General features: G+C 32.9%; 71 protein-coding genes and 3 tRNA genes. 27 read left to right on the forward strand and 47 right to left on the reverse strand.

The features are described 5' to 3' along the window. Window positions 1-221 precede the first annotated feature (221 nt). Entirely contained in the window at window positions 222-1,178 is a 957-nt protein-coding gene (locus tag ACHZDT_RS07090; RefSeq protein WP_394773931.1) for an aldo/keto reductase, read from the forward strand. 117 nt (window positions 1,179-1,295) lie between these two features. Here the strand turns inward: ACHZDT_RS07090 and ACHZDT_RS07095 are convergent, their stop codons facing one another. The 6 genes from ACHZDT_RS07095 to ACHZDT_RS07120 form a co-directional block, all read right to left on the reverse strand. After that, window positions 1,296-3,281, reverse strand: coding sequence for a glycoside hydrolase family 97 protein (locus ACHZDT_RS07095; RefSeq protein WP_394773932.1), 1,986 nt, complete (start codon window positions 3,279-3,281; stop codon window positions 1,296-1,298). A gap of 94 nt (window positions 3,282-3,375) precedes the next feature. Beyond that, complete coding sequence (locus ACHZDT_RS07100) at window positions 3,376-4,665, reverse strand: beta-mannanase (protein ID WP_394773933.1); 1,290 nt, start codon at window positions 4,663-4,665, stop codon at window positions 3,376-3,378. Between the two features lie 369 nt (window positions 4,666-5,034). Beyond that, window positions 5,035-6,228, reverse strand: a complete 1,194-nt coding sequence (locus ACHZDT_RS07105) for an AGE family epimerase/isomerase (protein ID WP_394773934.1) — start codon at window positions 6,226-6,228, stop codon at window positions 5,035-5,037. Window positions 6,229-6,233: 5 nt separating this feature from the next. After that, entirely contained in the window at window positions 6,234-7,424 is a 1,191-nt protein-coding gene (locus tag ACHZDT_RS07110) for a glycosidase (RefSeq protein ID WP_394773935.1), read from the reverse strand. Window positions 7,425-7,451: 27 nt separating this feature from the next. Then, window positions 7,452-8,843, reverse strand: a complete 1,392-nt coding sequence (locus ACHZDT_RS07115) for an MFS transporter (protein ID WP_394773936.1) — start codon at window positions 8,841-8,843, stop codon at window positions 7,452-7,454. Window positions 8,844-9,085: 242 nt separating this feature from the next. Continuing rightward, complete coding sequence (locus ACHZDT_RS07120) at window positions 9,086-10,222, reverse strand: glycoside hydrolase family 26 protein (RefSeq protein WP_394773937.1); 1,137 nt, start codon at window positions 10,220-10,222, stop codon at window positions 9,086-9,088. 302 nt (window positions 10,223-10,524) lie between these two features. On the opposite strand from ACHZDT_RS07120, the gene ACHZDT_RS07125 reads away from it, so the two are divergent. The 7 genes from ACHZDT_RS07125 to ACHZDT_RS07155 all read left to right on the forward strand — a co-directional run bounded on the left by ACHZDT_RS07125 (window position 10,525) and on the right by ACHZDT_RS07155 (window position 21,602). Next, window positions 10,525-11,403: an AraC family transcriptional regulator gene (locus ACHZDT_RS07125; RefSeq protein ID WP_394773938.1), complete on the forward strand. Its 879-nt coding sequence runs from the start codon at window positions 10,525-10,527 to the stop codon at window positions 11,401-11,403. Window positions 11,404-11,715: 312 nt separating this feature from the next. Further along, the gene (locus tag ACHZDT_RS07130; protein ID WP_394773939.1) at window positions 11,716-14,913 is read left to right on the forward strand and encodes a SusC/RagA family TonB-linked outer membrane protein; all 3,198 of its coding nucleotides are present in this window, start codon (window positions 11,716-11,718) and stop codon (window positions 14,911-14,913) included. Window positions 14,914-14,924: 11 nt separating this feature from the next. Next, window positions 14,925-16,523 carry a RagB/SusD family nutrient uptake outer membrane protein gene (locus tag ACHZDT_RS07135; RefSeq protein ID WP_394773940.1) on the forward strand — a complete coding sequence of 533 codons (1,599 nt, stop codon included), beginning with the start codon at window positions 14,925-14,927 and terminating at the stop codon, window positions 16,521-16,523. 18 nt (window positions 16,524-16,541) lie between these two features. Then, window positions 16,542-17,597: an IPT/TIG domain-containing protein gene (locus tag ACHZDT_RS07140; protein ID WP_394773941.1), complete on the forward strand. Its 1,056-nt coding sequence runs from the start codon at window positions 16,542-16,544 to the stop codon at window positions 17,595-17,597. Between the two features lie 88 nt (window positions 17,598-17,685). Continuing rightward, on the forward strand, window positions 17,686-18,921 hold the full coding sequence (locus ACHZDT_RS07145) for a glycoside hydrolase family 27 protein (RefSeq protein WP_394773942.1): 1,236 nt from the start codon (window positions 17,686-17,688) through the stop codon (window positions 18,919-18,921). Window positions 18,922-18,939: 18 nt separating this feature from the next. After that, the gene (locus ACHZDT_RS07150; RefSeq protein WP_394773943.1) at window positions 18,940-19,899 is read left to right on the forward strand and encodes a glycoside hydrolase family 5 protein; all 960 of its coding nucleotides are present in this window, start codon (window positions 18,940-18,942) and stop codon (window positions 19,897-19,899) included. 608 nt (window positions 19,900-20,507) lie between these two features. Beyond that, window positions 20,508-21,602 (forward strand): outer membrane beta-barrel protein, encoded by a 1,095-nt coding sequence (locus tag ACHZDT_RS07155; protein WP_394773944.1) that lies wholly within the window; start codon window positions 20,508-20,510, stop codon window positions 21,600-21,602. A 396-nt stretch (window positions 21,603-21,998) separates the two neighbouring features. On the opposite strand, the gene ACHZDT_RS07160 is transcribed toward ACHZDT_RS07155, so the two are convergent. From ACHZDT_RS07160 to ACHZDT_RS07180, 5 genes are all read right to left on the reverse strand, one after another. Further along, a complete protein-coding gene (locus ACHZDT_RS07160; RefSeq protein WP_394773945.1) occupies window positions 21,999-22,904 on the reverse strand; it encodes an N-acetylmuramoyl-L-alanine amidase in 906 nt (301 codons plus the stop codon). A 31-nt stretch (window positions 22,905-22,935) separates the two neighbouring features. Continuing rightward, the gene (locus ACHZDT_RS07165; protein WP_394773946.1) at window positions 22,936-23,511 is read right to left on the reverse strand and encodes a hypothetical protein; all 576 of its coding nucleotides are present in this window, start codon (window positions 23,509-23,511) and stop codon (window positions 22,936-22,938) included. A gap of 42 nt (window positions 23,512-23,553) precedes the next feature. Further along, window positions 23,554-24,867: a 30S ribosomal protein S12 methylthiotransferase RimO gene (gene rimO, locus ACHZDT_RS07170; protein ID WP_394773947.1), complete on the reverse strand. Its 1,314-nt coding sequence runs from the start codon at window positions 24,865-24,867 to the stop codon at window positions 23,554-23,556. Between the two features lie 234 nt (window positions 24,868-25,101). Continuing rightward, the gene (locus tag ACHZDT_RS07175) at window positions 25,102-26,604 is read right to left on the reverse strand and encodes an OmpP1/FadL family transporter (RefSeq protein ID WP_394773948.1); all 1,503 of its coding nucleotides are present in this window, start codon (window positions 26,602-26,604) and stop codon (window positions 25,102-25,104) included. 44 nt (window positions 26,605-26,648) lie between these two features. Continuing rightward, window positions 26,649-27,656, reverse strand: coding sequence for a hypothetical protein (locus tag ACHZDT_RS07180; RefSeq protein ID WP_394773949.1), 1,008 nt, complete (start codon window positions 27,654-27,656; stop codon window positions 26,649-26,651). Between the two features lie 101 nt (window positions 27,657-27,757). On the opposite strand from ACHZDT_RS07180, the gene proS reads away from it, so the two are divergent. From proS to rpsT, 5 genes are all read left to right on the forward strand, one after another. Beyond that, window positions 27,758-29,236 (forward strand): proline--tRNA ligase, encoded by a 1,479-nt coding sequence (proS, locus tag ACHZDT_RS07185; protein ID WP_394773950.1) that lies wholly within the window; start codon window positions 27,758-27,760, stop codon window positions 29,234-29,236. Between the two features lie 77 nt (window positions 29,237-29,313). After that, window positions 29,314-29,385, forward strand: a tRNA-Glu gene (locus ACHZDT_RS07190). A gap of 45 nt (window positions 29,386-29,430) precedes the next feature. After that, window positions 29,431-29,502 (forward strand) — tRNA-Glu (locus tag ACHZDT_RS07195). Between the two features lie 43 nt (window positions 29,503-29,545). Continuing rightward, a tRNA-Glu gene (locus ACHZDT_RS07200) sits at window positions 29,546-29,617 on the forward strand. 154 nt (window positions 29,618-29,771) lie between these two features. Further along, the gene (rpsT, locus tag ACHZDT_RS07205) at window positions 29,772-30,023 is read left to right on the forward strand and encodes a 30S ribosomal protein S20 (RefSeq protein ID WP_056252442.1); all 252 of its coding nucleotides are present in this window, start codon (window positions 29,772-29,774) and stop codon (window positions 30,021-30,023) included. Window positions 30,024-30,444: 421 nt separating this feature from the next. Here the strand turns inward: rpsT and ACHZDT_RS07210 are convergent, their stop codons facing one another. Continuing rightward, window positions 30,445-30,852, reverse strand: a complete 408-nt coding sequence (locus ACHZDT_RS07210) for a response regulator (RefSeq protein ID WP_394773951.1) — start codon at window positions 30,850-30,852, stop codon at window positions 30,445-30,447. Window positions 30,853-30,857: 5 nt separating this feature from the next. Then, the gene (locus ACHZDT_RS07215) at window positions 30,858-32,513 is read right to left on the reverse strand and encodes a PAS domain S-box protein (RefSeq protein WP_394773952.1); all 1,656 of its coding nucleotides are present in this window, start codon (window positions 32,511-32,513) and stop codon (window positions 30,858-30,860) included. Between the two features lie 222 nt (window positions 32,514-32,735). On the opposite strand from ACHZDT_RS07215, the gene typA reads away from it, so the two are divergent. After that, complete coding sequence (gene typA, locus ACHZDT_RS07220; RefSeq protein ID WP_394773953.1) at window positions 32,736-34,532, forward strand: translational GTPase TypA; 1,797 nt, start codon at window positions 32,736-32,738, stop codon at window positions 34,530-34,532. Between the two features lie 107 nt (window positions 34,533-34,639). On the opposite strand, the gene ACHZDT_RS07225 is transcribed toward typA, so the two are convergent. The 4 genes from ACHZDT_RS07225 to ACHZDT_RS07240 form a co-directional block, all read right to left on the reverse strand. Next, window positions 34,640-37,426, reverse strand: coding sequence for a T9SS type B sorting domain-containing protein (locus ACHZDT_RS07225; protein ID WP_394773954.1), 2,787 nt, complete (start codon window positions 37,424-37,426; stop codon window positions 34,640-34,642). Window positions 37,427-37,484: 58 nt separating this feature from the next. Beyond that, window positions 37,485-39,779, reverse strand: coding sequence for a choice-of-anchor L domain-containing protein (locus ACHZDT_RS07230; protein ID WP_394773955.1), 2,295 nt, complete (start codon window positions 39,777-39,779; stop codon window positions 37,485-37,487). Between the two features lie 72 nt (window positions 39,780-39,851). Further along, window positions 39,852-40,688: an ABC transporter permease gene (locus ACHZDT_RS07235; protein ID WP_394773956.1), complete on the reverse strand. Its 837-nt coding sequence runs from the start codon at window positions 40,686-40,688 to the stop codon at window positions 39,852-39,854. Window positions 40,689-40,691: 3 nt separating this feature from the next. Continuing rightward, window positions 40,692-41,603, reverse strand: a complete 912-nt coding sequence (locus ACHZDT_RS07240) for an ABC transporter ATP-binding protein (RefSeq protein ID WP_394773957.1) — start codon at window positions 41,601-41,603, stop codon at window positions 40,692-40,694. Between the two features lie 94 nt (window positions 41,604-41,697). Here ACHZDT_RS07240 and ACHZDT_RS07245 point away from each other — a divergent pair, with 94 nt between their 5' ends. After that, window positions 41,698-42,750, forward strand: coding sequence for a hypothetical protein (locus ACHZDT_RS07245; RefSeq protein ID WP_394773958.1), 1,053 nt, complete (start codon window positions 41,698-41,700; stop codon window positions 42,748-42,750). 96 nt (window positions 42,751-42,846) lie between these two features. Then, window positions 42,847-43,704 carry a hypothetical protein gene (locus ACHZDT_RS07250; RefSeq protein WP_394773959.1) on the forward strand — a complete coding sequence of 286 codons (858 nt, stop codon included), beginning with the start codon at window positions 42,847-42,849 and terminating at the stop codon, window positions 43,702-43,704. A gap of 161 nt (window positions 43,705-43,865) precedes the next feature. Here the strand turns inward: ACHZDT_RS07250 and ACHZDT_RS07255 are convergent, their stop codons facing one another. Then, window positions 43,866-47,600, reverse strand: a complete 3,735-nt coding sequence (locus tag ACHZDT_RS07255) for a metallophosphoesterase (RefSeq protein ID WP_394773960.1) — start codon at window positions 47,598-47,600, stop codon at window positions 43,866-43,868. A 26-nt stretch (window positions 47,601-47,626) separates the two neighbouring features. Between ACHZDT_RS07255 and ACHZDT_RS07260 the strand changes: the two genes are divergently transcribed. After that, window positions 47,627-48,805 (forward strand): Pycsar system effector family protein, encoded by a 1,179-nt coding sequence (locus ACHZDT_RS07260; protein WP_394773961.1) that lies wholly within the window; start codon window positions 47,627-47,629, stop codon window positions 48,803-48,805. A gap of 330 nt (window positions 48,806-49,135) precedes the next feature. On the opposite strand, the gene ACHZDT_RS07265 is transcribed toward ACHZDT_RS07260, so the two are convergent. Next, window positions 49,136-51,505: a GAF domain-containing protein gene (locus ACHZDT_RS07265; RefSeq protein ID WP_394773962.1), complete on the reverse strand. Its 2,370-nt coding sequence runs from the start codon at window positions 51,503-51,505 to the stop codon at window positions 49,136-49,138. A gap of 226 nt (window positions 51,506-51,731) precedes the next feature. Between ACHZDT_RS07265 and ACHZDT_RS07270 the strand changes: the two genes are divergently transcribed. Beyond that, a complete protein-coding gene (locus ACHZDT_RS07270) occupies window positions 51,732-52,484 on the forward strand; it encodes a glucose 1-dehydrogenase (RefSeq protein WP_394773963.1) in 753 nt (250 codons plus the stop codon). Window positions 52,485-52,558: 74 nt separating this feature from the next. After that, on the forward strand, window positions 52,559-53,140 hold the full coding sequence (locus ACHZDT_RS07275) for a TetR/AcrR family transcriptional regulator (RefSeq protein ID WP_394773964.1): 582 nt from the start codon (window positions 52,559-52,561) through the stop codon (window positions 53,138-53,140). Between the two features lie 307 nt (window positions 53,141-53,447). On the opposite strand, the gene ACHZDT_RS07280 is transcribed toward ACHZDT_RS07275, so the two are convergent. The 8 genes from ACHZDT_RS07280 to ACHZDT_RS07315 all read right to left on the reverse strand — a co-directional run bounded on the left by ACHZDT_RS07280 (window position 53,448) and on the right by ACHZDT_RS07315 (window position 59,753). Then, window positions 53,448-54,506, reverse strand: a complete 1,059-nt coding sequence (locus tag ACHZDT_RS07280) for a nucleoid-associated protein (protein ID WP_394773965.1) — start codon at window positions 54,504-54,506, stop codon at window positions 53,448-53,450. Window positions 54,507-54,657: 151 nt separating this feature from the next. Further along, window positions 54,658-55,017, reverse strand: coding sequence for a four helix bundle protein (locus tag ACHZDT_RS07285; protein ID WP_394773966.1), 360 nt, complete (start codon window positions 55,015-55,017; stop codon window positions 54,658-54,660). Between the two features lie 96 nt (window positions 55,018-55,113). Further along, window positions 55,114-55,653 carry a hypothetical protein gene (locus ACHZDT_RS07290; protein ID WP_394773967.1) on the reverse strand — a complete coding sequence of 180 codons (540 nt, stop codon included), beginning with the start codon at window positions 55,651-55,653 and terminating at the stop codon, window positions 55,114-55,116. Between the two features lie 221 nt (window positions 55,654-55,874). After that, entirely contained in the window at window positions 55,875-56,474 is a 600-nt protein-coding gene (locus tag ACHZDT_RS07295; RefSeq protein ID WP_394773968.1) for an HPP family protein, read from the reverse strand. Window positions 56,475-56,575: 101 nt separating this feature from the next. Next, complete coding sequence (locus tag ACHZDT_RS07300) at window positions 56,576-57,856, reverse strand: chloride channel protein (protein ID WP_394773969.1); 1,281 nt, start codon at window positions 57,854-57,856, stop codon at window positions 56,576-56,578. A 463-nt stretch (window positions 57,857-58,319) separates the two neighbouring features. Continuing rightward, window positions 58,320-58,709: a VOC family protein gene (locus ACHZDT_RS07305; RefSeq protein WP_394773970.1), complete on the reverse strand. Its 390-nt coding sequence runs from the start codon at window positions 58,707-58,709 to the stop codon at window positions 58,320-58,322. Window positions 58,710-58,716: 7 nt separating this feature from the next. Then, a complete protein-coding gene (locus ACHZDT_RS07310) occupies window positions 58,717-59,280 on the reverse strand; it encodes a sugar O-acetyltransferase (protein WP_394773971.1) in 564 nt (187 codons plus the stop codon). Between the two features lie 14 nt (window positions 59,281-59,294). Then, window positions 59,295-59,753, reverse strand: a complete 459-nt coding sequence (locus tag ACHZDT_RS07315; RefSeq protein WP_394773972.1) for a DinB family protein — start codon at window positions 59,751-59,753, stop codon at window positions 59,295-59,297. Between the two features lie 154 nt (window positions 59,754-59,907). On the opposite strand from ACHZDT_RS07315, the gene ACHZDT_RS07320 reads away from it, so the two are divergent. From ACHZDT_RS07320 to ACHZDT_RS07350, 7 genes are all read left to right on the forward strand, one after another. Continuing rightward, window positions 59,908-62,070 carry a carboxypeptidase-like regulatory domain-containing protein gene (locus ACHZDT_RS07320; protein WP_394773973.1) on the forward strand — a complete coding sequence of 721 codons (2,163 nt, stop codon included), beginning with the start codon at window positions 59,908-59,910 and terminating at the stop codon, window positions 62,068-62,070. A 343-nt stretch (window positions 62,071-62,413) separates the two neighbouring features. Continuing rightward, window positions 62,414-62,821: a DUF2141 domain-containing protein gene (locus tag ACHZDT_RS07325; RefSeq protein ID WP_394773974.1), complete on the forward strand. Its 408-nt coding sequence runs from the start codon at window positions 62,414-62,416 to the stop codon at window positions 62,819-62,821. A 39-nt stretch (window positions 62,822-62,860) separates the two neighbouring features. Further along, on the forward strand, window positions 62,861-63,484 hold the full coding sequence (locus tag ACHZDT_RS07330) for a hypothetical protein (protein WP_394773975.1): 624 nt from the start codon (window positions 62,861-62,863) through the stop codon (window positions 63,482-63,484). A gap of 21 nt (window positions 63,485-63,505) precedes the next feature. Beyond that, a complete protein-coding gene (locus ACHZDT_RS07335) occupies window positions 63,506-64,864 on the forward strand; it encodes a histidine kinase (protein WP_394773976.1) in 1,359 nt (452 codons plus the stop codon). Next, entirely contained in the window at window positions 64,864-65,169 is a 306-nt protein-coding gene (locus ACHZDT_RS07340) for a 2TM domain-containing protein (protein WP_394774000.1), read from the forward strand. The genes ACHZDT_RS07335 and ACHZDT_RS07340 overlap by 1 nt, the downstream gene beginning before the upstream one ends. A 20-nt stretch (window positions 65,170-65,189) precedes the next feature. Continuing rightward, complete coding sequence (locus ACHZDT_RS07345) at window positions 65,190-65,558, forward strand: 2TM domain-containing protein (protein ID WP_394773977.1); 369 nt, start codon at window positions 65,190-65,192, stop codon at window positions 65,556-65,558. A gap of 36 nt (window positions 65,559-65,594) precedes the next feature. Beyond that, window positions 65,595-66,362 carry a LytR/AlgR family response regulator transcription factor gene (locus tag ACHZDT_RS07350; RefSeq protein WP_394773978.1) on the forward strand — a complete coding sequence of 256 codons (768 nt, stop codon included), beginning with the start codon at window positions 65,595-65,597 and terminating at the stop codon, window positions 66,360-66,362. 263 nt (window positions 66,363-66,625) lie between these two features. Here the strand turns inward: ACHZDT_RS07350 and ACHZDT_RS07355 are convergent, their stop codons facing one another. The 3 genes from ACHZDT_RS07355 to ACHZDT_RS07365 are packed head-to-tail and all read right to left on the reverse strand — an operon-like array spanning window position 66,626 to window position 69,486. Then, the gene (locus tag ACHZDT_RS07355; protein WP_394773979.1) at window positions 66,626-67,651 is read right to left on the reverse strand and encodes a COX15/CtaA family protein; all 1,026 of its coding nucleotides are present in this window, start codon (window positions 67,649-67,651) and stop codon (window positions 66,626-66,628) included. Window positions 67,652-67,667: 16 nt separating this feature from the next. Further along, window positions 67,668-69,095, reverse strand: coding sequence for a CCA tRNA nucleotidyltransferase (locus tag ACHZDT_RS07360; protein WP_394773980.1), 1,428 nt, complete (start codon window positions 69,093-69,095; stop codon window positions 67,668-67,670). A gap of 16 nt (window positions 69,096-69,111) precedes the next feature. Further along, window positions 69,112-69,486 (reverse strand): GxxExxY protein, encoded by a 375-nt coding sequence (locus ACHZDT_RS07365; RefSeq protein ID WP_394773981.1) that lies wholly within the window; start codon window positions 69,484-69,486, stop codon window positions 69,112-69,114. A gap of 414 nt (window positions 69,487-69,900) precedes the next feature. Between ACHZDT_RS07365 and yaaA the strand changes: the two genes are divergently transcribed. Continuing rightward, window positions 69,901-70,659: a peroxide stress protein YaaA gene (gene yaaA / locus ACHZDT_RS07370; protein ID WP_394773982.1), complete on the forward strand. Its 759-nt coding sequence runs from the start codon at window positions 69,901-69,903 to the stop codon at window positions 70,657-70,659. Between the two features lie 284 nt (window positions 70,660-70,943). Here the strand turns inward: yaaA and ACHZDT_RS07375 are convergent, their stop codons facing one another. The 17 genes from ACHZDT_RS07375 to ACHZDT_RS07455 form a co-directional block, all read right to left on the reverse strand. Beyond that, window positions 70,944-72,530, reverse strand: a complete 1,587-nt coding sequence (locus tag ACHZDT_RS07375) for an MDR family MFS transporter (protein ID WP_394773983.1) — start codon at window positions 72,528-72,530, stop codon at window positions 70,944-70,946. Window positions 72,531-72,534: 4 nt separating this feature from the next. Then, window positions 72,535-73,614 (reverse strand): HlyD family secretion protein, encoded by a 1,080-nt coding sequence (locus ACHZDT_RS07380; protein WP_394773984.1) that lies wholly within the window; start codon window positions 73,612-73,614, stop codon window positions 72,535-72,537. 12 nt (window positions 73,615-73,626) lie between these two features. Then, a complete protein-coding gene (locus ACHZDT_RS07385) occupies window positions 73,627-74,955 on the reverse strand; it encodes a TolC family protein (RefSeq protein WP_394773985.1) in 1,329 nt (442 codons plus the stop codon). Next, on the reverse strand, window positions 74,945-75,574 hold the full coding sequence (locus ACHZDT_RS07390) for a TetR family transcriptional regulator (protein ID WP_394773986.1): 630 nt from the start codon (window positions 75,572-75,574) through the stop codon (window positions 74,945-74,947). Before ACHZDT_RS07390 ends, ACHZDT_RS07385 begins: the two co-directional genes overlap by 11 nt. A gap of 301 nt (window positions 75,575-75,875) precedes the next feature. Beyond that, complete coding sequence (gene trpA / locus ACHZDT_RS07395; protein ID WP_394773987.1) at window positions 75,876-76,637, reverse strand: tryptophan synthase subunit alpha; 762 nt, start codon at window positions 76,635-76,637, stop codon at window positions 75,876-75,878. A 248-nt stretch (window positions 76,638-76,885) separates the two neighbouring features. Then, window positions 76,886-77,203: a gamma-glutamylcyclotransferase family protein gene (locus ACHZDT_RS07400; protein ID WP_394773988.1), complete on the reverse strand. Its 318-nt coding sequence runs from the start codon at window positions 77,201-77,203 to the stop codon at window positions 76,886-76,888. Between the two features lie 153 nt (window positions 77,204-77,356). Then, entirely contained in the window at window positions 77,357-78,538 is a 1,182-nt protein-coding gene (gene trpB / locus ACHZDT_RS07405; protein ID WP_394773989.1) for a tryptophan synthase subunit beta, read from the reverse strand. Window positions 78,539-78,551: 13 nt separating this feature from the next. Then, window positions 78,552-79,175: a phosphoribosylanthranilate isomerase gene (locus tag ACHZDT_RS07410; protein WP_394773990.1), complete on the reverse strand. Its 624-nt coding sequence runs from the start codon at window positions 79,173-79,175 to the stop codon at window positions 78,552-78,554. 147 nt (window positions 79,176-79,322) lie between these two features. Further along, window positions 79,323-80,108: an indole-3-glycerol phosphate synthase TrpC gene (gene trpC / locus ACHZDT_RS07415; RefSeq protein ID WP_394773991.1), complete on the reverse strand. Its 786-nt coding sequence runs from the start codon at window positions 80,106-80,108 to the stop codon at window positions 79,323-79,325. Between the two features lie 78 nt (window positions 80,109-80,186). Then, the gene (trpD, locus tag ACHZDT_RS07420) at window positions 80,187-81,179 is read right to left on the reverse strand and encodes an anthranilate phosphoribosyltransferase (protein ID WP_394773992.1); all 993 of its coding nucleotides are present in this window, start codon (window positions 81,177-81,179) and stop codon (window positions 80,187-80,189) included. A gap of 101 nt (window positions 81,180-81,280) precedes the next feature. After that, window positions 81,281-81,847: an anthranilate synthase component II gene (locus ACHZDT_RS07425; RefSeq protein ID WP_394773993.1), complete on the reverse strand. Its 567-nt coding sequence runs from the start codon at window positions 81,845-81,847 to the stop codon at window positions 81,281-81,283. A 133-nt stretch (window positions 81,848-81,980) separates the two neighbouring features. Further along, complete coding sequence (locus ACHZDT_RS07430; protein ID WP_394773994.1) at window positions 81,981-82,424, reverse strand: hypothetical protein; 444 nt, start codon at window positions 82,422-82,424, stop codon at window positions 81,981-81,983. Between the two features lie 107 nt (window positions 82,425-82,531). Then, complete coding sequence (locus tag ACHZDT_RS07435; RefSeq protein ID WP_394773995.1) at window positions 82,532-83,932, reverse strand: anthranilate synthase component I family protein; 1,401 nt, start codon at window positions 83,930-83,932, stop codon at window positions 82,532-82,534. 294 nt (window positions 83,933-84,226) lie between these two features. Continuing rightward, window positions 84,227-85,504: a hypothetical protein gene (locus ACHZDT_RS07440; protein WP_394773996.1), complete on the reverse strand. Its 1,278-nt coding sequence runs from the start codon at window positions 85,502-85,504 to the stop codon at window positions 84,227-84,229. Window positions 85,505-85,705: 201 nt separating this feature from the next. After that, window positions 85,706-86,272 carry a YceI family protein gene (locus ACHZDT_RS07445; protein ID WP_394773997.1) on the reverse strand — a complete coding sequence of 189 codons (567 nt, stop codon included), beginning with the start codon at window positions 86,270-86,272 and terminating at the stop codon, window positions 85,706-85,708. A 31-nt stretch (window positions 86,273-86,303) separates the two neighbouring features. After that, window positions 86,304-86,936: an NAD(P)H-dependent oxidoreductase gene (locus ACHZDT_RS07450; protein ID WP_394773998.1), complete on the reverse strand. Its 633-nt coding sequence runs from the start codon at window positions 86,934-86,936 to the stop codon at window positions 86,304-86,306. A 4-nt stretch (window positions 86,937-86,940) separates the two neighbouring features. Continuing rightward, complete coding sequence (locus ACHZDT_RS07455; RefSeq protein ID WP_394773999.1) at window positions 86,941-87,402, reverse strand: MarR family winged helix-turn-helix transcriptional regulator; 462 nt, start codon at window positions 87,400-87,402, stop codon at window positions 86,941-86,943. Window positions 87,403-87,653 lie beyond the last annotated feature (251 nt).

Below are 87,653 nucleotides of genomic sequence, written 5' to 3' on the forward strand. Positions count from 1 at the left end.
GGTAATCTGCGATGGAGATCCCAGTAAATCACCACTATTTAATACAACTTAAAATATCTTCCGAACACTTATGTTTTTAAAACCTGTCGGGTTTACTTTTAGTAATAGAAAATATTTTTCTCGCAGATTTTGCAGATTTTTTTATCCGCTTAATCTGCAAAATCTGCGAGAGTTTTTTTTACCTTTAAAACCTATAAACTTTCAACCATTAAATAAAAATAATGAAATATAACAGATGTGGAAAAAGCGGGTTATTATTGCCTGAAATTTCTTTAGGATTGTGGCACAACTTTGGGTCGGTAGATAATTTTGAAAATGCCGAAAGTATCGCGGTCGAAGCTTTTGATAAAGGAATTACCCATTTTGATTTAGCGAATAATTACGGGCCGGTTCCGGGTTCTGCCGAAACTAACTTTGGTAAAATTTTATGGCATAACTTTCAGGGGAATTTACGCGACGAAATTATTATTTCGACAAAAGCTGGTTATACAATGTGGGACGGACCTTACGGAGATTGGGGTTCAAGAAAATATTTGCTGTCAAGTTTAGATCAGAGTTTGAAAAGAATGAAAGTCGATTATGTGGATATTTTTTATTCGCATCGCCCTGATCCTGAAACACCGATTGAAGAAACGATGATGGCTTTAGATTATGCTGTCAGATCTGGAAAAGCCTTATATGTCGGAATCAGTAATTATTCGGCTGAAGAAACTCGTGTTGCGGTTGATGTTTTAAAACAATTGGGAACGCCTTGTTTGATTCATCAAGCCAAATATTCGATGTTAGAACGTTGGGTTGAAGATGGCTTACTGGATGTTCTGGAAGAAAAAGGAGTAGGATGTATTGCATTTTCACCTTTAGCACAAGGACTTTTAACGGATAAATACTTAAAAGGAATTCCGGAAAATTCAAGAGCGCATAATCCAAACGGACATTTGAAAGAAGATGAGGTTACGGCTGAAAGAATTCAGAAATTAATTCAGTTGAATGAAATCGCTCAAAACCGAAATCAATCTTTAGCACAAATGGCATTAGCGTGGCTGCAAAAAGACAAAAGAATTACTTCGGTTTTAATTGGGGCAAGTTCTGTTAGGCAGTTAAATAATAATATCGATTGTTTACTAAGTCTGGAATTTAGGCAGGATGAATTGAATGCGATTGAGAAGATTTTATCTTAGTTTTTTAATAAATAATATCACGTTTACAATATAAACCCGACAGGTTTTAAAAACCTGTCGGGTTTGAAAACGTATAGAATTACGTATAGAATTACGTATAGAATTTATGAGATATTTTTATTTTGTTTGAATAATCATTGCCAATCCGCCGCCGCTGGCTAATTTATATTTTAATTTAGTTGTTGAATCAATGGTAATAATTTCTTTTTTATAATCAACGGCAGCTTTATCAGCATTTAAACCGTCTGAGAAAATTTCGGCTTCGAATTTTTTGCCTTTTTCAAGGAAAGAAAAATCGATTGTAATTTCTCTCGAATCCCAATTTGTGATAGCGCCTAAATACCAAATGTTTGCTTTTCTTCGGGCGATCGTCACATATTTTCCAACTTCACTATCTAATGCAACGGTTTCATCAAAAGTCGTTGGAACTTTTGCAATGAAATCAGTACTTTCCTGTTCCTTCATATAAGCCGTTGGACTATCTGCCATCATTTGTAACGGCGCTTCAAAAATCGTATAAAGCGCTAATTGATGACATCTTGTTCCCTGACTCATTGGGTTTGAATGACTTGGTTTGAATTCGCTTTTGGTAGCATTTCGCATTGCGCCCGGCGTATAATCCATTGGTCCGGCGATCATTCTGATAAACGGAATTGTACAATCATATAACGGAACGTCATCGTTTGGCGTCCATTTATTATTTTCTAAGCCTTTTACACCTTCAAAGTTTAAAATGTTAGGATAAGTTCTTTGAATTCCGGTTGGTTTGTACATTCCGTGAAAGTCCAAAAGTAATTTATTACCGGCTGCTTTTTGCGCAATATCGTAAACCGAATTTACCATTTTAGCATCATCTCGATCCAGGAAATCAACTTTAAAACCTTTGATTCCTAAATCAGCATAATTCTTGAAAATTCCTGCTGTGTTTTTGGTCAAAGCCATCCAGGAACTCCACAAGATAATACCAACATTTCGTTCTTTTCCGTACGCAATCAAAGCGTCGAGATCGACATTTGGATTGTGTTTCATAATGTCATCTTCTAAACTCCAGCCTTCATCTAAAACAATGTATCCGACTTTATTTTTAGAAGCAAAATCAATGTAATATTTATAGGTTTGAGTATTAATTCCTGCGTTGAAATCGATGTTGTAAATATTCCAGTCGTTCCACCAATCCCAGGCAACTTTTCCGGGTTTTATCCACGAAATATCTTTTATTTTTGATGGCTCAGATAATTTCTGAACCAGATCATTATTGGCTAATTCCGAATCATTTTCAGAAATCACAACAATTCTCCACGGAAAATTTCTTGTTCCTTTTGTCTTTACAAGATAATCGGCTCTTTCTGAAATTAATCTGTTGATGTTATTAAAACCGCCGTTTTTTTCCTGTAAAGGATATTTAGAAAAACGAGATTCAAAACCAGATTTTGAACTGTTATTCGTTACAAATAATCCCGGATAATCTTCCAGATTTGCTTCTAAGAAAATCGCTTTTTTATGATTTTTGTAATCAATTAAAAAAGGGAGGAAAGCCAAAGTATCTTTCGCAAATTCGCTGATTTTTTTATTCTCATAATGTGCTTCAAACGAAGATATATAAGGATCTTTCGGATTTCTTAAATCACGAACATACGGCATTAAAGTATTGTAATCCTGATCAAAATTCAACGTGACTTCTTCAGACTTTACTGTAATGTCATTTTTCTTTTTGGTAATAAAACGATATGCAACGCCATCATCAAAAGCACGATATTCAATACTGAAATCATTTTTAAAATTTAAAATTAACTGATTGTATTTATTTTGAACCGATTTTTTTTTATAAAACGGAGTTTCGAAAAAAGAATCTACACTTTCTTTTTTGGAATTTAAAACCACAGCATTTTTTCCTAAAATAACATTTTCATCCAAAGTCATTGACATTGCCGAAGGTGACAAAATCAAATCTTTTTCATGAGAAATCGTCCAGCTTATTTTATCATTCACCAAAATTTTGACTTCAATTTTTCCATCTGGAGAACTTAAAGTAAAATCTTGCTTCTTCTGAGAAAACGCAACATTTAGGAATAAGAAACAAAAAAGAATAAAATGTTTTTTCATATAGGAGTATTTTTAAACCATATAAGTTATATAAGTTCATTTAATATTGCGCAAAGCTTGGCTTTTCTTATATCACTTATATAGTTTAAAATTTTTATTTTTTATTTAGCTCTAAATTATATTTTTTTACAATATCCAAGGTCGATTTATCCGAAGAATAAACAGAGTTTAAGCCTTGTGGTTCTTGCGGAGGATCTGTTGTTAGCGGATCGCCGGGATTCCATTTTCCGTCTTTTGTAATTGCTTTTCCTTCACCGCCAAATCCCCAGAAATTTGCCGCTTGCAACGGGCCATTATTTTTAACGCTTTCGGCAACACGGCTAAAAATATAGTTGTAAAAAATATCTCTGTTTTTAACAGAAGATCCTGCTATTAAATTTTCATTTTCTCTCGGTAAACCAAATTCTTCAATAATAATTGGACGCTTTAAATTATTAGCGACTTTTATATGATCGTCAATATATTTTCCGGCATTTTCAAGCGTTGTTTGCATCGTTTTTTCGGCATTATCAGCTTTAAACCAGTTCCAGTTTTTCGGCCAAATGTGTATTGTCAGGTAATCAATGTTTGGATTTTTATGTGTTCTTTCAAAAATTTCCATGCTGTCATTCGAACTGTTTTTTCCTTCAGAACCTGTAGAAACTAAGTGATTTTTGTCTAAACTATCAATTAAATCTACAATGTTATTTAACCAAACAGTAAATTTTGCTTCATTTTCGACCGTAAAAAGTCTCGGTTCATTCCCAACCTGCCAAGCCATAATCGTATTATCTTCAGTATATTTCTTTTTAGAATATTTGTTTGTTCTTCCAATGATAAACTTCACATGATTTTCTAAAGCTTTCATACAAGGTTCACAACTATGAAATTGCTCTGTATACGACATAAATTGAGGCCATGTATTGGGTACAATATTCGGAACAGGAATTGCGCCTTTGCCATTCCACTCTAAATATTGTGACATTCCGCCGGACCATTCCCAATTGTTTGTCAAATATAAAACAGCATACATTTTGCGTTTGCTCATTTCCGAAATTACAAAATCCAATCCGTCAAGTAAATCCTCGTCATATTTTCCCTGCTCGTATTGCAACGCCGGACGAACGGTAAAATCATATTTTCCGCCATCGCCGCCAACAAGAATTCGGAGATTATCGATTCCGTTTTTCTGCATTAAATCCAGTTCGCGAAGCAATCTTTTTCGGTCACCCACTTTTTTCGAAGCCAGCAAACTTCCGTACCAATAATTCGTGCCAATATAGGCGTACGGTTTTTCGCCTTTATAAAATTGCGTTCCTTTCACGGTAATTCGTTCCTGCGCCTGACAAGCAAACGTCGAAAAAATCAAAGCTAATCCCAGAGTTTTTAGAAATATATTTTTCATTAGTTGTTTTTTTTGGAGCTATTTCCTGCTCCCGAAGCCTCGGGACGTTTCAATCTTTTGTGCCTCCCGAAGCCTCGGGACCGGCATAAAAGGATTTCCACTTCTATCAGGGCTAGGGATTTATGGTTTCAATTTGTCATTTCGAGGAACGAGAAATCACATAAAGTGAAGACATACAGTACGTCGCTCGCTGGATGTGATTCTCCTTCGTCGAAATGACACAAATACGTCGCACTCTGGATGTGATTTCTCCTTCGTCAAAATGACACAAATACATCGCTTTCTGGATGTGATTTCTCCTTGTTCAAAATGACAAAAAAAAATGTAAACCTGCGAAAATCCGTTTAATCCGTAAAATCAGTGGGCAATTTATTCCGTTTTTATTCTATGAATAAGCTCTAAACAAGCGCGGCTATTATGATAAGGACATTTCCAGAATCCGGCTTTGTCTTTTTCAATCAACGAATTGTCTTTGTTGATTCCCCAGAACCATTCCCCGTTTTGTTTGTCTAAAATGTGTTTTTTTATGAATTCCCAGTTTTTCAATACAATGTTTAAATAGCTTTCATTCTCTGTTAATTGATAGGCATTATAAAAACCAATTAAAGCTTCTGCCTGAACCCACCAATGTTTTTCGGCAATTAATTTGTTCTTTTCAGGATCAAATTCATACCATAAACCTCCGTCAATATCTAAACCTTCTTTGGTCACTTCTGCCATTTGAACGGCATGTTTTTTGTAATTCGCAATTAGTTTTTCTTCTTCAGCAATTTCGGCACATTGCAATAAAAGCCAAGCCGCCTCAATATCATGTCCGTAGGAGATAACGTCTGGTTTTTCGATCCAGTTTTCATCAAAAAATAAGTGTAAATGACCCGTTTCTGTATGGATAAAATGTTTTTCTATAGTCTGTAATAATTCAATAATATCATTTTGAAGCGTTTTATCTTTCCAAACTTTGAACAAATTCGCGTATGCTTCAACAATATGCAAATGCGTGTTCATGGTTTTCTTTTCATTGGCATCTTTATCGCTTAAACGCAAATCGTCAATTGGCTGCCAATCTCTTGTAAAAGCTTCTAAATAGCCTTTGTTTTTAGGGTCGTAACTGTATTTTTGAATTTTTAAATATAAATTAATCGCGATTGTTAGCGCTTTTTCATCTTTAGAAATAACATAATATTCAGATAAACCGTAAATAGCAAAAGCGAGCGCATAGATTTGGTTTTTGCTGTCCTTTGGAGTTTTGTCAACGTTAATGCTCCAGAATAAACCTCCAAATTCAACATCATAAAAATAAGTGGACAGAAACTCAAAAGCTCTTTTTGCTAATTTTTTATGTTCTTCGTTTTTGGTGCTTTGGTAACTCGCAGAAAACGACCATAAAATCCGGGCATTTAAAACAGAACCTTTTTCAGCGTTTTCAATTGCATTTTCATTAGCATCAATTTGACCAATAAAACCGCCATTGTGATCGTCGATCGTGTTTTTCGACCAATAATTCAAAATAGAATCAAGTTCAATTGTTAATTCAGATTTAAGCTGCTTTAGTTCTATTGACACGATAATTATATTGCGTTATTTTTTTCGATTTGATTGATAATTGTTTTCACAGAACCTGCTGATATAAAAGTATCTGCCGGCGCATTTGTAACATAATCAACCAGTTTTTCTACAGATGAAACTGCAACATGCATTCTTGTATCTGATGAAGCATAATATACATAAACGGTTCCGTCATTGTCTTCAATCCATCCGTTTGAGAATAAAACATTTGATACATCACCAACTCTTTCAATTCCTTCAGGTCCCATAAAATGTCCTGCGGGAACGTGCGTTACTTTTGTAATATCATGTAAATCAGTCATAAACATGTATAATGTATATCTTAATCCTGCGGCAGTATTACGAACTCCGTGTGCAAGGTGCAACCAGCCTTTTTCAGTTCTGATTGGAGCGGGACCAAGACCATTTTTCAATTCATAAATAGTGTGATATTGTTTCCCGAAAATGATTTTTTCATCTTTTACAACCGGATTTGTCATGTCTTCAACATATCCTAAACCAATTCCGCCACCAGCTCCAACATCAATAAAACCATCTTGCGGACGTGTGTATAAAGCGTATTTTCCGTTTACAAATTCAGGATGTAAAACCACATTGCGTTGTTGTCCTGTATTTGAGATTAAATCCGGCAATCTTTCCCAGTTTACTAAATCTTTGGATCGCACAATTCCTGCATTGGCTACAGCCGAACTTGTATCTCCTTTTGGTGCTTTTGGATCTTTTCTTTCGGTACAAAAAATGCCGTAAACCCAACCGTCTTCATGGTGAATCAAACGCATGTCATAAATATTTGTATCCGGTTCTTCGGTTTGTGGAATCACACATGGTTTATCCCAAAACTTGAAATTATCTACTCCGTTTGGACTTTCCGCTATAGCGAAAAAAGATTTTCTGTCGATTCCTTCTACACGAACAGCCAGCAAATATTTTCCGTTCCATTTCATCGCTCCGGCATTAAAAGCGGCATTCATGCCAATTCGTTCCTGTAAAAACGGATTTGTTTTTTCGTTAAGGTCAAAACGCCAGTTCAATGGTATGTGAGCTGCGGTAACAACGGGGTTTTTATAACGTTCGTATATTCCGTTTCCTGCGGTTTCCTGCGGAACATTTTTTTGCTCGGTTAGTGTTTTATGTTCTTTTTCTAATGCTACTTTTCTATCCTGAAATGTAGTTGAAGTGGCTATTGCTGTCATATAAATAGATTTCTGTATCTGTATTATTTAATTTATTTGATCTCTTTTTTCGTTTAAATCCTGTTCTATTACCTGAAGTTTTTCTTCGGATAATGGATAAAATGCGATAAAAACGACTGATATTATTGCTGCTATTGCGGGGAGAATACTTAACATTAGCTGGATTCCGTTTTGGGCTGTGGCAGTTTGTTCAACATTTGCCTGAAAACCATAATAACCCAAAAGCCATCCTGCTCCGGCTCCGCCAATTGTCCATCCAAATTTTTGTGACATTGATGAAGCTGAAAAAACTAATCCTGTGGCTCTGCGTCCTTGTTTCCATTCAGAATAATCGGCGCTGTCTGCATACATTGACCAGATTAACGGGAAGATACAACCCGCACAAATACTGATTAAAACCTGAAAACTCATGATTAGGAAAACGTCATTTTTTCCGAATAAGTAGAAAATCAAACTCAACATTGCGGCTAATGCCATTGCGCCAAAAAAGGTTTTCTTTTTACCAATTTTATTGGCAATTGGCGTTGCTATAATTACTCCGATGATATTCGCAGCTTGTCCTAAAACCAAATATATAGAAGTTGGTGTCATGTGAAAATCTGTTCCAAAAAGAGAAAAATCAAAGTTTACGCTGCTGCTTACATAATATTTGAAATAATAAACGGCTGCTCCATCGCGAATTGAATTGAAAACTAATGCGCCAATTCCGGCACCCAATAAAATCCACCACGGTTTGTTTTTTAGTAAATCCTGTAAATCTTCTTTTAGATTATTTTTTTCGTCGGAAATTGGTTTTACTCTTTCTTTAGTGAAGAAGAAACATCCCCAGAAAAAAGCGGTTGTAATAACTCCAAAAACTGAAATTGTTGCCAGCCAGCCCGTTTTAGAATTCAGGCTTCCGCCGAAATAATTTACTAATGGCTCAATTAACCAAAGTGCCAATAAACTTCCTCCAAATGCAAAAACCATTCTGTAAGATGACAACGTAGTTCTTTCTTTTCTGTCAGATGACATTACGCCCAAAAGCGATGCATACGGAACATTGATTAGGGAATAAATCATCATCATTGCCGAATATGTCACGTAAGCGTAGATTATTTTTCCTTTTTCGTCAAAATCAGGTGTGTAAAAAGTCAAAACTCCAATCACGGCAAAAGGCACGGCAACCCATAATAAATACGGTCTGAATTTTCCCCATTTACTTTTTGTTCTGTCTGCGATGATCCCTACGATTGGGTCGAAACAAGAATCCCAAATTCTGGTGACTAAAAACATGGTTCCAACAATGGCAGGTGCCAGTCCGAAAACATCGGTATAGAAAAAGAGAAGGTACATGCTGAAAATTTTCCAGAACATGGATGATGCGGCATCTCCAAGACCGTAACCTACTTTTTCTTTTAAACTAATTTTGTCGTGCATTAGGTTTTTTTTAATGGTTGTAACTTAGATTTGGTTAATTATTTTAATGTTTTTATTTGTTGATTTTTTTTGACGCGGATAAAACAGATTTACTTCGTAAAAACGCGGATAAAAACGGATTTTATTTTTAATGTGATGTTTAAACACATAGAACCATAGATTTTTTGAACTTAAAAAAAAGCGTTTCAATTATTTAAATGAACACAGCCAACTTATTTAAGCAGATTTTTAATTTTTAATTCTCAATTTTTCATTTTATTAATGTCTTTTTCGAATAGGGTTTTATCAAGCTTGTAATATTCAATAAAATCCTTTTCGCTTACTTGTCCGGAAAATGGCGCGTAATAATGCATTTTTTGTTCTTTTTCCTGCCAGCCGTGGTTTCTCCATAATAATACGTAGGAGATTTTATAATCCCCAATCGCTTTTGATAAAGTTCCTGTCCACCATTTTGGGTCTGGAATTGCTTCATAACCTGCTTCGGCTATCGCAATTAGTTTATGCTGTTTTATACCAATTTCGTTTATGATTTTAAGCTGCTTTTGTACTTCGTCAATAAACTTTTTTCCGTCTTTATCGTCATTATTCTGGTAGGAATCAAAACTTATAATATCGGCGTAATTATCTCCGGCATAATTGGTTAAAAAATCTTCTTCTGAGCTGAAACCGCCGGTGTTATAAATATAAATTAAATTATGGACTCCTTTTTTCTGTAAATAATCAACGGTAAATTTCCATAATGTTTTAAATTCTTCTGGTGTACAATTTCCTTTTCCCCACCAAAACCAGCCTCCGGTAAGTTCGTGATAAGGTCTGAACAGGATTGGAATATTTTTTCCTTTTTTGTCTTTTAATGATAAAAGATAAGTAGCTGCTTTATCTAACCAAATAGTGAATTTTTGATGATTTTCTCCACCGGGTAAAACTGTTTTAAGGGAATTTGGCGTGTTATCCCAGGCACTTTTTCCGGTTGCAGGATTATCAAAATGCCAGCTTATCGTTGTGATTCCGCCTCTTTCGTGACTTTCTTCTATATATTGCTTCATTTTTGGAAATGGAATTCCATCTATATTATTCGGACTGTCTTTTTCAAGACCTGCAAGATCCCAACCATAAACCGCTGGATAATCGCCAACAACATCTTTTATGTCGCTTCGGCCGTCTTCGTATTTCCAGTTGACACCATAAGCAAGATCGTCCTGATGACCAAACATATATCCTTTTTGCGTTAATTGAGTGAGTTTTTTATAAAGAGAAACTGTCTCGGGTGTTGCTTTTTTATCTGAAAGTGACAAATTAGTATTACTGTCACGATGCTGTGCAGAACATGAAATTCCTGTAACTACCGTAAAGATTAAGGTTATAATGTTTTTTTTCATTACAAATATGCTTGTTATTCAGTTTGTTAACTGTGATTTATAAATTGGCAATCAATTAAAACGCAACTAATTTCTTATTTGAAATTTGATACTCATTTTGGATTAAAATTATCAAAACTATAAAAAGATAATATATTAAAAATGATTAATGTTTATTATGAATGTAGTTTTTATAAAAATGATAATTCTATTTTTCAAAGATAATAGGATGTTTATTGCCTAATTAATATTATTTTATCAATTATATATCATATTATTGCAAACAAAAAAATCAATATTACTTTCTAAAATAGTTTTTAAAGATGGGCAGCACTAAAAATTTTTACAGAGAAATAGCTCCGCTTTCGGCTGGGGATAGTTTTTTAGTTTTCGACAGAGTAAAAGATAATTTTGATTTTCCGGTTCATTATCATCCGGAATTCGAGATCAATTTTATCTTAAACGGAAAAGGAGTGAAGCGTGTTGTGGGTGATAATATTGAGGAAATTGACAATGTTGAATTGGTTTTAATTGGACCAAATTTATATCACGGCTGGGAATTAAATAAGTGCACAAGTAAAAAAATCCATGAAATTACGATCCAGTTTCATAATGATTTATTTCATGAATCTTTTCTTGCGAGACGAATTATGAATCCTATCAGGGATATGTTCAACAGATCTATTCATGGGATTTTATTTTCTAAAAAAGTTGCCGAAGAATTGACGCCAAGACTTATAAGGCTCTCTAAACTAGACGGTATGGATTATTTTCTTGAAATTACGTCTTTGTTGTATGATTTGGCAAATTCCAGAAACCAACGTTTGCTTTCGACTTATACGGTGGATTATGATACGTTTGATGATTATGATAAAATGAAGCTTGTTTATGAATATGTGCAGAAACATTTTGCAGAAAAGATCACTTTAGAGGATGTTGCAAATATTGCGAGTATGTCAATTATTTCTTTTAATAGGTTTATAAAAAAACGTACCGGAAAAACTTTTGTGAATTATATTAATGATATCAGGATTGGTTATGCTGCGCGCTGGCTTGTAGAAAAAGATATGAGTGTTTCTGAAGTTGCTTTTAAGTCGGGCTTTAATAATATTGCGAACTTCAATCGTAGTTTTAAGGCTATTAAAAATTGTACGCCTAGTCAGTATAGAGAAGATTTTTCTGGATTAAAGCGTATTTTGTAGTGATACTTTTTTTGCACAAATAAATATTATTTTTAACGAAATCGATTGCTTTTTAATGATTTCGTTAATTTTTATTTATAGTTTATAGTGGTTTAACTGGTTGTGTTTGCGAATAACGTAATTTTTATTCTGTTTTATTTTCATATATGTTTTTTTAAAGTAGTATAGTAAAAATATTATCATTAAATGATATAATACTATCGATTTAATGTTTTCTACTGTTATAGATTTGTTAAATAATTTAAGATATAAAACACCAACCTTTTACAACTTGAATTAGAGATAACAAATTTAAACTAACCAAACTTTATTATGAAAAAACTAATGACTAACTTCATTCATTGGAACGCTAACCACAGAGCAGTTCCTTTGATTTTATTTTTGTTACTGACCAGTAATTTTATTTCGGCTCAGATAAAAGTATCAGGAATTGTTGCCGATGAAAAAGGACTTTCTATTCCGGGAGCAAATATTTCGGTTGTGGGACAAAAAACTACGGTTTCTACTGACTTCGACGGAAAATATACAATTGATGTTCCTGCAAATGCTACTTTAGTATTCTCATTTATAGGATTCGATACACAAAGGATTGCTGTTGGAACCGATAAAACGATCAATGTAGTTTTAAAAACGAATGCTGAAGACTTAAAAGATGTAGTCGTTATTGGTTACGGAACTCAAAAGAGAAAAGACATTAATAGTGCTATTTCCAGTATTAGTTCAAAAGATATTGAGAATTTAAAAGTGGTTTCTTTTGACCAGATGATGCAGGGTAAAGCTGCCGGTGTTGTTGTAAGCAGCAATTCTGGTGAACCGGGAAGTAATGTTTCGGTAAAAATTAGAGGTGTTTCATCTTTAACAGGAACAAATGAGCCTTTATATGTGATTGATGGTGTGCCAATTTCCGGTGATGCCCGTAACTCCTCTACTTCTGGTAGAAATGCTTCGGGAAATTCGAACTTTTCTAACTCCGGTAATATTACTTTAAGTCCCTTGGCGCTTATAAATCCTAATGATATTGAATCTATCGATATTTTGAAAGATGCTTCTGCTACGGCAATTTATGGTTCTCGTGGAGCAAACGGAGTTGTAATTGTAACTACCAAATCAGGTAAAAAAGGAACGGGGAAATTATCTTTTGAGAATTCTTATTCTATCAGTAATCTGCCTAAAAAATTACATTCTATGAATTTGCAGCAATATGCAGTTCATCAAAATGCTTTGGCTGAGGTTTATGATCCTACGGCTAAACGTCCTGAATTTGCACATCCAGAGGTTTTGGGTGCTGGAACAGATTGGCAGGATGCAATTTATGAAACCGGAATTATGACTTCAAATCAGTTGTCTTTTTCTGGTGGAAAGGAAGGAATCAATTATTATATCTCCGGTGGCGTTTTAAATCAGGAAGGGATTGTAATTGAATCAGGATTTAAACGATATAATTTTAGAACTAATCTTGATGCTAAAGTCAATAAATTTATTAAAGTTGGTATTAACGTAAGTGGCGCTATTACTGATGAAAAATTAACTTTAAATGGTCAGTTTAATGGTGTAGTTGCAACTTCGTTATTAGCAACTCCGGATGTGGCAGTTAGAGAATTATCAGGCGCTTTTGCTGGTCCGCCAGCTGGAGGAGCAACATCGTTTGTTAATCCTGTAGCAACATCTTTATTAGGATCTAATACATTGGTAAGAAAAAATTATTCCGGAAACTTTTATACTCAGGTTGATTTATTTAAAGGTTTAGAATATCGTTTTGAAGCCGGTGGTTATTTATATGACAATTTAGGCGAGCGTTTTGATCCTATGTATTCATTGGGAAATGCGGTAAAAAGTTTTGCTAATTTATATTACAATCCGTCAAGCGGAAATTCATGGAACTTAAAAAACATGCTTACTTATAGAAATACTATTGGTAAACACAACTTTACAATTTTGGCAGTGCAGGAATCTAATAGAGCGCATTGGGAGGGATATACTATTACGGGTGAAGGTTATAAGGATAATAATGATAAATCGCTTGCGGCTTCTGACTTGCCTAAAGCGGTTACAAGCGGTGTGTATTCAGGAACTCAAACTTTAGCTTCATATTTAGGAAGAGTTGTTTATGATTATGGTGATAAATACGGAATTTCTGCCGCAGTAAGAACTGACGGATCTTCAAAGTTTTTCGTTGGCAATAAATGGGGCGTTTTTAGTTCTGTAGGCGGTTCATGGAAAGTTTCTAATGAATCTTTTATGGAAGGAACTAAAAAATATGTTGACGGTATAAAAATTAGATTTGGTTGGGGACAAACGGGAAATAACCAAATTGGAAATAATTTATATGACGCTAATTTGCATTTGATTAATAGTTCAATGGGAACTTCTTACTTGCCATCAAATACACCTAATAAAGATTTGAAATGGGAAACTCAGGATCAGACTAACTTAGGATTAGATTTTGCTTTATTTAAATCTAAACTTACGGCTTCGGTAGATTTGTATAAAAAAGTTTCTAAAAATTTCTTGTATCAGGTTCCTTTGCCTAACTACCTTTCTGGTGGTGGAGATTATGAAGGTGGGGTAAATCCTCCGTATTTTAATCTTGGAAGCATGGAAAATAAAGGTATTGAGATTACACTTGGTTATACCAATCAGTTTACAAAAGATTTTTCATGGAATGCTAATTTAAACTTTACTAAATATGTAAATGAGGTTACTAATATGGCAGGATTAAATATTGTGAAAACAATGGGAACGCTTGCTTATAATACGGTAACGGTTTCAAGAACTCAGGAAGGTTTGCCAATAGGTTCGTTTATTGGTTATGAAGCTTTAGGAATTTACAAAACAGATGACGATTTGACAACTTACGGTCATGCAGATGCAACGGGTAATAAAGTGGTCCTTAAAAACGGAACAAATTCATTATTACCAAGTTTTCAAAAAGGAGACGTAATTTATAAAGATCAAAATAATGATGGTGTTATTGACTTAAAAGATATGGTAAATATTGGAAATCCAAATCCTAAATTTACTTATGGTTTTACCAATAACTTTAAATATAAAAATGTCGATTTATCTGTATTTGTTCAGGGAACGGCAGGAAATAAATTAATGAATTTAACGCGTGCGTCAGGTACAATGAACAGTAATTTAGGTACAAACTATTTGACTGAAGCTGCTGATTTTTATTCGGCTTCAAATTTAGATGCTTCGTTGCCAACGCCATCAACTTACGATCATATCAACAATGCAGTTTCAACGCGCTTTATTGAAAATGGATCTTATTTAAGAATTCAGAATGTGACTTTGGGGTATTCTTTGCCTTCGGATATCATTTCAAAACTAAAATTAACAAGATTGAGGCTTTATGCTTCAGGACAAAATTTGTTCACATTTACTAAATATAAAGGATATGATCCTGAAGTGGGTTCTTATAACCAGGACGCATTATTATCTGGTGTTGATAACGGACGTTATCCAACGCCGAGACAAATAACTTTTGGTTTTAATGTTGAATTTTAATACGAATTAATATGAAAAATATACTAAAAATAAACGGTGCCATTGCTATGGCGTTGCTATTAATGATCTCATCGTCATGTTCTCAGGATTTTCTTGATGTGCCGGCAGAAGGAACTCCTACAATTGGTAACTATTACGACTCAGATACTAAACTGGATAATGCCAGTAACGGATTGTACGGTCTTGTATGGTTTAATATGAATAAATCGGCATTTTACGGAATTACAGATGTAATTTCAGGCAATATGTATGCAAGTCCGTATAACGATTTTGGAAAATTCACAGATTTGAGTTTTACTAATTCACAGGCTTTTATATCAGATGCGTGGAGATCATGTTTTGGTGCTATTGCAAATTCTAATGCATACATCAGTAATTTGCCTCAAAGTGTTGGACCTAATGTGAGTAAAGAAGCGTTGAATAATGCTCTAGGAGAATCACATTTTATCAGAGCTTTTTCTTATTTCTTTCTGGTAAGATTATGGGGAAATGTGCCAATTATCGAAAATAATGCTGATTATTCAAAAAACTTTGTGATCCCAAGTAATCCTACCGAAGATGTCTACAAGTTTATCGAAAATGATTTAAAATTTGCCATTGCGAATTTAAGAACTAAAAACAGAGGTTCAGACTATGCTTCAAATGCTCACGTATCAAGCGGATCTGCAAAAGCATTTTTAGCGAAAGTATATTTGTATGAAAAGAAATACGATTTAGCGAGACAAATGGCTCAGGAAGTAATTAATAGCGGTGAGTTTAAATTGTTAGGTGGAGAAGAATTGCCTACAAAATCTTTTGCCGATTTATTTTTACAGAAAAACAACAATAACGAAGAGTCTATTTTTTCATGGCAATGGACGGGAGCGGGAACTTACTTTGAAGGAAACTTTTCAAATACTTTGTTTGCTCCAGAAAACAGATTGGTTGAAACGACTTATTCAGGTCAGATTGCACCATCACAGGATTTAATTCATAATGTTTTTGAAGACGGAGATAGAAGAAGAAAAGAAACATTTATGCTTCCGGGTGATTTTTATCCAAATTTAACTTATGCTCAAACACTTGCGGTTGATTCTCCATTGATTTTAGGATATACATTTGCGATCGAAAATGAAGCTCAAAGTTCAGGTGGCGGATTGAAAAAATACGTAATCGGAAAAGAGAATTTGCCAATTACCGGACCATTTAATCCTCCGTTTAACGGAGAAAGCAGCATGAACAGTTATATGATGCGTTACGCAGAACTTTTATTGATTCATGCCGAAGCAATTTTGGGCGGACAATCAGGAAGTACGACAGATGCAATGGCGTTAAAATCTTTTAATGCAGTACGTTTAAGAGCGGGACTTCCTATAAAAGCGTCTATTTCATTTGATGATATTTTTAAAGAAAGACGTGCAGAATTAGCTTGCGAAGGAGATTACTATTTTGACTTGGGACGTTTGCCTTTTGCTAAAGCCAAAGCAATATTAGAAGCACAAAACAGAGGAGATAAACTGGTAGAAAAACACATTTCAATTTCTGCAAGTAACCTTTTATTGCCTTATCCGGCAGATGATTTGATTAAAAATCCAAAATTGACAGAAGTAGCACCGTATACTTTTAAATAATTTTTTAAAAATAAAAATATGAAAAATATAAAAATTGTTTCGTTAACAGCATGTATGACGTGGATGTTATCTTTAATGTTTTTAAGTTCATGCTCAAACGATGATAGTGCTTCTGCTTATACAGGTGCGCCGGTTATAGAATCAATATCACGTTCCGGTTATGATTTAGCAGGAAATCTTTTGCCATCGACTCCCGTTACTTTAGTTGATCCAAAAAATTATTATATCATTCACGGAAAAGGATTGCTTTCTGTAACAAAAGTATATTTCAATGATTTTGATACTTATTTCAGACCAACTTTTGTAACAGATACAGATATAATTGTATTAGTAGATGAAAAAACGCCTTATGCAAATGCTGCAAATGAGTTAAAAGTTGTTACAGGCAGAGGAACTGCTGTTTTTAATTTAACGGTTGCGCCTCCGGTTCCTACTTTTAATTGGTTCAATTCCATAAATGCTGCCGAAGGTGATATAGTGACACTTAACGGTGATTATTTTTTGAATCCGGTTGTAAAAGTTGGAACAGAAAATGTACCGGTTGTTTCTTCTACTTTAACTGAAATAAAATTTAAAATGCCGGCAAACGCAACTGATAAATATGTAACAGTTAGCAATATTTCGGGTGCTGCTGTTTCTGCCGAGGCAGTTGGTTCAGCACTTTATGATGATGAATTACAAGGAGACGCAGGTCACAATGCTTGGGGAAGTGCAGATGTTTTTAATACTTCTTTTAAAGATGATAAAGTACAAGGTGAATCATCAATTAAATTTGTTTTTGGTGGATGGAATGGTGCAGATATGAAATTTAATTCAAGAGATGTTTCTAAATATAAGGCGTTTAGAGTTAAGGTAAAAAGTATCTCGCAAAATGCCAATGCAAGTATAACTTTTGTGTTTGGCGGATGGGCTTATCAAATCAAAAAATCATTAACGTCAACATGGACAACTATCGAAATTCCTTTTTCGGATATTGGAAATCCAACAACATTTGATCAGTTGACTTTACAGGAATCCGGAAATTTTGGTGGAAATACAATCCTTATGGATGACATGGGATTTGTATTGAAATAAGATATTTATTTGAGTTTTGTTTTAAAATATTCCCTAATCAACTCCATTAGGGAATATTTTTTTTAGTAATTAATTTGAATTTTTAATAATGAAAAAGATCATTTTAGTATTTGCTTTGTATTTGTCAAATTTTGGCTTTAGCCAAGGGAATACTCATACGCAATTAGCAGGAAAGTTTGAAGGTTTAGCAACGACGCCGCCAATGGGTTGGAATTCGTGGAATACCTTCGGGACAAGTATCGATGAAAAATTAGTAAAAGAAACGGCAGATATTATGGTTTCGTGCGGAATGGCTGCGGCTGGCTACAATTATATTGTGCTTGATGATGGCTGGATGACCAGAGAACGCGATATAAATGGGGATTTAATTCCTGATCCGGTTAAATTTCCTAACGGAATGAAAGCGGTAATAGATTATGTGCATAGCAAAGGTTTGAAATTTGGGTTGTACAATTGTGCAGGAACGCAAACTTGTGCGGGTTATCCCGGAACACGCGGTTATGAATATCAGGATGCCAGATTTTATGCAAAATTAGGAATCGATTTTTTAAAATATGATTGGTGCAATACACAAGGAATTACTGCTAAAGAAGCTTATACAACAATGAGTAATGCGCTAAAAACTGCTGGAAAACCAATCGTTTTTAGTCTTTGCGAATGGGGCGATAATCAACCGTGGGAATGGGGAAAACCAGTTGGGAATTTATGGAGAATTTCCGGCGATATTTATCCTTGTTTTGATTGCGAATTCAAACATGAAGAAGGAAATTGGTCATCTTGGGGATTTATGAAAATCGTAGAAATGCGAAAGGACATTCGTAAATATTCAGGTCCGGATCACTGGAATGATTTTGATATGATGGAAGTTGGGAACGAAATGAATGATACCGAAGATAAATCGCATTTCTCGATGTGGTGTATGATGGCGTCTCCGCTTGTTGCCGGAAATGATTTTAGAAAAATGTCAAAAGAAACTTTAGCAATTTTAACCAATAAAGAACTAATTGCTGTTGATCAGGATAAACTAGGAATTCAGGGATTTAAATATTCTGCCGAAGATGGTTTAGAAATCTGGGTTAAACCTTTATCAGATGGAAATTGGGCTGTAACTTTTTTAAATAGGAGTGAAGTGCCTAAAAAAGTCAACTTCGACTGGAAAAAACATATCATTAAAGACGCTGATTTTGGTTATGAAGCTAATTTTGGCACAACAGTTTATAAATTAAAAGATCTCTGGAAGAATAAGGAAATTGGAAATACAAAAAAGAATTTCACTGCTGATATTGCTCCGCATGACGTAATCACGTTACGATTAATTCCTTAAATCATATTTATTATGAAAATGAAAACAATATTTTTTACACTTACCTTATTAATGATTGTTTCGGCTTCAAATGCCCAATTTGTAAAACATCATGGTCAGTTAAGCGTTCGCGGAACTCAATTAGTCGATAAAAATAATAACCCGGTCGTTTTACGCGGAATGAGTTTTGGCTGGCATAGTATGTGGCCAAGATTTTATAATGAAAAAGCGGTTAATTGGTTAAAAAAAGATTTTAACTGCAATGTTGTTCGCGCAGCAATGGGAATTGAGTTAGGGGAAATGTCATATATAAAGGAGCAACAATTTTCTAAACAAAAAATAGAAGCGGTTGTAAACGGAGCTATAAAATCTGATATATATGTGATAATCGATTGGCACAGTCATAATATTAATCTCAAAGAAGCCAAAGAATTTTTTGCTGAGGTTTCTAAAAAATATGCAAAATATCCTAATATTATATATGAGATTTTTAATGAACCTGATTATGAATCCTGGCCGGAAATTAAAGCTTACGCTGAAGAAGTAATTAAGGTAATAAGAGAAAATGATCCTCACAATATTATTTTAGTTGGATCACCACATTGGGATCAGGATGTAAATCTTCCGGCAGCCGACCCAATTAAAGGATTTGATAATATAATGTATACGATGCATTTTTATGCTGCAACACATGGTAAAGATTTAAGAGACAGAACCGACGAAGCTATAAAAAACGGTTTACCAATTTTTGTTTCAGAATCTGCAGGTATGGAAGCAACAGGTGACGGACCTTTAAATATTAAAGCGTGGCAAGATTATATAGATTGGATGGAAACTAAAAAGTTGAGCTGGATCACATGGTCAGTTTCGGATAAAGATGAAACATGCTCAATTCTTAAAAAATCCGCAAAATCAGAAGGAAAATGGAAAGACCAGGATTTAAAAGAATCCGGAATTAAAGTACGTGAGTTTTTAAGAAAATACAATACGGAACATTAGATTTAGTTTTCTAATTTTTAAAAAGCCTGTTCAGATTTTGAACAGGCTTTTTTGTTTCTGTTAGAATCGATTTTAAATTTATTAAAGAAATAATTGAAATAATTTAAAAATACAATTGTAGTTTTTTGTGAATTTTTTTGTAAGAATTTTAATTGTTGCGTTTTTTGAATTGAATTTTATTTTTTCTGAATTTTATGTTGCTAAATTTTTATGATTATTTTTTATACCCCTATTTTTTATAGGGGTGTTTTAGTTTTAAAGATGTTTTTTGGTTTTAATGTTCTTTTTTGTAATGTATTTTTATGTTTTACGCTATGTTTTCGGTTTGAAACAGGTTATATTGGTTATTGAATTTTCAAAAATAATTGACGATAAATGTCAAATCACGATTATTGTTAATTTAATTTTTGTAATCCATAATTCTGCCCTCAAATTGTCAAAAAAATAGACTCCAAGTCTTTTACTCGTACAAAAGTTAATAAATTCGCTAATGAAAATGAGGATGTTTTGGCGGCGAATAAGAGGTTTTAGAAATGACTTATACTATTACATAGATATATAAAAGATTAACTAACCAGAATCAATTAATAACTAAAAACCAATTACACATGAAAAAAGTATTTCACATTTTAGCCGCGATGTTAACAAGTTCTTTTGCTTTTGCCCAAGATGATACTGAAGCTTCAGTTTCACCGGCAACAACTTGGGGAGGATCGGCAGACGCTTACTATAAATATGATTTTTCAAAACAAATGAATGGATTAACGAGCTTTACCAACTCACAAGATTCATTCGAATTAGGAATGGCTTCTGTAGAAGCATCACACACGTTCGGAAAAGCTTCTGTTTTTGTAGACTTAGGTTTCGGAAAAAGAGCAGGGGAATTTTCATATAATGAGACAACAGATAAAGATATAAATGCAAAATTTTTAATTAAACAATTATTTTTCACTTATCAAATAACAGACAAATTTAAAGTAGTGGCAGGAAGTTTTGGAACACATATAGGATATGAAGTATTAGACGCAGTAGACAATAAAAACTACAGTATGTCTTATGCATTTTCTTATGGACCGTTCTTTAATACAGGAGTAAAAGCGCAATATACATCAGGAAAATTTACAGCGATGTTTGGTATCACAAATCCTACCGATTTTAAATCTGCAATGGATGCAGGTTCAAGTCAAAAAACGTACATAGGACAAATAGGATATATTGGTGAAACAGGAAGTGCTTATTTAAACTTTACAACAGGAAGTACTAATCCCACTCCTGGAACTTTAGTTGTACCATCTGATGAAAATAAAACTCAGTTTGATTTAACTGCTTCAAAAACAATAAGTGATAGTTTCGGACTTGGATTTAATGCGACTTATGCTAAAAGCAAAAATGATTTTGACAGCACGTTAGACGGAGAATGGTTTTCGATAGTAGGATATGCTAATTATGCTTTCAAACCTACTTTAAGTTTAGCTTACAGAATTGAATATTTTGATGCTAAAGATGCTGCTCCAAGTTTAGGAATACTAACAGGATCTAGTGTTTTTGCTAATACGGTTTCTTTAAATTATAAAGTTGGAAAACTTACAATAATTCCAGAGTTAAGATACGATGCTGCTTCCGAAGATATCTTTTTAGATAAAGATGCTTTGCCAACAGGTGGATCTTTCTACGGATTAATTGCTACAACATACTCTTTCTAGAGATAAAGATTGATATTTTTTTTTTTTTTTGGAGCTGTCGAAACATACTAATGTTTTGGCAGCTTTTTTATTTGCATGATATTTTTTTTGCCACAGATTAAATTGATTAAAAAAGATTAATGGTTGCTGTCTTTTTTTTGCCACGAATTTTCACGAATTTTCTATTTGTCATCATAATCTGCAACTTAACTATGTGTTTTAATTCTTAAGGACAAAAATCCTTTTCAATGTGTGGCTAAACTCAGCATTTTAATTTGTGTTAATTAGTGGAATTCGTGGCGAAAAAAACTAAAATCATTTTATCACTATAGCTATCGGGAGTGGCAAACTTTTAAGCAAAAAAAACGCGTTTCTAAATGTTTAGAAACGCGTTTTAAATTTTGAATTATATATTTTTTACTGAATTTGCTTTTTGTAAATAGAGTAAATAGTATCTATCGTTTTTCTGTCTAAAGTCGAAGTAGCATCAGTTTGTATATAATGTAATTTAAACGCTTGAATTGCTGCTGAAAGATTTTTAGTATTATAACCAATAATTCTCAACGCCTGTTCGATTTTAAAATCAAAAGGAGCTTCTTCCAAAACTTCATCCGGCCAGATTCCGAATCCTTTTTCTGCTAAAGTTTTCCACGGGAAAAGAGCGCTAGGATCTTGTTTTCTGCCTGGAGCAATATCTGCATGACCTAAAATGTTTTGCGTTGGAATGTTATAGTCTTTCTTTAATTTTGTCAAAAGCGCAACTAAACTGCTAATTTGGGCTTCAGTAAAAGGTTTGGAACCATTGTTATCAAGTTCAATTCCAATTGAAGAAGAGTTTAAATCTGTGTTTTTCCCCCAAGTCGATGCTCCGGCATGCCATGCTCTTAGGTAATCATTTAGCATTTGAACTACTTTACCGTTTTCAGAAATGATGTAGTGAGCACTAACTTGCGTTCTGGTTAGGGTAAAAGTTTTAATCGTTTGCTGAATTGAATCCTGAGCAGTATGATGAATAACAATGAAACTAGGTTTTCTTAAATTAAAGTTCACAGTTCCAACCCATTCTGTATTTACTCCATTAAGTAAATAGGTAGATCCGGTTTTTGATAAAGTATCTTTTACAATACCTAATTGTGCGGCATAAGTAGTGTCAATAACTACAGGACTAACCGCAGGTATTGGCTGAGCTTCTTTATTTGTAATTTGATTTTCTAAAGTTTTAAGCTGTTTGTCGTAAACCTTTTCTGTGGTTTTATAAGGGTTTGTCGAACAAGCAGTAATAATAAGTGCTAATATCAGATAACAAAAATGTTTTTTTGCCATAATGCTTAAATTTTAAGATGGTTGGAAACAATTATTCTTTAATTTGTGTTGCTTCTGTATCTTCCTTAACTTCTTTTGTGTCTTTGTTTTCTTTAGAATCTTTTTTCTTTTTTGATTTCGAAGGTTTTTTTATCTCTTTGAACTCAGCCATGAAAGTGGTGTATTTCTCAATCTGATCCGGATTTAAAAAAGCAGTTATCTTTTTTGTAGTACTTTCTCTTAGAGCCTTAATTTGCTCTAGTTTTTCGTCCTGACTGCTGCTTTCGTTTTTCAAAAGAATTCCTTGTTCTTTCATGCTATCTGTAAAAACATTTGCAATAGCAATAGCCTGAAGTTCATCAAGATTTACTACCGGTTTCATTTGTTCTACAATTCTGGCGGCATTTTCTTCGGGTGATGCTTCTTTAGGTTTGCTGGTGTTTCCTTGTGGTCCTCCGCCCATCATACTTCTGTCCATGCCCATTCCGCCACCTCTTCCATAACCATTATTGCCATAACCGCTGCCGCCTCCATAACCATTGTTATATCCGTTTCCGTATTGAGCCGAAACAGAATTGAAGCAGAATAAGGTAAAAACCAAAAGAAATAAAGATTGTATAGCTTTCATAAAAGTGTTTTTATCTAAAATTGATAATTGTTTAGGGTAAATTTAAGCAGGTTCTCCGTATAAATCAAATTCTGTTGCTTCTATTATTCTTATATTAACAAATTCTCCCGTTTTTACATAATGTTTAGAGGCATCAATCAAAACTTCGTTGTCAACATCAGGACTGTCAAATTCAGATCTACCCACAAAATGAGTACCTTCTTTTCTGTCGATAATACATTTATAAACCTGACCAACTTTTTCCTGATTCAAATCCCATGAAATTTGCGATTGCAATTCCATTATTTCGTTTGCTCTGGCTTGTTTTACATCAGCAGGAACATCATCTTCTAATAAATAAGCATGAGTATTTTCTTCATGAGAATAAGCAAAACATCCCATTCGGTCAAATTTCATTTCCTGAACAAAATCTTTCAAAATTTCAAAATCTTCCTGAGTTTCACCAGGATATCCAACAATTAAAGTAGTTCTGATCGCCATTCCCGGAACAGCAGCTCTGAAATCTTTTAATAATTGAGTCGTTTTCGCCTGAGTTGTACCACGACGCATAGACTTCAAAATAGAATCTGAAATATGTTGCAACGGAATATCAATGTAATTACAAATTTTAGGCTCGCGTTTCATTAATTCCAAAACATCCATCGGGAAACCAGTAGGATAAGCATAATGCAAACGAATCCACTCAATGCCTTCTACTTTTGCTAATTCTTCAAGAAGTTCAGCAAGATTTCTCTTTTTATAAATATCAAGACCATAATAAGTTAAGTCTTGTGCAATTAAAATTAATTCTTTAACGCCATTTTTAGCTAATCCTTGTGCTTCTTTAACCAGTTTTTCAATTGGTTGAGAAACATGCGTTCCTCTCATTAACGGAATTGCACAAAAGCTGCATGGTCTGTCGCAACCTTCGGCGATTTTTAGGTAAGCGTAGTTTTTTGGAGTTGTCGTTAAACGTTCTCCTAATAATTCATGTTTATAATCTGCACCTAAAGCTTTCAATAATTGAGGTAATTCTGTTGTACCAAAATATTGATCTACATTCGGGATTTCTTTTTCTAAATCAGGTCTGTAACGCTCAGACAAACATCCTGTTACGAAAACTTTATCAACCAATCCTCGCTCTTTTTTATCAGCATATTCCAAAATCATGTTTACTGATTCTGCTTTAGCATTATCAATAAAACCACAAGTGTTGATTACAATAATGTTTCCTTCTTCTGCAGCAGGCGCCTCGTGAGTCACTTCTTTGCCGTTTGCACGAAGCTGTCCCATTAAGACTTCACTATCATATACATTTTTCGAACACCCAAGAGTGATTACGTTAATTTTGTTCTTTTTTAAAGACTTGGTTCTCATACTTTTATAAATTGGAGTGCAAAATTACACTTTTTTTATCCAAACACCACTTGTTTCGGTTTCTTTTAGTTGTTTTTTATGAAGCTAATCTCCCGAAGTTTCGGGATCCACTAATCTTTTATGGTGAACCCCGCCATAAAAGGATGCCTCCCGAAACTTCGGGACCATCAGGGCTAAAAAAAAAATCCGTCAAGTAAACCTGACGGAAATTTCAATTCATCTATTTATTCTTAATTACAATTCAAATAATAAAGTCAAAGAAACATTATTTAGTTTCGATGTAATATTGGCGCCATCAGTAAATCCTGTGGCAAAAAATCCCTGATTCGATTTTCTTTCTAAATAGGAATACGCTAAATCTACTTTAGTTCCTCCAAAATTATAACCTAAACCTCCTGAATAGCTGTTTAAATCTCCAATAGTTGTTCCGTTTTTATATGGACTTCCTTCGTAACGATATCCGCCTCGTAAACTAAATTGGTTTATTTTATATTCTGCACCAACTCTTAATTCACCACTATTAGTTAATTGATTGCTAATGTCACTGTTTACGCCTCTAAACCCGGCGTCGTTTGTTGGTTTATATTTAGCATTTCCATAATCTTTAATTGCATAATCAATGCTGATTAAACCGGATTTTCCAAAAACATACGCTGCACTAAAAGTTGTTTTTCCCGGAGTTTGTAAAGTATATGACTCATATACATTTACAATATTTGGATTAACATTATTATTTATTGGTTGTCCTCCTGCAGCTTGGGTTGTTGTGTATAAACTTTGAGAAACTTCATCATAAAGATCGTACCAAGTGTTAGATTCATATGCTAAACCAAGTCTGAATGACTCTGTAACTTTGGCAATTGCACCAAGTTGAAATGAAAATCCGTTACCATATGTATAAAGTTCGTTATTGAAACGCAAATTTGATATGGTTTCTGTTGATTGTAATGGATTGTCATTGTCTTCATAAAATGTACTTGTTCTTCTGAAATCTGTGATATGTACATTTAAGTTTGCTCCCAAATAAAGTCTGTCTTTAAATGATGTAGCAATATTAAAGCTTAATTTTCCATTGTAACCGCTGGTGTGAGTTTCATTTTCCTGATAATAATTACCTCCCGCAGGAACATTTGAAACATATTGAGTATTGTCATCTGTATTTGCAACAGGATTTATTACATATCCTCTATATCCAAAATACGCTTGTTGTTCATTGTAAAATTGATCTTTGTAAGGAATTTGAGTTATGTCGCCTAACGAAATTCCATTAGCATACGCAAGAAAATAATTGGCAATAGAATTGGTTGGATTTGTTCCTACTGATACAGTATTATTGTTGAAATTATTTGTGTTTTCATAAGTTGCACCAATAGCAATTTTTTTCCAGTTGTTACTTGGATTATGGTCATGAAAAACAAATACAGCTCCTACTTGGTTCAGTAAAAATGAATTTTCCTTATCACTCGTTTGATTTCCAAAATAGTCTGATTTGTTTTTGATATCCTGATTGCTTAAAGTTACTCCCATCTGGTTATTTGAGAAAATTGCAGATCCGGCAGGATTGACGCTCATAGAAGATAAATCTCCGCCAACTGCTCCAAACGCACCGCTCATTGCTCTAAATCTTGCTGTTCCTGTTAAGTTGTCTTGTGAGTAACGAATGGCATCTGATACTTCTTGTGAATGTGAGACGCTGACAGTTAGTCCTGTAATAAGTAGGAATACTATTTTTTTCATTTGGATAAGTTTTATTGTGATTTTTTAGATTTGTGAAGAGTCAATTATCTTCTTCCGCCTCCACCTCCGCCGTATGATCTACCGCCACCGCCTCCACCGCCGCCAGATGATCTCATGCTTCCTCCGCCGCTATTATTCATAGAGCGTGATGGGCTAGGAGAGTAGCTTCTTGATGGTGAGCTGTTTGTGCTGTTGTTGTAACTTCTGTTTGTGGTTGTATTGCTGCTTGATCTTCTAGAATAATCATAACTATTACTTTGACCTTGAGTTGTTGTAGCTCTTCTATTTGTGAAACTTGGACTTGATGAATTATATGTTCTTCCGCTTGCAGTAGAACTTCTTCTAAAGTCAGAGTAGCCATTTTGTCTGTTTGATGAAGTATAGCTATTTCTGTTTGTGTTATAATTTCTTCCTGAACTGTAGTTTCTATTCGTGTTATAGCCTCTGTTTGTCATGTAGCTTCTGTTAGAAGCATAGTTTCTTCCTCCATAATAAGCGGCAGATCCTCTTCTTCCGTAGCTGTAAGAGTAGTTGTTATATCCGTATCCATAACCACCGCCCCAATATCCTGGGTAACCCCATCCCGGATAACCCCATCCAGGTCCCCAGTAACTTGGGTAACCCCAATAACCGCCGCCTCCGTAACCCCATCCATAATATGGATATCCGAATCCAATTCCGATTCCCATTGACCATGTAGGGTCAGAATATACGTTTACGGCAACTTCTGAGTTTGCGCTTCCCCAAGCAGGATAAGCGGTTGCAGTAGCAGTTTGCGTGCTGTCGGTATCTGAGTAATTACCATAAGAATCAACGTCTGTAAAAATTTCAGTTGGTTGATTATCATCTTGCAATGATTTAAAGTAGTCCTTATATTGATTGTTGGTGTTTGTGGTATTTGTAGCATACGTTCTTGTTGAACCACCGTATACTCCGTCGTTGTCATTATATGAAGTATTTTGGTAAGAACCACACGATGCTAATAGAAAACTCAGAAATCCAATTATATAAAAATGACTTGAGTTTTGGCGGAGAGATGTAGAAGTTTTCATATCTGTGGTGTTTTTTATTGTTGCACATTACAAAAATAGTTAGTTTTGTCAAACTATTTAGTTAAAATTATTAAAACAAAATTTGTGCCAAACTATTCAATATGAGTAAGAACCTCACTACAAGATCAGAAGATTATTCGAAATGGTATAACGAGCTGGTTGTTAAAGCAGATCTAGCCGAAAATTCAGGAGTTAGAGGATGTATGGTTATTAAGCCGTACGGATATGCTATTTGGGAAAAAATGCAGGCTGAGTTAGATCGAATGTTTAAAGAAACCGGACATCAAAACGCATACTTTCCTTTATTCGTGCCTAAAAGCATGTTTGAAGCTGAAGAAAAAAATGCAGAAGGATTTGCAAAAGAGTGTGCTATTGTAACACATTACAGGTTAAAAAATGATCCGGACAAACCCGGAAAACTAATGGTAGATCCGGATGCTAAATTAGAAGAAGAGCTTATTGTTCGTCCTACTAGTGAAGCGATTATTTGGTCTACTTATAAAGGATGGGTGCAATCTTACAGAGATTTACCTTTATTGATTAATCAATGGGCAAATGTTGTTCGTTGGGAAATGCGTACTCGTTTGTTTTTAAGAACTGCTGAATTTTTGTGGCAGGAAGGGCATACGGCTCATGCTACAAAGGCAGAAGCTTTAGAGGAATCTGAAAAGATGATGAATGTCTATGCTGAATTTGCTCAGGATTTTATGGCAATTCCGGTTGTTAAAGGTATTAAAACCGAGACAGAACGTTTTGCGGGTGCTGATGAAACTTATTGTATTGAAGCTTTAATGCAAGATGGAAAAGCGTTACAAGCAGGAACATCTCACTTTTTAGGGCAAAATTTCGCAAAGGCTTTTGATGTAAAGTTTACAAATGCCGAAGGGAAACAAGAGCATGTGTGGGGAACTTCATGGGGAGTTTCTACTCGTTTAATGGGAGCTTTGGTAATGACACATTCTGATGATCAGGGATTAGTCTTGCCTCCAAATTTAGCACCTATACAAGTAGTTATTGTTCCTATCTATAAAACAGATGAACAATTTGCTGAAATTAGCGCAGCGGTTAATGAATTAACTGCTAAGTTTAAGAAATTAAAGATTTCAGTTAAATATGATGACAGAACGACTCAAAAACCAGGATTCAAGTTTGCTGAATGGGAATTAAAAGGTGTTCCTGTTAGAATTGCAGTTGGGCCAAAAGATTTAGAAAACGGAACTTTTGAAGTTGCCAGACGTGATACATTGACAAAAGAGACAGTTTCTGGGGAAGAAATTGTTACTTATATAAATGATCTTCTTGAACAGATACAAACTGATTTATTTAATAAAGCATTAAATTATCGTGATACTCATATTACGGAAGTAAATAGTTTTGAGGAATTTAAGGAAATTTTAGACGGAAAAGGTGGTTTTGTATCGGCACATTGGGACGGTACAGCTGAGACAGAAGAGAAAATAAAAGACCTAACAAAAGCAACCATTCGTTGTATTCCTTTAGACGCTGTAGAAGAGGCGGGAACCTGTGTATTTACTGGGAATCCATCTTCTAAAAGAGTGTTGTTTGCAAAGGCATATTAATTTTTTTTACTTTTTTTTGCATCAGGTATTGTACATCTTAAAAATAGTTGTATTTTTGCATCCGCATTAGAGAAGCAGGCCCGTTCGTCTATCGGTTAGGACGCATGGTTTTCATCCATGTAAGAGCGGTTCGATTCCGCTACGGGCTACTACTTTTTTATTGCTAAATTTCTTGAAATATTGAGAATTAAAATGGCCCGTTCGTCTATCGGTTAGGACGCATGGTTTTCATCCATGTAAGAGCGGTTCGATTCCGCTACGGGCTACAAAATTTCAATTTATTAAATTGGAGAAAACTTAGAGGATACTGGTCTGTTCGTCTAGGGGTTAGGACTCCAGGCTTTCGTCCTGGTAACAGGGGTTCGATTCCCTTACAGACTACTGAAATTAGTTGTAAATAAGTTTTGTAAAATAAAAACTGGTGTCTCGGTCTTTATTTTATTAGTTAAAACCAAAGTGATTGTTTTACAATTGTGGGAGGTTTTTCTTTTTTAACTAGTATATATAATAATTATTACATCTAAAATTAAAAAAAATGGCAAATCATAAGTCAGCATTAAAAAGAATCAGAAGTAACGAAAAAAGAAGAGTTCTTAACAGATATCAACATAAAACTACTCGTAATGCTATTAAAGCATTAAGAATAGCTACTGATAAATCTGATGCTACTTCAAAATTATCAACTGTAATATCTATGATTGATAAATTAGCTAAAAAGAACATCATTCATGATAATAAAGCTTCTAACCTGAAGTCTAAATTAACTAAGCATGTTGCTAAATTGTAATTAATTACAATTTCCTAAATATATAAAAGCCCTCTATTAGAGGGCTTTTTTTGTTTATATCAAAAAGGAGAACTCAATTTTGAGACTTTTATTGCTAATACTTTTGGATAAAATTCAAAATATAAATGAGATAGGTCGAAATTATAATTCTGGCTTTCTGTTAATTCATAAATCCAAATTCTACTAGCAATAGTTTTAAACTACGCGATCAGTTAGAATTTGGATTTTTTTATATTTTAAAGTGGTGTGGTTTATTCCTGATTGCGTTAGGGATGGGAGCGATATCCTTTTGTGACAAGATAATATTTCTGGTTTATTCCTTAATAAGCTGGAACAAAAGATTTAGTAGACAGCCCGACCCGGAGGGTAACGCCATTATGCTTATTATGATGAATGAAATAAAAGCTTCGGAGATATGCGGTTATTGAAGGTTCATTTTCTTTTTTAAATATTCGAGCATTTGTTGTGTGATTGGCTTTGAAAGAAAATCGATTATGATAGGGTATTTTTTTGCTTTAGCCAAATCTTCAGGATCAATTGTAGAGGATAATACGATTACTTTTGCAGTATTAAATTCGTTATAATCCGGAGCCGTAAAATGATCTAAAAACTCCCAACCACCCATAACAGGCATGTTTAAGTCTAGAAAAATCAATTGAGGTTTATTGGCTTTATTTTTATTGTATTTTAAGGTGTTGAAATGATGTAGTGCTTCTTCGCCATTTGGAGCGGTAATTATTTCTTTGGAAAATGATGATTTCGAAATTACTTTCTTGCATAACATTAGCGTGATTGGGTCGTCATCAATGCATAAAATTTGCTCGAGCATATTGGTTAATTTTTGAAGGTTATTGTAAATGTTGTTCCTTTGTTGACTTCGCTTTCAATGCTAATTGTTCCTCCCATTGTTTCGACTTGTGATTTTACAAGATATAGGCCTAATCCTTTGCTGTCTGGATAATTGTGAAATCTTTGATATAGACCAAAGACTTTATCGCCATTTCTTTCCAGATCAATTCCAATTCCGTTGTCTTTAAAGGTTAGAATAGTACGATTATCTATTTGTTCAGCAATGATGGAAATTTTTAGTTTCCTGTTTTCTGATTTATATTTTATTGAATTTGTAAGTAAATTAAGTAAAATACTTTCAATATATGCCTTATTTGTGTTTAATAATGGAACTCTTTCAAATTTAAGTTTAATAATTGGTTTGTGTAATTCTATTTGAAAAGATAATTGACTAAAAACATTCTCAAAAACTTCTTTTAAGGATACTTCTTCTTTTTGCATAGAAGGATTATCTTTAATTATGATAACTTTTACTAAATCGTTTATTGTTTCGTTTAATAAATGTGTAGATTTTGTAAATCCTGCAAGAATTTCTTGTAATTCAGGGTTTTCAATCGGAATATCTTCTATAAGGTTTAAAAGTCCTATTAAATTAGATAAAGGTGCTCTTAGATTGTGAGATGTTATGTATGAGAATTGTTTTAAATCCTTATTGTTTTGGGTTAGTTCCCTGATAAGATGTTCTTTTTCTGTTTCTAATTTTTTTTCATCAGTAATATCTCTTTGAATGGATATCCAGTGTGAAATTACACCTTCATTATTAAAGATTGGAATCATTGAAAACCGCACCCAAAATTCTTCTTTTTTCTTGGTGTAACTTATGGTTTCTATCAAACATTCCTCTTCATTTTTTATAGCTCTTAATAGTTTTTTTAATTCTTCAGAATCTGATTTTGGTCCTTTGAAGATATTTGGTGATTTTCCTATTATTTCATGTGACAAATATCCTGACATGTGCGAAAATGCAGGATTTACATATACTATTTTCGGGATTTTCCGATCTGCAGAATTTGCTTCCGTGATTAAAATTGAGTCTTTAGATTGTGTAATTACGGTTTCTAATAATTTTAACCTCTGTTCTTCTTCTTTCTGTTTGGTAATATCCTGAATTGCACCAATCATTCTAATGGCTCGTCCGTTTTCGTCTTTTAGTAAAAAACCTCTGTCCAGAACATATTTATATGTACCGTCGGCGCATTTAAAACGATATTGATCCTGCCATTTTTCGGTTTTTTGTTCAATAAACGAATATAATTTAATAGACATTCTGATACTGTCTTCAGGATGTATTTTGTCAAACCACCATTTTGACGTTTTTCCTACTTCTGACTGATTATAGCCAAAAACAGCTTCGATTCCTTTGTTCCAATTAATACTGTCTTCCTGAATTTTCCAATCCCAAATTGTATCGCTTGTTGCTTTTGCTACAATGTCGTATTTTTCGTTTGATTCTTTAATTTCCTCATTTGTACTTTTTAATTTTTCGAAAACAGCAATATTTTTCTTTTCGTTTTTTGCGAGTATATACTTGAAGATAAAACCTGTAGTAAATATAAAAAAGACATCTTTTATAAAGAATAAATAAACATATTCTGTTTTAGAAAAGTAGGTAGTGAGTACTTTATGACATAGAATTGCCATAATTAGCGATATGATAACGTAAATTAGAGTAATTTGGAGAGTTTTACTTTTCATTACTCAAATATAGTTAAATTAACTATAACTAAACAATAAGCAAAGTTCATTTTAGCAGTAAAATTTACGTTGTTTTAACGAACTAATTACTTGTATACACGCAAACTATCGCAGAAACGTTTTTTATATCAAAATAAAGTGTACCTTTGCACCCATTAAAAATCTCAGATGGAATCTATTAGAAACATTGCAATTATTGCCCACGTCGATCACGGTAAAACCACTTTGGTTGATAAAATTATGTATCACTGTCAATTATTTCGTGACAACGAAAACACAGGTGATTTAATTCTTGATAATAACGATTTAGAGCGTGAGAGAGGTATTACTATTACTTCAAAAAACGTATCAGTTCAATATAAAGGAACAAAAATCAATATTATCGATACTCCTGGTCACGCCGATTTTGGAGGAGAAGTAGAACGTGTATTAAACATGGCCGATGGTGTATGTTTGCTAGTTGATGCTTTTGAAGGTCCAATGCCACAAACGCGTTTTGTATTGCAAAAAGCGATTGACCTTGGTTTAAAACCTTGTGTAGTTATCAACAAAGTTGATAAAGAAAACTGTACTCCTGAAGAAGTTCATGAAAAAGTTTTTGACTTAATGTTTGAATTAGGTGCTACAGAAGAACAATTGGATTTTCCAACTGTTTACGGTTCTGCTAAAAACAACTGGATGTCTGACCATTGGGAAAACGTAACTGATAATGTTGAAGCATTATTGGATATGGTAATTGCTAATGTACCAGCTCCTAAAGTTTCAGAAGGAACACCACAAATGTTAATCACATCTTTGGATTTCTCTGCTTTTACAGGTCGTATCGCTATCGGTCGTCTTGAAAGAGGTGTGTTGAATGAAGGTATGCCAATTTCTTTGGTAAAAAGAGATGGTAAAATAATAAAATCACGTATTAAAGAATTACATACTTTTGAAGGTCTTGGACGTAAAAAAGTACAACAAGTAATTGCTGGAGATATTTGTGCAATTATTGGAGTTGAAGGTTTTGAAATTGGAGATACAATCGCTGATTCTGAAAATCCTGAAGCTTTGCAAACAATTGCTATTGATGAGCCTACAATGAGTATGTTGTTTACAATTAACGATTCACCTTTCTTTGGTAAAGAAGGTAAATTTGTAACTTCTCGTCATATTAGAGACAGATTGACAAAAGAATTAGAGAAAAACTTAGCTATGAAGTTAGGTGAAACTGATTCTGCTGATAAATTCATGGTTTTTGGTCGTGGTGTACTTCACTTATCTGTTCTTATTGAAACAATGAGAAGAGAAGGTTATGAGTTACAAATTGGTCAGCCACAAGTTATCATCAAAGAAATTGATGGTAAAAAATGTGAGCCAATTGAAGAATTAACAATCGATTTACCAGAAAATCTTTCAGGAAGAGCAGTTGAATTCGTTACATTGCGTAAAGGTGAAATGCTTTCTATGGAAACTAAAGGGGAGCGTATGATTGTGAAATTTAATATTCCATCACGTGGAATTATTGGATTGCGTAATCAATTACTTACTGCTACTGCTGGTGAGGCTATTATGGCACACCGTTTTATAGGATATGAGCCATACAAAGGAGAAATTTCCGGACGTAACAAAGGTTCATTGATTTCTATGGAAAAAGGAAAAGCGATTCCTTATTCTATCGATAAATTGCAAGATCGTGGTAAGTTTTTTGTTGAACCAAATGCCGAAATTTACGAAGGACAGGTAATTGGAGAAAACTCTCGTGCTGATGATATGTGTGTAAACGTAACTAAAGAGAAAAAACAATCTAACGTTCGTTCTTCTGGAAATGATGAAAAAGCAAGGATTATTCCTCCAATTATTTTCTCTCTTGAAGAAGCTTTAGAGTACATTCAAAAAGATGAATATGTAGAGGTTACACCAAAATCTATTCGTTTGAGAAAAATCTATTTGACAGAAACTGATAGAAAAAGATTTAAATTCTAAGAAATTTAAATTTCAATATAAAAATCCCAAATTCCACAAGGAGTTTGGGATTTTTTTTGGATTTAAAAGTATTGGAACTTGTAATTTAAAAACTGGAATTTCTTAGCTTATCTTTTTAAACTAAAATGGCCTTTTGCTTCTCTTCCATCTTCAAGATGAATTGTAAACCAGTAATCAGAAGCTGGCATTGGCTGATTAATATAAGTTCCGTCCCATCCTGTTTCAAATGGAGATAATTGCTTTAATAATTTTCCATATCGATCATAAATATAAATAGCAGCATTTTTGTAAATAGGATCGTTTATTCCATTAAAATTCCAGTAATCATTATAGCCATCATCATTTGGAGTAAAAAATTTAGGAGCATTTAATACGGCAAAACTTTTGACAATTCTTCCACAGCCATCAATGTTTTCAATAATTAATTCATGAAAGCCTCCGGGAATATTTTCAAAAACGGTGGAATTTTGAGAATTACTAAAATTACCCTCTTGAAAATGAATCATATATTTATAATCTTCAGGGTGATTTACATCTATAATGACTTCGTTTAAAGTATTTAAATCATTTATTTCAATTTCATTTATTACGGCAAGTCGAGATAATTTTACGTGTATATCTAAAGCTGTAGCACATCCTGATTTATTTTTAACTGTCACACTATATATCCCTTCTTTAGTGACTGTAATTGTGGGGCTAGTTTCTCCAGTTGACCACAGATAACTATAATTATTATATTCAGAAATTTGGATTCCTGAATATAAAGTTACTTCCGGATTAAGTGTAGATTCACATATTGTATTTTCAGGTTGCGATATTAAAAATGGAACAGGTTCAACAATTAAGTCAAATTTTCCAGTTCCATAACAGCCATCATTATTTTCGGCTCTAATATAAATAGTTTTTGAGTTTGTTGTAATAGTGTTTTTTAGTTCATTTAGAGACAATGAAGCATCACTTTCATTATTGTAAAAATATAATTTGACATCAAAAGGTAAATTTAATTCAGTTTTAATAAGTTGTTTTTTTTCTTCTAAATCAAATTCGGATTTTCCATCACCTGAATCACATCTGTAAAAGTTTTCAGCTGTAATACGAATATTAGGATTTGCTTGTAAAATTACATTTGAAAAACTGTAACAAGATGAATTTGGTTGACTTATTTTCGCACAAAGATTTTCATTGGGAATAATATTTCTATAAATAGGATTAATTGATAATGTGTTATAAATGTCATTTACAGCATCATTTTTATTGTGATAATAAAACACTTCATAATCTTTATTTCCTAATGAAATAGATTCGTTAGCAGCAGCAAGATTAAAAGTAGCCAGTCCGTCTAGTGAATTATTATCCTGAGTGTCACATTGAATCAATTTATAAGGAGTTGTCATTACTGTAGGATTCTCATAAATAGTAATGATTTTTTCAATAGGCTCTCTATTTTCTCCATTTACGGTTTTTGTCAATGTTACTTTATAATCGCCAGCTTTTGAAAAAATATGATAAGCATTTTTATCATTGGAAGTAGTTCCGTCTCCGAAATCCCATAGAAAACTATCGATGTTTTCTAAAGAATTAACAAAAAAATGCGTTGATTGCCCAAAACAATTATATTCGTATTCAAAAGTGTAAAGAAATAAAGAGGTAATAAAAGGAGGAAGTCCCAGTTTTGATATTCCCGCTTTTAAATCAATTTTGTTTTGTATGTAATTGCAATTTATACCATCAGATTCAGGATTATTTATTACAGATAGTTTATTGATATTATTGTTAGTGTTTGAATAACCTGATCGATAGATTTTTTCATCAATAGCCAGTTGCAAGGCACCAGCGATATAGGTTGAAGAATTTATTGTTTGTTGTGATCCTGTAATATCGCCTTTTTTTAAATCAAATTGTATTAGACTACTTCCTAAAGAATTACCGCTTATATTATTATATATATTAATAGTAATATATAGTTTCGTTGTTTTTGGAGAAAATTCAACTCCATAGGGATCAACATTATTTATTATTGTTAATTCGTTATTTAAAATACCGGTTGTTGCATTAAAATCATAAAGAAAAACGTTTCCTGTATTTCGTTTTATTTGCCCATTTGCATTAGTATCATTTGAAGTTTTGGTTGCCATATTTGCCATAGCAATTTTTTTACCATTGGGCGAAGCCTTTAAATATCCAATAGCATTTGTATTGTAACCGCCTAAAGGAATATTTTGGGATGTTACTGTTTGTACAGGAGTCTGATCTAGTCCTGTGGTACTAATCTTGAAGCTGTAAAATGTGTTTTTGAAATGAGTGATTACCCAAAATGAAATGCCGTCACTGTGTTGCACTGCAGTGATTTTTTCTGAACATTTAAATTTTTTGTCTTCAGCGTCATTTGGATTATAAGTAATAAGATGAATGTTTTTTTGAGTACTGACAATATCTCCATTGCCATTATTTAATCTAAGATCAACAACAGAAAAATTTAAACCGCTATTTGGCGGATCTTCATCATTGGCAGGGTTATTGTCTGCGTTTAAAGAGTTGGGCTCATCTACAGTAAAAATATAATATAAATTTGGATCTTTAGGTTTCGGAACTATAATTGCTGATTGTGTACTTGATCTATGACCTAATAATCCTGTCCCGTTAAGCATTACGTGATGATTTTTGTCATATACAATTGATCCATCAGTGTAAAAAAGAAGATTTCCTTTTTTGTCAGAAATACTGGCGCAACCTTCGTTAGTGAATAATTGCCCATCAGTTAAAGTAACAGGATTTCCGGAATTAAAATCTAAACCTGCACCATATCCAAAATACCAAATTGCAGCTTCTTTTTGAGCAAAAGCAGATGTGGAAATAAGTAGTAAAATGATAGATAATAATCGTAAAGATTTCATATATTTTTCATCAAACTCAAATATACAAAAAGGGTTAAGAATTAATTAAATATTTATTTTATCTTTTTAAACTAAAATGACCTTTAATAGTTCTGCCATCTATAAATTCTAAAGTAAACCAATAATCATCTGCAGGTAATTGTTGATTATTGAAAAGACCATCCCAGCCATCACCATCCTGATTCATTTGTTTAAGTAGTTTTCCATAACGATCAAAAATAAAGATTCTGTAATCCGGAAGCTGATCTATATTTGTAATTAACCATAAATCATTGTATCCGTCACCGTTTGGAGTAAAAAATCTTGGGTAATCTAAAACATAAAGCTGATATGAATTAGATAATCCACAACCATTTTTATCTCTTACAATTGCATTATATGCTCCTGCTTTTACATTCTTGAATAAAGGATCATTCTGAAAAACAATTCCATCTAATGAAAATTCATAATTTCCAACTCCCGTATATTTGATTAAAACCGAATTATCAATTCCGGAGAAATCTTTTACAACAGCTTCTGTTATAAAAGCCGGTTCAGATAAAATTACTTTAAATTTCTTGGTTTTTTCACAACCGTTTACATCTGTTACAACTACTGAATAATCACCTGCCAAATCTACCGTTATAGAATTATCAGTGCTTCCTGTATTCCATAAATAGCTTGTAAAACCCGTATCAACGCTCAATATTATTTCTTCTCCTTTACATACATATGTTGTCTCATTTTGAAAATTAGCAGGATCAAATGTGTTTACAATAAGTGTAATTGGAGTTATATCAAAACAGTCTGCTCCGTTTGTAGCCTTTGCATAAATAATTTGGCTGAATGCAGTTGTATTTTTGAAAATATTTGGTAATGCATTTAAGTCCATTAAAGCGTCATTAGTATTTAAATAATAATTAAAAACTAATCCGGCTGGCAAACCTGTGGATATTTGTGGAGTTACTTCTGTGCTTAGATTAAATTGGTATAAACCATCTTGCTTTTCATCTTCATCACAAGTTGCAATTGGATTTTGATTTGGAATTGTTGCATTAGAAATCAGTAATGTTACTTCAGCAATTTTAAAACAACCATATTGGTTTTCAAGTCTGGCATAGATAATCTGATTAGGTGTTTTATTGCTGTATTTTTCAGGAGTTATAATAGGATTTGTTTTTGTTTGAGCATCCGTAAGTGATTCATAATAGCCTTTATTCAAAATTGATGAAATATTATTTTTGACAATATTATCAACTTTGGTTAAATTAAAAATCGTAATTCCGTCTGTATCATCGTCACATTGCAGTAAACTGGTGTTAGTTGACATTATTTCCGGGGCATATTCAATCTTTATCTGACCTGTAGACACGCAAGTTGTACCTGTTAAAGTGGCTTCTACTTTGTAATTCCCAGTTGCTGATACATTATAAACTGAACCGGTTTCGGATGGGATTATTACAAAACTATTAGCGGCATCTTCCTTAAACCATTTAAAGCTATATAAAGTATTATCTAATTTAGTATCTAAAGGTATAGTTTCACCAAAACATGCAGGATTGTTATCAGCAATAGTTTTATCTGTTCCAAAATTTATTGTAGAGGCAAAACTTCCGGCTTCAATAAAAACAGCAGAGTTATATTGTCCGGTTGCATCATCTGCGATTACCAATTTTAAATGGTAGGTTTTTTTTGGAATAACCGTAGTTTGAGCATTCATTACTACAGTTTGTCCGGCATAATTTATTGGACTATTCTCATTATTATAACCATTAAAAAATTCTTCATTTACCGCATTACAACCCTCAAAAGTTTGTCCTCCTGAAGTAGCAGGGCTTATTATTGTATGAACTGTTGTTGAGGAAACCGGTGTTGTTGTATTAGGTAAAACCGCTAAATTTTTATATTCTTCTGAGGTTCCGGCTTCTTTTATTAAAAAAGCAAATCCATCAGAATATTTACAGGGAAAGTAAGTCTGATATTCATTAGATGCAAAAATATAGTTGAAACTGATGGAGTTAGTTAAAGCAACAAAATCAAACTCTAAAACGGTTGCCTGTGTGCTTCCGGGCGTATTTAAGGCTTTTTCTAAATCAGGATCGCCTTTCCAGTTTTTATTCGTTTGCCCTTCAGAATTTAATTCATTAAAAGGTCCGGCAGCATTTTTACTGGGAGAAGTGCTTAAAACAATTCCTCCCAGAAAAGGGAAACTGCTGGTTCCTGCGTTAAAATAAGCATAACTGTTTCCGGTAATTGTTGGGTTTCCAGATGCATTAACAGTTCCTATATCAATACAAGAACTATTTATCAATATATTCTTTACTAATTCTTCAGGTGTTTTTGAAGCATCTATAGTAATATTTTGCGCATTCATCTTCACAGATAAGCAGCAAAAACACAAAACAAACAAAAAACTTTTAAAATAATTCATAGTCTTACAAATATACTATAAATCTCGATTTTTTAGTAGTTTGTAAGAAAAGTATATAAATAAAAATGTCCATACTAAAACAATTAAGATTGTGAAGGAGTGAACACTGTAATCTTTGGTGTTTTCAATCCCTACCTGATTTCCAAAACTTTTTATTGCCGATAGCCTTGTGATTGGTTCAATAAGTAAATTAGACATTGCTTCTAACGGAAGAAATTGAGTGAAATATTTATCGTTACCGTTAGTTGGAAAAATTATAAAAGCCAGGATACCTTTTATAATCGATTCGATAAAAAACCAAACTAAAAGAAAACCCAAAGCAAAAGCAGAACGTTTTACAAAAACACCTGCAAACAAACAGAAAGAGAAGAAGCCTAAAAGATTGACAAAAAAAGCAAGCAGATATTCTAAATCACTAAAAACAATACTCAATTCTGTATACGATGAAAAGCAAAATCCCAGGATCAAGGTCATTATGAAAATAAAAACAGTAGAACAGATTGTAAAAAGCAACACTGTTAAGAATTTTGATAATATGAATTCTTTTTTGGTTAAACCATCAATTAAATTTTGTTTTAAAGTTCCGTAGCTATATTCATTGGCCATCATGGAGACAATAACAATTGCTAGAAAAAGTTTGAACCAAACAGCAATATAGCTGTTAAAATGCCATATATATGGAAAATTGAATATCCCCATTTCGGCAAAATGGAATTTAAAAGGACCAATGTCAAATTTTATAGAAGCAATTAAGGCAATAAACGAAAGTAAAATAAAATAGGTTAAAGTAAGGAAACGACTGGCTTTGTTTTTCCAGATTTTTTGTAATTCTATAGAGATAAGTCTGTTCATGGTTTAGTTGTTTTGGATAGTGGCGTTTTTGGTTAATTCTAAAAATTGTGCTTCTAAACTGTTTTTGCGTTTTACCAAATGGCTCAAAGCAATATTTTTAGAAAATAAAAACTGATTTAATTCTGAAGCTGATAGATTTGATTTTAAATAAACCAAAATTTTCCCTTCCTCTTCAGTAATTTTGTCAATTGATGAATGAGTTGCCAAAACACTTTTTAGTGCAGCATTATCATCGGACATAATTTCAAAAAATCCCTCATTTGCTGCCATTGTATCAACTGCGCCTGAATAAAGGATTTCTCCTTTTCGTAAAACAATTACATGTGAACAAACCTTTTCAACTTCGTCTAATAAATGCGAAGCCAATAAAATAGTAGTTCCCTGCGAAGCAATTTTTTTGATAATATCACGAATCTGGTGAATTCCCTGCGGATCTAAACCATTTGTAGGCTCATCTAAGATCAATATTTCAGGATCATTTAAAAGCGCTGATGCAATGGCTAAACGCTGTTTCATTCCTAACGAAAAAGTACTGAATTTGCTGTCTTTTCTTTCAGATAAACCAACTAAATCAAGTTTTTCGTTGATTTTAGAATAATCGATGCTTTTTATTTTACAAACCAATTTCAGGTTTTCCTCGGCAGTCATGTAAGGATAAAAGTTAGGTCTTTCGATAATAGCGCCTACTTTTTTCAAAGCTTCGTGAGTTTGAACTTTTCCTCCAAACCAGCTGTAACTTCCTGATGTGCGGTTTACAACATTCAGTACAATTCCTAAAGTAGTTGATTTTCCGCTTCCGTTTGGGCCTAAAATCCCATAAACGCGGCCTTTTTGTATTTCAAAAGAAACATTTTTTAAGGCTTGAATTCGCCCGTATCTTTTGTGAAGATTCTCAATAGTAAGTATGGTTTCCAAATTATTTCGGTTTTAGTTTTAAGTATGACGATTCAACTTCGATATTGTTACGCTAAATTTTATTTAATGTAAATTTGTAATAAAGATATTCAAAATGAGCGAACCTTTAATGGTTTTAAAAAAACCGTCGTACCCTTTAACGCAATCTCTTTTAAATTATTTAGAACGATACGAACGTATTTCAAAAGTATCTGTGTTCTATGATGATTTATTGCGGTTTTCAGGTTCTGTAAATGTATATGATAAAAATGAAACCGATACTTTATGGATTCGGGTTTATTATAGTGAATTTGAAAGAAGTGAAATTGATTTAAATCTGAAAAAAATATATTCGCTTTTGCATTCTGATGGAAATAGCGAGATCATTCAGTTCTTAAATGTCGATGCAATTGATTATTGTACTTTCGGAAACTCAAAACCTTTCAGAATAAAAGTTCGAAATATTCTCAATGATAATTATGTACATTTTTATATAAAAAAAGCAGATGCTTCCAGAATTTACGGACTGGAATTAGAAGATATTCTATCGCCGGATAAAATTAACTTTCTGGTTTATAAAGACACTTTAATTGAGGAACATATTATCGGGATTCCAGGCGATGTTTTTATGGATACTTTATTAGATAGTTGTACCGAAATGGAAAAATCCCAAATTGCAAAAGAGTTTGTAAAGTTCAATGAACGTTGCATGATCAGGCTTTTAGGCGATATGAGAGCGTACAATTATGTTATTGTTCCTATTCACGATTTTGATCAGGTTGTCTATAAAATTCGTCCAATTGATTTTGACCAGCAATGTTACGAAGGGAATTTTAAAGTATATCGTCCGCAGTTTTTCAAAGAGAATTATCCAATGATTAAATTGATTAAGGATAAACTCGAAGACAGATCTATTATTCAGTATAAAGATGAAGAAAGAGCAATTCTCGCAAAACGTATTCACTCTGCGGAAAACAGAATCAAAAAACTATTGAATATAATGTGTCACGATACTATTTCGACCGATGAACATTTGAATCAACTAAAAATGGAATTGTACCGTTATACCAATGATATGAAATTTAAAAACGCCATATCAATGGGACATATTATGTTTGCTGCGTTTGAGTTTATCACGCGCAATTTTAAAAACACACATTTAATTTAAAAGTTTATTGAACCATATAAGTTATATAATTCATATCAACGCAATGTCTTAAATTATCTTATATAACTTATATGGTTAAAAACAAAAAATAATATTATGAAAAAGTTTTTTTTACTTGGAGTTTCTATCGCTTTGTTGGCTTGCCAGCAACAATCAAATGATGATTTGAAAACACTTTATTCACTACCTAAAAAGTTAAAAGAAGTTTCGGGAATTACCTATTTTCCTGAAAATAATTTGATTTATACATTAGAAGACAGCGGAAATAAAAATGCCATTTACGCCATAAATTCAAATGGTAAAATAGCTAAAACAATCACAATTTCAAACGCTACTAATGTTGATTGGGAAGATATTACAAAAGATAAAAGCGGTAATCTTTATATTGGAGATTTTGGAAATAATGATAACGAACGCAAAGATTTGTGTATTTATAAAGTCAATAAAAATCAGCTCAATAAAGATTTGGCTGTAGCCGAATATAAAATTTCATTCTCATATCCGGAGCAAACAGAATTTCCTCCAAAGAAAAAAGAATTATTTTATGATGTTGAAGGTTTTTTTGAACACGGAAATTACTTTTATCTTTTTACAAAAAACAGAAGCAAAGGTTTTGACGGAACAGCTTTTATCTACAAGATTTTAAATGCTCCCGGAACTCAAAAAGCAACCAAAATTGGCGAATTTAAAACCTGCGATAATTACAATCATTGCGTTTTAACAAGCGCAACAATTAGTCCTGACGGAAAAAAAGTAGTTTTGCTAAGTCACGATAAAATTGTTTTGTTTAAAGGTTACAAAGGCGATTTATTCCATAAAGGAACTCAAACAGAAATAAAGCTAAATCACTTTTCACAAAAAGAAGCCATAGTTTTCAAAGACAATAATACCTTATTAATTGCCGATGAAAAGACAAATAAAATAGGAGGGAACGTTTATGAGTTTAAGCTTTAAAAAAAGTTGCTGAGTTGCTAAGTTGCTAAGTTTTTAGACTAAAAAAAATAAAAATTGAAAATCAAAACGAATTAGGATAAAAAAATCTTTGTTCCTTTGAGCCTTTTCGACTTTAAACCTTACAAAAAAAACTTAGCAACTTAGTAACTCAGAACCTTTCCTTAAAAACTATATGCCGCTCCAAAAATAACCCTTCCTTCTTCGTCAGGAGATTTAAAATAAGAGATTCTTGCAGTTAAAACATTGATTGCATTCAGCCAAAGTCCACCGCCATAATCCTGATGCCATTTTTTAGAACTTTCGCCATCAAGCCAGATTCTTCCGTAATCAAAACCACCCAAAATTCCATAAGTTAAAGGCGCAATTGTTTTTCTGATTTTACCAAGACTTAATCGCAAATCACTACTTTGCGAGAAATAAGAACTTCCTAAAAAGCGTTCGTTTCTATAACCTCGTAAATCACTATCTCCGCCCAAAGTCGCACCTTGATAAAACTCATAGTTATTATTTAAAATAGCTTTTCCTTTAAAAAGAGTAGCCAAAACAAGTTTTCCGTTGTGATCGATTTTATGAGTAAAACCTAATAAACTTTCAATAGTTGGAAAGTTTTGTTTAGTATCATCCAGATTAGTCATCCATGCAGCCGAAACCATAAAAGCAATTCCTAAAGTAGGTTTTGCCGCAAAATCAGCATTTTTGAATGCGTATTTAATTTTTGCTCCACCATAAACCTGACTGTCAAAAACATTTGGATTTACAATATTTGGAGTGTCGATAAATCTGTTTTCAGTTTCTTCAACCCTCATTTGCTGTAACATCGGCTGAATACTAAATTCGCTTCCGTATCTTCCAACGTGTCTGACAGCTCCGGAAACATTAAATTTCTGAATACGAACACGATTATAATCCATTCCTAAATCTTCAGTATTATTTACAGATTCGTTTCCATAGCCAAAATAATTTATGGCAAAATTTGGCGTAGTATATTGCGATTCAACATCAATAACCCATTTACCCAATAATCCCGGAAAATGTGCCACATAATTAAATTCTAAACCACCGGTTGCAAAGTAATAAAAAGCGTTTAAAACGTGTCTTTGCGTATAAGGATTCTGTTTGAAATTATTAACTGTATAATTTAAATTTACACCAACTTTTACACCATCGTCCGGATTAAATCCAATGTTTGGCAATCCTGAAACAACATTATATTTAGGTTTTTTGTAATTGTATAAATTCACATCATAATCATCTGTTAATTGCGTCTGAGTTTTAGAATCAAGATTATAAGTGTTTTCTTTTGATTTAAAATCGTAAACAATTACTCTTTTTCCGTTTTCAATATTATATGTATCATTGTTTTGACCACCAATCAAACGAATTTTGATTTTAGATTTTTCATTTCCTGTTACCTGAAAAATATCATTATCATCTAAACCATAAATCCAAAGATTACTAGTTTTAGCGTCCGTTACATTTTTCGTGTAAACTAATTCATCACCTTCTTTTTTAACTCGGTAAACCTGAATTTCTATACTTTTTCTGGCATTATGATTGATCACGAACTTATCTTTTTTATCAGTTCCTGCAAGCATAACTGTATGACTTAAAACATCAAAATAGTCCGAAGCATATTTTTGAAGATCCTTCTTTCTGTTTTTTAATTTTTGTCTGATATCCGCAATTGTTTCATCCTGAACCTCTTTTGGTAAACTTTTAAAAGCATTATCAATATCATTATCAGATAAGTTTTCCTGAATATATTTCGCCTGAGCCAGCCAATCTTTTTCATCAGCCGTTTTTAAAAATGCCAGATCCATTGGATAAGGTTCTCTGTTAAGCCACTTTACATTATCAATTTTATTTTTGAAAGTTCGCATATGACGTAACGCAGGAATATTCATTAAAATAGAAAGCAAAGTTCCGTCGTATTTCGAAAAAGCCTGATCACGATCACGCGGAATTGGTTTGTAAGTAACTTTACCATCTTTTTTATATTCGGCCCAACGCCATTGATCGCTGTGTCTGTCCCAGTCCCCAATAAGCATATCAAATAAACGCGCTTTTATATATTCATTTTCATCTACAGAATATTTTTCATCTTTATGAAGATTCGTCATCATATCTTCGGTACTGATAATATTAGATGGGTTTCCAAAATTTTTAGCATCTAAATGATTGTCCGCCGGTCTTTCTTCCACCATATATAATTCATCTCCAAAATTAGAATTGAATTCCTTCAAACCATTCTGTTTTGGGATATAATACAAAACCGGATTTGTGTGCGCCAATCCTATTTTGTCAGCCATATTACCCACCGCAAATGGAGTATAAGGATGCGAAGTAGTATAGAAATCTAATAAAAAATTCTCAGCATAAGTATCTTCAAATTCATTTACAACGTATTGATCCTTAAAAGCAACCGATTGCAAAAATGCTGTGGCACTTTTTTTCAAAGCGCGCAAAACATATTCACGGCCTTTAGGATCAGACATTCTTAAAGAAACCGACTGATGTCCTCCGCCTTCGCGAATTGGTTTTAAACCGCCCATTAAAGTGTCTAAAGTTGCTGTACGGGCTTCAATTGGTAAACTGTAATATTTTCTATAATGATTTCCGAATAAGAATCTATGAAAAATACTTTTCTGAGTCATTTTTTCAGAATAAATCGAAGTCGTGACAGTTGCAGGAAACTTATTTTCAACTTTTGCAGCCCAATTAATTTCTTTCGCTTTTATGATTTCGTGCTCAAAAAGTAGTTTCTCCTTATTGTTTTCATTCCCAAAGAAAGCAACTTTTGCATCACCGCTTTTAAATAAAGTTAATGTCGCATAACCATTTCCTCCATAAGAGAATTCAGTAGGATTTATAGCTCTTGCCGCTTCAGATTTTGATCCTGCGCCACTAATAATTTGCTTAATATTTTCCTTATTGACATATTGAAGATTATGGTCGTGTCCGGAAACTACAATTACATTTTTCTGTTTTTGCAAAAGCGTTTTAATTCTCTTTGCATAAATAGTATATTGCTTGTTTTGAATATCTTGCGGACTTGCGCCAGATGTTTTTCGTAATAAATTAATGAAAGAACCAATTATAGGCAACGGTATTTTTTTCTCTAAAGGAAACAATTGTTTTTCTAACGAAAATTGTCCTCCGTGCGTTCCGTTACTCATCAAAGGATGATGAATAGCGATTACAACCGTTTTTTCCTGATTTTTATTTAGAAGATTTTCAAGTTCATCAAAAAAATCTTCTCTGGTCTTAATGTTACAATTATCATTTATTGTTGGGTGATTGTCCCAATCTTCCAGAAACCATTCGCTATCAATTGTAATTAAAGTTGCGGTACTATCGATTTTTACATCTTCGATTGCACAACTTTTTCTTGGTAAAAATGATTTTTTATCGTTAAGATATTTCGTAACAAAATCTGCCTGACGTTCCAGACCTTTAATTCCGTTATACCAATCGTGATTTCCGGGAATCATAATTGTTTTTCCTTTAAAACCTTTAGTAAGTTTTAATTGATTCGTCAGTTTTGTTTCAGCTAAAGCTTTCTCTGAAGCATTGTCATCACTAGGAAAACCCTTAGGATAAATATTATCACCTAAAAATAATAATGTGGCTTTTTTATTCGATTTTTTCAGTTTTTGGTGTAATAGTTCCAGTGTTTGCTGCGCTTGTTCTTCGTCAGCATTTCCTGCATCACCAACTAAATAAATAGTGTGTGCAATTTTTATAGTATCAGTTGCGTTTTCCGTTTCGTCAGCACTAACATTTTTCCCATATTGCGCTTTATGCGTCGCGCAGGAATAAAGCAGTGACAGAACAACTATTACTAAAGAATAGTTTTTAATTTTAGTAATAAAATGATTATCCAAAAACAATTTCATAATTTAGTGGTATAAAATAAATCTCCATGAATTTAATAGAACAATCCGAAGATTTCGTCAGTAATTTACTCAAAGATAAACTTTCTAATTTATATTCTTATCATAATTTTAACCATACTTTAACGGTAGTAAATGCAGTAAAAGAGCTCTGTAAAAAAGAAGATGTTAAAGGAGATGATAAGGAAATGTTGATGGTTGCGGCTTGGTTTCACGATACAGGTTATATCGTAGGATATGAAAATCATGAAGAAGAAAGTGTAAAAATCGCCACCACTTTTTTGAAAGAAAAAGAACAGTCAGATGAATTTATCTCAATTGTTTCCAGTTTAATAATGGCGACCGTAAAAGAGTATATTCCGAAAACACATTTAGAAAAAATAATAAAAGATGCCGATTTCGCTCATCTTGTGGGAACTGAATATGAAACTACTTGCGAATTGTTGCGAATTGAATTAAAAAATACATGGAATTTAGATTTTTCTAATGCAGAATGGGCAAAAGAAAATCTGAATTTTTTAATGAATAAACATCGCTTTTATACGGATCACGCCCTGAAAAAATGGCAGCTTTTAAAAGATAAAAACTTGCTTATGGTGGAAAAGAAAATCCAAAAGCAAAAAAAGAAAGATGCCGATAAGATTGAAGATGAAATTAAAAAGAAAGAAAAGATCGAAAAACCAGATCGTGGCGTTGATACTTTATTTCGTGTAACTTTAGGAAATCACACTCGCTTAAGCGGAATTGCTGATAGTAAAGCCAATATTTTATTATCTGTAAATGCAATTATTATCTCAATTGCACTTTCATCGATTATCCCAAAATTAGACAGTCCGAAAAATGCGCATTTAGTAATTCCAACTTTTATAATGTTGATATCAAGCGTTATTACTATAATTTTTGCAATTCTTTCAACAAGGCCAAAAGTAACAACAGGTACTTTTACAAGAGAAGATATCGAGAACAAAAAAATAAACTTATTATTTTTCGGGAATTTCTATAAAATGCCTTTAGAAGAATATGATTGGGCGATGAATGAAATGATGAAAGATCGTGATTACTTATATTCTACCATGATCAAAGATTTATATTATCTGGGATTGGTTTTACAGCGTAAATACAATTTATTAAGAATTGCCTATAACTTTTTCATGATAGGAATCATTATTACCGTAATTGCGTTTGTAATTGCTTTTAAATCAATTTAAACTTTTTAGTTGAGTAATAAGGCTTTAAAAGTCTAAAATATTTAACCAGATATAACCACAATGTTGTCATCACAAGGAACGAGGGATCTCCGTAAGAAACTAACGCAAAGTATTTTTTCTAAATTGCACAGCTGCTCGCGAAGATCCCTCGTTCCTAGCATGACGTTTTTAATTTTCCCAATCCCTTCTCAAAGCAAAGCAAAAATAAACGCAAAGCTTAGTGAACTTTGCGTAAACCTTTGCGCAATTTGCGGTAAAATGTTATTCATGTTTTTTTTTAAATTAACCCTCGGGATGACAAAAAATGCGCACTAACTACGCATTCAATAATTAGTTGAGTTCATCTAATAAATCCTGATAAGTAATTTTTTGTGCAACAGAAGTCACATTATTATTGATCACTTTTACGCGAATTGCTCTCAAACCTGAAACCCCCTGAAGATCTTCAACCTCAAATTGTTCAATTGAAGGTTCGAGGATTTTTTTATGCTGTAAATACTTGATATACTTCAAATATTCAGCTTCTTCACTATTTTGAGAATATACAATTGTGATTTTCTCTTTCTCAGTAATCCTGTCTTTTGTGCCTTTAATATTCGATTTATCGATACGTTTTTTCACAACTTCATATCTCGCATTATACGTTCCGTCAACATCAAAACGTTTTTCATCCATTCTAAATCGGATAGAAAGCGGAGCACTAAAAACCAAAATCAACGAAGTCACATCTAATTCATAAGGCAATGATTCCTTTAATTGATGATGTTCCAGTTCCATTTCGCATAAAGTTTGCAATTGCCACAAACGTAAATTATGCAAATACATAATGTCAAAAGGTTTCGTGGGCGCAATTGATGCTCCTATATATAAATTATGTTCGACACCATCAGTTTTAAAACGCTCATAATAATGCGGATAAATTTGTTGTGCCTCGATTTGTTTTTTATCTAATACAGTCGCTAATCTTTTATTGATAATCGACATTGCATTATCAAATTTCTTTCGTTCGTGATAAAATGAACCAGTTTTTTCGTCCAGGCTTTCAAAATACAAGCGTTCCAGTTTTTGACTTTTAGCCGTTTCTTTCGTATTCTTTAATAAAGGATGAATTTCTTCCTCAATATAACGCTGAATATGTTGTTCTGTATCAGCTTTTAGAGGGAAATCCAGTTCATTTCGGAACGATTCCAATTCAAATTTTCGTTGTTCCAGTAATACAAGATTCGTATTTGGGTCCTGAGATTCAAATATTTGCAAAATAGCCGTTAATTGATTTTTAAGATCTCTTTTAACCGTTTCGTTTCTGTGTTCAGATGAACCTTTGATATCAATTTGCCCGTATAGCGGATATACATTTTTAAATACAATTTCCTTAAAAATATAATCCTTAGTATGATTTATATTTTGGAAATAATTTTGAGATTCTTTTTTGAATTTCCAATAAACACTTGGATGAATTGTAGTGTATTCACGCTGAATAATTGCCTCAATTTGATGTTGCATATCGGTATTATAACGGTCAATTGTATCCGTTAAATAAGGAAGAACCAATTCGAGTTTAGTTGCATTAACAGTATTTAAATCCCTTGCTTTTGAAGAAACTAATTCGACAACGCCCAATAAATGACCGTCTTTTATAACCGGCGCAAAAATACAGCTATGAATATTTTGTTTCAATAAATGCTGGCCAAGTCTTTTGTTTGTTGAATGTTCCGTGAATTTTTGAACATTTGAAATAACAAAAGGTTCTTTATTATCCAGTAAATTTTCGAATGAACATCCAAAAAAAGCATTCTTGCAATCCACTTCTTGATCTGTAGAAAGTAAAAAACTTTGAATTTTCGCATCAAATTTAATAGGTCTGATAAATTTTTCTTCTTCCTGATTATAAATTATAAAACCAACCTGTAAATCCGGAATCATAAAAATAGATCTGAAGATATTCGTTAAAATTACATCAGATGTTGCCGTTTGTGCATCTGGTTTTAGCAAATTACTTTTCAAATTAGAAATAGCACTTTCTGTCGTTGCATCAAATAACGAAACAATTCCAAAACCTTTTAATAACCAGCTTCCCACAGGAAATTTTGATTTCCATAAAGCAAGATCATTATAATTATCCATTAATAAATCAATATCATCCGGCGTTAGGGCTATTGCATTTTCTGTTGGAGTAATTTCCATAAAATCAGCATTGTACGTAATGCGATAATGCTTTTCAACACCTTCTTCGTCAGGAATATCATAAAAGAATGGTTTACTGAAAGCGAACTTTTGTTTGTAATAACTGCTTAAAATTAAGCAGCAATTATTGATATAAAATTGATGATCATCGAAATTTCTAATTTCCATGTAAAATTCATCTCCGGCATTTTTAAGAATTTTCTTAAAACGTTCCGTATAATTAAAAGATATATTCTGAAAAGGAATTGTAACCGCTTTTACTTCATTATTACTCAAAGCAGTAGGAAATAAATCTGCGAGTATATTCTTGATTAATCCTTCATTTTTTTTGATGATACTATAATCCTTAATTCCTGTCCTTAATTCAGGTATAGAATCTATTTCTTTTAAAATAGCTTTGGCATAATTTGAACGGTAATCAACATTTGACAATGCAATTTCTTCAAATGATTCGATTAATTTATGAAACGAGATTATGGTAGTAAAAGGACTTTCGTAGTCTACAAGATTATCCATCTTAGTTTATTTTAGATTGCAAAATTAAGCAAATATTAAGAATGTACGTCATTTTATTATTTCTTTCGTTTATGGTTCGATAGATTTTATCCTCTGAAAATCAGTGTTTTTAACCTTCTATTTTATTTTAACGAAATATTAACTTTATTAATAACGGAACGATCGTTCCGTTATTATATCTTTGTACCATAATAATTGAATAATCAATAATTTAAAAACAATAAAAATGAAAAATTTAGAAAACAAAGTAGCTATTATTACTGGTGGAAATAGCGGAATAGGGTATGCAACTGCTGCCGAATTTGTAGCAAAAGGTGCAAAAGTAATTATAACCGGAAGAAACAAAGAATCTTTGGCTAAAGCCGAAACAGAATTAAATGTTACCGGAATTGTAGCAGATCAATCTGATTTAAAATCTATTGACGGATTAGTCGAACAAGTAAAATCTCAATTTGGCAAAGTAGATATTTTATTTCTAAATGCAGGAATTGCAGCTTTTGCTCCGGTAGATTCAGCTTCAGAAGAACATTATGACAGCATTATGAACGTAAACGTAAAAGGAGTTTATTTTACAGTTCAAAAAGTATTACCAATTTTAAATGATGGTGGATCTATTATTTTCAATACTTCAATAAATGCACATGTTGGTATGCCAAACTCTAGTGTTTATGCCTCAAGCAAAGCTGCAGTTTTATCTTTAAACAAAGTTTTTGCCACAGAATTAGCGCCAAGAAAAATCAGAGTAAATGCAGTTTCTCCTGGTCCTGTTGAAACTCCGTTATACGGAAAATTAGGTTTAGAGAAAGAAGAAGTTGAAGGTTTTGGAACTATTTTAGGAGAGAAAATTTTATTGAAACGTTTCGGACAAGCTTCAGAAATTGCAAAAACAGTTAGTTTCCTTGCTTCAGATGATGCTTCATTTATTACAGGATCTGAAATTGTTGTTGATGGTGGACTTATCGTTAATGCAGTAGTTTAATTTTTTTTCACTCTAATTCAGGAACGATTGTTCCGTATTTTTGTATCTTTGTAAAGTAATTTAATGATAAAGTCATGGCTAGAACAAAGGAATTTAATGAAGATCAGGCTTTAGATAAAGCGATTGAAATTTTTTGGCACAAAGGTTATAACGGAACTTCGGCTCAGGATTTAGTAACGCATTTAGGTTTAAGCCGTTCAAGTTTGTATGATACTTTTGGTGACAAACAGAAATTGTTTGCACAATCATTACAGCGTTATCAAAAAAATGCACAAAATCAGATTGTTGAACTTTTCGAGAAATCGGATAATATTAAGGAAACATTACATGATATTTTTAAACAAGCAATTATAGAAAGTTTAGAAGACAGAATTACAAAAGGCTGTTTTATGGTTAATTCCTCTGTTGAACTTGCGATGCACGATGAAGAAATTGCGAAAATTGTAAAAAATAATAGCCAGATAATGGACGAAGTTTTTACAAAAGCAGTTCAAAAAGGACAAGATTCTGGTCAGATATCTAAGAATTTAGATGCAAGAACTTTGGCGAGATTTATTTTTAATAATTATTCCGGAATCCGTGTTTTGGCCCGTGCCGGTGAAAGAGATAAACAAGTCTATGATGATATTGTAAAAGCAATGTTCTCGATTTTGTAATGGTTTTGAGAAACTGCAATAAAAAAACGCCAATCCCTATTAATTATTTTTAACACAGAGAACGCCAAGACTTTAATCTTAGGATACCTTCGAAAAACACAAAGTTCACAAAGCTAGATCAATACAAAGCTTTGCGAGCTTTGTCTTTTTTTATAAAAGCTGAGAAGAAAAAAAACTTAGCGTTAAAATTTTTCTCTCTCCAGAGCGTTTAGAATTGATTTAATCTACGGTAAATAAAAAACGGCAAGTACAAATGAATGTAGTTGCCGTTTTTTGTTTTAAGTAAGTAATAGAAAATGAATAACTACTAGCTTTTTTCTTCTTTGTTGAAGTAAACTAAATAGTAATACATTTGTTTTTCTTCATCCCAGCCTTTTTCAACAAATTTTTCTGCACTTTCTGGATTAATAAAATCCATTTTAATCTGAATGTGAGTGTCCAGATTAATAACATTTTTAATCGACTTTCTGGCGTCAGAAACTGCTGCGTTTGCAATAGGGAATGAGGTTACATCTTCGATGCTGTATTTTTCTCCTTTATCAACTTTATAGTTTTTGAATTCAGGAATTAAGTCTGGATTGTCTAATACTTCATTCAGGAAATTTTGCTCTTCGAACTGATCATTTTTTGCGAAATAATTCACAGATCTGTTCATAAACATTACTTCTTCTTTTTTGTCTTCAGCAGGAAAAACAACGTCTTTCGCAAAGCCCTGACAAAATTTCAAGTATTTTTTTGTGATGAAGTTTTCATCTTCAAAAGCATCAACAGATAGAAAATGCTCTAACCAATAACGCGCATCATAACGGTTACTGTCAACAGTCAGGATTTTATATCCTTCGTCTTTTTTATAATTAAAAATCAAACAACCTTTGTCTAATTTGCTCAGGTTAATACCTTGTTGCAAGATCATTTCAAGGTTACTGTTTTTTTCTTCAAACTGTAAAAAGTCCGCTTGTAGCTCACTTTTAAAAATTCCTATAGCATCAACAACATTGTTATCAATACTTAGATTTGTTAAATAAGTTACATAAACCTCTCCGTTTTTAATGTGCGGATGATTTGACTGCTCGAATAAATGTGTGGTAATATTTTTAGAAACCTCTTGCAATCTACTCGGATTGTCAAAAATCTCGGTGGCATATTTAAACATGTCGTTATAATCCAAATCGACTTCGTGCGCAAACTGATAATAGTTTTCTTCTTTCTCTCTAAAAGGCTTAAAAAAGTACTCTTTTATCAAAGGCACAATTTCATCATTTAAATTAAAAGGCTGTTCCGATAAAAAAATCGCTTCGTTTCTGCTTTTGTTTCCTACGCGGTGTATCGCAAGCGTCTCGATGTGGGTGTTGAATAAGTTGATCATATTTAAAGTTGCTGAGTCTCTAAGTTGCTAAGGTTCTGAGTTTTTAGTTTCTGTCTTTTAATTTCTTAATAAACGAAACCAACATTCTCTCTACTTCGCGACTGTCCTCATATTTGAGTTATTGAGTCTAAGTTGCTAAGGTTCTGAGTTTTTAGTTTCTGTCTTTTAATTTCTTAATAAACGAAACCAACATTCTTTCTACTTCGCGACTGTCCTCGTATAAATTATTAAATTCTTGTTCGTTAAGATAGGTGATATTTTTAGCAATCTCTAATTGAGTTTGCATTTCAAATAAAGAACCTAATGAAATATTTAGAAAGCGTAAAAAATCTTTAACACTTTCTCGTCCGGATCCTTCAGCAATATTACTTGAGATAGAAACGGAACTACGTCTGATTTGTGAAGTCAATCCGAAGATTTCTTCTTTTGGAAATGTGTTTGTTGAAAAGTAGATTTTGGTAATTAAGGTCATTGATTTTTGCCAAATAAGAAGAGTTCTAAAATTGCTCATTTTTATATTTAATTTATGAAATAAAATTAAATATAAGAAAAAACTTTCAAAAAAAAACTTAGAGACTTAGTGCCTCAGCAACTCAGAACCTTTCCTCTAATTCCAATTCTCCTCAAACCCAAAATCTTCAAAGCTGTCATCGCCTTCGAACATATCAAGATCGTCTTCGTCAAGATCATCTTCAAATTCGCCGTAGATATCGTCATGCATATCTGCTTCAAAGCTTTTTTCCATGGCTTCATCAGGCATTTCTCCGTGAGAGAATAAAGTTTCCGGATAGGGAACTCCAGCAATTTGATCTTCGATAGCGGCTAATTCAACTAAAAATGTCCACATATTTATGAAATCATATACGTAGATAATCTTAGTATTTTGTTCATCTAAGAGATCAGATAATTTGTAATCGCTCATGGTTCTTTGTTCTCCGGGAACATCGCCAGTATCAAAAAGAGCTATTTCATCTTCCTGATTCCAAGTTTCATCGCAGGTATAAAACGAAGCTACTTCCATTCCGTCAAAACCAAAAGCGTTGAAGATCGCATTGTGTAAATCTTCAAGAGTATCATCTTCAAGAATTGCAATGTCTCTAAAAATATCTTCTTCGGCGTCTAGAATTACTCTAAATTTATAAACCATAATCTTTGTTTTTATTGAAAGGTCAAAGGTAAAATATAAAAAACGAAATACGAATTGTGAATTACGATTTGTTGAAAAGATTTTTTTTGTCAGACTAACCTAAATGGATTTGTCAGGCTGAGCGTCCCGAGTTGTTCTTGTCAGGCTGAGCGGAGTCGAAGCCCCGTTCCAATAAGCGCGCCTTCGACTTCGCTCAGGATGACATACGATAAGAAAAAAAACTATTTTCCAACCAATCTTTTCCTGATCTTATGATAATGTTTATGATAGGTACTATGACTAGGATAGGATCTGGTTGAAGTCATATTATTGAAGATTAAAGCTGTTACAAACAAAATCAGAACACCATCTAAAACCGGAGAAAGCACATACATATAACCCAGATCTTTTATTTGGGCAGAACCTGTAACCGCAATAAGCGCCGTAGCACCTCCGGGCGGATGAAGCGTTTTAGTAATTTGCATAAAAATAATCGAAAGAGAAACCGCCAAAGGAGCAGACAACCAAATAATATCAGGAACTAATTTGTTTATTGTAACCCCAATAATTGCTGAAATTACATGACCGCCAATTAAATTTCGGGGTTGCGAGAACGGGCTTTGGATAATGCCGTAAACTAATACGCTTGATGCTCCAAAAGAGCCAATAAGGAAAACAATGTCACTGCCGGAAAAACGAATAGATTCAAGATAGGACAGAATTCCTATTCCAATAAATGATCCTAGAAAAGACCAAAAATGTTCTTTAGAATCGATTAAAGTTTCCTTATAAAGAATGTAGCGCGTTTTACGATAACCTCTTTTAATTTTTGGAGTTGGCATTTATGTGGTATTTTATTTTGTAAACTTTGATATTTTCTTGCCTCAGATTTAATGATTTAAAAGATTAAAAATGGAGAGAATCGGGGGCAAAAGATATTTTTCTATTTTATTAAACTCGGAGAATAAGAATAAACCGTATATGGATAGATTGTTTTTGCCGTGTATTTTGAAATTAAGCAAACAACTAAAATGGGTAAAAATAAAGTATAGTCATTTGTTAAACCGCAAACTAAAAATATTGCTGTAAAAGGCGCGTGAATACTGGCACTTAAAACAGCCGCCATTCCGATAATCATAAAATTAACCGGAATTACATTTACATGAAAAAATGTATTTAAAACCGAAGCCAGTAATAATCCTAAAAATGCACCAATAAATAAACTTGGGGCAAAAACTCCGCCATCGCCTCCGGAAGCTAATGTTATAGAAGTTACAATAGGTTTTAGAAGTAAAACTCCAACAAAAGTAAATGCTAAAGTCAGCGTTAACGGAATTTCGGTTGAGTTACCAAAGATTCCTTTTAGGGCGTGATATCCTTCTCCATATAATTGCGGAAAAATAAATAACGAAACACTTAAAACTACAGAACCTATTAATATCTTATAATAATGAGTATCGATTTTCGAGAATTGTGACTTGAAAAACAATACACAACGCGTTAAATAAACCGAATTTATTCCGGCTAAAATTCCTAAAAGAATAAAATACGGAATTGCTTTTAAATGCCAGGTCGTAATTGAAACGGCAAACAAAGGTTCTTCTTTTAAGATAGAAAGTAATCCAAAAGCAACAGAAACCGCAATAACATTTGAAATTATAAAAGCGCGGGTTACTTTTCTGGAAATCACTTCAAGCGCAAATAAAATTCCGGCAATTGGGCTGCTGAATAAAGCCGTAACTCCGGCTGCAACTCCTGCACAAATTAATTCGGTTTTATATTTACGAAATACGTTTTCTTTTTGTTGAGCCACAGATCCAATTGTGGCGGTTGCAACAACCGTAGAAACTTCGATTCCGGTTGAACCTCCAAAAGCGACAGTTAATAATCCGTTGATGAAGTGAGATGGAATTTTATATGAAGGTAAATTTTTTGTACTTGATTTGGTGCTTTCAAAAACTTCTTTGATTCCCTTATTTTCTTTTTTCTTAAAGAGATATTGTCTCAGAAAATAAATTACAGATAATCCGAAAACCGGGAAAATGACATAAAAAACAGGATTTATTGTTGCTTCATGAAAGAAGATTTCTTCGTAATATTCGGTAATTTTTTTTAGTGAAATTCCTAGAAAGGCAGAAAGAAAGCCAATTAAGATAGAAACAATAACTAATTTTTGAAGGACAATGAATTGATGATTTTTTTTGATTTTCGCCGTTTTGTTCATCAGATGTGGATTTGAGATCGCAGGATTTTATTTGCGATTTCACAAAATTAAAGAATCATATTCGTTTTTTAATAAAAACGGCTCCTTATATTATGTTAAAAGTTATTATGAAGTAATTTGTTTACGATGTTAATCTAAAAATAATTATTGAATCTACTAGTTGTCATTTCGACCAAAGGGAGAAATCACACAAGAAACTCCTCACAGAAAATCGACAATCTTTGTAGCGTTACGCATGTGATTTCTCCCTTTGGTAGAAATGACATAAAGTGAGAAAAAAACTTTGCGCCTTCGCGACACATTTAACAATAATTTGATTGCCTCCAGCTTTAGCTGGAGGACATTTATTGACATATAGAAAAAGGCTTTAGCCGAATAATATTATTCGGCTAAAGCCTTTTTATTTTTAATTTTTATTCATCCAGCTAAAGCTGGACGCTATTCAAAAATATTTTCAATAAAACTATCTTTCATAAAACTCAATTGGCAATTCATCAGGATCAGCTATAAAAGTAAATCTTTTTTCAGTTGTTTCATCAATTCGGATAGGCTCGGATTCAATGTTTTTTGTATTCAAAAAAGCAATTGTTTGGTCTAAATTAATGACTTCAAAAGCCAAATGACGTAAACCAACGGCTTCCGGACGTGAAGGACGTTTCGGCGGATTTGGAAATGAAAACAATTCTACAACATAAATTCCATTCAAAGCGAGATCGAGTTTATACGATTGGCGTTCTTCGCGATATATTTCTCTAATAATAGTTAAACCTAAAACTTCGGTATAAAAAGTTTTCGATTTCTGATAATCAGAGCATAGAATGGCGATATGATGAATTTTATTTAAGGTAAGCATTTTTGATTTATTGGGGTTCCTGAATTAATTTTCGAATTACTTTTGCGGGATTTCCAACCGCAAGTGAATTGTCCGGAATATCTTTTGTAACTACAGATCCTGCGCCAACAACACATCCTTTCCCGATGGTTACGCCCGGACAAATAACCGAATTTCCGCCAATCCAGCAATCATCTCCAATTGAAATTGGCAATGCATTTTCCAGCGATTTTCTTAATTCGGCGTCAAGCGGATGAGTTGCGGTGTAAATGTGAACATTTGGAGCAAAAAATACATTTGATCCAATATTTACCGGCGCGCAATCTAAAACTACACAATTCACATTAAAATAAACGTTGTCGCCACAAGTAATATTGTAACCGTAATCACAATGAAATGGCGGTTCTATATAAAAACTCTTTCCTGTATTTGGAATTAATTCGGCTAAAATTTCTTTTGCTTTTTTAGTCAAACGATATTCCGTTACGTTCAATCGATGTAATAGTATTTTAGCTTTTCGGCGTTCTTTTACTAAAACAGGATCCATAGCAATATAATATTCTCCGGCAATCATTTTTTCTTTTTCAGTCATGAATATTATTTTATTTAAAGCATTTTCTTCAAAATAACAATTTGCCCTAAATGATAAACATCATGCTGAATAATTCCGTGAATATGCTCATAATAAGTATGTTCATTATTAACGTATATTTTCTCTAAATCGGCATCATTAAAATCCTCAAAAAACACATTCCATGATTCCTGTGATTTTGCCAGATTTTGAAGGGATTGTTCCCAGGCAGCTTCTGATGAATCTAAAACAGGAACAAAATAATTATGATCAGGCGGAGTAACGACTTCTCCTCCAAGGCGTCTTAAAATATTTCTTCGCCATTGAATAAGGTGATTGACAATTTCCCAAATAGTGTTTAAATTTGGATTGATTTTTCTGTAAGCCTGTTCTGCGGTTACATTTTCTAAGGTATTTGTCAAGTTGACTTCCAGCCACGGATTTCCATTATAAATGGATTGGTATAGATTCGAAATTCTTTTACTTTCTGACATAATGAAGGGTTTTAAAACTCGAAAGCTAATATACAAATAAGTAATTTACAACTCATCCTCGAAATTCTACAATTGGGTGATTTAATATTTTTTAACTAAAACTGTTAAAATACATTTGTCTCACCAAAACAAAATAATATTTAAACCAACAGGTATGAAAACCAAAATTTTTACAATTGCCTTTTTACTTTTTACCGCTTTCATTTTTGCTCAAAACACTATTTCGGGCAAAGTATTAGATCAAAAAGGAAAACCGGTTCCGGGAGCTAATATTTACATTGACGGAACTTATGACGGAGCAACAAGTTCTGAAACAGGAGATTTTTCTTTTGAAACTACTGCTACAGGAAATCAGACTTTAGTGATTAGTTTTTTGCTTTATGACACTTTCAAAAAAGAAATTGACGTTACAAATTTCAAAGACCAAAGCATAAAACTTAGAGAAAATGTCAATGCACTTGATGCCGTTATAATCACTGCAGGAACGTTAGAATCCGGTGATAAAGCAAGAGTTTCGGTATTAAAACCTTTAGATATTGTGACTACGGCAGGTTCTGCAGGGAATATTATTGCCGCTTTGCAAACTTTACCGGGAACGCAAACCGTGGGAGAAGACGGGCGTTTATTTGTTCGTGGTGGAGAAGCAAGCGAAACTCAAACTTTTGTAGACGGACTTCGTGTGGCGCAACCTTATGGCGCGTCAACTAATAATTTGCCAACCCGAAGCAGATTTTCGCCTTTTTTGTTTAGCGGAATTGCTTTTTCAACGGGAGGATATTCTGCTGAATATGGTGAAGCCTTATCAAGTGTTTTGTTATTGAATACGCAAGATGAACCGGACCAGAATAAAACTGATATTGCTTTAATGACAGTAGGTTTAGGAATAGGAAATACCCAAAAATGGAAAAAAAGTTCCTTCAGTATTAATACCAATTATGTTAATCTGGCGCCTTATCAGGCAGTAGTTCCTCAAAATGTAGACTGGAATAATCCGTATCAATCTATAGGTGGAGAAGCGGTTTACAGATATCATTTTGAAAGAGGAATTTTTAAATTTTACGCAGCTTTTGATGCTGAAAAATTCGATTTGAATCAGAAAAATGTGAATTTTGCCGATCCAATAAGAACAGATTTAAACAATAATAATTTTTATTTGAATGCGTCTTATAAAGGAGATTTTGGAACTGGCTGGCAACTTACATCGGGAATTAGTTATGGTTACAGCAAAAACAAAGTCAAATTTGATATTAATGATGTTGACAGCAACGAAAATGCAGCGCAACTGAAATTGAAATTAAGAAAAAATATTTCAAATTATTTCAAATTGTCTTTTGGAGCTGATTATTTTATTACAAAATTCAATGAAAATTTTAATGACAATATTTCAATAAAATCATCAAATGGTTACGACTCAAATATTGCAGCTTTTTATACCGAAGGAGATATTTTATTCTCGAAAAAGTTCGCGATGAAAGTAGGAGTTAGACTTTCGAATAATAGTTTATTAGACGAAACCAATTTTGCACCAAGAGCTTCGATTGCTTATAAAGTGTCTAAAAGCAGTCAGTTTTCATTTGCTTACGGAGATTTTTCTCAAACTCCGGTTGTTGATTATATTAAATATTCTAAATATCATCAATTCGAAAGTGAAAAAGCAAGCCATTATATTTTAAATTATCAATTTACAAAACCAGGTCAGACTTTTAGAGCCGAAGCTTATTATAAAGATTACAGCAATTTAGTGCAATACAATACCCGAGACATTCAGTACAATTCGGTTTTCAATAATAACGGTTCAGGATATGCAAAAGGACTGGATTTGTTTTGGAGAGATAGCAATTTGTATAAAAACCTGGAATATTGGATTTCGTATTCTTATATAGATTCGGAAAGACAATACAAGAATTTTCCAAACATGGCGACTCCAAACTTTGTTGCCAATCACAGTTTGTCAATTGTAACCAAATATTTTATTACAGATTGGAAATCGCAAATTGGTTTCACGAATAGTTATAGTTCAGGACGTCCTTATAATGATCCAAACCAAACTCAATTCATGAACGGAAAAACGAAATCATATAATAGTTTGAGTTTTAACTGGGCGTATTTATTAACCACTCAAAAAATCCTTTATTTCTCGGTTTCAAATGTATTAGGAACTCAAAATGTTTTTGGATACGATTACGCAAAACTCCCGGACGCAAACGGAGTCTACAATAGACAACCCGTTTTACCAACAGCAGACAGATTTTTCTTCGTAGGTTTCTTCTGGACGATTAGTGATAATAAAAATGAGAATCAATTGAAGAATTTATAGTTGCTAAGTTGCTAAGGTTCTGAGTTGCTAAGTTTTTTATTGCTGAGTTGTTGAGTGAAAAACTTAGAACCTTAGCAACTCAGAACCTCAGGACCTTTAGAAAAAACAATTCAGTCATCAAATTCAACAACTCAGTATCATTTAATTTTAAAACAATAAAAACCAAAGTACTTTTGAAGTATAAATAATAAGCGACTAAGTTGCTAAGAACTAAGAAAAAAACTTAGAGACTCAGCTCCTTAAAAACTTAGAAACTCAAAGTAACAAACAGAGTTTTAATCATCAACAAAAAAAACTTAGACACTCAGAACCTTAGTAACTCAGAACCTTTTAAAAAAAAACCATGACCAAAATTATTACAATAATCACATTATTTATCTGCAGTTTAATCTCTGCTCAAACTGTAAAGCTTACCGTTTCGGTTTCAGGCTTAAAAAACAATACAGGAATGGTAAAAGTAGGCTTGTACAATTCAGAGGGAACATTTTTAAAAACTATTTATAAAAGTGAGGCTTCAAAAATTAAAAATAACGAAGTAGTCGTAACATTTGAAGGGATTCCTGCGGGAGAATATGCAATTTCAACGTATCACGATGAAAACAGTAACGGAAAACTTGATAAAAATATGATGGGAATACCTTCTGAAGATTATGCCGCTTCAAACAATGCAAAAGGATTTATGGGACCTCCCGCCTATAAAGATGCTAAATTTGTTGTTAACAAAGATTCTAAAATTGAAATTGTATTATAATAACTAACCACTTAAAAATAACTATTAAATTACTTAAAAATGAAAAAAATCATCACTTTGGCTACATTACTTATAGTAGTAATAAGTTCTGCACAAACACAATTTGAACAAGGAATGGGAAAAGCTTTTGGACTTTGGAAAGAAGGAAAAAACACAGAAGCTTCGGCAATGTTTGAAAGAATTGCTGCGGCAGAAAAAACAAGTTATTTGCCCAATTACTATGTAGCTTTAATCAACACTACATCTTCGTTTAGTGAAAAAGATAAAACAAAAATTGATTTGTTACTAACAAAAGCACAAGACGCATTAGATATTGAATTAATAAAAGATCAAGATAATGCCGAATTATATGCAATGCAAGCTTTAATTTATACAGCTTGGGTAGTTGCAGATCCTATGACAAACGGAATGAAATATTCGGCTAAAGTAATGGAAGCTTACGCAAAAGGTAAGGCGATCGACCCAAAAAATCCAAGAATTGTTTTTGGTGAAGCTGATTATCAAATAAGCGGAGCAAAATGGTCAGGAGTTGATACAAAACCATTATGTGAGCAAGTTGATAAAGCTGTTGAACTTTTTGCTACTTTTAAACCGGAAACTCCTTTTTCTCCAAAATGGGGGTTAGACAGAGCTTTGGAAACTCAGAAAAACTGTAAAAAATAAAATAAATTTAAGCCAATTATAATGAAAGATCATAGAAATACATATGCAGATTTAAAGAGTGGAACAATAGTATCATTCAAGATTTCTGTGATCTTTACAATAATATTTTCAGCTTGTTTAGGGAAAGACTTAAACATTCAAAACGTTCTTATTACTTTTTTTATAAGCTGTTTGTATTCTTTTTTGGTAGGTTTTGGAAATGGATATATTAATGTTTTGCTGGATAAAAAATGGGATTGGCTGGAGCAGACGAACCTAAGAGTTTATTACGGAATTCTGGTTACAGTTCTTTACACGATCCCAATAGTTCTGGGAATAAATTATTACATTTTTGTTATTTTGCAAAATATGCCTTTAGATAAATTCTTTAGCGACAGAATGATTTGGATACATCTGTTTTATATCATGCTGGCTTTAGGGGTTTCAACTTTTATGCAAGCCAGAAGTTTTATGGTAAAATGGAAACAAGCATCAAAATTTGAAATAACGCAGCAAAAAATTATCGCAGGAACGGCAAGTGCTAAATTTGAAAGTTTAAAAAATCAAATCGATCCGCACTTTCTTTTTAACAGCCTGAATGTTTTAAGTTCTTTAATCGAAGAAAATCCGGATAATGCACAACGTTTTACCACTTCATTATCTAAAATTTATCGTTATGTTTTAGAACAAAAAGACAAAGAATTGGTTTCGGTTGAAGATGAATTGGCTTTTGCCAAAACCTATATGAATCTGTTGAAGATGCGTTTTGAGAATAGTTTGTTTTATGAATTGCCAACAACAATCATAAATCCGGATGCAAAAGTGGTTCCGTTATCATTACAGCTTTTGCTCGAAAATACAGTAAAACATAATGTAGTAAGCGAACAAAAACCATTGCATATCAGGATTTTTGTTGATGGAGATTATTTAGCGATTCAAAATGATTTTCAGAAAAAAGAAGTTTTACAGGACAGGCAAGGAGTGGGATTGCAAAATATCGTGAATCGATACGGAATTATTACCGACAGAAAAGTAGTTATTGAACAAAACGAACAAAATTTTACAGTTAAAATTCCAATTTTAACTAAACAAATATCAGTTATGGAAACAAATGTAGAATATAGCGATGAGAATAAAGCCTATTTCAGAGCTAAAAAAAGAGTAGAAGAGTTAAAAGGATTTTATGCTAATATAATATCATATTGTTGTATAATTCCGTTTTTAGTATTTATTAATCTGAGGTTTTCTCCCGGATTTCAATGGTTTTGGTTTTCGGCTTTAGGTTGGGGATTTGGAGTTGTAATGCACGCTTTTAAAGTTTATGGTTACAGCTCAGATTGGGAAGAACGAAAAATTAGAGAGATTTTAGAGAAAGGAAATAACAAACAAAACTGGAAATGATGGAAGTGAATTTAACTGAAGAGGATAGATATCGACTCGCAAAAAAGAAAGTGGAGGATATCAAAGGATTTTATGGAAACCTGACCTCATATATAGGTGTAAATATTGTCTTGATCTTTATTAATCTATATACATCACCAGATCATTTGTGGTTTTACTGGCCTTTAATGTGGTGGGGAATGGGTGTTGTTTTTCATGGATTAAAGGTTTTTGAAATATTCCCGGTTCTTGGAAAAGGTTGGGAAGACAGAAAAATCAAAGAGTTAATGGAAAAAGAGAAGGAAGAAAGAAATAAATGGCAATAATTAAATAGAAATAAAATAAAATGGGAAGATATAGAAGACATATGTACGAAGATTACAAACAAGAATTAAGTACAGACGAAAGTTATAATATTGCGTTCAAAAAAGTGAAACGAATTAAAGGATTTTATTCGCATTTGAGAGTTTTTGTCATAGTAAATGCTATAATTCTTATTGCAAATTTTAGTAGAAATTATACTTGGAATAATGTTGAAATAAGAGGTTTTGAAAACTGGCAAAGTTATTCGACATTATTTTACTGGGGAATTGCTTTATTAATTCATGCATTTACAGTATTTGGACCGGATATTTTTTTCAACAGAGATTGGGAACAAAAGAAAATCCAGAAATTTATGGACAAAGATGCTCAGAATAAGAATAAATGGGAGTAATTTTAAACTAAATTTTCAATTTTTGCATCCTGCTAAATGACCACATTAATTATAGAAGACGAAAAACCGGCTGCAAGGTTATTGCAGCGAAAACTCGAAAAGTTAGATATCGCCGTAGAAACCATGTTGCATTCTGTAGAAGAATCAATTCATTGGTTTTCAAATAATCAACATCCGGATTTAATTTTCCTGGATATTCAGTTATCAGATGGTTTATCGTTTGAAATTTTCGAAAAAATTGACATTCAGAGCGCCATTATTTTTACAACCGCTTATGATGAATATGCCCTAAAAGCCTTCAAACTTAATAGCATTGATTATCTTTTAAAACCTATTGACGAAGATGATCTTGAAGTGGCTGTTACTAAATTTAAAGCAAGATTACCTAAAGCAGATTCAGGAAATCAGAATCTTCAGCTTGATTTTGAGCAAATACGTCAAATGTTGTCAAATCCTTTTGAAAAGAGTTATAAAAAACGATTTACAGTTAAAATCGGGCAACATTTAAAAGTGATTACCACTGACGAAATCGAATGCTTTTTTAGTGAAAACAAAGGAACATACATTCATACTTTTGATAATAGAAATTATTTAATCGATTCGACTCTTGAAATTCTGGAACAGGAATTAGACAAAAAAGATTTCTTTCGCATAAGCCGAAAATTCATTGTTCCGCTTCCGGCAATTAAGGAAATTCAGATTTACACCAATTCTCGCCTGAAAGTTATTTTACCTACTTATAAAGAAGATGAGGTAATTGTAAGCCGTGAAAAAGTGCAGGATTTTAAAAATTGGCTGGGGTAAAAAACGATATTTTATAATTAAATTCCAATGGATTGATTTCGAAGCTTCGGAAAACGTTGCTCTACATGTGAACTGGATTAAAATCCAGCCTTACAAAATGAATCGAGCCGATGGCTCTTTAATTTTGGATTGAATTCCGTAGGAATGGTTTATATTGTAGGGCCGGATTTTAATCCGGTTTAACATAATCAAATTTGGCAAATCAAAACATCAAAACATAAAAAAATCCTTCGCTGAAGGATTTTTTTATGTTTTGATATTTATTATTTGCTCAATCTATGTAAAGTGAAAGTCATGGCGCTTAAAAGGAAGAAAGCCATAATTTGGTGAATTAATCCTAAAGCTAATGGAACACTATATAACAGCGTAAAAACTCCTAATGCAAATTGGATAAAAACAAAAACAACCAAAGTTTTGATTCCGTTATTTTGTGTTCTTGTAAGCGAAAATTTTGTGCTTTTGAAATATAAAAACAGAATAAAAGCAACTACAGCATAAGCAAAAGTTCTGTGAACGAACTGAACGCCGCTTTTTCCTTCGATTAAATTTTTCACCAAAGTTGGCTGTTCAATAAAAACAGAATCGTGAATAAATTGTCCGTCACTCATTAAAGGCCAGTGATTATGAATTAATCCCGCGTTTAAACCTGCAACAAAACCACCATAAATAATTTGAATTAGTAAAGCAATCAAAGCAAATCTCGCAATATTTCGAAGCGGAATTACTTTAGTAATCGTTCTTTCTGGATAAATTAAATCCAGCGCCACCCATAAAGTATATGCAAATGTGATAAAAGCAAAAGTAAGGTGTAGTGAAAGTCTAAAATGACTTACATCAGGATTGTCAATTAATCCGCTGCGAACCATAAACCAACCTAAAAATCCCTGAAAACCTCCCATTGCCAATAAAACAATACATTTATTGATTGTTGGACGATCTAGTTTTTTTCTGATTAAGAAATAAACAAACGGTATAAAGAAAACCAATCCGATGATACGACCAATAAAACGGTGGAACCATTCCCAGAAATAAATAAATTTATAATCGGCTAATTGAAAATCGTTGTGAATATTGATTTTTTGATATTCAGGAAATTTCTTGTATTGTTCAAAAGCTTCATTCCATTTTGCATCCGTCAAAGGCGGGAAAGTATCGGTTACCAAATGCCAATCCGTCATTGATAAACCTGAATTTGTTAAGCGGGTGATTCCGCCAACAACAACCATTAAAAACAATAAAACACAACCTGATAGTAACCAAATGATTACTGATTTATTTTCTTTTTTCATTATGTAAAACTTATTCTTAAACTTTTTTTAAACCCAATTTTTCAGCTCTTTTAATGATAAAATCATAAGCTGCCTGATATTCATTCGGAATATCACCTTCTAAAATAGCTTCTTTTACAGCTTCTTTCAACATTCCGATTTCACGGGAAGGTTGCAAATCAAAAATTGCCATAATTTCTTCACCTGAAATTGGCGGTTGAAAATTACGAACATGATCGCGTTCTTCTACCTCAACAATTTTCTTGCGAACGATTTCAAAATTTTTATGATATTTCTTAAACTTCGAAGGATTTTTGGTTGTGATATCAGCTTCGCACAAAATCATTAAATCCTCAACATCTTCGCCGGCATCAAAAACCAAACGACGAACCGCGCTGTCAGTCACAATATCCTGCGCCAAAACAATAGGACGCGAACTCATAATGACCATTTTTTGTACAAATTTCATTTTGTGATTTAACGGCATGTGTAAACGTTCGAATATTTTCTTCGCCATTTTTCCACCAAGAAATTCATGACCGTGAAAAGTCCAGCCTTGTTTTTTATTGAAACGTTTTGTTGGCGCTTTCCCAATATCATGCAACAAAGCCGACCAACGCAACCAAACATCATCAGTATTTGGGCAAATATTATCGACAACCTCAAGTGTGTGGTAAAAGTTGTTTTTATGAGTATGACCTTCAATTTCTTCGACCTGATTCAAAGCCGTTAATTCAGGAAGAATAATATCTAAAAGTCCGGTTTGATATAAAAGTAAAAACCCGATTGAAGGTTTATCTGTTGAAAGAATTTTATTCAATTCATCAACAATACGTTCTCCGGAAATAATATTTATTCTCTCAGCATTTTTAGTAATCGCGTCAAGTGAATTTTTCTCAATTTCAAAACCCAATTGATTGGCAAAACGAATTGCACGCAACATTCGTAAAGGATCATCAGAATAAGTTATGCTGGGATCTAAAGGCGTTTTGATAGTTTGGTTCTCTAAATCTGCCAATCCGTTAAAAGGATCAGAAAGATCTCCAAAAGTTTTTTCGTTTAAAGATAAAGCCAATGCATTGATAGTAAAATCACGGCGATTTTGATCGTCTTCAAGTGTTCCGTTTTCAACAATAGGATTTCTGCTTTCGAAGTTATAAGATTCTTTTCGCGCGCCAACAAATTCAATATCAGTATCTTCAAAGCGCAACATCGCAGTTCCATAAGTTTTAAAAACCTGTACTTTTGGTTTTTTTGGAAGAAGTTCTGAAACCTTCAAAGCCAATTCGATTCCGCTACCAACGGCAACAACATCAATGTCTTTTTTAGAACCCCGGTTTAAAAGAAAATCCCGTACAAATCCGCCAATTACATAACTGTCGACGTTGAGTTCCTGAGATGCTTTCGAAATTACTTCGAAGATTTTATGTTCTAATGCTGTTTTATAGTTTGTTTGTATAGCCACGAATTCACTAATTTTTTTATAAAATAATACGTTTGTATTCAAGCGAGACAGAATTAAAGTTTGCTAAAATCGCTAAATGTGTTTTAGAAACTTTGAGATAATTTAGACATTGCGAAATATGTTTAGGATGTAAATAATCACTTGATTTTATTTCAAGTATAATTTTATCAAACAAAACAAAATCAGCATAAAACCTGTGATTTAATATTATGTCTTTATAATTTACTAAATATTCTTTTTCTCTTTCAAATGGAATATTGGCTAATTTAAACTCATATTCTAAAGCATCTTTATAAACGATTTCAGAAAAGCCTCCACCTAAATTTCTATGAACATCAAATAAAATTCCCATAATTTGATAACTTTCCAGTTGATATAATATTTTTGTCATGATCTAAATTTTTTCGCCACGAATTCACGAATTTTTTAAATTAATTATTAAAAAAAGTTAATTCGTGAATTCGTGGCTAATTTTTTAGAATACAACTTTCAATTTTATATTGAAATGTTATTTGGAATTTTATACGCGCAAATTTACAACATAGAAAATGCCTATTATAATCTATTGTTGACTTTTTTGAACAAATTCACAGTTTGAGGTGGAGAATTTTATCAAACAGAAAAATGGTTGCCACGAATTACACTAATTTCCGCGAATTTTATTTTTGTAAACTTAATTCGATTGAATCTAATTAGTGAAAATTCGTGGCAAAAAAAACATTGATACCGTTATCAAACAAATCAATTGCAATAATATTTTTTTAGAAATTCAATTTGTATTTTTGAATCATATAAAAACGCACAAATGAAAATTGTTATATCTCCTGCGAAATCATTAAATTTCGAAAAAGAATTACCAACTACACAATATACAGAACCGTCTTTTTTAAAAGAAGCACGTCAGGTTCATAAAATTTTAAAAGAAAAAAAACCAGCTGAATTATCTGAATTAATGTCAATTTCAGACAAATTATCAGACTTAAACTGGAGAAGAAACCAAGATTGGAAAACGCCATTTACACCAGAAAACGCACGTCCGGCAATTTATACTTTTGATGGAGATGTTTATACAGGTTTAGATGCTTATACAATTCCGCTTGAAAAAGTAGAAGTTTTACAAAACAAACTTAGAATTTTATCAGGCCTTTATGGAGTTTTAAAACCGCTGGACTTAATGCAGGCTTATCGTCTGGAAATGGGAACTAAATTATCTGTTGGAGAATATAAAAATCTCCATGAATTCTGGAAGCCAACTGTAACCAAATCTTTAAATAAAGAACTTGAAAAGGGAGAATTATTTGTGAATTTAGCCAGTAATGAATATTTTTCGGCAGTTGATGTAAAAGCTTTAAAAGTTCCTGTGATTACTCCGGATTTTAAAGATTATAAAGATGGAAAACTTAAAATAATCAGTTTCTTCGCTAAAAAGGCGAGGGGAATGATGGTGCGTTATATTATTGATACAAATGCAGAAACTGTCGATGATTTAAAAGGTTTTGATTATGAGGGTTATCATTTTGATGACAATCTTTCAGAAGGAAATCATTTGGTTTTTACAAGATAGATTTTTTAGAAAGGTTCAAAGAGGCAAAGTGACAAAGGGACAAGGTTTTTTATAAAGAGGCTAAGAACCTGAGTTGCTAAGAGACTAAGTTTTTTACTAGAGAGTCGGAGACTCGGAACATATTGTAGGTAGGGATTTTAATCCCTTCAACATTAAAGCATATTGTAGGTAGGGATTTCAATCCCTTCAACACAATCATCTAAATGTTAGAATTATAAAAAAAGCCGGGCTAAATAAATAGCGCGGCTTTTTCGTATTATAAATCAATTATTATAAAATTATTATTAATGCATTGCATCAGCAGGATTAATTTTGTTTTTTCCTTTTTTAATGAAAAGAATAATTGGTATACAGCATAAGAACATGATTCCCAGGTACATAAAAATATCTATGTATGACATTACGGTACTTTGTTTCATTACTGAATATTCTAAAGCCTGATATGCTTTTTTAAGAGCGACATCGGCACTATAACCTTTGGCTTCAAATGCTCTTTGCATTCCTGCAATACGTTGCTGAACATCGAATTTTGAAGGATCTAAATTTGTCAATAAATCTACTCTGTGTTCCTGACTGAAACGAGTGATAAAAGTGGTAATAATTGCAATACCAAATGAACCTCCTAATTGTCTCATCATTCCGGTAAAAGCAGCTCCTTCACCAATATGTTTTCCTTTTAATGTAGAAAGTGAAAGTGTGGTAATAGGTACAAAAAGTAATCCTAAACCAATTCCTCTTAAAATCAAAGGCCAATACATGTGTTCAACGCCAGTATCAGGCGTCATACGGGTTTGCATCATAAAGGTAAAAAAGAAGAATACTAAAAATCCAACTCCAACCATATATCCTTGCGGAACTCCTTTTTGAATCATATTACCAACGAATGGCATCATGATCGCTGTTGTTATAGAACCCGGAATCAATAATAATCCGGCATCTGTTGCGGTCCATCCTAAAACAGATTGCGTGTAAATTGGGATAATTAAAGTTGATCCGTATAAACCGAAACCAAGAATAAAACACATTACAGTTCCAATTCTTAAATTTCCATCTTTTAAAACACTTAAGTTTACAATAGGATGTTTATATGTCAGCTCTCGCCAGATAAATAATACTAATCCCAGAACAGTTACAACACTTAAGGTTACGATTAAAGAATCGTTGAACCAATCGTCTTGTTGACCATGCTCTAAAACGAATTGTAATGATCCGATAAAAGAGGCTAGTAAAATAATTCCCCACCAGTCAACCTGATTTGCTTTTAGTTTTTCTCCATATTTCGGACTTCTTACGAAAGTAAGAGCCAAAATAGTTGCAATAATTCCTAACGGAATATTGATGTAAAAGATATAAGGCCACGAATAATTATCTACTAGATAACCTCCTAAAGGCGGACCTAAAGTTGGACCAACAATTACACCCATTCCGTAAATAGCCTGCGCCATACCACGTTTTGCAATAGGATAACTTTCGGTAATAATAGTTTGGGCTGTTACTAATAAAGCTCCTCCACCCATACCTTGTACAAACCTAAAAGCAACTAATTCCCAAATATTAGTGGCGTTACCGCATAAAAAGGAACAGACTGTAAATAGAATAATAGAGGCCACAAAATAATTACGTCTTCCAAATTGTTGTGAAAGCCAACTCGTCATCGGAATTACAATAACATTCGCAATTGCGTATGCTGTAATTACCCAAGCCACATCAGTCAAAGTAGCACCAAGGCTACCTCGCATGTCTGTTAGTGCTACGTTTACAATCGTGGTATCTACAATTTCCAGCAGTGCACAAAGTACTGCAGTAATCGTAATAATCACACGTCTATAACCGTATTCTACTAAATCGTCATCTCCTTGTACTGCTGTCATTCGATTATTTTAAATGTACGTCTACGTCAACATTCATTCCTGGTCTTAGTAATTTTACTTTTTCAGGATCGTTTGATTCGTCTAAACTAATTTTTACCGGTAATCTCTGAATTGTTTTTACGAAGTTACCTGTTGCGTTATCAGGAGGTAATAATGAAAAACGAGATCCTGTTGCAGGAGAAAATGAAGTTAATGTTCCTTTGAATTCATAGTTAGGATAAGCATCAACTTTTAAGCTTACTTTTTGTCCCACAATCATTTTGTTTAATTGCGTTTCTTTAAAGTTAGCAACAACCCAAGCTTCGGTATTATTGATAATGTAAAATAAAGATTGTCCCGGCTGAACTAATTGTCCCGGCTGAATATCAACTTTAGAAACCTGACCGTCAATTGCAGCAGTTACAACAGTATAAGTAAGGTTTAATTTAGCAACATCAAGCATTGTTTTAGCTCTTTTGATGTTTGCAGAAGCAACTTCAGTTTGTTTGTCAGAAACTTTCGATTTAGATTGAATTACTGATTTTTGAAAAGAACTTGCTCTTTGTTGTTGTTCTAAAACTCGAACTTGATTTTCGGCTTCATCTTTTGCAGTCTGAGCCTGTTCAAATTGTTGTTTTGTAATTGTATGCGTTTTATACAAATTATTGTAACGATTGAAATCATTAGTAGCTTGTCTCAATCTAATTTTTGCACTTTCGATAGAACCACCTGCAGATCTCATATTCGCATCAGATACTGAAATGCTTGCATAAGCACTTCCAATATCAGCTTTTGCAGCTTCATATTGACCTTCAGCACCTAACAAAGCAGCATTAGCTTCATCAATCTTCAATTGATAATCTCTTTTATCGATAGTAAATAAAGTATCTCCTTTTTTTACAAAATCATTATCTTTTACATATACTTTGCTAATATATCCAGATACTCTTGGAATAATTGGATTCATTTTTTTCTCGATCTGAGCATCATCTGTTTCTTCGTGAGCTAAAGAGTGCATGTATTTTGTTATTCCGTAAGTTCCACCCACTAAAATCAATACGGTTAGTATAATGATGAATTTAGTATTTGTTTTTTTCTTTTCCATGAGAGCTATCGATTATATTTTAGAAAGATTGAATGATTGTGATAATTGTCCTGATACGGATAATAATTCGTAATATTTTTGAATAATAGTTGCTTTAGACAAAGCCGTGTTGATTTTAGCATTTAAATGTTCTACATCAGCCTCAACTAAATCGTTAGTGTCTGATAAGCCATTGTCAAATTTATCTTTTACAAGTCTATAATTTTCAGCAGCCTGTAAAAGAGCTTCATCATAAACCACACTTTGATTGATCGCCAAGTCATAATCTTCAATAGATTTTTGAACCTCAACTTTAATACGATCTGTCATAACGGCTTCTGAATTTTTAACTTCTAAAGCTCGGCTTTCAGCAGCTTTTACATTTGCACTGTTTTTTAAAATTCCTGATAAATCATAAGATAAACCAACTCCAAAATTCATTGCATATTTTACAGTAATAAAATCCTTAAGATCTAAAGCAGTATAACCGCCTAATAATGAAAGAGAAGGATAATAACCTGATTTAGCTATTTTAATATTTGCTTCACTGGCTTTTTGTTGAAAACGAATAGCTTCTAAATCCTTTCTGTTTTCTAATGCCAAAACATCAGATGTTGGTGCATTACTAGTTTTTAAATTAAAGAAATCAGCTTCATTAACCTCAAGTTTTACATTCGGCTCTAATTTTAATAAAGTCGTAAGATAAAAGTTGATATTATTAATGTTGTTATTCGCTTCATCAATAGATAATTGCGTTTTTGAAACCAATAATTGAGCTTTCAATAAATCATTTCTGGGAATGATTCCGTTTTTCTCTAGTTCCGTAAAATCAGTAACACGCTGTTTCGCCTGCTTTTGATTTTCGTTTAAAAGATCTAACGTTTTTTGTGCCTTGTATAAAGCGCTGTAATACGTAATTACACGCAAAGTTACATCCTCTTTAGTTTTAGCAGCATACGCACTTTCAGCTTCGTATAAATTATCAGATGCTTTAATGCTGTTCTGAATTTTAAATCCTGCAAATATTGGCAAACTAAGATTTGCCATACCTAACATTGCCTGATTTGGAGAAGGCATTGGATCAGAACTTGCCGTATCACCGCTATTATGCATATCGATAGAAGCTTTTGTCAATCTTTGGTATTGACCGGAAATTTTTAAATCCGGGTACTGATTGTTTCTAACTTCTTGTGATTCGTATTTTTTTGTGTTTACCTTAGTATTGGCAAGCGTAACTTCGTTACTTTTTTCCCAGGCCATTTTCACGGCTTCGTCTAAGGTTAAACTTGTTTTTTCTTGTGCTTCTATTGATGAAATTCCGATAAAGAAAATCCCAAAGAGCATTAATTGATTAATTTTCATAAACAAGTAGAGCTTTTATAGTTTGTTGAATGTGCTTTGTAAGACTGTTTTTAATATAATCGTTATACAACGTTTCGGTGTTTAAATTGAGAAGTTCCTCAAAAAAGGGTTTGTTCATGTGAAAGTGAAAAAATGTTCCCATTATAGTTGGCGTTATAAGCGGAATAATTACATCTTTTCTGAAAACTCCTTTAGATTGACCTTCTTTCACTATTGTTTCAAGAGATTTTAAGTTCCCTTTTTTCAATTCAGTAAAAGCAGCTAAGTTTTGTTCTCTTTTTTTTGAAGTAAGTTCAAAATGTAAAATTCTGTAAATTCCCCTGTTACAATTAATTCTGTTAATGTAAATTTCGATTAATTTATTGACTTTATCAAGAGGTTCAAGATTTTCAAGCAATAAATTGTCTAATTGAAGTTTTATATCAGAAGTTTTGTAAAAAATCAGAGCCTCAAGTAATCTTTCTTTTGAACCAAAATAATACGAAATCATGGCAACGTTAATTTTTGCCACTTTTGAGATGTCCCGTATTGATGTGCCTTCAAATCCTTTATCAGAAAATAGCTTTTCAGCAACTTCCAGAATCTGAATTTTTTTATCGTTTAATTCGATGTTTGACATGGTATTGTTTCTAATCGAGTACAAAATTAAACAAGCGTTTAATTTAAACAGCTGTTTAATTTTATTTTAACATAATATTAACAGAAAACCATGTAGTTGATTTTGACATTAATCGAATAAAAAAGCTGAATTTAATATTTATAAGATAATTAATTTAGTTTAGATTTTTTCTTAGTTTCATTTCGACAATGAAGAAATCACATTAATTATTCCGTTCCTAAAAGTAAACCCGACAGGTTTTTAAAACCTGTTGGGTATGTTGTGAGAATAATGATGTATTCTGTAAAAGTAAAAATATATTTTATCGAATCTCCCCAACAAATTCACTAATTTTTCCAGAACCACTTTCGCTTAAATGTTTGATAAAGGCACTTCCAATAATTGCCCCTTTTGCAAATTTTGTTGCCTGATTAAACGTTTCTTTATTTGAAATTCCGAAACCAATAATCTGAGGATTTTTAAGATTCATATTTGAGATTCTTTCAAAATAATCTTCCTGAACGTTTCCAAAACCTGATTGAGAACCCGTAACACTTGCAGAACTTACCATATAAATAAATCCGTTTGAAACGCTGTCGATAAAACGAATACGTTCATCAGAAGTTTGTGGTGTAATCAGAAATACATTGATTAGTCCGTATTTTTCGAAAATTGCTTTGTATTCATCAGCATAAACATCAACCGGTAAATCAGGAATAATTAAACCATCGATCCCAATTTCGGCACATTTTTTACAAAATTCTTCAATTCCATATTGTAACATCGGGTTAAAATAACCCATGATAATCAACGGAATTTTTACGCTTTCGCGGATATTCTTTAGTTGATCGAATAGAATTTGAGTTGTCATTCCGTTTTTAAGCGCCTGAGTAGAACTCGCCTGAATCGTTGGTCCATCAGCCAAAGGATCACTAAATGGTAAACCAATTTCGATTAAATCAACACCATTTTTTTCTAAATCCTGAATAATCTGCACGGTATTATTTAAACTAGGATATCCAGCCGAAAAATAAATAGAAAGTATCTTTTTATCTTCTTGTAATTTTTGAGTTATTCTGTTCATTTTTTATGTTATTTTCCTAACAGGTTTTTAAAACCTGTTAGGTTTTATTATTATTTAGCCAGAGATTAAAAAGATTTCTAAGATTTTTTGTTCACGTAATTCGTACAGATTTTTTAATTAGATCTGTGCCAATCGGCTTAAATCAATTTAAGTCTTCGTGAAATAAATCTGCAGAATAATCAGTGAGCATCTTTTTAATCCGTGGCATTATATTTTAAGACATTTTACATTCGGTTTTTGTCCGAAAATCAATTTTCGATATAAACCCAGGCAACTATTCCTGACTTCAGCGTCACTTGAACTCTTTTATAGGCATTAGATTCAAATATATCGACTTTAGCTAAATCCGAAGTTGATATATTAAAAGCAACTCCGTGTATAGGATCTAAAGAATCTGCGCTGGGTACAGCTACAACATAATCTGCCATTCCAAATTCTTCTTCAATTTGAAGACTTTTTAGTTTATAACCCAGAAGCTGATCACGAGTTCCGGTGAGCACTTTATTAAAAAGCTGCATTTGAATTTGTTTTGACCTTAATGTTCCGTAAGAGAATAATTTTTCCATAATTGCTATTTTCTCGTTGTTTTGTTTTTGCGTTAGGGATGGGAGCGGCATCTCCCGATTTAGAAAAACAAGGCTTTTTAGCCGTAGTTTTTGTTAATCGGGAATATAGCATACAGCCCGACCGAAGGGAACGCCCAAATTATTTATGTTATATTACAACTTAAAATAACCGATATAATTGTCTAAATCTTTATCTCCACGTCCAGAAAGGCTGATTACGACAATATCTGTAGGTTTAAATTTCTTTTGATCCAAAACTGCAAACGCATGTGCGCTCTCGATCGCCGGAATAATTCCTTCCAGTTTAGTTAGTTGTAAACCTGCATTCATCGCATCATCATCTGTAACAGAGAAGAATTCGCCACGACCTGTTTGTGCCAAATGTGCGTGCATAGGACCAACGCCGGGATAATCCAGACCTGCCGAAATAGAATATGGCTCTGTAATTTGACCGTCTGGAGTTTGCATTAAAAGGGTTTTACAACCGTGAATAACACCTACTTTTCCTAACTTACTGGTTGCTGCGCTATGACCGCTGTCTACGCCTTTTCCGGCAGCTTCAACGGCAATAATTCCAACTTCCGGTTCGTGCAAAAAGTGATAATAAGTTCCTGCAGCATTACTTCCGCCACCAATACAAGCGACTACATAATCAGGATTTTCGCGCCCTTCTTTTTCCTTTAACTGCCATTTTATTTCTTCGGAAATTACACTTTGAAAACGCGTCACCATATCTGGATAAGGATGCGGTCCAATCGCAGATCCAATGATGTAATGTGTATCAACCGGATTATTAATCCAGTCTCTAATCGCTTCGTTTGTAGCATCTTTTAAAGTTCTTGAACCTGAAAGTGCGGGACGAACCTCAGCTCCTAGCATTTTCATACGCGCCACGTTTGGTGCCTGACGCGCAATGTCGATTTCGCCCATATAAACAATACATTCCAAGCCCATAAGTGCACAAACTGTAGCGGTTGCAACGCCATGTTGACCAGCGCCGGTTTCGGCAATAATTCGTTTTTTGCCCAAACGTTGTGCTACTAATATTTGCCCAATTGTGTTGTTGACTTTATGTGCTCCGGTATGATTTAAATCTTCTCTTTTTAGATAAACTTTTGTATTATATTTTTCGGATAAACGCTTTGCAAAATATAGCGGACTTGGCCGCCCAACATAATCCTTTAGCAATTGGTCAAACTCGGCTTTAAAGTCTGGTTCGCTTGTTATTTTTAGATAGTTCTGACGTAATTCTTCTACATTTGGATACAACATTTCAGGAATGTAAGCTCCTCCAAATTCTCCGTAATACCCTTTTTCGTTGACGTTAAAATTCATTTTTGTTGAAATTTTAAAGGTTGACAATTTCAAGTTTTCGTTTGAAATTGGTTAATAAATTTTTATTTTTTAATCCAGGTTCGATTTCAAATCTACTGTTTACATCAATGGCATAAACGGGTAATTTAAGATTTTTAATCGCTGCTATTTCTTCAAGTCCGATTCCGCCACTTAAGAAAAATGGTTTATCGGATTTATAATTTTTTAATATTTTCCAGTCGAAAGTGGTTCCGTTTCCGCCGGGTAATTTTCCTTTTGTGTCAAACAGAAAATAATCGCAAACAGCCTCAAAAGGTTTTAAAACTTCAAAATCAAAATCATCTCCAACTGAAAATACTTTTATGATTTCTATTTTTTTATCAATCTTATTTTTTAATTCCTGACAGAATTCTATAGATTCTTCTCCATGTAACTGAACTGCTTGTAAATTATGTTCATTGATTTTGTCAATTATATTTTCAACCGATTCATTTACAAAAACGCCCACTTTTTTGATCGTTTTTATAAGTTCGGGAATCGTTCCGTTGAAATATCGAGCGGATTTTTCATAGAAAATAAATCCCATATAATCGGGTAGGAGTGCGCCTACTTCGATTATGTTTTCGGGATATTTCATGCCGCATATTTTGAGTTTCATTTTTTTTGTTTTTTGTTTTTGCCACGAAGGCGCTAAGACACTAATTTTTTTGTTGTAAAGACTGAAAACGCAAAAGTTTTTTGCCGCGAGTTACACTAATTTGCACTACTTAAATTTGTGCTAATTAATGAAATTCGTGACGAACTTTTAAATACTCAATTGTTGAATAAATTCTGTTGCAGCTTTTCCGGCGTTATCGGTTTTCATGAAGTTTTCTCCAATTAAAAATCCTTTGTAACCGTAAGGTTTAAGTTCTAAAATTGCTTCGATAGACGAAATCCCACTTTCAGATACTTTAATAAAATCATCCGGAATTTGTGATGCTAATTGTTTACTGAAATCCAGGCTTACTTCAAAAGTTTTTAAGTTTCTGTTATTTACGCCAATCATATCTAAAGTTGGCATAATTGATTTTTGTAATTCCTCCTGATTATGAACTTCCAGTAAAACTTCTAAGCCTAATTTCTTAGCAAATTCAGATAATGATTTGATTTCTTCACGGGTTAAAACCGCTGCGATTAGTAAAATTAAATCGGCTCCAAAAGCTTTTGCTTCAAGAATCTGATATTCATCAACAATAAATTCTTTTCGCAAAAGCGGAATATTTACGCTCGCTCTTGCCAAAAGTAAATCGTCTAATGATCCACCAAAATACTTTCCATCGGTTAAAACCGAAATTCCGCAAGCGCCGGCATTTTCATATCCTTTTACTACTTCTTCAACTGTAAAATTATGATTAATTACTGATTTTGAAGGCGAACGGCGTTTGTGTTCTGCAATAATTCCTGTAGAACTTTCTTTTAGTTTTTGACTTAAAGAAATAGTTTCTCGTCCAAAAAACACTGAGTTTTCCAATTGCGAAACCGGAATGATTGATTTTTTAAGAACGACTTCTCTTTGTTTATCAAATATTATTTTATCGAGTATGTTCATTGTTTTATTTGTTTCAGGTTTCAGGTTTATTTTTATTTCACGTTCCAACAACTTGAAACAAAGAAAACTTGAAACTATTTACCTACTTAGTTCTTGTAATGTTTGCAATGCTTTTAGTCCTTTTCCAGACAATAAACTTTCTTTTGCCAATTCAAATCCTTCTAATGGAGAACATTTTGTAACCGTTGCAATTGCCATTGCGGCGTTTGCACAAACTACATTATTCTGTGCTTCGTTTCCTTTTCCTGAAAGAATATTAATGAACATATCAGCCGATTCTTCGATTGTTTTTCCGCCTTCGATTTCAGTTTGTGACAAAAGCCTAACGCCAAAATCTGAAGGGTTTAACATTCCTTCCATATGGTTTGAAATTGTTTTGGTTGGTCCTGTCAAAGAAATTTCGTCATATCCGTCAAGCGAATGTAAGATGGTAAAATTCACATCGGTACTTTGGTACAAATAAGCGTAGATTCTAGCTAATTCAAGATTGAAAACACCAACCAATTGATTTTTTGGAAATGACGGATTTACCATTGGTCCCAACATATTAAAGAACGTTTTTACGGCTAATTCTTTCCTGATTGGTCCCACGTTTTTCATTGCCGGGTGAAATAGGGGAGCGTGCAAAACACAAATTCCTGCTTTGTCAATACATTTTTCCAGAAACGAAGCATCATTGCTGAATTTGATTCCCATTTTTTCCATTACATTGCTTGAACCTGAAATAGATGAAACACCGTAATTTCCGTGTTTTGCAACTTTTATTCCGGTTCCGGCAGAAATAAACGAAGCTAAAGTTGAGATATTGAAAGTGTCTTTTCCGTCACCGCCAGTTCCGCATAAATCGATGGTATTGTAAGCTGATAAATCAACACGAACACATAATTCTAATAAAGCTTCGCGAAAACCCGAAAGTTCATCAATCGTAATACTTCGCATCATAAATACAGTCAAAAATGACGAAATCTGACTTGGGTTATAACTTCCGCTTGAAATATTAATCAATACGTTTTTGGCTTCTTCTTTAGTAAGAACTTCGTGGTTGATTAATTTGTTTAATATGTTTTTCATTTTTTTAAGTTGCTAAGGTTCTGAGAGACTAAGGTTCTGAGTTTTTTGTTTCAGGTTTTAGGTTTCAAGTTTAGCTAACCTGAAACTTGAAACAAAAGAAACTAGCTTCTAATCCAGTTCTCTAAAATCTTTTTTCCGTTTGGCGTTAAAACACTTTCAGGATGAAACTGAACACCTCTTACATCAAATGTTTTGTGTCTTAGTGACATAATTTGTCCGTTTTCATCGATTGAAGTTGCTTCAAGAACATCTGGTAAATTGGCGTCAACAACCCATGAATGGTATCTTCCAACTTCAAATTCATTTCCTAAACCTTCAAACAAAACCTCATCTGAAACCACGGTTTTTACATTTGTTGCAACACCGTGATATACTTTATCAAGGTTTGAAAGTGTTCCTCCAAAAACTTCCCCAATTGCTTGTTGCCCTAAACAAACACCTAAAATACTTTTTGTTGGAGCATATTTTGCAATCACAGCTTTTAATAAACCAGCTTCATCTGGAATTCCGGGACCTGGCGAAAGTAATATTTTATCAAAAGATGCGATTTCGTCAATATCAAATTCATCATTTCTGTATACAGTAACTTCGCAGTTTAAATCTTCTAAATAGTGCACTAAATTATAAGTGAAACTATCGTAATTGTCTATAACTAATATTTTTTTCATGTCTTTAATTTTGTTTCAGGTTTCAGGTTTTCTTTGTTTCAAGTTTGCTTAACCAATTTGGCTAAAGTGTTGTGTATTGTTTCGCGTTCCAATAACTTGAAACATGAAACAAAGAAAACCTGAAACTGAAATTTTACTTTTCTCGAACGTATTTCTCGATAATAATTCGGTCAACGCCTAATTTTTCTATTTTTTCGAATCCTCTTTGTATCAGAGTATCATTTTTAATTTTTACCACAAATTCAAACTTGTTATTCTCCCATTGTCTGTTATTAAAAAACTCTAAATGTTCCGTATAAACACTATCTTTTAAACTATATTTTCCAGCTCCTCCAAAGAATAATGCCGAACTATCTTTGCCATGATTCAGATCATGATTAAAAAAGGCAAAATGAGTATCATTTATAATTTTAATCATTTTTGTTTTTGAATTGAAAGTTGAAAATGTAGAATCATTTTCAGTAGTTTCGGCTGATATTAAACGCCAGGTTCCAATTAACGGAAGAATCTCAGACTCTTTCTTTTCGCATGAAGCGAAAAATAAAATGGCAATAACAAAAGGAATAAAGTTTTTCATAGGTTATATTTTTTGTTTCAAGTTTACTGTTTTCTTTGTTTCAAGTTTACTGTTTTGCGTTTCAACCACTTGAAACCTGAAACAAAGAAAACTTGAAACTATATTTTTTAAATTTTCTCTGCCATTTCAAGCGCTGTATTCAAAGCTATTAATTTGTTATAAACTTCCTGCATTTCGCTTTCTTCGTCTGAACTTGCTACGATTCCGGCTCCTGCCTGACAATGTAATTGGTGGTTTTTACTCAGGAAAGTTCTAATCATGATTGCGTGATTAAAGTTGCCTTCAAAATCCATGAAACCAATTGCGCCTCCGTAGAAATTACGATTTGTTTTTTCATAATCTTCAATCAATTGCATCGCTCTGTGTTTTGGTGCACCGCTTAGAGTTCCTGCCGGAAAAGTATCTGCAACGACTTGCATAGTTGTAGCTTTTTCATGTAAATGACCTGTAACTTTTGAAACTAGGTGAATTACGTGTGAAAAAAACTGGACTTCTCTGTATTTTTCTACGTTTACATCGTGTCCGTTTCGGCTTAAATCATTTCTGGCCAAATCGACTAACATTACGTGTTCGCTATTTTCTTTTTTATCTTCAGAAAGTTGTTTGGCTAAAACCGCATCACGTTCGTCATTTCCTGTTCTTTTAAAAGTTCCTGCGATTGGATGAATCTCCGCTTTTCTGTCTTTTACGATAATTTGTGCTTCGGGCGAAGACCCAAATATTTTGAAATCTCCATAATCAAAAAAGAATAAATACGGAGATGGATTAATACTTCTTAAAGCTCTGTAAACATTGAATTCGTCGCCTTTGAAACCTTGTGTGAAACGACGCGATAATACTAATTGAAAAACGTCTCCACGGAAACAATGTTTTTTGGCTAAAGCCACATTGTGTTTAAATTCTTCATCTGTCAGGTTAGAGAAACCTTCGCCTTCTTTGGTGAATTTGTATGAAGCAATATTTCTGGACTGTAATAATTGTTCGATTTCCGAAATATTGTTTCTTCCATCAACACTATGACAGAAAATATAAGCTTCGTTTTTGAAGTGATTAATTGCAATAATATTTTGGTAAACTGCATAAAAAACATCCGGAATTAAAGTTGCACTGTCTTTTTTGGCAATCGAAACTTTCTCGAAATAACGAACGGCATCGTATGATATGTATCCGAATAAACCATTATTGATGAATTTGAAATCATTTTTTTCTGATTTAAACTGACTTGAAAATTCCTGAATTACTGCAGGAATATTTGTCGAAGCATCAATTGCAATTTGTTCCGTTGTTCCGTCAGGAAAAGTTTTAAAAATGATTTCGTTTTCGATTTTTATTGTCGCAATCGGGTTACAGCAAATGTAGGAGAAACTATTGTCATTTCCGTGGTAATCACTACTTTCAAGCAATAAACTATTGGGGAATTTATCTCTTATCTTAAAATAAATACTTACCGGCGTAATTGTATCTGCCAGAATTTGTTTGTAATGTGTGTTGAGTATAAATGGTTTCAAAGTATGTTGTTTTTAATTTTAATATTTTTCACTTGAGTTTTTACCAAAAAAAAAGGCTTGTCGTGATGACAAGCCTTTTATATTTATAGTTTGATAATACTATAGGAAGCTTAGTTCACGACGTTTGACGTAAATTCTTCCACCACCAAGTATTGTTCATTATTGTTTTCATATCTTATTTTGATGTCACAAATATATAAATGTAATTTGGATTAGAATACATAAAAGTTCAAAAAAAACTTTTCTAAATATTAAAATTTGTTATATTTCGAGAAAAACAACTGATTTAATTATTTAATTTCCAATCGCAATTGTATTGTTTTGGTTAATTCTAAAGTCCGGATTTCCTTTGATATTAGGCATTGTAAACAATTCGCTGTTTTTTATTTTTGTAAATCCAATTTCAAAAGAAGGATTGCTGTAAAATTTTTCAATTACAGAATTAGCTCCGCCGGCTTCACTCGTAATGCCGCCATTACAATTATTAACGATTAAGTTTTTAAATGTAATTTTAGCTAAATTAACTTCTCCATTTCCAATATTTCCTTCCAATAATGCAAAAGGAGTAAAGCCGGAAATAATGCTGTTTGTCAAATTAAAAAAAGTATCTTCTCTCACATAAACAGATTCTCTTACAAGTCCCTGATTGTTTTCTTCTAAATTTACTAAAGTGATATTGTTGGCATTTATTTTAGTCAGTTTTTTACTCATATCAGTATTTCCAATTTTGTCATATGAATCGACTTCAAAACATCTTGAACCCGAAACATCAGACGAAAACGGATGGCGAATCGCAATACTGTTGCTAATATTGATTTGAGCACCTTGTGTAAAATCAAAATCATCATCAGTTGTTCTGTACGAAACAAGATTATTCATATTTAAATCTCCTCCGTAACACTCGAAAGAATCATCGTTTGAAAAACTAATCTGAATGCTGTTTAAAACCGTTTTTCTACCAACTCCGGCTAACGAAAGTCCGTTAAGTTCCTTTGCAGCGCTTAATTTTCTTCCCGAATATTCAATTCTCACATATTTTAAAATCCCCGAATTATCTTCGGCATCCTGACCTCCGTAATGATTTAACAATGGTTCTAAATCAAAGGGCAAAGTATGAATACCGCCAATAGTGTTTATTGGAGCTTTTCCTAAAATTATAATTCCGCCCCAATCGCCGGGTTTTCTTTCTGAAATTTCCTTGTTTGAAGTAAAAACGATTGGATCAGTTTCTGAACCTTCCGCCATAATTTTCGAACCATTTGTGATAACCAGAGTTCCGCAGGATTTGTCGTCTCCACGAATAACCGTTCCCGGTTCTATTGTTAAAACGGCATTATTAGTCACGTATACTACGCCAACTAATTGATATGTATTGCGTTTGGTTAATTTAGTGTCTTTATCGATAGTTCCAGCAATGATATTTGTAGCTTCATTATATTCCGTATTAGCAGGTTTAAAATTGGTCCAGTTATTCATCCAGTTATTGTTGCCAATAATTCCTTTAGGTTGTTGAGCTTGTAGCAATAAAGTCCCTAAAAGTGCAATGATTGTAATACGTATTTTTGCTTTCATAACTATAATTTTGATTTCTAGTTTTTGATTTTTTAATAATACCAAAATTAGAAGCCAAATGTTAATCAAACCACGGTATGATATTACGAAAGTGTTAGGTGAATATTAATGATGTTATCTTTTTGAAAATATAAAATAAAACCCCAATAGTTACTTGAACTATTGGGGTTTATCTTATAAGAAATAATATGTCTTAAAATATTAGAATTTTATAGCTACAGTTAATTCGAAATCGTCACTGATAGTTTTGTCTCCTAAGTTTTCAAAGAAGTTACCAGAGTTGTATTTGATATCATATTTAGTTCTGTCAACTTTAAATGCTGTTGTAGCACTATTTCCGCTTAGAGCGATGTCAAAAGTTACAGGTTTAGTAATTCCTTTGATAGTTAAATCAGCAGTAACAGTATAAACGTCAGTTGCTTTAGCGCTGATAGTTTTGAAAACTAATTTTGCAGTTGGGAATTTTTCAGTACCAAAGAAATCTGCTGATTTCAAGTGACCGTTTAATTTTCCTTGGTATTCTCCAGTTAAATCTGTAGAAGTCAATGAAGTCATATCAACAGTGAAACTACCACCAGTTAATTTTTTTGCTTTGAAAACTAATGCACCATCTTTAAAGTTAACAGTTCCAGAGTGTTCTCCAGTTACTTTTTTTCCTACCCATTTGATAGTACTTGCTTTTACGTCGATTTTTTTAGTTTGAGCATTCACTGAAATACTAGCTACTGCTACGAATAATGCTATTGCAATTGTTTTTAAATTTTTCATGTTGTGTAAATTGATTTTGGATTAATAATAATTATATAGTGATAAATAATTCTTCGTGAGATTTTCTAACTTTTTTGTAATGTTGCGTATCATCTTCACCATGTCTGTAACCAACAGTAGCAATAACTGACGCGTTTAAACCTAATTTATCAAAACCTAAGATTTCATTAAATGCAGCTGCATTAAATCCTTCCATTGGAGTTGCATCGATTTTCAATTCAGAAGCAGCACTTAATAAAGTTCCTAAAGCGATGTAAGTTTGTTTTGCTGTCCAAATGTTTTTGTGGTCGCTTGATAAATTAGCAATTGTACCTTTCATCATATCGCTGAATCCAGCAAGAGCATCAGCAGGAACACCTCTTGTTTCGCTTATGTTTTTGATATAAGCATCTACAGATTCTGCTCCAACATTTAAGTCATTTGCAAAAACAAACAATTGAGATGCATCTGTGATTTGAGTTTGTCCGTAAGCAGCAGCTTTTAATTGCTCTCTAATTTCCGGATTTTCTACGATAACAACTTTATAAGGTTGCAATCCGTATGAAGAAGCACTTAATCTAACCGCTTCTTTTAAAGTATTTAAATCTTCAGAAGATATTTTTTTAGTTGCATCAAATTTCTTTGTTGCATATCTCCAGTTTAAATTTTCTAATAATGTGCTCATAATATTAATTTTGTTGGGTTCTGTATTTTTCTAATAATTGATTTAATAATTCTAATTCTTCAGCACTTATATTCTCAGCAAATATTCGCTCGTGTTCATCTACTTTAGGATCTAATTCTTTTAAAACGTCTAATCCTTTTTGAGTGATTAACACTTCAATTTTACGTCTGTTACCTTCGCAAACCTTTCTTGTAACAAAATCCTTCAGTAATAATTTGTCTACTAATCTGGTTGTATTACTCGTTTTTGCCAGCATCCGTTCCTGTATCACACACATATTAGCAGGATTTCCTTTTTGTCCTCTTAATATTCGTAACACATTATATTGTTCTCCGGATAAATCATACGGTTTTATTAACTCGTTGAAATGATCCTGAATCACATTTTGCGTGTACATGATATTCAGAATAACTTTTTTCGCATTATCCATCTTAACTGTACTTTTTATAACCTCTTCAATTGTCATAGTCGTAAGTGTATAATTTGTATATACAAATGTATATCATTTAATATTTGTATATACAAACGTTGTGTTAATTTTTTGTTAATTCAATTTGATAGATTTTTATGTGCAAGAACGCTTAAAAAGAAGAGTAAAAATACTATATTTTCAAATGTAAAATATTGATTATTCAAAATTTAATGATTGGTTAAAGTTGAAGGTATTTGGTTGTATCCTACATCAAAACCCGACAGGTTTTTGAAACCTGTCGGGTT

It is taken from the genome of Flavobacterium sp. (genome assembly GCF_043722275.1).
Lineage (GTDB): Bacteria > Bacteroidota > Bacteroidia > Flavobacteriales > Flavobacteriaceae > Flavobacterium.

What these genes read in the sequence shown, in the direction of transcription:
- ACHZDT_RS07090 (WP_394773931.1), top strand. Translation starts at nt 222, where the DNA reads ATGAAATATAACAGATGTGGAAAAAGCGGGTTATTATTGCCTGAAATT.
- ACHZDT_RS07095 (WP_394773932.1), bottom strand. Translation starts at nt 3,281, where the DNA reads ATGAAAAAACATTTTATTCTTTTTTGTTTCTTATTCCTAAATGTTGCG.
- ACHZDT_RS07100 (WP_394773933.1), bottom strand. Translation starts at nt 4,665, where the DNA reads ATGAAAAATATATTTCTAAAAACTCTGGGATTAGCTTTGATTTTTTCG.
- ACHZDT_RS07110 (WP_394773935.1), bottom strand. Translation starts at nt 7,424, where the DNA reads ATGACAGCAATAGCCACTTCAACTACATTTCAGGATAGAAAAGTAGCA.
- ACHZDT_RS07115 (WP_394773936.1), bottom strand. Translation starts at nt 8,843, where the DNA reads ATGCACGACAAAATTAGTTTAAAAGAAAAAGTAGGTTACGGTCTTGGA.
- ACHZDT_RS07120 (WP_394773937.1), bottom strand. Translation starts at nt 10,222, where the DNA reads ATGAAAAAAAACATTATAACCTTAATCTTTACGGTAGTTACAGGAATT.
- ACHZDT_RS07125 (WP_394773938.1), top strand. Translation starts at nt 10,525, where the DNA reads ATGGGCAGCACTAAAAATTTTTACAGAGAAATAGCTCCGCTTTCGGCT.
- ACHZDT_RS07130 (WP_394773939.1), top strand. Translation starts at nt 11,716, where the DNA reads ATGAAAAAACTAATGACTAACTTCATTCATTGGAACGCTAACCACAGA.
- ACHZDT_RS07135 (WP_394773940.1), top strand. Translation starts at nt 14,925, where the DNA reads ATGAAAAATATACTAAAAATAAACGGTGCCATTGCTATGGCGTTGCTA.
- ACHZDT_RS07140 (WP_394773941.1), top strand. Translation starts at nt 16,542, where the DNA reads ATGAAAAATATAAAAATTGTTTCGTTAACAGCATGTATGACGTGGATG.
- ACHZDT_RS07145 (WP_394773942.1), top strand. Translation starts at nt 17,686, where the DNA reads ATGAAAAAGATCATTTTAGTATTTGCTTTGTATTTGTCAAATTTTGGC.
- ACHZDT_RS07150 (WP_394773943.1), top strand. Translation starts at nt 18,940, where the DNA reads ATGAAAACAATATTTTTTACACTTACCTTATTAATGATTGTTTCGGCT.
- ACHZDT_RS07155 (WP_394773944.1), top strand. Translation starts at nt 20,508, where the DNA reads ATGAAAAAAGTATTTCACATTTTAGCCGCGATGTTAACAAGTTCTTTT.
- ACHZDT_RS07160 (WP_394773945.1), bottom strand. Translation starts at nt 22,904, where the DNA reads ATGGCAAAAAAACATTTTTGTTATCTGATATTAGCACTTATTATTACT.
- ACHZDT_RS07165 (WP_394773946.1), bottom strand. Translation starts at nt 23,511, where the DNA reads ATGAAAGCTATACAATCTTTATTTCTTTTGGTTTTTACCTTATTCTGC.
- rimO (WP_394773947.1), bottom strand. Translation starts at nt 24,867, where the DNA reads ATGAGAACCAAGTCTTTAAAAAAGAACAAAATTAACGTAATCACTCTT.
- ACHZDT_RS07175 (WP_394773948.1), bottom strand. Translation starts at nt 26,604, where the DNA reads ATGAAAAAAATAGTATTCCTACTTATTACAGGACTAACTGTCAGCGTC.
- ACHZDT_RS07180 (WP_394773949.1), bottom strand. Translation starts at nt 27,656, where the DNA reads ATGAAAACTTCTACATCTCTCCGCCAAAACTCAAGTCATTTTTATATA.
- proS (WP_394773950.1), top strand. Translation starts at nt 27,758, where the DNA reads ATGAGTAAGAACCTCACTACAAGATCAGAAGATTATTCGAAATGGTAT.
- rpsT (WP_056252442.1), top strand. Translation starts at nt 29,772, where the DNA reads ATGGCAAATCATAAGTCAGCATTAAAAAGAATCAGAAGTAACGAAAAA.
- ACHZDT_RS07210 (WP_394773951.1), bottom strand. Translation starts at nt 30,852, where the DNA reads ATGCTCGAGCAAATTTTATGCATTGATGACGACCCAATCACGCTAATG.
- ACHZDT_RS07215 (WP_394773952.1), bottom strand. Translation starts at nt 32,513, where the DNA reads ATGGCAATTCTATGTCATAAAGTACTCACTACCTACTTTTCTAAAACA.
- typA (WP_394773953.1), top strand. Translation starts at nt 32,736, where the DNA reads ATGGAATCTATTAGAAACATTGCAATTATTGCCCACGTCGATCACGGT.
- ACHZDT_RS07225 (WP_394773954.1), bottom strand. Translation starts at nt 37,426, where the DNA reads ATGAAATCTTTACGATTATTATCTATCATTTTACTACTTATTTCCACA.
- ACHZDT_RS07230 (WP_394773955.1), bottom strand. Translation starts at nt 39,779, where the DNA reads ATGAATGCGCAAAATATTACTATAGATGCTTCAAAAACACCTGAAGAA.
- ACHZDT_RS07235 (WP_394773956.1), bottom strand. Translation starts at nt 40,688, where the DNA reads ATGAACAGACTTATCTCTATAGAATTACAAAAAATCTGGAAAAACAAA.
- ACHZDT_RS07245 (WP_394773958.1), top strand. Translation starts at nt 41,698, where the DNA reads ATGAGCGAACCTTTAATGGTTTTAAAAAAACCGTCGTACCCTTTAACG.
- ACHZDT_RS07250 (WP_394773959.1), top strand. Translation starts at nt 42,847, where the DNA reads ATGAAAAAGTTTTTTTTACTTGGAGTTTCTATCGCTTTGTTGGCTTGC.
- ACHZDT_RS07255 (WP_394773960.1), bottom strand. Translation starts at nt 47,600, where the DNA reads ATGAAATTGTTTTTGGATAATCATTTTATTACTAAAATTAAAAACTAT.
- ACHZDT_RS07260 (WP_394773961.1), top strand. Translation starts at nt 47,627, where the DNA reads ATGAATTTAATAGAACAATCCGAAGATTTCGTCAGTAATTTACTCAAA.
- ACHZDT_RS07265 (WP_394773962.1), bottom strand. Translation starts at nt 51,505, where the DNA reads ATGGATAATCTTGTAGACTACGAAAGTCCTTTTACTACCATAATCTCG.
- ACHZDT_RS07270 (WP_394773963.1), top strand. Translation starts at nt 51,732, where the DNA reads ATGAAAAATTTAGAAAACAAAGTAGCTATTATTACTGGTGGAAATAGC.
- ACHZDT_RS07275 (WP_394773964.1), top strand. Translation starts at nt 52,559, where the DNA reads ATGGCTAGAACAAAGGAATTTAATGAAGATCAGGCTTTAGATAAAGCG.
- ACHZDT_RS07280 (WP_394773965.1), bottom strand. Translation starts at nt 54,506, where the DNA reads ATGATCAACTTATTCAACACCCACATCGAGACGCTTGCGATACACCGC.
- ACHZDT_RS07285 (WP_394773966.1), bottom strand. Translation starts at nt 55,017, where the DNA reads ATGAGCAATTTTAGAACTCTTCTTATTTGGCAAAAATCAATGACCTTA.
- ACHZDT_RS07290 (WP_394773967.1), bottom strand. Translation starts at nt 55,653, where the DNA reads ATGGTTTATAAATTTAGAGTAATTCTAGACGCCGAAGAAGATATTTTT.
- ACHZDT_RS07295 (WP_394773968.1), bottom strand. Translation starts at nt 56,474, where the DNA reads ATGCCAACTCCAAAAATTAAAAGAGGTTATCGTAAAACGCGCTACATT.
- ACHZDT_RS07300 (WP_394773969.1), bottom strand. Translation starts at nt 57,856, where the DNA reads ATGAACAAAACGGCGAAAATCAAAAAAAATCATCAATTCATTGTCCTT.
- ACHZDT_RS07305 (WP_394773970.1), bottom strand. Translation starts at nt 58,709, where the DNA reads ATGCTTACCTTAAATAAAATTCATCATATCGCCATTCTATGCTCTGAT.
- ACHZDT_RS07310 (WP_394773971.1), bottom strand. Translation starts at nt 59,280, where the DNA reads ATGACTGAAAAAGAAAAAATGATTGCCGGAGAATATTATATTGCTATG.
- ACHZDT_RS07315 (WP_394773972.1), bottom strand. Translation starts at nt 59,753, where the DNA reads ATGTCAGAAAGTAAAAGAATTTCGAATCTATACCAATCCATTTATAAT.
- ACHZDT_RS07320 (WP_394773973.1), top strand. Translation starts at nt 59,908, where the DNA reads ATGAAAACCAAAATTTTTACAATTGCCTTTTTACTTTTTACCGCTTTC.
- ACHZDT_RS07325 (WP_394773974.1), top strand. Translation starts at nt 62,414, where the DNA reads ATGACCAAAATTATTACAATAATCACATTATTTATCTGCAGTTTAATC.
- ACHZDT_RS07330 (WP_394773975.1), top strand. Translation starts at nt 62,861, where the DNA reads ATGAAAAAAATCATCACTTTGGCTACATTACTTATAGTAGTAATAAGT.
- ACHZDT_RS07335 (WP_394773976.1), top strand. Translation starts at nt 63,506, where the DNA reads ATGAAAGATCATAGAAATACATATGCAGATTTAAAGAGTGGAACAATA.
- ACHZDT_RS07340 (WP_394774000.1), top strand. Translation starts at nt 64,864, where the DNA reads ATGGAAGTGAATTTAACTGAAGAGGATAGATATCGACTCGCAAAAAAG.
- ACHZDT_RS07345 (WP_394773977.1), top strand. Translation starts at nt 65,190, where the DNA reads ATGGGAAGATATAGAAGACATATGTACGAAGATTACAAACAAGAATTA.
- ACHZDT_RS07350 (WP_394773978.1), top strand. Translation starts at nt 65,595, where the DNA reads ATGACCACATTAATTATAGAAGACGAAAAACCGGCTGCAAGGTTATTG.
- ACHZDT_RS07355 (WP_394773979.1), bottom strand. Translation starts at nt 67,651, where the DNA reads ATGAAAAAAGAAAATAAATCAGTAATCATTTGGTTACTATCAGGTTGT.
- ACHZDT_RS07365 (WP_394773981.1), bottom strand. Translation starts at nt 69,486, where the DNA reads ATGACAAAAATATTATATCAACTGGAAAGTTATCAAATTATGGGAATT.
- yaaA (WP_394773982.1), top strand. Translation starts at nt 69,901, where the DNA reads ATGAAAATTGTTATATCTCCTGCGAAATCATTAAATTTCGAAAAAGAA.
- ACHZDT_RS07375 (WP_394773983.1), bottom strand. Translation starts at nt 72,530, where the DNA reads ATGACAGCAGTACAAGGAGATGACGATTTAGTAGAATACGGTTATAGA.
- ACHZDT_RS07380 (WP_394773984.1), bottom strand. Translation starts at nt 73,614, where the DNA reads ATGGAAAAGAAAAAAACAAATACTAAATTCATCATTATACTAACCGTA.
- ACHZDT_RS07385 (WP_394773985.1), bottom strand. Translation starts at nt 74,955, where the DNA reads ATGAAAATTAATCAATTAATGCTCTTTGGGATTTTCTTTATCGGAATT.
- ACHZDT_RS07390 (WP_394773986.1), bottom strand. Translation starts at nt 75,574, where the DNA reads ATGTCAAACATCGAATTAAACGATAAAAAAATTCAGATTCTGGAAGTT.
- trpA (WP_394773987.1), bottom strand. Translation starts at nt 76,637, where the DNA reads ATGAACAGAATAACTCAAAAATTACAAGAAGATAAAAAGATACTTTCT.
- ACHZDT_RS07400 (WP_394773988.1), bottom strand. Translation starts at nt 77,203, where the DNA reads ATGGAAAAATTATTCTCTTACGGAACATTAAGGTCAAAACAAATTCAA.
- trpB (WP_394773989.1), bottom strand. Translation starts at nt 78,538, where the DNA reads ATGAATTTTAACGTCAACGAAAAAGGGTATTACGGAGAATTTGGAGGA.
- ACHZDT_RS07410 (WP_394773990.1), bottom strand. Translation starts at nt 79,175, where the DNA reads ATGAAACTCAAAATATGCGGCATGAAATATCCCGAAAACATAATCGAA.
- trpC (WP_394773991.1), bottom strand. Translation starts at nt 80,108, where the DNA reads ATGAACATACTCGATAAAATAATATTTGATAAACAAAGAGAAGTCGTT.
- trpD (WP_394773992.1), bottom strand. Translation starts at nt 81,179, where the DNA reads ATGAAAAACATATTAAACAAATTAATCAACCACGAAGTTCTTACTAAA.
- ACHZDT_RS07425 (WP_394773993.1), bottom strand. Translation starts at nt 81,847, where the DNA reads ATGAAAAAAATATTAGTTATAGACAATTACGATAGTTTCACTTATAAT.
- ACHZDT_RS07430 (WP_394773994.1), bottom strand. Translation starts at nt 82,424, where the DNA reads ATGAAAAACTTTATTCCTTTTGTTATTGCCATTTTATTTTTCGCTTCA.
- ACHZDT_RS07440 (WP_394773996.1), bottom strand. Translation starts at nt 85,504, where the DNA reads ATGAAAGCAAAAATACGTATTACAATCATTGCACTTTTAGGGACTTTA.
- ACHZDT_RS07445 (WP_394773997.1), bottom strand. Translation starts at nt 86,272, where the DNA reads ATGAAAAATTTAAAAACAATTGCAATAGCATTATTCGTAGCAGTAGCT.
- ACHZDT_RS07450 (WP_394773998.1), bottom strand. Translation starts at nt 86,936, where the DNA reads ATGAGCACATTATTAGAAAATTTAAACTGGAGATATGCAACAAAGAAA.
- ACHZDT_RS07455 (WP_394773999.1), bottom strand. Translation starts at nt 87,402, where the DNA reads ATGACAATTGAAGAGGTTATAAAAAGTACAGTTAAGATGGATAATGCG.